This window comes from Limisalsivibrio acetivorans, from assembly GCF_000421105.1.
Taxonomy (GTDB): domain Bacteria; phylum Chrysiogenota; class Deferribacteres; order Deferribacterales; family Geovibrionaceae; genus Limisalsivibrio; species Limisalsivibrio acetivorans.
In genome coordinates this window covers 461,371-576,713 of record NZ_ATWF01000002.1, presented here as the reverse complement: position 1 = coordinate 576,713, position 115,343 = coordinate 461,371, and the positions used below count along the sequence as shown (strand labels likewise).

Sequence of the window (115,343 nt, the reverse complement as noted above, 5' to 3'; positions counted from 1 at the left end):
AATGTATCCTATATGATGGTCCAGAGCATTCATCATGGAGCCGATACGGGCGCTTTCGCCTGATACTCTTTCGATGGTTTCATCCATAAGGGTAAGGGCATCGTTTGCACCGGAGGTGCTTGTTACATCGATGGCGTATTCGCCGGAGACGTTTTTGAGGCCGAGAGCTTCGGGTGTCAGTTCGCTGATGTAGAGGGTGAAGTCGCTTCCTCCGCGGATGTTTGTGGGGCTAACCAGAGATTTGTCCGCAACGCTCAGGAACGCCTTTTCTGTATCGGCCTCGTCCTTAACCTCTATCTTAACGTTATCTATAACGTTGTTGAAGTAGCCCGTGGAGGATGTGTAGGTGTGTCCGTCGTGTGTTATGGATGCATCATTTCCGGTATCCTCTATCTCTGAGATATCGAGGGTACTTGCGAGGTCACCGCTGGTATCGTAAACACGGAGCCTTCCCTCATCCCCTTTTTCGGCGGAGGTTATCTTTATATATGTGCCGTCCACGTCGGATTCCACTAGCTCCGCCTCCGCTGTTCCATCGCCGAGCTCGTTAATTCTGGAGACGATATCCGAAAGCTGATCATCCCCGTCGTAGCCGATGCTGAAACCGGAGTCTGCAGTGGAAATGCTGAGTGTGCCGCCGGCGCTTTGCAGGGATGCGAAGGTTCCGAAGTCCACCTCCCATATATCCCCCTTGGTTGTTCCTGTGGTGTCGAAGTCGAAGGAGCTTCCGGAAAGCTTGGAGCCGGAGTAGGCTGTGAAGGTGGAGCCTGCGGAGACCCAGCTCCCCATCTGGTTGTCATCGGTGTCAAAGGCGGCGTAGCTGAGTGTGCTTCCGTCGTAGTCGTATTTAATGTAGAAGCGGGAGTTCATCATTGCATCAGCGTCCCAGTCCGTATTGTCCAGGGTTGCTGCTGCGGAGCTCCCCGAGTTGCCGTCGTATATCTCTGTGAATCCAGGCGCTCCGGAGGTCATGGTGAAGTTGACCTTATAGTCCGAAGCGTAGGTGCTCCCTGCGCTTACGGTAACATCCAGCCCGCTTACTGTGAAGGCTGTGCCCGTACTGCCGGAAGTTATATGGGTGCCGGAATCATCGTAGACATCGAAACTGCTGGCTCCGTCGAAAACGAGGGTGTAGGTCTCGGAGGATGTGGCGTTACCGGCGCTGACGGAAACATTGGCTGAGGATGTGACTACGGTTTCGGTATAGTTGAAGTCGCTGCCGAACTCGTGGGCTCCGGAGGAGGCGGTTTCGTTCTTAAGCTGGTGGTAGCTCGCCCCTTCGATGTTTGTTATCTCGTAGGTATTTGAGCTGACAGGACCAATGGCGTATCCGTCGATGGAGGATGAAGAGGGGGTAACCTTACCTCCCGAATCGCCGTTTATCAGCTTGCGAGTATTGAACTCGGTGGATGCGCTTATCCGGTCGATCTCATCAATAAGCTCTTCGATCTCCGTCTGGAGGTTAAGCTTATCCTGGGATGTGAGCGTAGAGTTCGTTGCCGCCAGGGATTTCTCCCTGATAGTTGAAAGTAGGGATGATATCCCGTTTGTGCCGGATACGGAGTAGTCCGCAGTCTGCAGGAGGCTGATGTTATCCTGAATATTTGTGACAAGCCTTCTTTGGGAATCGATGGCCGCAGAAAACCTGTTGATGAAGGAGATATCCCCCGGATCATCCGAAGCGGAGTTAACCTTAAGCCCGGTGGAAAGCCTTTGTATAGAAGTGTTTACCGCATCGCTCTGCCTCTGAATGTAATTAGAGACTTTTTGAGCGGCGGCGTTATAGCCGATGGTAAGCATGGACGCACCTTTACCAGCACTTCCATGTTGGAAATTATGCATCCTTGCAGATTACATATCGTCCTGATTCGGGAAAACTTTAGCGTTATTTACATTCTTCGAAAAGAAACATGGGAACCGGACCTGCGTGAAGTGTCCGGCAAGGGTTTGGGGCAAAAAAAAGGCCTCCGCTCGGGAGGCCTGTGTATTACTTCATGAGTATGTTCATTATCTCTTCGTAGCGTTCCGCCGTGGAGAGGGCTATCTCTCTGGGGAGAACGGGGCCGGGTGCTGTTTTGTCCCAGTCGAGGGTTTCGAGGTAGTTGCGCACAAACTGCTTGTCCATGCTTTCCTGGGGCTTGCCCAGCTCGTACTTCTCCTTGAACCAGAATCTGGATGAGTCGGGTGTGAGAACCTCGTCTATGAGGATAATCTCATCATTGTATACGCCGAACTCAAACTTGGTGTCCGCAATGATGATACCCTTGGAGAGGGCGATGTCTCTGGCCTTTTCGTAAACGGAGATCGTGAGGCTCTTGAGCTTCTCGGCCATATCGCTGCCGACTATGTTTGTCATTCTTTCAAAGGAGATATTCTCATCATGATCCCCTACATCCGCCTTGGTTGCGGGGGTGAATATGGGGGGTTCGATCTGCTGGGATTCTTGGAGATCGCCCGGAAGCTCGATTCCGCAAACTGCGCCGGTTTTCTTGTAGTCCTTCCATCCCGAACCGGTGATATATCCCCTTACAACGCATTCAACGGGGAATGGCTTCGCCTTCTTAACGAGCATTGTGCGCCCCTCAAGCTGATCCGCATACTTCTGAACCTTCTCGGGCATCTTGAGGATATCGGTGGTTATAAGGTGGTTACTCACGATATCCTCGGTGTGCCTGAACCAGTATTCGCTCAGCTTCGTGAGCACCTTTCCCTTTCCGGGTACTCCGTTGGGGAGGATAACATCAAAGGCAGATAGCCTGTCTGTGGTAACAATGAGAAGCTCATTGCCCAGGTCGTAGATGTCTCTTACCTTTCCGCTTCCCATAAATTCAAGGTCGGGCATGTCTGTCTTCAGCAGTTCTTTCATTAACAAAGCTCCTATAGTATTTTCTTGATACGGTTAAAAGCCTCTATCCCGCCCGTTATGTTATATGCCTCGTAGCCGAGGTTTCTGAGGGTTCTAAGGGCTATATACCCGCGGAATCCTACTGCACAATACAGGTATACGGGGCGGCTTTTATCTATCTTGTCCAGATTTTTTCTGAGTTCATTTACATAAATATTAACGGCATCGTCGATGCGTCCGTGCCTGTATTCCATTTTTGTGCGAACATCAACAAGCTGAGTATCCTTTTCTTTGCGCAGAATTTCAAGCATTTCCTCTGGGGTTATGATATAGCCAGTTCCCCGCAAACGGTTTGATGCGGCAAAACCCGCAAGGTTCAGGTTGTCCTTGGCGGCTGCGAACTGGGGAGCGTATGCCAGCTCGAGGTGCTCCAGATCGTATACGGTGAGCCCCCCTGTAATGGCGGTGGCTATGCAGTCTATCCGCTTGTCTACCCCGGTTTTACCCGATGCCGCCGCACCGAGGATCTTACCGGTCTTTTTCTCATAGACCGTTTTAAGGAATATAAAGTTGAACCCGGGATAGTATTCAGAGATGTCCGCATCTTCGGTGTATACGTATTCTGCATCGTAGCCGGCTTCTAGTGCTTTTTCATAGGTAAGCCCTGTGCATGCGGCGCAGTATTCGCCGAAGCCGACTATGGATGTTCCGATAACGCCGGGGAACTTCACATCTCCATCGGTTACGGAGTTGTATCCAGCTGTCCTCCCCTCTCTGTTTGCAGGGCCTGCAAGGGGGAGAAGGACCTTCTTTCTTGTGATCCTGTTCAGTTTCTCAACGGCGTCTCCGGCGGCATAGATCTCCGGATCGCTGGTGCGCATCGTATCATCGGTCCATATGCCACCCGTTTCCCCGATCCTGAGCCCAGCCTTTTCGGCCAGATCTGTATTGGGGAGTACCCCTGTGCAGAGGAAAAGCATATCCGTTTCGATGGTTTCACCGGAGCTGAGGCTGACCTTGATCCCTCCATCCTTCTCGACCTTGGAGGCGAATACGCCCCTTTTTACGGAGACTCCGGAGTTTTCGATATACTCACGCAGGTTCATTGCCACAACCTGGGGGAGGTTTGGCATTATCTCGGGCTTTGCCTCGACTATGGTGGTTTCAAGACCGCAGTGGAGCATTGCTTCGGCAGTTTCAACGCCGATAAACCCGCCGCCGATGATCACTGCGGACTTGGGTTTGCTCTTCTCAATAAATTCCTTAACGCTGTCCGCATCCTCCACGGTGCGCATGGTGAAGTAGGGTGTGTTGTCTATTCCTTCGATTGGGGGGATTATCATTTTACCGCCGACGGCGATTATAAGCCTGTCGTATTCTATCTCCCCTTCACCCTCCTTTGAGGAAAGGAGGACCTTCTTTGCCTTCCGGTCTATATCAACGGCCTCGGTGTTTACGTTTACGTCCACATTAAAACGTCCGCCGTAGCTCTTTGGTGTATGCAGAAGTATCTTGTTTCTGGATTCTATTGTTCCCCCTGTGTAGTAGGGGAGCCCGCAGTTTGCGAAGGAAATATATTTCCCCTTCTCAAGCAGGGATATATCGGCATCTTCGGATGTTCTTCTCGCCTTTGCCGCCGCAGTGGCTCCCGCCGCCACGCCGCCTATGACTACTATCTTTCTGTTGTCCATGGAAAAACTTCTCCTTTGAGGAACGATTGTTCGGAGACCTCCCGAACATCAATGCCGTAGAAGGTGTTCTTTTGGCAATCTGCGGGGAGCTCCGCTTCGAAATAGTTATCCGTTAGTCCGGAACCGTCATTCTGTGCAAGAACCCTCAGCACTCTTCCCCTCATGGATAAGGCGGTTTTGTTCTTCAGCTCTTCGCCGAGTTCCCTCAGGTTTGCCGCCCGGGCCTTCTTCACAGAGGAGTGTACCTTATCCGGCATGGCTGAAGCCGGGGTTCCTTCCCTGTCAGAATATTGGAATACGTGCAAAAAATCAACACCGGCAGAACGTATAAGCTCTTCGGTTTCCGCCGCCTCCGCCTCGGTTTCTCCCGGAAAACCTGTTATCACATCACCACCGAGGGTCAGGTCTTTAACCTGCTCTTTGAAGCGCCGGGTCTTTTCAAGGTATTCTTCTGGAGTGTAATGCCTGTTCATCCTTTTGAGGACGCTCCGGGAGCCGCTCTGGATCGGAACATGGAGATGCGGACACACCTTGCCTGAGTTCATCAGCGGGATTAGCCTTTCGTCAAGCTCGTTTACCTCTATGGATGTGAGACGGATTCGGGAATCACCCGCAATGCAGGCGAGTCTCTCCAGGAGATCCAGCAGGTTCTCACCACGATCCCTCCCGTATTTGCCCACATGGATACCGACGGGTACGATCTCCCTGTAGCCTTCAGATATGAGACCCTTTACCTCATCGATCACCTGTTCCATAGGTTTGCTCACAGGCTTCCCACGGAGTGAGGGTATGATGCAGTATGAGCAGAAGGAATCGCAGCCATCCTGTATCTTGACAAAGGCCCTGGTGCGACTTTTCATCGGTGTGTAGCCGATATCGAGCCCCGTTCTCGATTCTATGGGTGCGAGGAAGTCCCTGTTCTCTGTAAGGTACTGGATTACGTCTTTCTTCCCCGTGTTTGTGACAACGATATCCGCACCGCTCTCCTTCAGCTTCTCTGTAAGCATCTCAGCAGCGCATCCGGTTACAAGGAGCTTAATATCAGGGTTGTTCCGTTTTATTTTGCGTAATAGGGATAGGAGCTTGTTCACCGCCCTTTCGGTTACGGCGCAAGAGTTGAGAATTATGGAATCTGCATCTTCCGGTCTGTCAGATATTTGCAGGCCGGCAGTCTCCGCCCTGTTCAGAAAATGCTCACTTTCCACTTGATTTACTTTGCATCCGAATGTATATATGAATGTGGTCATTGGGTCAGTTGTCCCATTGCGCCCATATTTAGTGCGGGAAGCGGGAAATTATCCCAGGCGGGAGCTAAAGCTTTTTTAAAAGAGCTAAGCTTCTCCAAAACGGGTTTTTTCAGGAGCTGGTTTCTTTTCTCAGTTAATCCGTACATGATAATAGGGCAGGCCTTTTGTTTTTTTGAATATTCCCCTGTAGGTTTTGTACGATACATTTAAAACGGCACCCGCATATGCGGGTGCCTTTTTCTTTTTCTGCAATCATTTCAGCTTGTTTGAGAAGTTACCTAAAGATCGCACTTTACCTGCTGGAAAAAGATATATCTTTTATTTTGAAAATGGAAGGGTTTTTGTTTAATAAAATCTAATGATTTGGTATTAGTGTATGAGTATGAAGATCAAAATCGGAACTGTGGTCATCCTTATTGTAATTGCTCTGGCTATCTTCTTTGTTGTCAACTACAAAGACAATCTCGGTATGTCCATTTCCGCATTCACAGGCCCCAATGAAAACCCCTTTGATGAGTATAAGGCGGAGAAGGAGGAGGCTGGGGAGAGCTATCATGTCCGTTTTAAGGATATTGTCACCAGCGTTTCCGACCCCACAGGCAGGCGGTATATACGCATGGACCTGTCCATTGAAACGAAGAACGAGGACCTTGCTGATAAAATGACAGAGAATCAGGATCACACAGCCAAGGTTATAACAAACGCCCTCTCCACCGCCCAGAATATCAATGTGCGTGATGACGACGGGAAGATGCAGGTTAAGAACAGCATAAGGCAGAGCCTGGGCGAATACTACAATACAGATAAAATAGATAACGTATATTTCGAAAACTTTGTGTATGATTAAAGATGGTTGATATTCTAGATTTTAAGAAGAGCTTTTGGAACAGCTGGAACGATATAAAAATACAAAGCAGGGACAGAAGCTTAACTTCCTGGCAGATCCTTGACAGTATAACGAGCCTTGTGGATGAGGCTATCATAAAGCTGGTGGAGAAGCATGAGAGCTATGCGAAGGGTATCGCTGTTCTTGCCCTCGGCGGCTACGCCAGAAGGCAGATGTCCCCTCAGTCCGATATAGACCTCCTTATTCTTCACAAGGGAAGGCTGAAGTCAAAGCAGAAGGAGTTTATAAACCTCTTCACCACCGACCTTTGGGATATGGGCACTAATCCGGGTATCCAGATTAAGGATGTTAAGGATGTGGCCAGAGCCGCCCTTGAGGATGAGGTTGTGCGTACATCCTTCATAGACAACCGCTTCCTTGCCGGCACAGAGAAGATCTACGACGCATTCCTCACCGTCATGAACGACCGAATTGCGGAGAAAGGGGTAAACGAGTTCCTCCTTATGAAGATTGATGGGGTGCGAAACCGTTCCAAAAAGTTCCGTGATTCTATATACCGCCTTGAGCCTAATATAAAAGAGAGCAACGGCGGTGTGCGTGATATCAACACCATATACTGGATCTGCAAGATCCTCTACAAAACCGATAATTTAACCGAGCTGATAAAGCATAAGATGCTGACGGTGGATGAATACGATGAGCTTATGCTCCACTCGGAGTTCATATACCGTGTCCGCAACGAGCTCCACTACTGCCATGGGCGCAAGTACGATGTTCTCAACATGGAGGCACAACGGGAGGTCGCTGAGAATCTGGGATACTCCAACACAGCAAGCGCCCTCGGCGTGGAAAGCTTTATGCGCAACTACTACATCACCGCCAAGACCATCGCCGAGATAACGGAGAAGGTTATCAACAGAGCCCTTTCTGAGATGACCATGCGGAAGTTTAACACCGGCAGAACCTACAAGGTCGACATCGGTGAAGGGTTTCTGCAGTATGCCAACAAGCTCACCCTCAAGAACAAGAGTGTCTTTGAAGAGAAGCCGAAGAGGCTTATCTCTGTGTTTCTCTACGCTGCGGCAAAGGGGCTCAAGATATCCGATTCCACCTTTGATACCATAAGAGAAAACCTTTATCTTATTGATGGAACATACATAAAGGAGCACGGAAAACTCTTTCTTAAGGCGATATCAAGGTTTCCCCAAGCGGGGGAGATATGCACAAGGATGGCCAAAGCGGGCGTTCTGCAGGCCATGATACCGGAGTTCGAGGAGATCGTCTGTAAGCCCCAGTTCGACTACTACCACCACTACACCGTTGACGAGCATACATTCCTCGCACTCACATATATCGACAAGCTCAGCTCATCACTCCCCCCACATCTTTCGCCTTATCAGAAGGTTATAAGCGAGCTTGGGCGCAAGGATCTTCTGGCCCTCTCAATCCTCCTGCATGATATCGGCAAAGGGCAGGGTAAGAACCATTCGATTGTGGGAATGCGGATGAGCAGGATAATCTGCCGAAGACTGGGGATGAGCATGGACGATACTGACACCGTTGCCAACATGGTGCTCCATCACCTCCTTATGAGCATGATTTCCCAGCGGAGGGACCTCCACGATATCGAGGTTATCAACTACTTCACAAGCTTCATAAACAACGAGGATGAGCTGCGTATCCTCTTTCTTCTCACCTATGCGGATATGAACGCCGTAGGGGGAGAAACCTTCAATAAATGGAGAAACAGTCTGCTCACAGAGCTTTACGCCAAGGGGATGCACGGACTCGCCAACGAGGATATCGAGAAGGAATTTGAGAAGATCGTTCTCAGGAAGCGGGAGAAGATCGCAGACCGTCTTGAGAAGGAACCCCATCTACAGGAGGTCGCCGCCGGGCTGGACGATGAGTTCCTCTACTCCAATGCTGTGGGGCATATAGTCCGCTATATTCATCAGGCGGAAAGGGTCAGCGACGACAATCCCATCGAAGTTGAGCTCGAGCATAGAAACGATCTAAGGGGTATTGAGATAACACTCTGCACAAGGGATTTCGCAGGTGTTCTGCGCAGAATGGCGGGTGCGCTTTCCTCTCTGGGACTTAATATCCTTTGGGCACAGATATATACCCTTCCCAACGGGATCGCCATAGACACTCTTATGGTGGATAATCCATGGAACTCCACAGACAATGTGGAAGAGAAGGAGAAAAATATGATAAAAAGGGTTATGGATGCCGTTGCGGGTAACATCGATATCCATGAAACCCTGAAAAGCAAAAGTTCCTATGCTGTGCCGAAAACCTCACCCTCCTTTTCGAAGAAGGATAAGGTTGTTTTTGATAATGAAATGTCCCACCAGTATACGATACTGGATATCTTCACCCAGGATCGCCTCGGGCTGCTTTATATAATACTTGGGGTATTCAGAAGACTTGGACTTAATCTTATAAAAGCGAAGATCTCCACAGACGTCGACAGGGTGGTGGATTCATTCTACCTAACAGATATGAACGGAGAAAAGATCACCGATGAAAGAACCCTCGAAGCTATCCGGGATGAACTCATACAGGAACTTGAAAGTTCGCCTGTATAAGGATCTAGGGGATAACCCCGGATTAAACACTTTTCTTGAGGACAACTTTCCCTTCGAAGCCGCAACAGATACGGCTGATATTATTATAACCGACTCCGTTGATAAAACACATAGCGGCAAGCTTAACATACTACTGGTAAACGAAGATTCTGATAGATGCGTTACAATATCCCCCGATATCAGGCCGGAGTTCATCGTTGAGCGGATCCAGATGCTGGCAAAGAGCTACTCCGTTTCACCCAGGGCTGCCAAGATAAGCTCTCTCCAGGAGCAGAATGCACTCCTCTCCGAGGCAAACAAAGGTCTTGTGGAGCTTTATAACCTCATCGAGAACAAGAACAGCCAGATCCAGTTTCTTAAGAATAAGCTCGAGAATATAATCAACTCCGCCGGGGAGAGTATTGTCGAGATAAATACCGACGGTACAATCGTTTTCACGAACATCCGCTTCGAGGATACCACAGGATTCAACGGTGAGCAGAGCATCGGGATGAACTTTGTGGAGCTTATTACCAAGGAGGACAGGGAGCGTTTTATGGAGATTCTCTCCGAAATCCATGGAGCAAGGGCGGCGGAGATGACCACAAAGCTGATGAACCGGAATGGAGAGTATTTCGACATTCAGGGGTACATCACCGAGATTCAGGGGGATGAGCTTCATTACGAGATCATCTTCCAGGATATCAGCAAGCGTGTGGAGCTTGAGCGGCAGATGAAACAGCTTGAGGAAAAGGCTATCGTGGCTGGCTTTTCAAGGCACCTTTCCCATAATATCCTTAACGCCCTTACCGTTGCCGGCGGCTTTATCAACAAGATCCGCAGGGAGACCTCCGAGACGGACAGTCTCAAGCATCGGTGGCGTATTGTTGATGATAAATGCAAGCTTATCGAGGAGATAGTCACGGGCTATAATGATTACACCAATGTGATAAGCCTCAAACACAGCGATTACGTTAACCTCCCCGAGTTCTATGCCGACCTCATAAGATCCCTCAGGGAAAAGACGTTCGAGAAGGCCTTCTCCGCCTTCCTTTATAACTACACAGACAATTACGAGATAAACTTCACCAACGGCTATAGCGGCTCATTCCGGGCCCAGGCGAATAAGAACTTTCTGAAACTGGGTCTCTGCTACATCATAAAGGATACGATACGTTTCTTCGCCGATGAGCTCCCCCTTGTTTACAATATGAGTATGCGGGTCGAGGGGGGGAGATTTATCGTACAGGTATCATTGCCGAATGTTGATGTTCCTGAGCCTATTCTGGAGACGATGTGTCAGCCTTGGAACCACCACATGCTCAGCCAGAGTTTCGACTACTGGGGGATTGTGATTGCAAACGTTATACAGGAGAAGCACGGAGGGAGCTTCCATCTTGAGAAGGAGAATGGGGGGATAGTTATTACCCTCGAGTATTAGTTCAGCCTGCCGATGTAGTTTTCGCTTACCCACCCTTTTCCGCTGAGTGAGCCCGTGTCGAACCGGATACTTAGCCACCCCTCCCTCTCTTCGAGTATCTCAACCTCCGTTCCCATGGGAATGGATAAGAGCTTGTCTGAATTCAGGGCGGGTTGTTTTCGAACATTGAGATTCGAAGCCTCCACTAAACCCATCGTTGCGGGCTCTTCTTCTATTGCTACCGCTGCCTCCTCTGGAGGGGTGTCGATGGTTTCGGTTGTTTGAACCTGTTTTACAGCAGTCGCTTGAGCACTGGCAGGTACTCCTTTCTCCCCTGTGCTGTAGATAAAGAACAGGATTCCGGCTGCAATGCCCAGTATCCCGGCGGCTGAGGGCAGGAGAAAGCGGAGGGGGGATGTTTTGTGCAGCTCGGCACTTTCGGCCCCCTTGAGGGCATGGGATTTCTTGATGACACGCTCGTTATTTATAAAGGCGGCCATAACAGCACGTTCCATGATGATGTTGATAAGCCTCGGGTTTCCGCCGGATGCCACATGGACAGCCTTTACAGCACCATCCTCAATGGTGATTCCGCCCCCTCCAGCCTTTGCAAGACGGAAGCGAATGTAGCTCCCCGTCTCCTTCGGATCGAAGAAGCCGAGGCGGGTGGAAACGGTTATCCTCTGCTTAAGCTGACGCAGTTCTCTGGAGGCTAGCTTTGTGTCAAGTTCGGGCTGGCCTGTGAGGATAATCTGGATGAGCTTACTCTTCTCTGTTTCGAGGTTTGATATGATGCGGAGCTCTTCAAGGGTCTGTACAGGCAGGTTCTGCGCCTCGTCTATGATGAGAAGCACCTTCTTTCCAGCCTGCTTCTTCTCGATGAGAAAATCACGCAGGTCGCCGAAAAGCTTGTTTTTGGAGGCGTGCCCGCCGCAGTCTATGCCGAAGTCCTCCAGCACAGCCCTGAACATCTCCTCCGGTTTGAGGCTGGGGAAGAGGATATAGGCGTATTCGGTCTTCTCGTCAAGTTCGTTTATGAACTTACGGATGGTGATGGTTTTGCCCATCCCCGGCTCACCGGTTATCACCATAAAGCCTTCGTCGGACTCGATCATATACTCAAGGGAGAGGAGCGCATCCCTGTGGGAGGGGGAGGAGTAAAAGAAATCCACATCGGGTGTTATCTTAAAGGGTGCTTCGGTGAAACCGTAGAACTCTATGTATCCTGCCATGGGGTATAATTACTTTAATAATCCCCTGAAAGCAACGGTAGAATCAGCCTGAAAGCTCTTTGAGTATCTTTTTAAGGTTCTCCTCAAAGGGGAGGGCGGGGTCGTAGAAGGAACGGAGCATCTTATCCGCATCCTTTCGGCTGTAGCCGAGGTTAACAAGGGCGCTGGCGATATCCTCGCTCCCCGATGCCTCCGCTTCGGGTGAATCGGTGAAAACCTTGTGGAACTTATCCTTAAGCTCGAGGATAATCCGCTCGGCGGTCTTGGTTCCTATGCCTGGTATGGAGCTTATTCTGGCGGCATCACCGTTTACCACAGCCTGACGGAAACGCTCGGTATCGAGTCCGGAAAGAACGCTCATGGCGAGCTTCGGGCCAACCTTTGATATGGATGTGAGCTGCTGAAAGAGCTTCTTCTCTTCCATGTTCAGGAAGCCGAAGAGGGACATGTTGTCCTCGCGGACGTTGAGGATGGTGAACAGGGCTGTATCCTCACCTTTCTCCGGGAGAGCGGCGAAGGTCTGCATAGATACACCCACCTCATAGGCGACACCGCCGGTGTCTATAACAGCGCTTTCGGGGGTCTTTTCTATGAGCTTCCCCTTTACCATGTATATCAAAACCGCCTCCCTGTAATGTTCAGTGCAAGGCAGATTCCGCAGGCGAGTGCATCGGTGGCATCGAGAGGAACCTTGCCCATATTTATACCCAGAAGCACCTCCACCATCTTCTTAACCTGGCTCTTCTCCGCCTTTCCATACCCCACAACGGACTTTTTTACCTGCAGGGCTGTGTATTCGTATACGGGAAGCTCCCTTGAGAGGAGAGTGGCTATTATAGCTCCCCTGGTCTGGCCGAGGAGCATGGCGCTTTTAGGGTTTACCGAGTGGAAGAAATCCTCAACGGAGGATACCTCCGGCTTGTATTCATCTATCAAGTCCCCCAGATTGGAGCATATAACACCAAGGCGGTGGGGGAGGGTGTCCTTGCTGTTTGTGCGGATGACAGCATGATGGATGTATTCCACCTTGCCGGGCCATGCACGTACAAAGCCGACCCCGGTGCAGTTCAGCCCGGGATCGACGCCTAATACAACAACAGACAAAAGGCTTAGTCCTCGAGGGATGCCATGGCGGCATCGTCCGCTTCGAAGTTGGAGAAAACCTCCTGAACATCGTCAAGGTCCTCAAGGGCATCGGTGAGGGCTATAAGCTTCTTAAGATCCTCACCCTCTATCGGCACGGTGTTGGAGGGCTTCATGGTTATCTCTGCGTAGTCGAAGGTGTAGCCCTTGCTCTCAAGCTCCTCCTTCACACTGAGGAAGTCGCCGACGGCTGTCTCCACAACGAATACATCGCCGTCCTCTCGGAAGTCCTCTGCGCCGGCTTCGAGGGCAGTTTCCATAAGCTCTTCCTCGTTTACACCCTCTGCCTTTATCTCAATGAAACCTTTCTTGTCGAAAACCCAGGCAACGCTTCCCGCCTCGCCCATGCTTCCCCCTCTTTTTGTAAGGGTGCTGCGTACTTCGGAAACGGTTCTGTTACGGTTATCTGTAAGGGTCTGAACGAGGATTGCAACGCCAGCGGGACCGTAGCCCTCGTAGGTCACGTCCTCGAAGGAGGCCTCGCTGCCTTCACCTGTTCCCTTCTTTATCGCTCTCTCAACGTTGTCCTTGGGGAGGTTCACCTGCTTTGCCTTGTCGAGGGCGAGTCTGAGACGGGGGTTCATCTCGGGATCACCGCCCCCCTCCTTTGCCGCAACGGTAATCTCCCTTGCGACCTTGGTGAAAACCTTGCCCTTCTTGGCATCCTGAGCGGCTTTTCTGTGTTTGATATTCGCCCATTTACTGTGTCCGGCCATATCTATGCCTCCAAAATTATTATATTATGAGTTTATTCATTCATATGATTTAAGTGCCGGAAATTCGGCAGGGGGCATTATAGGCAAAAACGCCCCTTAGTGGAAGTTTAAAGTTCATATATATATGAGAGCGGGTTCTGGTATTAGAAATTGATGGAGCCGAGTATGGGGAATGTCTGCACAAGCCAAACGCTGATGACCTGCATCATATTTGTGAGCATGAGAAATCCGATGACAACAAGAAGCGCACCAGCTATCTTCTCTACCCACATCACAACCTTGCCAGCCTTTTTAAGGCCGGAGATAACAAAGCCCACCGCAAGGGCGGAGATGAGAAAGGGTATCCAGAGCCCGAAGCCGTATGCCACGAGAAGCATTATCCCCTGCGTAACCGTATCCTGCTGGGAGGCCATGCCTATGATTCCCGCTAGTACAGGGCCGAGACAGGGTGTCCATCCGAAAACAAGGGCAACGCCTAGGAGGAAGGCCTGTATAAAGAACGGGGAGCTGCCCTTCTTGGTGTAGTTCCATTTCTTCTGCATCAGCAATGTGTTGATGCGGAAGATGCCCATCATATGAAGACCGAGGATGATGATTACAGCACCGGCGATGCGTCCTAGTATATCCTTGTAGTCCCCGAGGAGCTGGCCTATCTTTGTCGCTCCAGCACCGAGGAGAACGAAGACAAGCAGGAAGCCCAGACCGAAGAATACAGCACCAAGGAACGCCTTCATCCTCGCCTTCTTCGATTCACCCGCCGAAAGGGTGTCGATGGTTTCCCCCGACAGAAAGGAGAGGTATCCCGGGAGAAGCGGAAGCACGCATGGTGATAGAAAAGAAAGTATTCCTGCCGCAAATGCGGTCATCATTCCGATTTCGTTCATAACAATATTTACAACATTTCCTCTTGATAAGCGGAGAGATTATGTACATTATAATTCAAAATTGTCAAATCATAATTTTAATATCGGAGCGGCGCAGTAATGAACAAAAACTCAAAAATATTTGCCGCAGCGGCGGTTATAATAGTTGCTGTAGGTTTTCTTCTCTTCTCTGGCTTCAGTTCGGACACCGTTTATTACCTCGAAGTTAAAGAGGTGCTTGAGAATCCGGCGGAGCTGAATAAGAAAGGCATGCGTGTGAGCGGTGCGGTTATTCCCGGAACAGTTAATAAGGATGTTAAAAACCAGCACCTCGTCTTTGATGTTGAAGATGTCGAAGGTGGAGCGAGCATGAAGGTTGATTATAAGGGTATCATACCCGATACATTCAAAGAGGACATCCATGTAATCCTCGAGGGTAACTACGATATAGAGAACGATGTCTTCGTTGCGAAGACCCTTCTCACGAAGTGCCCTTCAAAATATGAAGTTGATGCAGAGGATGCTTCCTAAATAATTTGAAATTTGCCAAAACTTTTTCTACTATACCTTTTCATACTAGTTAGGTAGTCTAAGAATCGAAAATTTTTATTAACGAGGTGATCTGTGGGCGGAGCTGGATTTCTGCTTATGATACTTGCTCTGATTTCTGGAGCGGGTGCAATCTATTTCTTTTTCAGTGGTATACGGGAGGAAAATCCTCTCTATGATAAAATAGGAAGTGTTATGCTCATGGCGCAGACTGCGTTTATGACACTTGCTTCCGTTGTTCTCATGTTTGCTCTTGTGACAAGCTATTTCAAAATAGAGTATGTTGCTCAATATACGGACCTCCGGCTCCCCATGATATACAAGCTCAGTGCTTTCTGGGCTGGTCAGGCCGGTTCGCTTCTGTTCTGGGGTCTTCTTGCGGCACTCTTCGGCTTTATAGAGCTTTTCCGCATCAAAGGCTACGGCGTACGCTACAGAAGCTCTGTTTTTCTCACAGTAGCTCTGACCACCACATTCTTTCTTATTCTTACAACATTCGTAACCAACCCCTTTGCAGAGCTGGATTTCATGCCAAGAGACGGTATGGGTATGAACCCCCTTCTGCAGAACCCTGGGATGATATACCACCCGCCGACACTTTACGTGGGATTTGTGGGCTTCACAATTATCCTTGGTCACTCCCTTGGAGCTCTTTTGACAAGGGACGCCTCCCCTAACTGGGTTAAGAGTACCCGGGGCTGGAGCATGATCACGTGGATCTTCCTCACCATCGGTATCGTCCTCGGCGGACAGTGGGCATATGTTGAGCTCGGCTGGGGCGGATACTGGGCATGGGACCCCGTTGAGAACGCCTCCCTCTTCCCATGGCTCACAGCAACGGCGTTCCTGCACTCTGCCTACATGTTCCAGAACAGGGGTAAACTTAAGACCTGGACTCATATGATGATAATGACATCATATGTTCTATGCATATTCGGAACGTTCCTTACCCGAAGCGGTATTATGGACTCTGTCCACTCCTTCGGTAAGTCAAACCTCGGTTCGTTCTTTATTGTTTATATGCTCTTTATCATTATAGGCTACCTTGCGGTGTACTTTACCCACAAGGAAGCTGTGGAAGAGAGCGGCGATGAAAAGGACTTTAACTTCACCTCAAGGGAGGGGCTTTTCTTCATAGCAAACTGGCTCTTTACAGGGCTCACCTTTGTTATCGTAATCGGTACGATTATGCCTATCATCTCAGAGATGGTTTACGACGTGCTCTCAATTATCCCTTCGGTGAAAGAGAACTTTGTGGCCAAAAAGCTCACGGTGGGAATACCGTACTACAACAAGGTATCCTCCCCTTTCTTTATGCTCATCCTTGTGCTGGCGGGTATAGCTCCCCTTGTCTCCTACGGCAAGAGTGCTGGGAAGGAGTTCTTTAAATGGCTCACACCTGCTGCGGTACTTGCGGTTATCGTGCCTGTGCTTATGGCGATGAACGGCTATACCGGCGTGCTCCCCCTTGTTCTTGCTTGCTTCACAACTCTCTCTCTCGGCTCCATCCTTACAAGGGTGTTCATGTCCATGAAGCAGAACGGTCCCGGGGTGGTTCTTAAGCAGAGAAGGCACTACGGCGGGCTTCTTGTTCATTTCGGAGTGGTTATAATGGCATACGGAATCATCGCATCATCCTTCTATAATGCGAAGACCGAGGCCGTTGTGGCACCGGGTGAATCCTTTGACTTCGGCAAATACGAGATGCAAGTCGGCGATCTCCGGTTCAGCGAGAGACGTAACTTTACAGCGGTGTTTGCACCGGTGAAGGTTGTTAATAAGGAAACCGGTAAAAAGGTCGTCACCCTTGCTCCCCAGAGAAGATACTACGTAAACAACGAAGAGGCCTGGGCGGAGGTTGCCATCCACTCCAAGCTTAAGGGTGATCTTTACCTCATCCTCGCCAGCTACTCCAAGCCGGACAACTATATCGGCATACAGGCGGTGTTCCAGCCGCTCATTGTGTGGATATGGATCGGTTGCGCTATAATGTGCCTGGGCGGAGCTTATGCAATCTCCGACAGGAGAAAAGATGGCTGAGGCTATCTTTGAACTTGATAAAGTAAAGAAAAGATACGGACATACAGAGGCCCTCCGAGGCGTGAGTTTTACTCTCGCCCGGGGGGAGTTCCTCTCGGTTTTTGGACCGAACGGAGCGGGGAAGTCCACCCTCCTCAAGCTCCTCTCCACTCTTACCAAACCCACCGAAGGGGATATACTCTTCGAAGGCACACCTCTCAAAAAGCTGAAGGATGATTTCAGAAGGCACTTCGGGATAATATCCCACCAGCCCTATCTATATGAAAACCTCACAGCCAGAGAGAATCTTGACTTCTACGGAAGGCTCTACGGGGTTAAGGAACTGAGTGACCGCATTGCAGAGATCCTTGAACGTGTTGAGCTTTCCCACCGCAAGCACGATCGTGTAAGAACCTTTTCTAGGGGTATGCTCCAGAGACTCTCCATTGCCAGAGCATTAATCCACGACCCCGATATAATACTGCTCGATGAACCTTACACAGGCCTTGATCAGCACGCCTCCATGGTGCTTACGGGGATCCTGAGGGAGCAGTTCACCAGAAATAAATCCATCGTAATGGTTACCCACAACCTCCCCAGGGGGTATGAGCTAGCCTCTCGCATCGCTGTTATGAAGAGCGGTCGCTTCACCCTTATGGAGGATAAGAACAATATACCCGAGCGTGAGTTTGAGGATGTTTATCTCAGGGCGGTGGGCTGATGGGATACTTCTCAACGGTATACAACATATTCCGCAAGGACGTCATCGAGGAGCTGAAATCGAGGGAGGTGGTGAACTCCATGCTCATCTTCTCCCTGCTCGTTGTTATCGTTTTCAGCTTCGTTTTCGAGCCGGGAAGCTCCGCAAAAGAGGAGACGGTGGGGGGCATTCTATGGATGTCCATCGTTTTCGCCGGTATTCTCGGGCTCAATAAATCGATGATGACCGAGGTGCAGGGTGGCAACCTGAACGCCCTCATGCTCGCTCCTGTGGATAAGAGTGCGGTCTTTTTCGGCAAGGTCATTAGTAACTTCACCTTCATCGCCATCGTGGAGATCATTACCATCCCGCTTTTTACGGTTCTTTACAACGTGAATCTCTTCGGCGGCGGCATATGGACCTTTGTAACCTTCTTACTGGGAACTTACGGGTTTGCGGTGCTGGGTACAATATTCTCACTGATTTCGGTGAACACACGTACTAGGGAGGTTATGCTCCCCCTTCTGCTTCTTCCGATTCTTGTGCCGGTGATTCTTGCTTCTGTGCAGTCACTTAACGTGTTTGTCATGGGAAGGGACACCTCCGAGGCATTCATGTGGTTGAAGCTTGTGGCTATTTTCGATATTATCTTTACGGCGGTTATCTTCGCCGTGTTTGACTTCATTGTAGAGGAATAGTGATATGAACAAAGACAGGATCCTTGATATTGCAGCAGTTATTGCCATACTCGGCGCACTCTATATGGCGTTTATCTTCGCTCCCGAAGAGCGTGTTATGGGGGCTGTGCAGAAGATATTCTACTTCCACGTGGCCAGTGCCTGGCTGTCATTCTTTGCTTTCTTTGTGACATTCATCTGTAGTATCGCATTCCTCGTAAAGGATTCCTTCACCTTCGACGATGTGGCGGCAAGCTCTGCGGAGATAGGGCTCCTCTTCTGTACCATCGTGCTGATAACCGGACCCATATGGGCAAGGCCCGCATGGGGTGTTTGGTGGACATGGGATCCGAGACTAACAACAACAACGATCCTCTGGTTTATCTATATGGGCTATCTTATGTTGCGCAAATTCATCGATGAGCCGGGCAAGCGTGCAAGGTTCGCCGCCGCAGTGGGAATAATCGGTTTTCTCGATGTTCCGGTGGTATACTTCTCTATCAGGATGTGGCGCACCATCCACCCCAATGTTATGCAGAAGGGTGGTGGCGGTCTTCATCCCGATATGCTTAAGGCGCTTATATTCTCTGTGATAGCATTTACGATACTCTATTTTGCTCTTCTCTCCAAGCGAACAGCTCTGGCGGTTATGGAGAGAAGGATCGATGCCCTTAAGATGAGCGGAGAATAGTTTATCTGAACATCTGGATATGATCCCTTAGCTCTGAATCTCGTTAGCAGGAGTTTCAGCAGATGATAGAATCTCTCGCCCTTTCCGTGGTTAAATCTTTGGCCGCACTCCTTTTTAAGGCGTATATCGTTGCAACCCCCAATGTGGCCATAGACGGCGCACCTTCTTGGTATTACGTGGAGGAGCGTTCCAAGGTCTGCGTATTCACCTCTGCAAAATCTGAGCATGAGGCTGTGGAGCAGGTCAGAACCGGAGCGGTTCGGAAGATGGAAAACCGCATAGCCGAACTGCTGGACATTGTTATACAGGGTGAGTACAGGGATATAACATCCGATGAGGAGAAGGACTTCCTTCTCGCACTCACAAAGGATCGGGATCTCCCCCTTTTCGTACGTGGTAATATCCGCCATGAACAAATTGAGTACGACGAGGAATCCGGGCGTACCTTCGGCAAATCGTGCATAGATAAGGCGCTCATACTTGATTATGAAACGAAGCGCATTGCCGAGGCAAAAACAGCCCTCACCCATAAGCGGGCTGAGGATGCCTTTGATGAGCTGGATGCCGAGTAGAACAGATTTCCCTTGCCTTAATACCACCGAAACGCTATAGATACTCCCCGAGGTGAATAGATGATTATACACGGCCGCAACACCGTTGCAGAGGCTCTTAAGCTTAATATTGTGAAGCACCTTTTCCTTAGAAAGGGCTCCACCTTTGAATATAGCTCCGATGTACCCGTTGAGGAATACGGCAGAAAGGAATTCGACCACCGCTTCGGCGGCGAGGCCCAGGGTATCGCCGCAGAGATTAACGATATTGAACCCAAGGAGTTCGTCAAGGAACGTAAAAAGATTCAGGGGCACACCCTGATACTTGACCGCATTCAGGACCCCCATAACTACGGAACTATCATTAGGGCGGCGAACTGCTTCGGTGTAAAGAACTTTGTGGTGGCAAGATACCACCAATCTCCCATAACAGCCGCTGTTTGCAAGGCCTCAAGCGGTACGATCTTCCATGCGAACATCTACGAGACTACGAACATAAGCAACGCCGCAGCGGATCTCAAGAAGCAGGGGTTCACCATCTATGCCGCTGATGTTAAGGGTGAAACGAGGCTTAAGGATGTTGAATTCTCTGAAAAATCCGCCGTTATACTCGGCTCCGAAGGTAAGGGGATACGCCCCGGCGTTCTTGAGAATGCGGATGTAACCTTCCGTATCCAGATCGAAGGTGATATCGATTCACTTAACGTCTCCCAGAGTGCCGCAGTTATTATGTATTCCCTCCAAAGCTGATATGATTTGACATTTCATCGTGTACACTTCAAATTATATAGAGGTGTGCATGTATGGAGCTAAAAGAGCAGATAAGGCGTATTATCACCGATGAGGTGCTGAATTCGCCGGAGAACAGCCTTGTAGATATTGCAGAGAAGGCCTGGGAGAAGCCGGTTGTGGCCTTCGCCGCCGGTGATGATCCCCTTTTCATGAAGTATCGTGAAATGATTGGTGACTTCTACTGGCTCCCCGAGGACGCTATGCGTGCGGGTTACCCCGGCGAATCCTTCGATTCCTCAAGGCTTAGCATTGTCTGCTGGATCCTTCCCCAAACCGATGAAACCCTCAAGGAACATAGATCATATAAAGATCTCCCCTCCCGAAGATGGACCCTTGCAAGGCTTTACGGCGAGGAATTCAATCATCACCTTCGTGCCGTGGTGCAGAACAGCCTGCGTGATATGGGCTACAGAGCCGTATCACCTATTATCGCAGAGGGTTGGGACTATCAGCAGTCCGACAAGGTCGGGGTATGCTCCAACTGGAGCGAGAGGCATACCGCCTTCGCCGCAGGGCTTGGAACGTTCGGGCTGTCAGACGGTTTCATAAGCGTTGCAGGAAAGGCTATACGTGTTGGTACAACCGTTGTGGAGGCTGATATCGAGCCGGACAGGCGGCTTTACACCGACCATACGGAGAACTGTCTGTACATATCCGAGGGAAAATGTGGAGTGTGTATTAAGCGGTGCCCCGTGGATGCGATAAGCTCTGACGGCCATGACAAGGATAAATGTAAAAAATATATAAGAGAGGTAACCTCCGCCCACGCCCTTAAGCAGACAGGCGAGGTGGTTACCAGCTGTGGATTGTGTCAGGCAGGGGTACCATGTGCAACGAGGATCCCTGTTAAATCAAACCGGGAAACAGCTGAGGCGATGTTCATGGGAGAACTTTGATATATCGACCCCTAGCATAGCCTATTCTTCCATCCTTTCGAATCTGCCACCAGAAACCTTTAGAATCCTTTATCTCCTTCAATAAAGCAAGGTCCTCGCCCCCCTTTAGTTTCATTATTACGGGGCTTTGGTGGTCGGGCTTTTCACGAATGTTAAGCACTGGTGGGCTTACCCTCCCCCGCTTATCAAGTTGCATGACGGGTTTTCTTGATAGAAGCGAGCTCTTTACATAGCCTTCGGTGTTCTGGTAACGCACCTTTCTCCATGTGCCGTTGATGGTGAACACCTCTTCTTCAATGGATACACGACTGTTGTGAACCAGCTGCGTTACTACATCGGAGCGAGGATCAGCATCTTTCCTTACATTCAGAAGCAGGGGGCGGACATAGGCGTATATCCTCAGACCGTCTCCGCCTTCCACCAGTTTGCTCTCCCTCTGTTCCACAAGTTCAAGCGCCTTTTCGGCAAGGGTGTTGGTTTTTTCCAGAACCTCTTCGGACTTTACAGCAAGCCTCTCAATGCTCTTTTCATTGGCGCTGAGTTTAGTTTCAATAGCCTGCTGACGCTCAGCCATTTCGGCAATAACCTTCTGGTGTCTTACCAACAGGATGGTCAGGTCATCGACCCGTTTCTCCATAGGCGGAGTGTTATCTACGCCGGCGCACCCGTAAAGGGTTGCAGTTAATAGTATAAGTATAAAAGTTCGAGACAACTGAAACCTCCATATGTCACTACATGGATTATATACACCAATGTTGTGATTTGTACAGCCTTGAGAATGGTTTCTACATTATTAGAACAATCGTTCGTTTTTTGACCAATTTTTAACAAAACCGTATCATGTATTTAAACTAGATATTTTATATGAATATAAAATCCAAAAAGGCTGCATGAGATGAAGGTGCGGCTTTCGATAAATAATCTTATTCACTATATGTAAGTATTTTTGAAATTAATTAAGGAGACCATTATGGCGAGACTGTTTGTTTTTCTTGTGACTCTTCTCATATTTTCAGGTTCTGCCTTCGCTGAATCCGGTAGAGACATTTATGCTACAAAATGCGGAGGATGCGGCAAGAAACCCGCTGATAAGGTATCTATCCAGTGGAACCGGTGGGTTGAGAAAAAGAAGTATGAAAAGTGCTGTGAAGGGGTTACCCCCGATGAGGTAGATGCGCTTAAGAATTATTTGGTGAGTCATGCGGCGGATTCCGATCAGCCCGAAGGCGACACATTCAACTAAAACGGAGATGAAGGACCTATGAAAAATATACAGATACTGCTGGTTGCAATTTTAATAATGACAGTTCCTGCTGCTTTTGCGGCTGATAACGATGAAAAGATCAAGATGCTCGAAAAGCGCATCGAACAGCTCGAGAAGCTCCTGATGGAACAGAAAGAGACCACCGATACAAAGATGGTGGAGCAGGAGAAAAAGATAAGCGGCGTTGAAGAGCTTATAGAGGAGAACGAGGAGCGTCTTTCGGATGTTGAGATCAGAGCATGGACAGACAGACTCAGCCTCGGCGCAGAGATGCTCACCAGGGTCACTAACACATCCTTCTCCTCCGGATGGGACAGCGAGCCCTATGCATACAACAGATACTTCGGAACACCCTACGACACACACGGCAAGCCCTACCTCACAGCCGAGGAGGCGGGTGTCAAAGAGGAGTCCAGCAATTTCTGGACAAGCAGAGCACGCATTACATTCAGTGGAGAGGCCCACGAAAGGCTCAGATTCAGAGGTTCTATGACAGCTTTCTATAACTGGGCAGACCAGGATGATGATAACAGTATCCGCCAGCCCCAGCAGGGACGCTACCCGAGCAGCTCCTCCGAAATGCTTCTGGATAAGGCTTATATAGAATGGGATATGGCTAAAGGTGCTGTTCCTGCAACACTGCTTCTGGGACGTCAGCCCTCCTTTGATGGACCTCCCTATGAGCTTAAGGCGGATTCCCCCCGTAAATCTGTATACCCCCAGCTCTTCTTCGATGTGGTTGTGGATGCGGCTATCGTTAACTTCAACCTTTCAAACGTTACCAAGATACCCGGAACAGGGCTGCGCTTTACCTATGCAAAAACTCTGCAGAATGATGTAAATGCATACTATGGCAGATATATGAAAGATGAAGAGGGAATGGACGGTGAGGTCTACGGGCTGTTCTTCGAAACAGGATTACCCTTTAAGATCGCCTCCAACCAGCTTTTTGTACTTGGCTATTACAGCATAAACGATTTCTACGGCCCTAACTCACAGGGGCTCACAACGGGTGATACTGTTCTTGGTGATATGGCTTTCACAGGCGCCCATCTCCAGTTTGATAACATAATGAGAAGCGGGGTCGATCTTTTTGCCTCCTACGGCCAGATGAAGTTTACACCCGAGGATGACAAAGCTTTCTTCGGTACAGAGACCGATGAGCAGACAGGCAGAGCCTTTTATGCCGGCGTACGCTATACACTCCCCAGCTTCAAGACAAAGATCGGTCTTGAATACAACCAGGGCTCCGAATACTGGTACAGGCCTGTTGCATCGGATAACCCTGTGGAGAAACTGGGAACCAGAGGACAGGCATGGGAGCTTTATTTCCTTCAGCCGATGCTCCAGAACAAGCTCTTCCTAAGAGGTGGAATTATTCAGGTTGCATACGACCACACAGGCTCAAACACATGGTACTACCCTGTAATGGATACAGACTACGGTATAAACAGCATGTATCTGGAGCTTGAGGCCAGGTTCTGATAAACGATGAAGAAAGATAAAGGGGGGCTTGCCCCCCGCCTTAAGAGCGTTCTCATGCGCAGAAGCCTGCGCACAAAGATATTCGGCATCCTTATAATCGCCGCCCTTGCACTTATAGTTATGCTTGGTGCCAACGCCAATGCACTAAAAGAGATCTCCACCAGGCAGAAAAGGCTCAGCACTGTACAGCTTCAGATAAGCATGCTCAGTAATGATGCTGTTTCAATGATACAGGCGATGAAGTCTGATTTCTTCTCCTCTGCTCTCTCCAAGACTTACGACAGGGACGAGTTCCGTGCCAAGGCGGAGGAGATCTCCGGGAAGCTCACAAAGATTAAGGATATTGCCAGCAGGAACGGCATGGAAGAGCTCGAGGACATAATCGAGAAATCCCGTGTGCGCTTCAATTCTTTCTATAATATCGGCGGAACCCTATCCTCCGCCTTTGAAGAGGACTTTGAGGAAGGTGTATTTGCCGCCGAGGGTCTTAATATAATCGCCCAGAAGATGGAGGAGGAGCTTAAGCTGCTCATTCAGTTTGCAAACAAGGATCTCACCGCTTCGTTTAACGAGCTTGAAACCTTTATGGATAAAACGCTTAGGCATATGATGACGGGCAGCGGCGTTATAATCGTTCTGATATTCATCATGGGCACAATCCTTGTCAGGCTTATAACAGGCTCCGTAAGAGAGCTTAAAACCCATATCAACGAGATTACCGAATCCAGAGACCTCACCATACGTTCCGATATATCCTCCGGTGATGAGATTGAAGAGATCTCCTCTGCGCTCAACGAGCTCACCGAAGCTATGCAGAGGATAATCCATGAGGTTATAACAACGAGCAATGAGAACACCTCCACTACGGCGGAACTCAACGTTAATACAACAGAGATAAGCAATATGGTTGAGGAGGAGCTTAGGATTGTCCACGATGTTACCGAGCAGGGGCGCAATGTGGAAACTATCCTGGAGAGCTCTGTGGAGGGGCTGAACAGGGTGAACGATGAGATGGAGGTTGCCCAGACAACACTGGGGAGCACAACGGATGAGGTCGTTAACCTTGTGGATGAGATAAACAGCTCCAAAGAGATGGAGGAGGAGCTTTACGATGATTTCAAGGAGCTCCTTGAGGCTGCGGATAATATAAAGAACGTCCTTAACATCATCAATGATGTGGCAGAGCAGACCGATCTCCTTGCCCTGAATGCAGCCATAGAAGCCGCAAGAGCTGGCGAGCATGGAAGGGGTTTTGCCGTTGTTGCCGATGAGGTGAGAAAGCTTGCGGATAAGACGAAGGCAAACCTCAGTGAGATTACAAAAACAATGAATATCATCCTGAATGGTATAAACGAGTCTAACTCTGTTGTTGAGAGAAACATCGAAAACATGAACCGTCTCTCAGGCATATCCGCCTCTGTAAAGGCTGAAATGGACAGGTTTGCAGGGATAATGGACAACACTGCCCGTGTTACCACCTCCTCCATAGAGGATTCCAGAGAGGTGGCAAGGCAAACCTCGGGAATGATAGAGAAGATTACCCAGATAAGCGAGATGTCCTCAACCTCCGCAAGGAATATTCAGGAGATAAGCACTGCCATCGATCATCTCAACTCGCTTATGGAGGATCTAAACGTGCGTATAGGCGCATTCAAGGTCTGAGCCTTTTCATAACCCCCATAAAATGGTATTCTTTCTTTGAGCGATTAGCGGGCTGCTTTATGCGGCCCGTCTTTTTTTAAGGAGGGTTCCATGGAAAACTTTACATTCAGTATCCCGACGAAGATATTCTTCGGCAGGAATCAGATAAAGGTGCTGGCAAGGCAGGTTCAGAAAGCGGGGGGAACCCGTGTTCTCATCACCTACGGCAGTGATCGTGTACGCAGTAGCGGTCTGCTTGACGCTGTGAAGGGGAAGCTGGACGAGAGGAATATATACCACACTACGATGGGCGGCATCGAGCCTAATCCACGCATTACCAGCGTCCGTGAGGGTGTAAGGATTTGCAGAGAGGATGATATCGACTTTATACTCGCCGTCGGCGGCGGAAGTGTTCTGGACTGCACAAAGGCCATCGCCGCTGGAGCTTGCTACGATGGGGATCCATGGGATTTCAATCTGCGCAAGGCGGCCATAAGCAAGGCGCTCCCCCTCGGCTCCGTTCTCACACTCGCTGCCACGGGCTCTGAGAGTAACGGAAATGCAGTTATATCAAATATCGAAACCAAGCAGAAACTTCCCATATATTCACCCATACTTCATCCGGCATTCTCCATACTTGATCCAGAGTATACCTACAGCGTTCCACCGTATCAGACTGCGGCGGGTGTTGTTGATATCATCGTCCATGTGCTGGAGCAGTATTTCACCCCCACAGAAGGGGTTTACCTGCAGGACCGGATATGCGATGCGCTTGTGAAAACCTGTATCGAATACGGACCGAAGGCCATCGAAAATCCCGACGACTACGAGGCAAGGGCAAATATACTCTGGGCAGGAACCCTTGCGCTCAACAGCCTGATAAGCTCCGGCAGGGTCGGCGACTGGGCAGTCCATGTCATAGAGCATGAGGTCAGCGCCATGTTTGATATTACCCACGGTGCAGGGCTCGCCGTACTGTACCCCCACTGGATGGAGCACGTTATGGATGAGGGGAATGTGGACAAGTTCTTCGATTTGGCCGTTAACGTCTTTGGTGTTCAGCCCAGCGGTGACAAAATGGCGGATGCAGGCAAAGGAATAACCCGCCTTCGGGAGTTTTTCAGCTCCATCGGCATGCCGGCGACCCTTGCCGAAGAAAAGGTTGAGGAGCAGAGCCTCCCCGAAATGGCGGAAAGGGCGGTTTTCTTCGGGGAGCCGGGGCATTTTAAAAAGCTGAGCGAAGCTGATATACTCCAGATCCTCAAATCATCGTATAAATAGTTACGCCAACGGGGATATCCTGCAATAGGGGTATCCCTGATTATTATTTTACTTGTTACAAGATCCCTTCTATGAGAAACTTTCTAGTATGAATAAAAGAATAATTAACATGAACACAACCTATAACTACTATTCCAGAGAGATACGTCCCTCCGTCATAGTAGAGGTTTTCCCGGCACGCCTCCCCGAGGCGGATTTGGAGCCCCTGAAACAACTGGATGACGATGCAGGTCTTGCCGCCCGTATGGAGGAGATGTACGACTCCGTTAAGGACGAGGTCGATTCAGCCCTTGAAGGACGGGGCTTCAGCGATTCCCAGCAGAAGATCCTCTTCTTCACAGATCTTCTTCACAGGGCCGTTCCTTTTACCCCCATGGGCAAAAGGGAGACGGCGGCTAATAAGTCTGTACCCCAAAGCCTCAGGGAATATCTGGATGCACCCTTTGCGGGATGCGATGTCAAGGCGGAGTCCCTTCTCAAGCTGTTGAAGACCCTCGATATAAAATGCCGCTACGTCCAGTTTGCCGATACACAGAACTGGAGCCACGCTTTTATGGAGGTGGATACCGGGGACGGGTACGAGATGTACTGCCCCACATTCAACCTCTGGATGAAAACAAATATCGATGAGATAATTGAGGATCCTTGGCGCACGAGAAAGTTTATGGAGCTTTACTCATCCGAATTCTGTCTGGATACACCCTTTGGCGATGACAACGGCTTTGAGGAGTTCATCGATGAACAGGCGGATGCGAACGACCATACGGTGTTCAAGTACAACCGGAGCTGGTTCACATGTATGGGCTACTACCCGATGGTTCCCCCATCTGTTCTCTTTCAGGTGGACTACAAGCCCTACTACGACATGCGCAAGGATGACCGCTACTTGTTTGTGAAGCAGTAAAGGATACTTCTTACTTTTCGTCTGTGGATCCGTAGTGAATTCTTTCCCTCCTGGTGATAATATTATTGTATGCAGTCAGAATTAATTGGAGGTAAAGATGTCTGAAAAATTCAGAGCTATGATAGTCGAAAAGGGCGAGAAAGGGTACGAAAGAAGGATAGGCGAGAAGAGCGTGGAGGAGCTCCCTGAGGGTGAGCTTGTTGTGCGTGTACGCTATTCATCCCTTAACTTCAAAGATGCGCTCTCCGCCATTGGAAATAAAGGTGTTACGAGAAACTTCCCCCATACTCCCGGCATAGATGCTGCCGGTGAGGTTGTGGAGTGCTCCGATAGCAGGTTCTCACCGGGCGATATCGTTCTGGTAACAGGTTATGACCTGGGCATGAACACCTCCGGAGGTTACGGCGAGTATATCCGGATCCCCTCCGGTTGGGCACTCCCCATACCCAGCGGGCTTAATGAGCGCTCTGCCATGGCCCTCGGTACAGCAGGCTTCACCGCCGGACTCTCTGTTTACAAGCTTATGGAAGCGGGCGTTACCCCTGATAAGGGTGGCGTTATCGTTACAGGCGCCACCGGCGGAGTGGGGAGTATAGCTGTTTCTATACTCGCTGCGGCGGGTTTCAGCGTTACAGCGGTTACCGGAAAGCCCGATCAGGCGGAATTCCTTAAAAAACTGGGTGCAGAAGAGATTCTCGGACGGGATGAACTTATGCAGGCGAACGAGAAGATGATGTCCAAAACAAGATGGGCCGGTGCTGTGGATGTTGTGGGAGGGGATATGCTCTCCGCAGTTCTCAAGTCGGTTCATTACCTTGGCGCAGTTACCTGCTGCGGCCTTGTGGGCTCACCGGAGCTTAACACAAACGTATTCCCATTTATCCTAAGGGGAGTAAGCCTTATCGGCATAGACAGTGTTGAATGCCCCATGGATCCCAGGAAGAAGGTCTGGGAGAAGCTCAGCGGTGAATGGCTCCCGGAAAATCTAGAAGATATTGTGGAAGAAACGGACCTTGACGGTCTTAGTGATAAAATCGATCTCATACTCAAGGGCGGCCTAAAGGGGCGTGTCGTTGTGGATATGGGATAGGAGGAAGAGATGGAAGAAACAGTCCTTGTTGAAATGAAGGATGACGTTGCAGTTGTTACGATAAACAGACCTAAGGCTATGAACTCCATAGACCCGGATACGATCTCCGCCCTTGGCGAGGCTGTGGCGGATCTGGCAGTTGATCCCGATGTCTCTGTTATAATACTCACAGGAGCAGGGGAGAAGGCCTTCGTGGCTGGTGGCGACATAAAGGGGATGACCGAGCTCGACGGAATGGGGGGAAGGGAGATGGCCCTTGATGCCCAGTCCGTCTTTAACCTTGTGGAGAAGTGCCCGAAGCCTGTGATTGCGGCCATCAACGGCTACGCCCTCGGCGGAGGATGCGAGCTTGCACTCTGCTGTGACATACGTCTTGCGGCGAAGTCCGCCAAGATTGGCCAGCCCGAGGTGAACCTCGGCATTATACCAGGTTTTGGCGGAACCCAGCGGCTTCCGAGGCTTGTGGGGAGAGGTCTCGCCAGTGAGATGATATTCACAGGCGAGATGGTTACAGCCGAGTATGCAGAGAGAATCGGTCTTGTGAATCATGTGTATGAAGACGGCGAGCTTATGGACAAGGCCCTTGAGATGGCCGTGAAGATTGCAGAGAAGAGCAGGACAGCTCTTAAGCTTTCCAAAGAGGCCATAGTGAACGGCACGGAGATGGATCTTGATAAGGGATGCCTTTATGAGGCGGATCTCTTCGGTCTCAGCTTCTCCTCTGCGGATAAGAAAGAGGGTGTTTCTGCCTTTATCGAGAAAAGAAAACCCGAATTTAAGGATGTATAGATAACCAAAACCCTCCCCAACCGGGGAGGGTAGCTTTTTTATATTTGACATTTGACTCCTATATTTCTGTAATTGCTGAACATAACTTTGGAGGCCGGTATGTTCCGTATTATTTGTGCTGTGATTATTGCTCTGTCGCTGTACGCACCCAAAGATGCTTTATCGGGGGATAAGCTCCGGATACTCTGGCTCTCCTCGCTCCCCTACGATATTAAGACGCAGGAGCCCTCCCCTTTCTGGATGAGAACCAAATACTATATCGAGGCCGCAGCGGAAGATCTGGGGGTCGAGATAGTCCACGCTCCTTACTTTGATGATTACAATCTCTTTGTAAACCTTGCCAAGGGGTATCTAGGATCTAATAATCCCCCCGATGCCGTATTGTTTCATAACCATAAAATGCGGGGAGAGGATGTTTTGGAGATAGCCGAGGAGTTTGGTGTTCCTGCCTTTGTGTTCAACGCAGGATTCACCACGGATGAGCAGGGGGAGCCGAGGGGCAAATACAAAAAATGGATTGGGGAGATACTCCCCGATGACGAGTTTGCCGGATTTGTACTCATGGAGGCTCTGGCAGAGGAATGCAGGCTTATCCATAAGGAGGGCACCATTCAGGCTGTAGCCTTTGCAGGTGGAAGGGATTCAAATCCCTCCATATTGAGAGTAAAGGGGATGAACCGTTACCTTAATGGCAACAAAGGGATAAATATGCGCCAGATCTTCAATACAGACTGGGACCCGGAAAAGGTTGCCCTTATGATTCCGCCCCTTGCTTCGAGGTATCCGGAGGTTGCCTTATACTGGGCTGCTAGCGATGCCATAGCGAAGACGACGGCGGAACAGCTCACAAGGCTCGGTTATATGCCGGGTGAAGACTTCGTAACCGGAGGGATGGACTGGCTGCCGGAGGTTATCCATATGATAGAGGATGGCACACTGGCCGCATCGGTGGGCGGGCACTACATCGAGGGAGCCTGGGCTGTTATTCTTATACACGATTACCTCAAAGGTGTAGATTTCGCTGAGACGGGAAGGCTTTCCTTCAAAACAGAGATGTTCCCGCTCACCGGTTCAAATATCTCTGAGTTTGCAGATCTGATAAAAATGCAGGATTCAGATACTGTTAAACGAATAGATTTCAAGGCCTATTCAAGATACTATAATCCCGACATGAACGACTACAGCTTTAGTATCCCCGAGACTCTGAAGAATCTCAAAGGAGCCTCTTCCAGGGAATGAGATACCTTGGGCCTTTATAGGTGTGCTTGCCAACGAATATGGTAAAGAATGGCTGCGGCGCAATGTCAGTGGGCGGATTAATCCAGTGAAAGGTTTCAATAGTCATGGATAAACTAACCAGTGGTATCTGGTAAGAGTTATGGCTTCTGCTATTATGTGCTATAATTAATAACATTTTTCAATTACAGGGTTTGCTATGAAAAAGAGCATCAGAGCCAGAAGCCTTTTCATGCTCTACTCCGCGGCTATACTTATCGTTGTCACAGTAACCATGGGCGTTTTCTTTATCCAGGGGCACAGGCAAAGCGCCGAGGATGAGATTGAAAGGCTCAAGCGGCAGTATACCGAACTGGAGAAAAAGAATGCCCGCCGCACCGTTACGGAAGCGGTTTCCTATCTTGAGTTCAGAGATTCCTACACGAATGAGCTTTTGCGTGAGGATAAATCCAAAAGGTCTGGCCGAGCCCTTGAAATGATAAGCTCCCTCTATAGAGAAAACTCCTCGATACTTGACCCCGAACAGCTTAAAAAGTCCGCACTCCTCTTCCTGAAGCACACCAAAGGGAGGCATGAGGGTGATTACTTCTTCACTGTGGATTGCAAAACTGAAACTGTGAGCATGCACCCCTCTGATCAGGAGGTTCTTGGAAGGCATGTTTCAGAGATTCGTGACGGAGAGGGAAGGGTGTTTCTGCCCTCGTCTCTCAGCGTCTGCTCCTCTGGCGGAGCCGGATATCTGAAGTATTACTGGCAACTCCCCGGCAAAAAGAAGGGGCGTTTCTACGAGAAGACAACCTTCTATCAGTATTCGCCCGAGATGGATACTATCATCTATACGGGAGACTATCCCGGCGCCGTTGAACAGAGGCTTAAGCGTGATGCCCTTGCCCACCTCTCATCCATCCGTTTTGGAAATAACTACTACCTTGTGGTTATGGATCTTTCGGGAACGATCCATGCCCATGCGGATAAATCTCTCATAGGCGTAAACCATTACAGCTCCGAAAATAAACAGCTTAATGCGATAATGGCTTCCATAGATGATGCAGTGTCCAAGACGGGGAAAGGTTTCTTTACATATAAATGGAGCAGGCCGGGAATCATCGGGACAGACGAATATATAAAGAAGTATGGCTATGCAATGGTTTATGAGAAATGGGGATGGATAGTCGTAGGTGGAATGTATCTTGAGGATCTGGAAAAGGAGGTCGCCAACATAAGGAGTAGTATTGACGAAAGGCTCAGACGCGATGTCAAGTACACGATATTTATCCTCGCCGCCTCATCGATAATGATCTTTATCTTCTCCATCCTTTTCTCCGCCAGATTATCTGCGGATTTTGACAGGCTCACCGCATTCTTCCGCCGCTCGGAAACTGAAAAGTCCGAAATGGATACAGACAGCCTTTTTATCAGCGACCTTAAAGAGGTTGGAGTACGTGCAGGTGAATTGGTTAACACCCTTCATATATACAAAGAGAACCTTGAGGTTATGGTTGCAGAGCGCACAGCTGAGCTGGAGAAGGCTCTGGAGGAGAATATCCAGGCAAACCTGTTCAGAAACGCCGCCCTGGATACCATGCCTAATCCGTTCTTTTATAAGGGGAGCGATGGTAAGTATATTATAGTGAATAAGGCCTTCGCTGATTTTAACGGTGTTTCGGCTCAGGATGTTCTGGGGAAGACATCACTGGAGCTCTCGCCATCCCGTCTGGCTGAAAAGGATTTTGAGATGGATAGACAGCTCCTTGAGCAGGGTGCAGGGGAAACTCAGATCTATGAAGCAAAGGTTAAGCGTTTTGATGATGTTTATGCGGATGTAATATTCTACAAAGCCGTTGTGCCCGATAAGGATGGAGAAGCAGCAGGGATCGTTGGGACGTTTATAGATATAACCGAAAGAAAGAATATTGAGCGAGAACTTGTTCAGGCAAGGAAAACCGCCGAGGATGCAAACGAAGCGAAATCAAGATTCCTTGCCGCCATGAGCCACGAGATAAGAACCCCGATGAATGCCATTATAGGTATGACTGATACGCTGAAGGAATCCGTTGATGATCCAGAGCAGAAGCAGTTTATCAATATAATCTCAAACGCAAGCGACAACCTTATGTCTATCATTAATGATATCCTCGACATCTCAAGGGTTGAGTCGGGGATGCTTAAGCTGGACAGAAGTATCTTTAACGTAAGAGAGCTTCTGGAGCAGTGTACGGATATCAGCGGAATACGGGCTACGGAAAAGGGTGTCGATATGGTCTGCTATATCGGCGATGGTGTGCCAAAAGCCGCAGTCGGGGACCCCCTGAGACTGCGTCAGATTTTATCAAATTTCCTCAGCAATGCAGTCAAGTTCACCGAAGAGGGTTATGTTATCATCAGGGTTTCAAATATCAGCACAGAGGAGAGTAAAACCCTTAAGCTGAGATTCGACATTGAGGATACGGGTATAGGTATAGCCGAAGATAAGAAGGAGCTCATCTTCGACCGTTTCACACAGGCGGACACTTCAGCAACAAGAAGGTTCGGCGGAACAGGGCTCGGGCTCTCCATCTGCAGGCACCTTGTGAATATGATGGAGGGGACAATAACCGTTCAAAGTGAGCCGGGCAGAGGTAGTGTGTTCAGTTTTTCTGCGGTGCTTGAGCATGCCCCTGGAGAATTTGATTCTACACCCCTTCCTGACCTCAGCTCAGATCGGTTCTATGTTGATCTTAAAAGCAGCGTGCTCAGCGGCTACATATCAGAGATTTTCACAGGATACGGCGGTGCAGAGGTGAATGAGTTCGCTCAGGCTGAGATCGTTGTTACGGATAAATCATCGGCAGAGATCATTGAGCTTTACAAAGGGGATGGCAGGTATATCATATCTGTAATCGACAGAAGGGCTGATTCAGAAGCGATCGGAAGATACGCAGCAGCAGGTGTGCAGGGATTTCTCAGAAAACCTCTCAAACTAAGCCAGATAGAGGCTACACTGCTGAGCATTGCCCAGCCGGGATACATAATTAACGAAGAATTTTTGCAGGAAACACCCCCTCCGGAGGAGGCTCCGGAGCTTGATATACTTGTTGCAGAGGATTCAGAGAATAACAGGCTCGTGGTGGAAACCCTGCTGAAGGATTACCCCTTTACCATCAGTTTTGCAGAGAACGGACGCCTAGCTGTCCAGATGGCTTGTGAGAAAGAGTATGACCTTATAATTATGGATATTGAAATGCCTGAGATGGACGGTTTTGATGCTATTTCAAATATTCGTGCAGATAGCCTTAATATGTACACACCGTGTATAGCAATGACAGCACACGCATTTCCGGAGCATGTTCAGAAATGCAAGGACGCAGGATTCGACTCGTACATATCCAAACCCCTTGACAAAAGAGGGTTTGTCATGTCAATAATTATGATTAGAAAATCATCGAAAGACAAGGGATAATAAATGATGAGATCTATTTTACTCATTGTGATTCTAACTTTATTAACAAGCACTTTGTGTATTGCTCAAGATGAATTGTCGCTTCTTTCCATTGAAGAACTTATGACAGTGGAGATAACCACTCTCAATAAACGCCCTGAAAAGCTTAAGGAAGCTCCCTCAGCTATCTATGTGATAACATCCGAGGAGATCAAGCGCAGCGGAGCAACAAGTATCCCTGAGATTCTTCGTCTCGCACCTGGTGTTACATCAACACGCTTCGATGCGAAGGACTGGGGCCTTGGCATAAGAGGGTTTCCAATGCTCCACTCGAACAAGCTTATGGTTCTTGTGGACGGCAGAAGCATATACACTCCCATGTTCTCCGGCGTTCTATGGAACTTTCAGGACATTGTTCTTGAGGATATAGCGCAGATCGAGGTTATAAGGGGCCCCGGTGCAACTATGTGGGGCACCAATGCAGTTAATGGCGTCATCAATATAATAACAAAGTCTGCTGCTGAAACTCAGGGCACGATGGTCACTGCACTGGGTGGCAATGAAGACACATACCAGGCAGTTACACGCTATGGTGGTAAGGCGGAGAACTTCTACTACAGAGTTTACTCCAAAGCATCCGAGACAGATGGATCTGAGAACGTTGAAAACTACGTAACACCTCTGGCAGATTACTATAGAAACGCACTCGCAGGCTTCAGGATGGACTCCAGGGGAAGCATTAAAACGAACTGGACTATTCAGGGCGAGGGCTTTCAGGGCTATATGTGGTACCATCCGCAAAAGGTTGATCTGGACCCCCTTGAGTGGGAGATCGTAGATTCAAGCAGGACAACCAAGCGTGCCCATCTCATGGGAAAGCTGGATCACGAGGCCGACAGCGGTAAATATTCTATACAGGCATATGTGGATCATCACAGCCAGGACAGCCTCAGCCGGGGCATGCAGATCAACACCTACGATGTCGATTTCCAGCATGAACTCCCCGTTTATAAAAGGAACAAGCTCTATTGGGGGCTGGGGTACAGGTACGTAACAGACAGTTTCCATAATACCTATAACTTCTTCATGAAGCCGGAAAAAGCTGTTCGGCATATATTTAGTGCGTTTATCCACGATGAAATAACAATAACCGATTCGCTCAAGCTTTCCGGTGGTATCAAGTATGAAAAATCCGATTACACCGATGGAGATATAATGCCGAATCTCAGGCTTGCCTACACAATGAATGAGGATATCTTCCTCTGGGCATCCGCTGCAAAAGCTGTCAGGAATCCATCAAGGTGGGATAAGGACAGTGAAACAAGAACGGTTTATCTCCCGGGGCAGGGCCCGCCACCGTACGATGAGGTGCCTATACCTGCTGTACACATTCTTGCCGGTACGGATGAGTTTACCTCGGAGAAGATGAAGGCATACGAGGCTGGATTTCGGTATACACCCACGGGTAAGCTTCTCATAGACACTGCATTCTTCTATAACGACTACTATGATCTAGCAAGCTATGTTTCCTCGGAATCGGATCTCGGGATCTCAAATGATCCGATAACGCATCTATATCTATATGAGTACAAGTCAAACGACGTTAAGGGGCTCTCAAGGGGTGTTGAGGTTCTTGCGGACTGGCGCCCTGTGTCAAACTGGAAGCTTCTCTTCAGTTATTCTTATATCGATCTGGATATGACCCTTACAGCTGATAATGCAAACAGGCTTGATGAAAATATTGCAGAAGGGGATACACCGCAAAACCAATGGTCCGTTCGCTCATACTATACATTTAAGGACGATTATGACATTGATATTATGATTTATCGATCGGATGCTGTTGACCTATATAGGATTGACCCTTACACTAAGCTTGATGTTAGGCTCGCATGGCGGCCTTCCGAAAACACTGAAATCAGTGTTGTTGGTCAGAATCTTATGGAAGAGACAACCCAGCAGAGTTATAGTGCTGCTGTGGAGCAGAGCTACTACATTAAAGCAGATATCAATTTTTAAGGAGAATCCTATGAGTTGCGATTGCGGCGGAAGCTGCGGCGGTGGTGACAACAACCACAGCCACGAAGAGGAAGAGCTTGTAAACCTGGCATTTGCCATGGATAAAGAGTTTATGAATGAGATCAACGAAGCTGCTCAGGCTAATAAGCTTAGCTTTGAAGAGTTCGTATACAGCTGTATCGAGATAGGTATAGAGCTTACAAATGGTAATATTGCCCTTATCGACCCAGAGACAGGGGAAAGAGTAGAGTAGGTATAGTTATAACGGGGTGCTTGGCACCCCTTTTTTTATGTATTAATCTGGGAAATTCATCATCCTGAGAATTTCCCTGCCGCTCTGCTCGGCAAAGCCTTCGCTCCGCTTACTTCCGGCTCTGTCAGACCAGCAAAGCTGTTCTTCCTTTCGCCTTCAGAGCCAACATCCATGTTGGCTTTATTGTATCAACTTCAAATGTGTGATTATCATAAGCTTTCATGGGTGAAAGCTTCTTTCTTCGAACGGCAGAACAATTTCCATGGATGAAAAATTATTCAGATAGATTAAGATGGGTTTTTGAGGGGTTGTTAAGGGGTGGTTTGTTCCTAAAAAGCACCCCTTAAGTCTTTTCCATACATCCTGAATTCAACTAGCAAGTGCAACGGGGTCTATAGAGAATAGTATCTGGTTAGGAGTTTTATATCCAGTTGCTTTTCTTGGTCTGTTGTTTAGTTTCTGCATAATATTCTGAATCTCTATATCATCAACACTTTCAAGCATCCTACTCTTTGGTACATACTGCCTAATGAGTCCGTTTGTATTTTCGTTTATTCCGCGTTCCCACGAAGCATATGGATGAGCAAAGTAGAATTCAGCCCCTAGTATCTCAGATATTTCGGCATGTCCTGCAAACTCTTTCCCGTTATCGGAAGTGATTGTATGGACTAGGTGTGATATCGGTTTCAACATTTCTATAACCGCTTTTGTCACCAGTACAGCAGTCTTTCTTTCTACCTTGCGTATAAGTGTCAGATAAGACTTCCGCTCAATAAGAGAAACAATCGCCTGCTTGTTCCCTTTTCCTATAACTGTATCCACTTCCCAGTCTCCGAATCTCGCTTTCTCTTCTACAATACTTGGACGCTGCTCAATGCTTAACTTGCCATGTATCTCTCCTCTGCGTTCATAAACACCATATCGCTTCCTGCGTTTTCTTCGGCAACGCAGGTGAGTATAAAGTGTTCCACCATGACTTTTATCTTCAAGAATGTGCTGGTAGATACGCTCATGACTTACGTTTATTCCATAATTTTGATTTAGCCAATTGCTCACCTGCTCAGGGCTCCAGTCTTCAAGCAGAAGACGTTCAACAAAATACCATTCAGTTTGTGCAATCCGTCTTGGGACCTTGTCCATTCTTCGTTCAATAGCTTTGCGATGAGCTTGCTTTGGGCGATAACCACGACCTCCTGTGTTTCTGCGTAACTCTCGGCTGATGGTAGATTTATGTACTTTAAGCAAATCAGCTATGTCCGTCTGAGAATGTCCGGTTTTCCTCAGCACATAAATCTGGTACCTTTGTTCACGGGTCAGGTGTGTATAGTTCTTCATTCGGTGCTCCTTTGACGTGGTGGTTAAAGAGCTACGATGCTAACGCACCTGACCTCTTTTGACCACTACTTAAAAGTTGCACTTAATTATTGAATCCAGGCATAAATAACATTCGAAATAAGTCACTAATTTATTTGTCTTGCGCTTTCGCGCCACATACTTTTTAGAAAAGTATGCAAAACTATTCCCTCAGGGTTTTTAATCCGTCATTGTTATCAGTATTTTACTAAAATACTGATAACTGATAACGGTTCCCTCACTTCGCACTCCCTTTTCCTGAATATTTCCTGATTCTGAGGAGGTTATTAACTTATCACAGTTAACCGAAGCCATTATTCATAGATTCAGCAATGGTTGTCGTGCGGGAAATATTCCGGGCGGAAAAGTAAGCACTTGCTCGGCTTAAAAACATTCGGGGAAGAAAAGAAAGAGACGTGGTCACAATATCTTAGTGATGTGAGTTATGATTGTAGGCAAAACAGGTTCACACGGGGCACGTTGTTTTGCTCGCATCGGGCACGTGACAGCATGCCTTATAACGAACTACTTCGTCATTAGTCTGGGAAATTCATCATCCTGAGAATTTCCCTGGCTTAATATTATTTATGGAATTTCCCGTCCATGGAAATTCCATTGTTGTTCGGGCAAGGAGACCTTGCCCTCTCGCACTTCCGGCTACGTGAAGTGAGCAGAGCTCAATTCAGCTACGCCTTCAGAGCCAACATCCATGTTGGCTGATTATGTATCAGCCTTAACTATTATCTTCTAAAGGAGTTTTTGAGGGGTGCGGGGAACTTTGTTCCCTAAAAAGTTCCCTGCGATCTTTCTTTGAGTGTTTTAATTCTGAATAAGTAAGATATCTATGTGTTTCGTGCAAAGGTATCCTTTAAGTAACTTATATACATGATTATATATGAAATAAGTTTTGATTTGATGGACGGTAAGTTCCGCAGTATTAATCAGCCATAAAAGAAAACGCCCCCTCTTTTTAGGGAGGGGGCGGGGTCAGTTTTCCGGAATTTAGTGGGAAGCTTACTGCTCTTCGTTTTCCTCGCCGTTGTCGAGGGCGTTGAGCTTATCCTTCAGCATGCTTCCGAGGCTGAAGGTGCTGTTGCCGTCATCCATCTTCTTGAGGAATTCCTTAACCTCGCGCTTCTCTGAATCCTGCATATATCTGCGGATGGAGAGGATAACGTTCTTCTCTTTCTGGTCGTTTCTGAGTACGATAGCTTTTATCTTATCGCCCACCTTGAATTTTTCAGTGGGGTCTACCTTATCTACATCTACCTCAGAGGCGGGTATAAAGCCTGTGAGATCCTTGGGAAGAGCAACCTGGATACCGTCTTTTGTGAGGCCGGTTATCTCAACTTCGGTTACCTTTCCGTTGGGAAGAAGCTTGCCTATCTCTCTCCAGGGGTTGGGCTCAAGCTGTTTGATACCGAGGCTGATACGCTCCCTTTCGGGGTCGATCTTGAGTATCTTAACATCGATCTCCTGACCTTCGGAGAAGTCTGAGAGATCCTCGGGCTCGTCTGTCCATGAGATATCCTTCTTACGGATGAGTCCATCGAGGAATTCGCCGAAATCGATGAAAAGTCCGAATTCGGTAACGCTCTTGATGGTACCTTTAACAACCGAACCTTCGGGATGCTTGTCCTTGAGGCTGTTCCAGGGGTTGTCTGTGAGGAGCTTGAGGGAAACGAGAACCTTTTTGTTATTGTTGTCGATTCCGATAACGCTTCCTTCCACAACATCCTTGGGCTCAAGCTTAACCTTGGAGTTTTTAAGCCAGCTGATTTCATCCTGGGGTATGAATCCGTCCACACCGGGCTCAAGCTCAAGCACGAAGCCTTTGCTCTTGCGTGTGATAACGGTTCCTTTAACCTGAGTTCCTTCGGGATACTTCTCTGCTGCTGAGAGCCAGGGATCCTCGCTCATCTGCTTAAGGCCTACTTCGAGTTTTTCGTTCTCTCTGTCAACGCCAAGTACGAGAACCTCGAGCTCATCACCTTCCTCAAGGAACTGTGAGGGGTGCTTAACAACGCCCCAGCCGATATTGTTCTTGTGCATGAAGCCGTCTACTGCTCCGAAGTTCATGAAAACGCCGTAGTTCTTGATGGTCTTAACGTAGCCCTTAAGAACCTGCTCCTCTTCAACCTTCTCGAAGAAATCCTTGCGGTCTTTATCGAGTGTTTCGCTCATGGCGATACGCCTTGAGCCGAGGAACGAACGCTGTTTCTTGTTTATTTTAAGAACCTTGCATTCAAACTCCTGTCCGACATACTCTTCGGGAGCCTGCATTCTGTTCTTGAAGTCGATGTGGTTTTCAGGGATGAAGCAGTCCACCTCGCCGAACTTGCCGAGGAAGCCTTTCTCTACGTTGTTAACGATTTTTACAGGCACGTATTCGCCTGATTCGAGGGCCTTCTCAACCGCTATCCAGTCCGCTTCTTTTTCGATGGCCTTTCTGGAAAGCTTGATGTAGCCTCCGCCGCCGGTCATGCCCTGATACATGATCTCTACCTCGTCACCGGACTCAATCTCGAGCTCGCCTTTCTTCTCGAACTCGCTCCTGGGAACGATTCCCTCGGTCTTGTAGCCGATGTTTACGAGGATTTCGTTGTCGTTGATTTGGGCAACGACTCCTTTGATGATGGAACCTTTCTCGGGAAGCTGAAACGATTCTTCAAGAAGCGTTTCAAAATCCTCCATTCTCATTTCGTCGTTACTGTTTGTGTTATTTTCACTCATATCCTGACCCCTTCCAAAGTATTCTATAACATCCTTTATGAGGTCCCCCGGCGTACTAGCGCCCGCGGTAACCCCGATGTTTTTACAGTCTTTATACATATCAGGAGTGATCTCTTCCTTTGTCTCTATATGATAGGACCTGGGACAGATGCTCCTGCAGATTTCATACAGCCTTTTAGTATTGCCGCTGTTTTTACCGCCGATTATGATCATGGCGTCCATCTCTTCCGCAAGGTTTATTGCGGAGGTCTGGCGTTGGTCAGTGGCACTGCAGATAGTGTTTTCAACTACCAGGCTGCTGCATTTATCTTCAAGAATCTTTCTGATTCTTTCGAACTCTTCTCTATTTTGGGTGGTCTGTGCAATTAAGGAGTAGGACTCCCGTCTTGGAAGCTCTTCGGCTTCGTCCGGACCGGAGATGATGAAATATTCGCCATTGATGAAGCTGACAATTCCTGCAACTTCAGGGTGTTCCTTTTCTCCATATACCGCCACAGTATGCCCTTTTTCACTGCTTTGGCGGGCCTTCTTCTGGGCCCTTTTTACGAATGGGCATGTGGCGTCGACCATTCCGACGTCTTTAGCGTCGATATCTTTATAAGTATCACTGCTGACACCGTGGGAACGGATAACAACAGTGGCATCCTTTTCCAGTTCGTTGAGGTCGTTGCAGACATGAACGCCGCTGGCGGCGAAGCGTCCCACGACCTGCGGGTTGTGGATAATGGGGCCGAGTGTGTAAACATTTGTCTTCTGCCTTGCGGTTTGCTCCACAAGACCCACGGCTCTTTCCACTCCAAAGCAGAATCCGGCATTCTCCGCAAGGTGTACATCTATGCGTGACTTTCCGGCGTGCTGCTCAATCGCAGCAACCATTATTGTTACAACTTCATCTATTGTCAAGTTTGTTGTGTCAATTTCTATGGCATCTTCCGCTTTTTTAAGGGGTGCGCTCGCTCTTTTCGAGTCCATCTCATCCCTTTTGCGTATATCTTCGATGATTTCTTCCAGCGGAACGTCCTCACCCTTGGAAAGCCATTCTTCCCTGCGGCGTTTTGCTCTCTCTTCCACACCGGCAACGAGGAAGAACTTAACCTCCGCATCGGGGATAACGACTGTGCCGATATCCCTTCCGTCCATTACGACAGAGCTCTTGGCGGCTATCTCCTTCTGCTTTGTGGTCATTATTTCCCGAACCTTCGGGTTGGAGGCTACCTGCCCAACCATGGAGGTTATCTCCGGTGTGCGGATATCGTTTGTGACGTCTATATCATCATTATCGACAGTAATATACATTCTCTGGATATCAGAATCGGGCTCGAAACGCATCTCCACCCGCCCGAGGAGTTCGGGTAGTTCTTCGTCGGAAATGTTCCAATTATTCTTAACGAAGGCACAGGCACGGTACATTGCGCCAGTGTCGAGATAGGTTATATTGAATTTTCCTGCAACAAGTTTGGAAACGGTGCTTTTGCCGCTCCCTGCCGGTCCGTCAACGGCGATTCTGATGTTCATCGAACCTCTATTGTACTGAGAATTTCCGGAAAGTTCGGAAACGATACATCAATAGAGGCGGTTTCGTCAACAGAAACATTTGATCCGAAGCGTTTGCAGAGCAGAATACTGAGCATCGCTATCCTGTGATCATCGAAGCTCTTCAGCTTTCCTTCCCCCGTAAGTTTCTCCAGCGGATAAACCTTAAGGCCGTCCTCATATTCCTCAACCTGTGCACCGAGCTGGCGGAGGTTGTGGACAACTGCTGAAATCCTGTCCGATTCCTTTACACGAAGCTCCGCCGCCTCCCTTATCTCCACGGGGTTTTCGGCAAAAAGACCGAGATGGGCGAGCATGGGGAGCTCGTCTATCATGTTTGCGATGATCTCCCCCTTCACGCATCCCCCCTTGAAATTCTGGGATTCAATATGGATGTCACCTATGGGCTCGCCTTCGGTGGGGTGGAGGTGTTTCTCTATCTTAACTCCGAAGCCTTCCAGTGCCTCGATTATTCCGGTTCTTGTGGGGTTGAGCCCTACGTTTTTGATGGTAACGGAGCTGTTTTCAAACATGAGAGCCGCACCGATGAAGAATGCGGCTGAGGAGATGTCGCCGGGGACCTGAACATCGCTGGGGGTGAGCTTCTCCGCTCCGTGTACGGCTATGGAGAGGCCGTCAGTCTGTACATCCGCACCAAACTGTCTGAGCATAATCTCCGAATGGTTACGGGTGGGAACCTTTTCATTATATATTGTGGTTCCTTCAAGCTGTACACCTGCGAGGAGGATGGAGCTTTTTACCTGGGCACTCTTGGTGACGGCATCGATAACTCCCGGCTTCATAACCGAGGGGAGGATCGTCAGGGGCATAAGGCTTCCGCCGGAGGCCGCCTCCATCCTTGCTCCGAGCTCGGAGAGTGGCTTGATAACCCTGTCCATGGGGCGTTTGCGTAGCGAGTCATCCCCCGTGAGAACTGCGTATACACCTGCTGGCGTGATAACACCTGTCAGGAGCCTGGCCGTTGTGCCGGAGTTCTCGCAGTTGATTATGTTCGAAGGCTCGATAAAGTTCCTGAAGCCTTTGGATTCTATTATGAATCCGTTTTCGATGGGGCTGAATTCTGCACCGAGTGCCTGCATGGCGGCCATGGTGGCCTTGGTGTCCCTTGACATAAGAGGATTCGTGACCCGTGTTGTACCTTCTGCCATACCGCCGAGCATGAAGGAGCGGTGGGTTATGGATTTATCGGTGGGAACCTCAATCTCCCCGCGAAGCCCTTTTATCATTTCGTATGTTGTCATTGCAGTCCCCTCCTGATGGCGGCGGCCTCTTCGATCCGTTTGAAGATGCTTTCTTCGTCACCCTGCCGGATCTCCTCACGCCACCTGATGAGCGATTCTATATAGCTGTCGATGAGTTCAATCATATTATCCTGATTATCGAGGAATATATCCGTCCACATCCTGGCATCGCTGGCGGCTATCCTTGTGAAATCCCGAAAGCCTCCGCCAGTGTATTCGAGTGCTGTTGATTCCGCCCCACGAACCGTTTCCACAAGAGAGAAGGCAGTTATATGGGGCAGATGGCTTATGGCACCGAAGATAAGATCGTGCTTATCCGCATCCATCCGCTTGGTCTTCATGCCGATATTCCTGTGGATCTCTTCAAGTGCGGCTATGTCAAAATCTTCTGATACGGGTGTTACTATATGGTATGCGCCGCTGAATAGTTCTGCATCGGAGTGTTTGAAGCCGGACTTCTCGCTCCCCGCAATGGGGTGCCCTCCACAGAAGTTCAGCCCCGCATCCCTTGCCGCATTTATAACGGTACCTTTGGTGCTGGAAGCATCGGTTACGGGCACACTGCAGCCTTTAAGCTCCTCGATCACCCTAACGGCTGTTTTGACGGGGACGCAGATATAGATAAGATCCAGAGGGAAGGAGAGGAAGGTCTCCATATCATCTGTGAGCCCTTCGAAAATCTGGGAACCTGCGGCCTCTGCAAGGGTGTCCGCCGAGCTGTCCAGTGCATATACACAAAGACCCGAGGCGGCGAAGGCTCTTGCGAGAGAGCCCCCGATAAGCCCCGGGCCTATGATTCCGATATTATTAAATGCCATTACTTACTTTTAGAGCTGTTTGCCGACCGTTTCCGCAATGATGCGTACACGCTTCATCAGGACGTCGAAATCATCGGGCACGATGCTCTGGTCCCCGTCGGACATAGCCTCTTCGGGGTTGTTGTGCACCTCTACCATGATTCCGTCCGCACCTGCTGCAACGGCGGCCTGTGCCATGGGGAGGATGCAGTCCCTTCTGCCTGTTCCGTGGCTGGGATCCACGATAACGGGGAGATGGGTGTTGCTCTGGATAACGGGAACAGCGGAGAGATCGAGGGTGTTTCTCGTCTCAGTCTCGTAAGTTCTTATACCCCTTTCGCAAAGGAGAACCTGATAGTTCCCGCCGGCGCATACGTATTCCGCCGCCATGAGGAACTCTTTGATCGTTGCGCACATACCCCTCTTGAGCATAACAGGCTTGTCGATGGTTCCAAGCTCACGAAGGAGGCGGAAGTTCTGCATGTTCCTTGCGCCGATCTGAATGATGTCGGTGTATTTGAGTATATCGTCCATATCACGGGGGTCCATCATCTCTGTGATAACGAGCATGCCGTATTCATCCGCCGCTTCACGGAGGTATTTGAGACCCTCAACACCGAGCCCCTGGAAGGCATAGGGGGAAGTTCTGGGCTTGAAGGCTCCGCCACGGAGTATCTTTGCTCCCGCCTTGCTTGTTCTTTCGGCTATCTTGAAGAGCATGTCTCTGTTTTCTACGGAGCAGGGGCCGGCCATAACACCGACGTTGTCGCCGCCGATCTTGATCCCGTTGATGTCGATAACGGTGGGCTCCTGTTTGAAGTCCTTGCTCACAAGCTTGAAGGGCTTAACGATAGGCACCACCGTCTCCACTCCGGGGAAGGAGGAGAGGGGGCGGTCACGCAGTGTTCTTTCGTCGCCTATGGCGCCGATGATGGTTTTCTCAGTACCCTTGGAGATGTGGGTTGCAAAACCGAACTCCTGAAGCTTTTCTACGATGTGATCAAGCTCCTGCTCGGTTGCACTGTTTTTCATTACGATGATCATATTCTTTTACCTCTTGAGGATTTTTTCGAGTTTTTCGATGAAGGTTCCGTTCTCGTCCGCCGTTCCGATGGATACCCTTATGTATTCACCGAGTCCGGGGCCGAGGTAGCGCACGATGACTCCTTCTTTGAGGAGTTCGTTGAAGACCTTCTCACCGTCCCCCACCTTAACGAGCATGAAGTTTGCCTGGGTGGGTACGTATTCGATGCCGAGCCTTTCCAGCTCTCTGTATATGTATGCCTTCCCCTGACGGTTTTCATGGATAACCCTGCGGAGAAAGTCGGAATCGTCCAGTGCAGCCTCTGCCGCAATCTGTCCCCCCATGTTGGTGTTGAAGGGCTGGCGGACACGGTTCAGCATGTCGATTGCATCGGGGTGTCCTACGGCGAATCCCACACGGAGTGCGGCGAGGCCGTATGCCTTGGAGAATGTGCGCATGACCATCATGTTGGGGTACTTGTCCAGCATCTTGATGGTGTCAGGGTAGTCATTAGCATCGACGTATTCGTAGTACGCCTCGTCCATAACGACTATGCAGTCTGCGGGGACCTTCTCCATGAAGTTTACGAGTTCCTCATCGGTGAAGTGAAGACCGGTGGGGTTGTTGGGGTTTGCAAGGAATATGATCCTTGTCTTATCGTCTATCTCTTCGGCGAGCTTTTCGAAATCGTAGCTGAAGTCCTCTTTGGTGGGGATCCATTTGCAGGAGGCTCTCATTGCCTGGGCTATGATACCGTATACGCTGAAGGAGGGTGCGGGGCTCATAACATGCTCGTCCGTACTGACGAAGGTACGCATGGCGAGCTCGATGATCTCGTTGGAGCCCGTTCCGAAGATGATCCTGTCTCCGTCCACATTCAGCCTTTTAGCAAGCTTCTTGCGCAGGTAGTACACATCCCCGTAGGGGTATCTTCCCATCTCGGGCATGAAATCCTTCAATGCCTCCATAGCCTTGGGCGATGGGCCGAGGGGATTCTCGTTTGATGCCATCTTAAGAGCCTTCTCAACGCCAAGCTCCCGCTCAAGTTCCTTAACGGGCTTTCCGGGTATATAGGGTTTGAGGCTCTCTATCTCTTTTCCTGCAAGTTTTTTGTAGTCTATCATTTTTCCCCCTTGGGATAGGAGCCTAGAACCTTCATGTACTGTACGTTCGTGTTGAAATTCGCAAGTACCCCTTTAACGGGCTCCTCATCCTTATGTCCGTCTATATCTACGTAGAAAACGTATTCCCACGCCTTCTTGCGTGAAGGGCGGGATTCTATCTTTGTCATGCTGATGTTGTGCTCTGCGAACTCATGCAGGGCTGTATAAAGCGCACCCGGCTGGTGGGCAACGGAGAAGACTATGGAGGTCTTGTCGTTACCGGTGGCCTGGGGGTCGAAGTCCCCTATTATGAGGAAACGGGTGAAGTTGTTTGAGCTGTCCTCTATGCTTCGTTCCACGATGCGCAGGTTGTATAGCATCTCCGCCATTTCGGAGGCAATCGCCGCACATTCGGGATCGTTAGCCGCCATCTCCGCTGCCTTGGCCGTGGAGTTCACCTCGTAAACGGGTATATCGTTCAGGTTCTCACCCAGCCATTTACGGCACTGGGCTATGGCATGGCTGTGGGAATAGATCTTCTTTATGTCCTTTATCTTTCCCGACTGGCTCATGAGATGATGGCTAACCTCAATGAAAACCTCGCCGCAAATACGCAGGCTGCTGTCCACAAACATATCGAGGGTATGGTTTACAACACCCTCAAGGGAGTTTTCTATGGGGATAATACCGTAATCGAGCCTCCCCCTCTCCACGCTGTCGAATACCTCGGGTATGCTTCGTACCGGCACAAGCTCTGCTGAGAGGCCGAAGTTCTTTATGGCGGCAAGGTTTGTGAAGGTTCCCTCGGGACCCAGGTAGCCCACCTTCTGCACCTCTTCAAGGGAGAGGGATGCGGAGATAACCTCACGATAAACCCTGCGGATAGCCTCATTGGGAAGGGGACCTGTGTTCATCTCCTTGAGGCGTTCGTAAACCTTACGCTCCCGGGAGGGTACATAGAGGGGCTTGCCTGCCTTTTTCTTGATCTCCCCGACCTCAATGGCCTGCTTTGCCCTTTCGTTAAGAAGTTTGAGGATCTCGCCGTCCAGACGGTCGATCTCCTGGCGGTATTTTTCAAGCTCTTTCATAATTGCAAAATGTACCAGAATAGGCCTGTTTAGGCAACATGAAAGGCGTTTAGTACCGCTTTATTCTTCTATTGGTTCTTGACATCCTCACCCCCTGCGGTTAATGATTCTTCCAAAGCATTTTCGGAGATACGAATTTGAAAATCCTCGTTTTCAACCCCTCCTTTCTCGGCGATTCTGTGCTGACAACCCCGCTGATAAAGGCTGTTAAGTCATACCTATCCGACAACCCTGAGGAAGAGGCCGTTGTGGACTTCTGCGTCCGGCCGGAGTTCGCCCCCCTGTTTGAAGGTCTTGAACTCATAAATAAGGTGATCCCCTTCGATAAGAGGGGGAACGAGAAGGGGCTGTCGGGGATATTCCGTTTTGCAGGATTCCTCAAGCTGGGTGAATATGACGTGATCATATCACCCCATAAATCCTTCCGTTCAACCTTACTGCTCGGCATGACAGGTGTCATCAGGCGTATAGGCTTCAGGCAGGCGGCGTTCTCTTTTGTATACCCTGAAAAGGTGGAGCGTAATATGGAACTCCACGAGGTTGAGCGCAATCTTATGCTCCTGGAGCCGTTCATTACGGATTTTGCCCTGGAAGATGCTAAGCGGAGGGGTGGAAGACCGGAGGTATTCATTGATGAGAGCTACTCCGAAAAGGTTTCAAGATATTTCAAGGCCGCCAGACCAGGTGGGCGTGTTATAGCCCTTGCGCCAGGTTCTGTCTGGGCGACGAAGAAATGGCCTGCACAACGTTTCGCAAAGGTGGCGGATATGATATACGAGGCGGGTGATATCCCTCTGATTATCGGGGGACCGATGGACAGGGATGCGGCGGATGAGCTCAAATCACATATGAGGCACACCCCGGCAGACTTCTGCGGATTCATTCCCCTTCGAAGGCTCCCTGCGCTCATAGATGCCTGTGATCTTCTTATAACAAACGATAGCGGGCCATTGCACATAGCAGTTGCCGTGGGCACACCTGCCACTGCGATATTCGGCCCCACAGTAAAAGGGCTCGGATTCTTCCCCTACACGGATAACAGCGCAGTTGTGGAGGAGGATCTGTACTGCCGTCCATGCGGACTGCATGGCGGAAACGAATGCCCCGAAGAGCATTTCCGCTGTATGCTTGATATAACCCCCGAAAGGGTCTATGAAACGGCGGAGGGACTTCTGTGAAGGTTCTCTTTGTTCGCTTCGGCTCACTCGGCGATGTTATACTAACCACGGGCGTAATCAGGCTCTTTAAACAGCATCATCCCACTGCTGAGGTACATGTATTTACATCCAAAGAGTTTGCGCCGGTATATAACGGTCTCGATTTCATAAATCATGTTGTAACCCTCGACAGAAGCAAGGGAATGGCAGAGTTTGGCAGAACCCTCCAGCAGAAGATAAACGGTTACGATCGTGTGATCGATCTGCATTCAAACCTCCGCTCCAAGGCGATGCGTTTCATGACCGAGGCGGAGTTTGTGTCCTATAAAAAAGATTCGGCGGAGCGGCGCAGGTTTGTAAAGACCGGCAGGCGTACCAAGCGCCTTGATCTGCATGTTACGCAGAAGTACGCCGAGGCTCTGAACAGACAGTTCGGCTTGGAATACGATGATATAGAGGAGCTCAGGCCGGTTGTTCATTCGAAGGAGTCTGCAGTTCCCGGCAGGGTTGTGATACACCCCTATGCGAGCAGAAACACGAAGGTATGGGACAAGTTCCCCGAGCTTGCCGGTGAGCTTGTTAAGCAGGGGCGCAGGGTGGCTGTTGTGGGGAGCGGAGATTTCCCAAGTATCGAAGGTGTTACGGATCTGTCCGGCACCACCGGGATAACCGAGCTTTTCGATATACTCGCCTCCGCCCAGCATGTGATAACAACCGATTCCGGCCCCATGCATGCCGCAGTAGCACTCAAGGTGCATACGGTGGCCATTTTCGGGAGCACGACCAGAGAGTTCGGCTTCTACCCATGCTTTGAGGGGGTGGATGTTATTGAGAATAACGATGCGGAGTGCCGGCCGTGCCATGTGCATGGGCTCGATAATTGTCCGAAAGAACATTTTAAGTGTATGAAAGAGATAGATATAGAGCGGGTTCTGCAGGCAATCAGGTAAGATTGACATTTCCAAGTACAAACTGCTATAACACCCCACACTCAACAAATTCAGGAGCGAAAAAATGTCCAACAGAGGATTCGAGAAGACACTCTCCGATCAGGAGAGGAAGGATCTGGCGGAGAAAGCCCGCCTTTGCAGAGGGGATATCCTCAAGATGACAACCCTTTCCGCAAGCGGTCACCCCGGCGGTTCCATGTCGTCCATAGATATGTACCTCACAGTTTATGAGTTCGCTAATATCACCCCAGAAAACTGGGATTCCACGAAGAGGGATCGAGTATTTGTTTCCCACGGCCATACCTCCCCCGGTGTATATTCCGCCCTTGCGAGGAACGGTTTCTTCGACATAGACGATGCCACAGCCTACTTCAGGCTTGCAGGTTCCATCTATGAAGGGCATATCGAGCGGATGGTTCCCGGCGTGGAGTGGTCCACAGGAAACCTCGGCCAGGGTCTATCCGCCGGATGCGGTGCGGCCATTGCCGGCAAGCTGAGGGGCGAGGATTTCAGCATCTTCGTATTCATGGGTGACGGCGAACAGCAGAAGGGGCAGATACCCGAGGCGAGACGATTCGCCGTTAAGTTCGGCCTCAACAACATCACAGCATTCATCGATTATAACAAGCTCCAGATCAGCGGTGATATCGCAGATGTTATGCCCCAGAACATCCGAGGCGAGTACGAGGCGGACGGCTGGCACGTGATCGAGATCGATGGTCACGATTTTTCCCAGATATACAATGCCGTTACAGCGGCCAAGAAGATAGATAAACCCGTTCTGGTCCTCGCAAACACTGTGATGGGCAAAGACGTGGGCTTTATGGAGAACATCGCCGGATACCACGGTAAACCCCTCACAGAGGAACAGCTGAAAGAGGCCCTTGAGGAGCTCGAGGTTGAGAACAACTTCGCAGATCTGAAGGAGAAGAGAGCCGGGTTCCAGTTCGATGAATCCCTCCACGTTCTTCGACCCTTTTCAAGTGCAGTGAAAACAGGCACACCCCGTACCTACTCCGCAGAGGAGAATACAGACAACCGCTCCGGCTTCGGCAACGCACTCCTTGATGTTGTGAAGGAAACGAAGGATGCAAGCGGAACACCCATAGCCGTCTTCGACTGTGACCTTGCCGGTTCCGTTAAAACAGGGGGAATCGAAAAGGAGTACGCAGAGAACTTTATACAGTCGGGTATTCAGGAGCATCATACGGCTACATGCGCCGGTGCAGCCAGCGTAAACGGTGTTATCTCCGTTTTTGCAGATTTCGGCGTATTCGGTGTGGACGAGGCCTACAACCAGCAGAGGCTTAACGATATAAACTCCTCTAATCTCAAGGTGTTCACAACACACGTAGGTATCGATGTGGGCGAGGACGGCAAGACGCACCAGTGCCTCGACTATATTGGTGCCATGCGCAATATATACGGTTTCAAGGTTGTTGTGCCTGCGGATCCGAACCAGACGGATAGAGCCACCAGAACCGCCATCGATACCGACGGCAACTGGCTCGTTGCCATGGGACGCTCTAAGGTTGCCACAATAACAGACGCCAACGGTAAGCCCTTCTTCGGCGAAGGCTACACCTTCGAATACGGCAGGGCGGACCTCCTTGCAGATGGCGATGTTGCACTCGTTTCCTGCGGCTCCATGGTGCACAGAGCACTCAAGGTGCGTGAGATACTTGCAGAGAAGGGGATAAGCGTTGCTGTTATCAATATGAGCTCACCCCTCGAGCCCGATATGGAGATGCTCAAGAGGTTTGCCGATAAGCCGGTATTCACCTACGAGGATCACAATGCGGATACAGGGCTCGGCTCGATTATAGCGATGAAGGCCTGCGATGAGGGGCTTAATATGAAGGTGCGCCGTTTCGGAGCAGAAAGCTATGCCTACTCCGGCAAGCCCGATGATGTACTCAAGCTCATCGGTCTCGACCCCGAAACCGTTGCTGGGAAGATAGAGAAGGAACTGTAAAAGAGGACAACGATCCGTGGTTTCTGTTGGGGGAATCACGGATTAATTCGATATTTTCAATAACGGAGCCACCAAGCCTATCCACCTTAAAGGTGAGATGCTCAAATCGGTGGCTATTTTTTTGCCCTATTCCTTCGGATCAAGGATATCTCTCAGCCCTTCGCCGAGGAGGTTGTAGCCGAGTACGGTAATAAATATGGCCATACCTGGGAAGAAGGAGAGCCACCAGGCGAACATGATGTTGTCTTTGCCCGATGTGAGAATATTGCCCCATGAGGGGGTGGGGGGCTGAACGCCAAGGCCGAGGAAGCTGAGGGCGGATTCTGTGAGTATCGCCCCTGCGATTCCCAGTGTGGCGGTTATGAATATCGGCGTGAACACGTTGGGGAATATATGCTTGAACAGGATCTTGCTTGAGCTTAAGCCCTGAGTCTTTGCTGCAGCTATGTAGTCTCTGGTTTTTACACTCATCGTCTCCGCCCGCACAAGCCTTGTAACACCCATCCAGCTGGTAAGCCCTATGATGAGCATGACGTTGAATATGGAGGGGTTCAGAAAGGCTATCACTGCAAGTATCAGAAAGAATGAGGGGAAGCAGAGCATTATATCAACGAAGCGCATTATTACTGTGTCCGCAAGACTGCCGAAGTAGCCCGAAATGAGTCCAAGGACGGTTCCTATTATAACCGATATCCCCACGGCCACAAAGCCCACAAAGAGCGAGATCCTTGTCCCGTAGACCACCCTCGAGAAAACGTCCCTGCCGAGCTCGTCCGTGCCGAAATAATGTTCGGCTGATGGGGGTAGGAAGATGGAGTCGAAGTCGATATTAGCCGGATCATAGGGTGCTATGACAGGGGCGAGGGCGGCAACGAATATGAAGAACAAAACGATGCTCCCGCCGAAGATGAACAGAAAGTTGCCCTTCGCCTTCTCAGCTGCTCTTCTTCTTGCCATACCTTATCCTCGGATCAACGCCTGCATAGGCGATATCCGCTATTAGATTCCCCAGAAGGGTAAGCACCGCACCGATAACCAGAACACCCATAACAACGGGGTAGTCACGGCTCAGAACCGATTGATAGAAGAGCTGACCCATTCCCGGGATGCTGAATATCGATTCGAATATTACACTACCCCCAATAAGGCCGGGGATCGAAAGGCCGAGTATCGTAACCACAGGGAGCAAGGCATTCTTGAGCGCATGGCGGAAGACAACCTTTCGTTCGCTCAATCCCCTTGCCCTCGCCGCCGTGATATATTCTTCCTTCAGCACATCGAGCATACTGTTCCTCGCGAAACGGCTGAGACCAGCAAGACCGCCGAAGACGGAGAGCACAACGGGGAGTGTAGCATGCCAGAGGATATCCTTTATCTGCCCGATGGTGGAGAGCTGATCGTAATTATATGAACGGAGTCCGGATATAGGTATCCAACCCTTCTGCACGCCGAAGTAGTACATGCAGAGCAGGGCGAGCCAAAAAGTAGGCACAGCAAAGCCCACAAAGACGAATACCGTCACACCCCGGTCAAAGAGGGTATCCTTGTAATAAGCTGATAATGCCCCCAGTGGCAGGGCGATGAAGAAGACCAGCACAAGCCCGGCAACATTCAGCCAGATAGTTACGGGGAGCCTCTCGGAGATCTTTTCAAGAACGGGCTTTGCATCGGGGGAGAATGAGTTGCCGAAGTCGAGTGTTGCAAACTTCTTTAGCCAGTTTGCATAGCGGATGTGTACAGGCTTGTCCAGATCATACATCCTCTCGAATTTCTCATAGGCTGTTTCGGAGAATTTGGGGTTCATGGACGATATGAACTGCACCGGATCGCCGGGAGCGAGATGGATAACGATGAAGCTTATGAAAGTTATACCTATCAGCAGGGGGATCATCCCTGCCAGTCTCCTGAGGATGTATGCGAACATGCTAGAATTTTAAGAGAACAGTATTACTTTGTGAAGTGATATTTTTGCTCGGCGGCAGGAATATACCATTCCTCCACGTTGTAGGCTATGCCTGCGGGTGCGGGTTCAACATTCTTGAACCGCTTGCTGAGAGCCACAAGGGCATCTGGAATATACAGGAATGTATAGGGCTGTTCCTCGGCCAAAATCTCCTGGAAACGGTGGTAGTATTCCTTGCGCTTCTCGGGATTCAGTTCGTGGCGACCCTGCTCTATGAGTTCATCCGCCTCTTCGTTCTGGAAGCAGACGAAGTTCAGCTTCTTGGGAGCACAGTTTTTGGAGTGCCAAACATCGTATATATCAGGATCGTGTATAATGTTCCATCCCATAACAACGGCGTCAAACTTCTGATTGTCGATGTATTCATTGATGAATGTTGCCCACTCGAGGACACGTATCTCAACATCGATACCCAGCTCCTTCCAGTGCTGCTGGATAGTTTCTGCTATCTTTATACGCACACTGTTCCCCTGATTGGTCATGAGCTGGAACTTGAAGGGCTTACCATCTTTATCGATTATTCCATCCCCGTCGCTGTCGCTCCAGCCCGCCTCTGCGAGGAGAGCTTTGGCCTGCTCCACGTCGTAGGGGTAGGTTTTAACATCAGGATTGTGCCAGATGGTACCCGGCTTATAGGGCCCTGTGGCGGGTCTGCCGAGGCCGAAGAGGATTCCGTCCACAATTTTCTGTTTAGGCGTGGCATGGGTCAGAGCTTGACGCACACGCTTATCCTTGAACATCGGGTTGTTCAGGTTATAGCCTATATATGTGTAGCTTGAGGCAAGGTAGGTATATTTGTTGTACTGCTCTTTGAACTTTGCGTTATCCGTCTGCTTAGTCCACTGCAGAGGTGTGAGCCCCATAATATCGATGGCGCCGTTGAGGAGCTCCATGAATGTCGTGGCGATGTCGGGGATAACACGGAAGATGAGCCTGTCAATATGAGGTCTGCCCTCGAAATATTCATCGTTGGCTACAAGGGTTATGGACTCACCCGTCTTCCACTCTTCGAATACGTATGGACCCGTTCCCACGGGCTCACGCATAAGGGGTGATTTTGCGGGATCCTCCCCCTTGAGAAGGTGCTCGGGCAGAACAGCCATCCCCCAACTTATGAGAGCGGGGGCGTAAGGCTTATCGTAGCTGACCCTTACGGTATAGTTGTCGAGCTTCTCGAATTGCTTAACAAGACGGTAGTCTGCGTCGTAGGAGGTTGGCGTGTTGTTGTCGATCATGAACTTGTAGGTAAATTCAACGTCATCAGCATTGAACGGCTCGCCGTCATGCCAGGTAACATCTTTACGCAGGTGAAAGGTTATGCTTTTCTGGTCCTCTGAAACATCCCACGATTCGGCCAGATCCGGCTTAACTTCAAGGTTTTTGTCGTACTCCACAAGGCCGTTGTAGATATAATTTGATACCTCATGGGAGGCTGAGTCGCTGGTTATGTTGTAGATAAGCCCCGAAGCATCCGCAAGGGTCGGGTTAATGAGGGCTCCGCCATCGACGGGCTTCTCAGCTGCCTTGCCGGAGGCCTCAATTTTATCAGAGACTTCTGCTCCCCCTTTTTTCTGTGCAGAGCCCGAGTCCTTCTTATCCCCGCTTTCAGGCTGGGATGAGCAGGATATAACAAGGGCTGTGCTTAGTAAAAGGAGAAGCCTTCGCACTTCTATTTACTCTCTGCGGGAACCTGAGGGTTCGCAGGCTGCTGCTCCTGCTGTTGCTGAGCAGGCTGATTCCTGAGCTTATCGGTAACGCTTCCCGATGACTTATCCCTGGAGAGAATAGCGAGTGTGAGCGAGGTGATCATAAAGGTAACAGCGATGATGGTGGTCACCTTGTTCATGATGTTTGCAGGGGAGCCGGGACCGAACATGTCGCCGGAACCGCCGCCGAGTGCTGCTCCGAGATCTGAGCCTTTGCCGGACTGGAGAAGTACGGCGATAACAAGCAGAACACAAACAAAAATGTGCAGTACAAGAAGATAGGTGTACATCTTTTCCTCTTTTAGTCGTTGTAGTTTATAATGCTGAGAAAGTCTTCGTATTTAAGACTAGCCCCGCCGACAAGAGCTCCGTCCACATCCGGCTGATTCATCAGCCCTTTGATGTTCTGGGGTTTAACGCTCCCGCCGTAAAGGATTCTTATCTTGCCCGCCATAACGGGTCCGTAGAGGCTTTTAAGCTTTTCCCTGATAGCCGCATGCATCTTCTGTGCATCCGCAGGTGTGGCTGTTTTACCGGTGCCGATGGCCCAAACGGGCTCATAAGCTACAGTAACACGCTCTATTTTGTCAATGGGAACATCGTTCAGTCCGAGTGCGATTTGCGAAAGAACCACATCGTATGCCGCATCCGCATCCCTCTGAAAGAGGGTCTCGCCGACACATAGGATAACCTCAAAGCCGTTACTGAGGGCGATTCTGAGCTTTTTGTTTATTGCTTCGTCATCCTCATTGTAGATTGCTCTTCTTTCGGAATGCCCTACAATAATTGTTGAAACGCCAGCGGATTTAAGCATAGAAACGGAGACTTCGCCTGTAAATGCTCCCTCTTCGTGTTCGGAAACATTCTGGGCGGCGAGGGCGACTGTGGAATTGTTGTCGTTGAGGTAATAGTTTATGGGTGCGAGGCTTACAAAGCTTGGTGCAATGGCCACGTCCACGGCGTCGCTGTTATATTCTGAAAAGGTGAGACCCGCTGCGAGTTCAACACCTTGCTGTATGTCCAGATTCATCTTCCAGTTGCCTACAATGTAGGGCTTTCTCATTCCTTCTCCTCCTTTGCGGGGGTTGAAACTGTTTTGATGTTGCCCCCCATCTCAAGGTTTCCGTTAAAGACAACACCCTCTTCCATTTTGATGGCGGGTGTTCTTATGGTTCCTGTGACAACGGCGGGTTTGTAAAGTTCAACCTTGTCCTTGGCGGTGATGCTACCGTCAAACTTGCCGGATACCTTGACAACGCCAGCCTCTACATCAGCCTTTATGTTGCCGGAATTCGCCACAACGAGAGTATCTTTTGTCTTTATATTTCCTTCGAAGTTGCCGTCCATGCGGACAAGGCCGTCGAAAATGAGAGTTCCGTTAAAGGTCGTGTTTTTACCGAGGAATGCATCGATTCCGCCGGTTTCTTTTCCTTTCATCATTCTTCGCCCCTGATAGTTTTTATGATTCTGTCCAGTTCCTCATCGGAGGTGTACTTTATCTCAATTGTGCCCCCATTCTTTTTGGGGCGCATTACAATCTTTGTTTTAAAAAACTCTTCCATCTCGTCCCTGAGCCCGAGGAGGAAAACATCCTCCTTCTCCTCACGCTTATTCTCGCTTTCGCTAGTTTCCTTTCCAGCCTTGGCGGCGAGGCGTTCGGTTTCACGCACAGACAGACCGTTCTCTATTATCTTCTTAAGGATCCCTATACATTCTTTTTCATCCTCAACGGAAAGCAGGGCTCTGGCGTGACCTTCACTTATAAGCTCTTCCCTGAGAGCTTCAAGGGCCTTGCCGGGGAGGTTTATGAGTCGAAGGGTGTTCGCAACGGCGCTTCTGCTCTTGCCGATGACCCTTGCCACGTCCTCTTGACGGTAGCCGTGTTTGTCCATGAGGTTCTTGTAGGCTGTGGCGAGATCGTAGGCGTTAAGATCCTGACGCTGGATGTTCTCAATGAGTGCCAGTTCAAGGCGTTCCACCTCGGTGGATATATCCTTGACAACGGCAGGTATTGTCTTCAGTCCGGCGAGTCCGGATGCACGCCAGCGGCGTTCTCCGGCGATTATCATATACCCTTCATCGGTCTTTGTCACGATGATGGGCTGGATAACACCCTTCTCTTTTATGGAGTGAACTAGCTCGTCCAGAGGCTCGTCATCAAAGCGTGTTCTGGGCTGCTGTTCGTTGGGAACGACCATGGCGAGCTCAAGCTCTGTGACGTTTCCTTTAGGTTCTTCAGGTTTTTCGTTCTTGGGTATGAGGGATTCAAGACCCCTGCCGAGCGGTTTCTTTTTCATGAGAGCTTTGGAAGTATCTCCTTCGCCAGTTCGATATAGCTCGCCGCCCCCCGGGACTTAACATCGTACTCGATGATAGACATCCCGTAGCTCGGGGCTTCGGAAAGCCGCACGTTTCTGGGTACTATGGTCTTAAAAATACTTTCGCTGAAATACTCCTCAACCTGATTGAGTACCTCTTTGGAAAGGTTGTTTCTTGGGTCGTACATGGTCAGCAGTATCCCCTCAAGGGAAAGGTTTTCATTAAGGCTCTCTCTGATAAGCCTTATGGTGTTGAGAAGCTGACCCAGCCCCTCCATGGCGTAGTATTCGCACTGAAGAGGGATAAGAACCGAATCCGCCGCTGTGAGCGCGTTAACGGTTAGAAGTCCGAGTGAGGGCGGACAGTCTATAATGATTACCTGATATTCTTCTCTAAGTTTCTCAAGAGATTTCTTAAGCCTCGTCTCACGGCTGAGCGTGGTAACAAGCTCAACCTCCGCCGCAGTAAGGTTTATGTTGCTGGGCAGGAGGGAGAGGTTTTCCACCTTCGTATCTATAACCGCATCCTCAGCTTCTGCATCGCCTATTAGCACCTCGTAAAGGCTTGTGTACCCCTTTTCGGAGGTGTCGAAGCCGATACCGCTGCTGGCGTTGCCCTGAGGATCCATGTCAACCAAGAGCACCTTCGCCTCTGCAAAGGCGAGGGAGGAGCTGAGGTTGATCGCTGTGGTTGTTTTTCCTACGCCCCCCTTCTGGTTGGCGATGGCGATGACTTTTCCCATAGGATTCATAGAGTAATTAAACCCGTCATAAAAATCAAGATCAATCACTCCCCGGAAACTCTCCCAGGAGCGTATCCCCACGTTATCCATGGTTTGACTTTTAAAATATTTAACTTCGCAAGGAGGGGGTGTTTATGTAAAACAGTTGAAAACGGAACATTATTCTTTATAATCTAGCATCAAGATTTAAGTTATTTCAAAAAATGGAGCGATATTAATGAAGATCTCCTGCAGAAAGAAGACCGCTTTTAATTCCAGAAAAGAAGCGATTATCATTCCCGTCTACAAGAATATCGAAACCCTCAAAACCCTTACGGGTAAGAGGATCGATGATGAGATAGCAAGCATAATCTCCTCGGACTACTTCAATTTTGAGGACAAGGAGATCAAAAGTTTTTATATAGAGGTTAAGAAGAAGCTTAAGCGCATCTTCCTCGTCAGTATCCCCAAGGATCCCGAGGATAGCCGCTTCTATCTTGAGCTCGGAGCTCGTTTCTCCAAAATTGTACGTCAGGACAGGCTAACCTCCTTTTCCATAATCTCCTTCGAGGATCTATATATGGAGAAAAAGGAGCTGAGCTACACAAAATCCTTCATAGAGGGGCTGTTCTTCGGCCTTTACAAGTATGAGAGATATAAAGGGAAGAAGGAGAATTTCAACTTCGAAGAGGTTGAGGTTATAACCGCCTTCACAAGGCTCAAGAAGTATGTGGATACCGAGGCGGAGAACTGGAACACAGCCTTTGAGAATATCTATATGGCAAGGGATCTTATAAACACCCCCGCCATGGACCTCACTCCGGAGATCTTCGCCGGGTTTATAAAGGAGCACGAGAGCGAGAACTTCTCCGTTGAGGTGCTCGATGATAAGCAGATCGTAGAGCGGGGGCTTAACCTTGTTAAAACCGTTGGCATGGGGAGCGCGAACCCGCCCCGTTTTGTAACCATCGACTATAAGGGTGATCCCACGACCGAAAAGCACGTTGCCCTTGTGGGCAAGGGTGTTACCTTCGACTCCGGGGGAACAAACCTCAAGCCCACCGGAAGCATTGAAACGATGAAGACGGATATGTCCGGTGCGGCAACCGTTTTCGCCGTTGCCAAACTTATCCGTGATGTGGGAATGAAGATAAACGTAAAAACCTACATACCTCTGGTGGAGAACACCATCGGTGGATGCGCCTATCGCCCCGGCGATGTGCTGACTTCTGCAGAAGGGAAAACCATTGAGGTGCTCAACACCGATGCTGAGGGACGCCTTATACTGGCGGACGCCCTTTACACTGCAAGGCTCACAGACCCCGAGGTCATCGTTGATGTGGCAACCCTCACAGGTGCATGCGTTGTGGCACTCGGAAGCCATTGTGCAGGCCTTTTCAGCAACCGCAAGTTCCTTGCAAAGAATATTACGGATATCTCCGACGATCTCGGCGAGGACATATGGGAGCTTCCCATGCTCAAGGCCTACGAAAAGCGCATTAAGAGCGATATTGCCGACCTGCGCAACATCTCCAAACAGAAGGGTGAGGCCGGCTCGACCATAGCAGCCCTTTTCCTTAAGGAGTTTGTAGATAACTGGCCCTGGATACACCTTGATATTGCAGGCCCTGCATACCTTGAGGAGGAGCACCCCATATTCGGCAAACACGCCTCCGGTTTCGGCGTAAGGCTGATATATACTTTCCTCGAAAAGTACTACAAAGAACAGCACTAATGGACTTCAGGGAGCTTCTCACCGCAAAGCGACAGACCGCACTCTGGCTTGTACTGATATTCATAGCGCTATGCTTTGCAATATCAGCAGGGGCGAGGTATAACCACCTCCTCCGGTGGAAGCAGAACCCTGACAGATACTTTGTGGGGGACACCCCGCAGACCACAACGCTGGACAGCTATAAATGGATCCGCTACGCCCAGGAGTACAGGGAGGGGGCCTACTACCCTGCGGACAATGACACCCTGATGTTCTATCCCGACCTCAAAACGAAGCATGATCCCTTCCCCATGCCGAGCTGGATCATGGCGGTAACTGCGGACTTTTTCGGTGGCAGCGTACAGAAGGCTGGTATATATATCTTTCCGATACTCGCCTCCCTGTTCGTGATCCCCCTTGGGCTCTATTTCTATTTTATGGGCTTTCCGGCCATGGGGATTGCGGGCTCCATAGCGGGGAGCATGGCCGTTGTTTATATGAATCGAAGCTCCTTCGGACGGATAGACACCGATGCGCTGAACCTGTTCTTCCCCTTTCTCGCCTCGATGTTTATGCTTCTCGCCTTTGATAAACGGGGTAACTATAAGCAGTATCTCATATATTCCGCCCTTTCGGGCTTAAGTATGCTCCTGTTCTGGTGGTGGTATGCCCACCCCGGAATCACCATCGTATACATGGCGGTATTCGTATTCCTTATGCTAATCGGCAGGGTGCGTCTGCTCCATGTTCTCTACGGTACGCTCCTGTTTATAATATGCTCCAACCCCTTGATATTCTATAACGGTGTACGGCATATATTTGAATTCGCAATGACATATATCGCACCCGCCGGTCATATCGATGCAGGATTCCCCGACGTTTACGAAACCATATCCGAGGCGAAGAAGGCCTCCTTCCAGAGAGCGCTGAGTATTATGAATCCCAATATGTTTATGGGTGTTCTCGGTCTTGGAGCTTTTATCATCGCCGGGCTTGCCAATTTCCGCCGTATGCTCCCCCTTGCCCCCGTATTTATGCTTGGAATACTCGTATTCAAGAGCTCGAATCGTTTCGGCATGTTCCTTGCGCCCTTTATCGGGATGGGGATAGGCTATATAATTGCAGTGGCGGGTAAATATGCAGCAGAAAGGATGAATCTGCGCCCTCTGGTAAGGGGATTTCTTACCATGGGTCTCGCCTTCGGGATCCTTGTTGTTAACTATCTCCCCTCGTTCAGCTTTACCCCGATCCCATCCATCGAACCGAAGGTGTATGCGCGGTTCGACAAGGTTAAGGAGTTTGTCCCCGAGGACGGGGTAATCCTTTCATGGTGGGATTACGGTCTCGGTATTGAGGAAAGCACAGGGAGAGCGACCTTCCATGACGGTATGAGCCAGAGGACGCCGAAGACTTACTTCATTGCAAAGGCTCTCTCATCGGGTGATCAGGAAGTCCTTGCCGATACGGTGGCCTTTCTCGGTTCCAGAGGCCTCAAGGGTGTGAATGAGCTGATAGCCGAGGGTGAGAGCGTTAGCGATGTTGTTCAGAGGGTTACGAACAACGATATACCTATACCGGACAAAAAATACTACGTTCTCATAACATCGGATATGTTCCCGAAACTTGCCGCCATAGGTGGCATAGGGAGCTGGAACTTCGATACGAAGGAGTCTCTACCTTTTCGCATGACAAGGCTGCGCTGCACAGACAGACGGGGTGATACGCTTATATGCGGCAATAACCGTGTGGACCTTGCAAAGGGTATCGTAAACGGAGGTATGCCTCTGAAGAGCCTGAATATTATCGTGAACGGCAAGCTGAATCAGAAGAAGGAGTACCCCTACAGTACAGGCTACCATTTTGTTCAGAATGTCAATAACGGGAGGGTTACGGGGGTTGTGCTCGTTGACGACAGAACCTACAATTCCAACCTGTTTAAGATGTATGTTATCGGTGATGCTGATAATGAGCTCTTCGAAGAGGTTTACAGCTCATACCCCTACCTGCGCCTTTTTGAGGTGAAGCCCCGTGGTTGATTATTTGTATAAAAATATCGTTTAATAAAAACCTGAAATCAGGTATTGATTTTTTCTATATTTTTGCTTAACTTCCTTATCATAGCAATTATGACATTTATTAAACAAATCAAGAGGTATCCATGGATTTTAAGCAGATAGAAGCTTTTGTATATGTAGCAAAGTATAAGTCATTCTCAAGGGCGGCGGAGAAGCTTCTCCTCAGCCAGCCCACCATCTCCACCCATATAAGCACTCTGGAGGAACAGCTCGGCGTTAAGCTTTTTGACCGTCTCTCCAAAGAGGTTATCCTCACCGAGGCGGGGCAGGTCTTCTTCCCCTACGCCGTTGACATCCTTGATCTGCGTGAGCGTTCCCAGGAAGCCGTTAAGGAGTTCCTCAACGAGATCAGCGGCCATCTGCATATCGGATACAGCACCGTACCTGCGGAGTTCATCCTCCCCGAGGTTATCCGCAAGTTCAAGAACGAGTATTCAAAAACATTCTTCACCCTCGATATACAGGGAACACAGAACATCATCCAGCGTCTTTCGGACGGTATCCTCGACCTTGCCATCGTTGCAAGGAAGATCCCTAAGAAAGATCTGGAGTACAAGGTGCTCCTGCGTGACAAGATCGTTCTCATCGTTCATAAAAACCACCGCTTCTACGAGCGTGACAGCGTTTTCCTTGAGGAGATACTGGACGAGCCCTTTATCATACGTGAGATGGGTTCGGGCACAAGGGCGGCTGTGGAGCATGCCTTCAAACAGAAGGGGTATGATTTCGAATCCCTCGATGCCGTTGCCATGCTCAGCTCCACATACTCCATCAAGCACGCCGTCAAGCGTGAGCTTGGTATTGCCTTCATGAGCCATATGGCGCTCTCTGAGGATGAGTGCGGCAGGGCGATTAAAGCGGTTCCGATTACGGATCTTGTCGTGGAGAAAGATATATACGTGGTTTACAGCAAGAAGAGGACGAACAAAAAGCTCCTCAAGCACTTCACCGACACGCTTCTTAAGCATATCAAGGAATGAATCAGGAACTCCTCGAGCTTGAAGAACTTCTAAACAAAGGGCTGGAGCGGATTAATATTGTAGATGCCCGCTCCCCCTCCGAGTTTGCTGAGGATCATATCCCCGGTGCGGTGAACATCCCTCTCCTTGATGATGATGAACGCAGAGAGGTGGGCACCTGCTACAAACAGCAGGGGCCGCAGGATGCCCGTATGCTCGGCGTTAAGCTGGTTTCCCCCAAGCTCCCAGATTTTATAGACCGCTATTTTGAGGTAAAGCGCAACAACAGGCTTACCGTTGTGTACTGCTGGCGTGGTGGTCTGCGCAGTGCCGCCTCTGTCGGCCTTGTGCGCCTTGCGGGCTTTAATGTCTTTCGCCTCAACGGAGGCTATAAATCCTTCCGTGGTCACATAAACTCCTTCTTTGACAACTTTGATCCCGCCTACCGCTTCATAACGGTATACGGCCCCACGGGTTGTGCTAAAACGGAGATCCTCAGAAGCATGAAAGGGAAGGAGTATCCTGTGGCGGATCTGGAAGCGGCGGCTTGCCATAAGGGCTCCACCTTCGGTAACGTGGATGAACCCGGTTACCCTGCCGTTACCCAGAAGAGCTTTGAGACCTCCCTCTGGCATGAATTCTATGAATCAGGTGCCAAGACATTCCTCACCGAAGGGGAAAGCCGCAAGATCGGCAAGGTCTCCATACCCGGCTCCGTCTTCGAGCGAATGGGGGAGGGAGTGTCCGTACTCCTTGATGCACCCATGGAGTTCCGCATACGTTTTACCATTGAGAACTACAAGCCCGAGCTTTATCTGGACGAGATAACCGAATCCCTCATGAACATAAAACGCTACCTGGGGAAAAACAGGGTTGCCGAGCTCAAGGGTATGCTCGATGCCGGAGACTATGAAACCTTTACAAAGGTGCTCCTTGATGAGTATTATGACCCTATGTACCGTCGTTCATTCCCGGAAGCGGCGGATCACGTTATCCGAATAAACAGCCTCGAAGAGGGGGAGAGACTGCTTAGTGAGATATATAAGAGTACTGCCTAGTATTACATTTCTGCTTTTATTCACCTTCGCCTGCTCCACAAAAGCACCGACACCGGAGCCGGTTCCGGAACCTGTTGAGGAGCCTAAACCGTTTGTAAGCATTGAACCCGAAGAGCTTGTTGTTCCGGAGCCTGAACCGGTGCCGAGGGATAAGATAGAGATCGAGAAGGTGCCTGAGAAGAAGCCGGACAAGGATAAACAACGCCCGTACCCGAAGTCGTGGATACCTGAAGGTGCGAAGATGGAGGGTGCTGTCTTTGATACACCCTACAGCGTACGGGGGATAACTTACCACAGGCTCAAGGCGGTGGAAAAGTTTGTTCAGACAGGCCTTGCAAGCTGGTATGGAAGCCCCGAGCACGGCAAGCCCACAGCCTCCGGCGAAGCGTTTAACATGTATGCGATGACAGCGGCTCATAAGGAACTCCCGCTGGGGAGCAGGGTCAGGGTGCATAACCTTGAGAACGGCCGGAAGCTGGATGTCACCATAAACGATCGGGGCCCCCACGTTCCGGGGAGGGTCATAGACCTCTCCAAGAAAGGGGCGAAGCTACTCGGTTTCCTGGATCAGGGAACCGTAAAGGTTCGTGTCACCCTCCTTGATGATAAAGTGGACGGCGAACGTGCCCGGGAGATTGCAGAGGGAGGATATGCGGTTCAGCTTGCCTCTTTCACCCTGCGCAAGAATGCGGAGGAGCTCGCCGGAGAATATGAACAAGGCGAGATCGTGGAGGCGGATGTTAAGGGTAAGCGTTATTTCCGTGTCCGTGTGGAAGGTTTTTCCGATAGAGCAGAAGCTGAGAGGTTTAAGGAAAGAATGCTGGGAGAGTATCCCGGAGCATATGTAACAAGATAGATAAGGAGTTTTAATGCGTTCTGAATCAAGAGCAAACGATATGATGCGCACTGTCCGTGCCCAGAAGGACTACATAATCCATCCCGAAGGCTCCGTACTTATGGAGTTCGGCAACACAAAGGTTATCTGCAACGCCTCCTTCACAGAAGGGGTTCCCCCTTTCCTGCGTGATACAGGGCAGGGGTGGGTAACTGCGGAGTACTCGATGCTTCCCCGCTCCACCCATACCAGAAGCCAGCGAGAGGCGCAGAAGGGTAAGCTTGGCGGAAGAACCCAGGAGATATCCCGACTCATAGGCAGAAGCCTGCGGGCGGCTGTGGATATGGAAAAGCTTGGTGAGAACACCATAGTGATCGACTGCGATGTGATTCAGGCGGACGGCGGCACAAGAACCGCTTCGGTCACCGGAGGCTGGATAGCCATGGCACTTGCGGTTGAGAAGATGATGAAAGAGGGCGTGCTGGCCGAGAATCCCCTTAAGGGGCAGGCGGCGGCTGTGAGTGTCGGTATAGTGAACGGCGAGGTTATGCTGGATCTCGACTACACCGAGGACTCCACTGCAGATGTTGATCTTAACCTTGTGGCTATGGATGACGGAAGTATTATAGAGATACAGGGTTCCTCGGAGAAGGTTACCTTCGGACGTGACAGGCTGAACGATCTCCTCGACTACGGTTATAAGGGGCTCGAAGTGCTCTTTGAGGCACAGCGGAAGATTGCGGAGCTTTAGATTATGCGTATATATGTGGCGACCAAAAACATGCACAAGCTGGAAGAGATACAGAAGATCCTCGAAGGCAACGAGGTTTACTCCGCCTACGATTATATAGACGGCGACCTTGATGTGGAGGAGACTGGTTCCACCTATGAGGAGAACGCCTCCATCAAGGCAGCAGCCCTTTCAAAGCTTATAAACGATGCCCATGTTATAGCGGATGATTCCGGTCTTTCAGTGGAGGCTATGGAGGGTGCTCCCGGCGTGTATTCCGCAAGGTTTGCCGGAGAGAATGCCACCGATGCCCAGAATAACGATAAACTCTTACGTGTTATGAAGGATGTTCCCGATGAGATGCGGGATGCCGCCTTCGTATGCGCCATAGCCCTTGCGAAGAACGGGGAGGTGCTCAAAACCTTCCGTGGCGAATGTCCGGGCAGGCTCGCCCATGAGCCTAAAGGTGGAAACGGTTTCGGCTACGATCCTCTTGTGATAACCCCCGATGGGAGAAGTATGGCGGAGCTGAGCCCTGCTGAGAAGAACAGCATAAGCCACAGAGGAAAGGCGCTGCGTAAGCTTCGGGATCATCTGGCAGGTCAGGTATAGAATAAAGGAGGGGTAATTGAGAAAAGCTTTTCTTGTCCACACCCTCCTTGCCGTAATACTTATATCATCCCTCTATCTGGCGGCTGTGGATGAATACCGCTATCTGTTGAGCCTTGTTCCCGAAGAGCTCGAAAGTATTGTTATCGAGCCGGAGAGCCAGGAATACTCCGTCCATACAGCGGACGGCACCGTACTTTACAGTGAGACCTTTACGAGAAGTGAGCCGTTGTCCGTCGGGGAGTGTAGTTCGGGTATATGCCGCTGGATAGAAGTCCTTGATACAGGAGCAGATGCCCTTAGCTACCCCGATTCCCTTATCCATAGAAAACTCTACGAACTATTCCACATAGATGAAGTATCCCTCAAAAGCTATACGGCTGGACGGTTTGCAGATGAGCTCCTCGAGGGTAAGGAACCTGAGGGTATAGAGGGGCTTATTGTCAAGAAACTTACCTCCAAGAGGCTTATAGACCATTACGGTGTCCACGGTCTTTATACGATCCTCGCAAACAGGGTGTATGTGGGTTCCCAGGCCTTCGGTGTTCGGGCGGGTGCGGTCTCCCTGTTTAATAAGGAATTCTCCGAAATATCCATGAAAGAGAGGGCTCTTCTGGCTGGCATGCTTAAAGATAACGAACGCTTCGAGCCCGCAGGAAACTATCCTTCGGCGGAGAGGAGGGCGAACGTTGTTCTCCATGAGCTGTATACTGCGGGAGTAATCGAGCATTCCGCCTATGCTTCCGCCAGAAACGAACGTCTCATGCTCACACCCCCTGAAAAGATTAAGCCCGTCGAGCCTCACTATCTGAGGGCTGTGGAGCTGGAGCTGAAAAGGAGAGGTTTCGAGCCCGGAAGGCCGATGCGGGTTTATACATCCATAGACCTCGATAAAACGAGGCTTGCCCGCAAGGTTCTAAAGGGTTCCCTTCAAGGCGAGGAGGGCAAACTGCAGGGGGCCTTCGTGCTTATAAACATGGAGACCGCCGGCATAGAGGCCGCCGTGGGCTCAAGGTATTCGGATACCCTTAAAAGAGCCTTCTACAGGAGGCGGCAGACGGGTTCTACCTTTAAGCCTATGGTATACTGCACAGCCTTCGCCAACGGCTTCCGCCCCACCAATCTCATAGTGGATAAACAGTATTCATACAATCTCGGGAATACGGTCTATTCCCCCAGAAACTTCGAGGATCTTTACCTCGGCAAGATCCCCCTCCGCAAAGGTCTTGTGTATTCACTGAATAACGCCACCATACAGCTCGCCAAGCGCACAGGGCTGTCCAAGGTGTGTGAAACCGCCAGAAACTTCGGTTTTCAGGGTGATCTCAAGCCCTTCCTCGCAACGCCTCTGGGCATATTCCCCACCACGCCGGTGAATCTGGCCGAGATGTATTCAACCCTCGGCAGGCTCGGCGAGCAGAGGGATACGGGGCTCGTGCGCCGTGTGGAGCTTGCTGACGGAGAGGTCCTGGAGTTCGGCAGAACGGGGAGGCAGGTTGTCAATGCCAGAGCGGCCTATCAGACACTCTTCATTATGAAAGACGTTGCCCGCATAGGCACAGCGAGAGGTGCCGGACTGCTGAGGGGGACGGCGGCAAAGACCGGCACCAGCGATGACTATAAGGATGCGTGGACAGCGGCAGTATTTCCCCCATATGTGGCCGTTGCGTGGGTGGGGTATGATGACTTTCGCTCCATGGGGGAGAAGGGGACCGGAGGCTCCAAGGCGGCTCCGATAATCGCTAGGTTTCAGAAGGAGCTGCTCGGCAGTAGATACAGAGCCGATTTCAGTGTGCCCGAAGGGATCGTTTTCAAGAAGGTTGAATCCCGCTACGGGGGGCTTATGACAGCGGACTGCCGGGGGAGGCGGAGCTACACCGAGGCTCTGGACGTAAGCAATATGCCCGACCCCTGCCGCTGATCTCTTTTCGAGCTAATCCTTTTCAATATAAGAAATTCGATATAAACTAAGGGGACAATCGAAACAGGGAGTATCTATGCGCAAAAATATATATCTCATCGGATTTATGGGTACAGGAAAAAGCACGGTGGGGAGGATTCTGGCCGAGAAGCTGGATATGGAGTTCTGCGACACCGATTCCATGATAGAGATGAAGACGGGCAAAACCGTTGAGGAGATCTTTGAGGACGAAAGCGAAGAGGTCTTCCGTAATATAGAGAGTGAGGTTTTAACCGAGATAACCTCACGCAAAAACCTTGTGGTTTCCACCGGCGGCGGAATCGTTGTAACGAGAGGGAATATGGATATGATGAGAAAGGAGGGTCTTCTTGTAAGCCTCCTCGCCTCGGCGGATGTCATATTCGAGAGAACGAAGAACGATAAGTGCCGCCCTCTGCTTAATGTGGAGGATCCGCTGGATCAGATAAAGAAGATGCTCTTTGACAGGGCGCATTTCTATATCGATACGGATTTTCTCGTGGACACCACCGATACTCCCCCCGAAGAGGCGGCGGAGCAGATTGTGGAGTTTTATAATAATGCGGACTCTCAGGGTTGAACTAAAGGGGATTACCGATAATTCCTACGACATACAGATAGGCCGAGGCTACATAAAGAATATCATCGCCAAATGTGCCCTTCCCGTGGTGGACATGAACGTTCACCAACTGTATCCCAGGCTTTTCGGCGATAAGGAATGCTTTGTATTCTCCCCGAGCGAGGATGCGAAGAGCTTCGATTCTCTGATGGATATACTCGAATGGCTTAGGAGGAGCGGGTGCCGCAGGGATGATGTGATAACCGCCATAGGGGGCGGCATAACCGGAGATCTTGCCGGCTTTGCCGCATCGTGCTACATGCGGGGGATCGGCTTCATCCAGATACCCACAACCCTCCTTTCCATGGTGGACTCAAGTGTCGGCGGTAAGACGGGGATAAACTTCTCCGGTTCCAAGAATAATATCGGCGCCTTCTGGCAGCCGGAGGCTGTCTATATAGATATGGATTTCCTTTCCACCCTCTCCGATGAGGAATATTTGAACGGCCTTGCGGAGGTAATCAAGTACGGCGCAATGTTCGATAAGGACTTCTTCCGCCTTCTCATGGAGGAGCGGGAGGAGATTCTGGACAGGGAGCCCGAGCTTCTGGCCGAGATTGTGGAGACCTGCTGCCGTATGAAGGCGGATGTGGTGAATAAGGATGAACGGGAGGGGGGATACCGGAAAACCCTTAACTACGGTCACACCTTCGGTCACGCCATAGAGAGCGACTCCGGCTTCGGGATAAAGCACGGCTTTGCCGTTGCCGCCGGAATGTACCTCGAAACCCTCTGGGGTGAGAAGGAGGGCTACACCGATAAAGGCACTGCGGAGCAGATAGCAGAGATCCTTGATGCCTTCGGTTTTGAAAAAGAATATACCATCAAAAGCGAGGAGATCTTCTTTAAGGCACTCGCTTCGGATAAAAAGGCCGGAAAGAGCGGCTTCTCCCTCGCCTTGACAGAGCGTATCGGGGCGGGTACTGTTATAGACGGGGTGGAACCCGGATCTGTACACAGTTTTTTCCAGTCATAAATAACTTACGGAACCTTAGATGGATGAACAGACACGGGCGAGATACCTTAACGACATAGACTACTTTTCCCGGAAACTGGAGGAAGATCCGGATTCCAAGCTGTTCATGCCCCTCTCCGTTGCCCTTCTCAAACTGGGCAAATACGATGATGTAATCTACTACTGCTCCCACGGTCTTGATGTTTTCCCCGAGTATAGCGGTGCTAAAACCGTCATGGCCCAGGCCTATATGGGTCAGGGAAAGGTTGAGGACGCCAAGGGGCTTCTTAAGCAGGTTATCCTTATTAATCCCGCAAACTACAGGGCGTATAAGCTCCTCGGCGATATATACAGAGCGGAGGAGGAGCTGGAGGACGCCCTTGTTATGTATCGCAAGGCTCTTTCAGCCAATTCCGGTGACAAGCCCCTTGAGGAGGCCATTGCCGAGATCGAGCAGATCCTTGCCGGGAATGAGAAGCCCCCCACCGAAGAGGAACTTCTGGATCGTGAGAACCAGATGATCGATGAGCTTGCCCAGGAGCTTGCCGATGAGGTGCAGAAGGATCTCAGCGATGAGGAGAAAGAAAAGAAGAAACAGGAGAAGGAGAAGGAGAAGAAGGAAGATGAGCTCGCCGATGAAGAGGTTGAGGATACCATAAAGGGTATCGCCGATAAATCGGATGATGATGACTTTGATGTGGGGGATTTCGACGAGGATGATTTTGAGGAGGAGCTCAAAGAGGACATAATAGCGGATGCCACCGAAGAGATAAAGGCCAAGGAGAGAGGGGACACCGTCCGCCTCGATCAGCAGGCGGAAGATCTCACCGAGGAAGAGGCTGCGGAGCTTCTTAATAAGATGGATAATGTGGGTGATGACCTCGATATGCCCATGGCAGAGATAGACGAAGAAGAGGGGGGAAGGGAAAAGCCCGTGGATCGTGAGGAAGCTATGCGGATAGCGGGGAAGATAGGTTCCATATCATGGGGTAGTGATGATTCCGAAGGGGATGAAGCCTCTGAACCCGATGAGCCCGAAACTGACGAAGAGCCTGAACCCGAAGCGGAGCCTGAATCCGAAAAAAGCGGGGACTCCGGTATGAGCTCCCAGGACGATATTGATGCACTCTTCGACTCCATCGGGGATGATGAATCTAACGAATCCGATGAGCCGGAGCCTGCCGTTGAGCAGGATGAAGAGCCGAAAGAGCTTGCGTCTGATGAAGAGCCAGAGCCAGAAACAGAGCCAGAGACAGAGGGACCCGAACCGGAGGAGCCATCCAGTGTCTCCTCACAGGACGATATCGATGCTCTGTTCGATTCTATAGATGAAGATGAACCTGCCGATGAGCCGGAGGATGAAGAATCCCCCGAAGAGGTTGATGCTGACTATGGCTCCGAGAGCGAACAGGAAGCCGAAACCCCCGCAGAGCAGGAGCCGGAAGAACAGGTTGAGAACCTTGACGGGTTTGAAGAGCCAGAAGCTGTAGAAACAGTAGAATCAGAGCCTGCGCAGGATGGGTTCGCTGAGACGGAATCCGGCGAAGATGCTGACGAAACGGATATATTTGAAGGTCTGGAAGAGGCCTCCTCCGATGACGATGAGCAGGAAGAAGGTATCCCCGCAGAGGAATACTTCGAGGATCCCGAGCTGGATTCCACCCTTGATGACCTTTTCGAAGGTCTGGAGGAGACCGAAGAGGACGATGTTTTCGAAGGTGAGGACGAGACGGCTGTCCCCGACATCATCGAGGAATCGGCTGTGGACGAAGCCGCCGCTTTGGAAGAGGAAGAGCCGGACCCCGAAAGTGCGGAGCAGGCGGCAGGTGATATGGAAGAGGAGCCGGAGGAAGCCGAAGAGCATGAACCGGAGGATGATGATACATCCGAAGAATCCTCAGATGAAGAGCCCCCAGATGAAGAGCCCGTAGGGGAAGAACCGGACGAGGGGGAGAAAGACCCCGAAGAAAAGGAACGCAAAGAGCAGGTGCAGAGGCTGGAAGACACCCTCGCATGTGTTATAAAGAAGAGTAAAGGCAGGAGGGGAGAGTGAAGCTGCTGGTAATTAACGGACCGAACCTTAACATGCTGGGACGCAGGGAGAGCGAACATTACGGAAAGCTCACCCTGGGAGATATAGAGAAACGCCTCCAGGAGGAATGTTCTGGAGATCTCGATTTCTTCCAATCCAACTCCGAAGGTAATATCGTCTCAAGGATACAGCAGGCGGGGGAGTTTGACGGCATAATAATCAACGCCGGGGCGTACACCCATACGAGCATAGCGATACGTGATGCCCTGCTATCGGTGAAGATCCCCTTTGTTGAGGTGCATCTGTCTAATGTATATGCAAGGGAAGACTTCCGGCATAAATCGTACCTTTCCGATATTGCAGAAGGGGTTATAGCAGGCTTTGGTGCAGATTCCTACAGCCTCGCCCTGAGGTGGTTTGAATCAAGATGAAGCGGATAAAGAGACTTCTGGAGCTTATGGATTCCCGTGGTGCATGCTGTATCCTCGTTACGGATATGAGCGATATCTTTTACCTCACAGGATTCACAGGGACCACGGCGTACCTTTTCGTGTCCCCCGAGGAGATAATATTCCTCACAGACGGACGTTACGAGGAGCAGGTAAAGCAGGAGATACCCTCTGAGATAACTGTGAGGATCGTTTCCAACTATTCCGAATCGCTCAAGGCCCTCGCCGTTGGCCGTTCTGCACTGTGCGTATCCCAGAAATGCCCCCTCAACGTCTACTCTCTTATGCACTGCGAAGCCTCAAGCGTACAGATAGATACGGATGATATGATAGGCTCCCTGCGAACTGTCAAGGACGCAGAGGAGATAGAGGAGATACAAAAAGCCTTTAAGGTGGCGGCGGATGCCTTTTTGGAGTCCCTTCCGGGCTTCCGTTCCGGCGTTAAGGAAACGGAATGGGCGGCGCTCCTTGAGTATAATATGCGAAAGCGGGGTGCCAGGGACAGGAGCTTTGAAACCATAGTCGGCTCCGGACCCAGAGGTGCGCTCCCGCACGGTATGGCTTCGGATAAGATTGTCGAAGCGGAGGAACCGGTTGTGGTGGACTTCGGAGCAAAACTCCGCTACTGCAGTGATATAACGAGGATGGTCTACGATGGTGATGACGATAAGGTGCATCGGGTGATAGAGATAGTCCGTGGAGCGGTTAAGGCTGCCTTCGATGTTATTAAGCCGGGGGTTAAATGCTCCGATGTGGACTATGCCGCCCGTGAATATATAGCCCAGGCGGGTTATGGTCACCGGTTTATCCACGGCCTGGGTCATGGTGTGGGTATTGATGTCCATGAGCTTCCGGTTTTCAACAGCCGTGATGAAACCGTGCTCAAAGAGGGGATGGTAATAACCGTCGAACCGGGGATTTATCTCCCTGAAAGCTTCGGTGTGCGCCTTGAGGACACGGTTGCCGTAACTGAAAATGGTTGTTTTAATCTGACCTCTGTGTTAGATAAATACGTTTATAATACAGAACCGAGGTGATCAATGGTGGTAACACCCAACCAGTTCAAGAAGGGCCTTAAAATCGAAATCGACGGTGAACCTTATTCCGTTGTCGAATATCTTCATATTAAGATGGGAAGGGGCGGTGCTAACGTCAGCACAAAGATGAAGAGCCTTATCTCAGGAAAAGTAATCGAGCGTACCTTTAAATCGGACGAGAAGATCAAGCAGCCCGATTTCGAGGATAAGGATATGCAGTACCTCTACAGGGACGGCGATTCCTATGTCTTTATGGATAACGAAACATACGACCAGATATACATCCCTGCTGAGGATGTCGGCGGTATGGCGGACTTCATGCAGGAGAACATAAACGTAAACGTTCAGCTGTTCAACCAGAAGCCCATCGGCGTTGAACTCCCCAACTTTGTTGAGCTGGAGATCACACAGACCGACCCCGGCTTTAAGGGTGATACGGTAAGCGGCGGATCAAAACCCGCAACCGTTTCCACAGGCGGCACAGTGAACGTTCCGCTCTTCCTTAACGAAGGGGATGTTATAAAGATAGATACAAGGGACGGAAGCTACATGGAAAGGGTTAGGTCCGCCAAATAAGGAGGATATCTTGGAACTTAAAGAGATAAAAGAACTTATCAAGTTTATTGACAAATCAGACGTAACAGAATTCGAGCTCGAGAACGAAGGCGAGCGGATATATATCTCCAAGCATCAGGAGACTGTTTATGCAGCTCCCCCTGCCGCTCCCGCAGCACCCGTTGCCCCTGCGGCGCCGGCTGCTGCACCTGCACCCGAAGCACCAGCTGAGGCTGCATCTCCTGCGGCAACGGGTAATCAGTCCGAGATTGCATCACCAATCGTCGGAACCTTCTACGAGGCTTCCTCTCCCGGATCCGAGCCCTTCGTTAAGGAGGGGGACACGGTTAAGAAGGGGCAGACCCTCTGTATCATCGAAGCGATGAAGATCATGAACGAGATCGAGGCTGAATTCGACTGCCGCATCGTAAGAAAGGTTGGCGAAAACGCTAAGCCTGTGGAGTATGGTGAGACGATCTTTATCGTTGAGCCGGCGTAAGGGGCTGTTATGTTTGAAAAGGTTCTCGTTGCCAACAGGGGTGAGATAGCCCTTCGCGTTATCCGTGCCTGCAAAGAGCAGGGGATTAAAACCGTTGCCGTCTATTCAGATGTGGATAAGGAGGCGCTTCATGTTGCCTTCGCCGATGAATCGGTCTGCATAGGCCCATACCCCTCCAGCAGAAGTTATCTGGACACAAAAAGCATTATTGCTGCCGCAGAGATAGCCAATGTGGATGCAATCCACCCCGGCTACGGCTTCATGGCGGAGAATGCATCCTTTGCTAATATATGCAGTGAATGCGGTTTCAAATTCATAGGACCCTCTGCAGAGCATATCAATCTTATGGGTAATAAATCCCGTGCAAAGGATGAAATGAAGCGCATGGGCGTTCCTGTCGTTCCCGGAAGTGACGGCGCCGTAACAACCGCTGATGAGGCCCTTAAGCTTGCCAAAGAGATCGGCTTCCCCGTTATGATCAAGGCGAGTGCAGGTGGTGGTGGTAAGGGTATGCGTGTTGCCCACAACGAGATGGCCTTCCTGAACAGCTTCGAACTTGCAAGAAATGAAAGCATGAACGCCTTCGGCTCCGATGAGGTCTATCTGGAAAAATATATCGAAAACCCCCGTCATGTGGAGATTCAGGTCTTTGGTGACGGAAAAGGGAAGGGGCTTCACTTCTTCGAAAGGGAATGCTCCATACAGCGCCGACACCAGAAACTTCTGGAGGAAGCGCCCAGCACAGCGATCAGTGAGGAAACCAGAAGGAAGATGGGCGAGGTCTCCGTGAAAGCGGTTCAGGAACTCAAGTATGAAAACGCCGCTACCATCGAATACCTCGTTGACGATGATGAAAACTTCTACTTCATGGAGATGAACACACGCATACAGGTTGAGCATCCCGTCACAGAGATGATAACTGGTGTGGATCTCCTCGCACTCCAGCTTAAGGTTGCAGCAGGTGAAGAACTGGACCTTGAGCAGGAGGACATAAAGATCCTCGGCCACGCCATCGAATGCAGGATTAATGCCGAGGACCCCGAAACGTTTATGCCAAGCCCCGGTCATATCGAAGGCTATGTTGTACCGGGAGGGTTCGGCATCCGTGTCGATTCCGCATGCTATCAGGGCTACAACGTTCTCCCCTATTACGATTCCATGGTGGCGAAGCTTATCGCCTTCGGCGAAAACAGAAACGTTGCCATAACCAGGATGAGAAGGGCACTTGATGAGTTTATGATCGAAGGCATCAAGACAACTATCCCTCTGCATGAGAGGATCCTTGAGCACCACGCCTTCATAACAGGAAACATCAGTACTTCATTTATAGACAGGTATTTCGGATGAGATATATCCTCCCGCTAGTCCTTCTGATGCTCCTCGCCTATACAATACAGGAGAGTGCCGTGGCATCGGAACAGCGAGGGGGGCTCGATGCAAAATTTCTCGAGGCATCCCTTCTCAAGCAGGAGGGGAGACTTGAAGAGGCCGCTGTTATTCTGGAGCAGATAAAGGCCTCGGCCGAGGACGGATACCTGCACCTTAAACTCGCCGAAATCTACCGTGAGATGGACAGGCCAGAATCCGCAAGGGCTGTGCTCAAGGAAGCGCTGAAGAAATTCCGCAACCCCGATATAACCTTCGCCCTTGCCCAGCTTGAGCTCTACACCTTTGAGGATTACGGCATGGCGGAGATGCTCCTTAAAGACGCCCTTGAGAAAGAGCGTAAAACGGAATATCTATACGCCCTGGCTGATACCTATAAGCTCCTTAATGATACATCCTCAATGATCACCGTTCTTGATGAAATAATAGAGGTTGAGCCCTCTGGAAGGCTCTATTACGAAAGGGCCACAGCATATTTCAAGCTTGGTTTTGATAAAAAAGGTGTTGAGGATCTCGAAAGATCCTTCGATCAGGATCAGAATATCTCCGCAGTTGCCGCCCTTGCAGATTACTACCTGAAGGAAGAGAACGTAGAAAAAGCGATTAAGTATCTCTCCATCCTGGCCGAGGAGAAACCAAACCTCCTCCTGCCGGAGATACGGCTTGCTGAGATGTACCGCAAGAGCGAGGACAGGGAGAAGGCGCTTGAGATTTTCAACAAGGTGCTTCCCAAGGTGGATGGAAAGGAAAGACTTTACGTTCTCAATCAGATAGCCACTCTGCACTACTCCATGGACAACTATGAAAAGGCGCATGAAACCTTTATGGAGCTCATTGAGGCGGATCCGGACAAGATCAAGACTTACTACTCCGCCGGAATAACAGCGGAGATGATGGAGGATTTCGAGAGTGCGGAGGATGTTTACCAAAGGGCTCTCGATATCAGAAGCGACTACCCCGAAGTACGCAAGCGTCTAGCCTTCGTCCTTATGCGTCAGGAGAAGTACAAAGAAGGGCTCAAGGTTATCGTTGAGATAGATGAAACGTACAGGGATGTGGACTTCTACCGCATCTCCGGCTCGCTCCACAGGAAGATGGAGAACCTTGACGAGGCATATCTTATACTTAGAGAGGGTTACGAGAACAACCCGGCGAGTGTTGAAATAGCCCTGGATCTGGCCACAGTGCTTGAGAAACAGGAGCGTTACGATGAGTGCTTCGAGGTGCTGAAGAATTCCCTCGAGCTCAACCCTGATAGTCCATCCCTTATGAATTTTCTCGGCTATATGTATGCCGATCTCAACATAAACCTCGATGAATCCTATACTCTTATCGAAAAGGCTCTCAGCATGGAACCGGACAACCCCGCTTACCTTGACAGCATGGCGTGGGTTCTCTACCGTATGGAGAAGTATGAAGAGGCCTACGGATACCAGCTCCGTGCTCTGAAAGGGGCCCCCGATGAGGAAGAGATTCGTGAGCACATGGAGGCCATCCTCGAAAGAGTGGATGCAGATAAAACCCTTGATGAGATTCTCGACGAGCTCTAAATCCCTCCTGCTTATTGCAGTTCTTCTTATCTTTTCAGCATGTTCCAAGCGGGTCTCAGTTATCCCGGTGGATTCCGCAACCCTTGCGGAGCAGGTGCGTTCTGTTAATGAGCAGAGATGCGCCTACAAAGGGGGGATCATAGTGAAATACGAGGACGAGGATGAGACCGTCCGTTTCAGGGGGCTGTTGAGCAAACCCTGCGAGGACAGCTTTGCATTGAAGGTTCTAGGCATGTTCGGTGCCGTTGTGTATGACATTGTGTACGATTCAGGCGAGGTGAATGCCACCAAGCAGGGTGTCGATGTGAGTAGCGGCGTGGAGAGCTTTATATCAAACAGAGGACTGGACGGCTTTGTGGCCGGAATGCGCTATCCCTACATCCTCCCCGACGAAAGCTACGATGCTTATCTTGACGGCGATGCCTATATTATGGAGAAGGGGGACACAACCTTTACCATGGATGATGACTACAGGATCAAAAGGATACGCATTCGTGACGCAGTATTTACATATGAGTGGGATGAGCACCTTATATCATCTATCGGGTACTCATACGATGGACGCAGTATCTATATAGAGCTGAAAAGATGATAAGCGCCAGAAGTTATGCGAAGGTGAACATATTCCTTCGTGTTACAGAGAAGCGCACAGACGGCTACCATAATATTCAGACACTCTTCGCAAAAACCGGCCTCTTCGATCTTATTACCGTAGAAGAGGACGATAACTTCTCCATAACAAGCGACAAAACATGGGTCCCTTCGGACAGTTCCAACATAGTCTGGAAGGTCTATGATATCCTGAAAAAAGATTACTCTCTGGCTAGTGGAATTAATGTATCTATTGTTAAAAACATCCCTGCGGGGGGTGGTCTTGGGGGCGGGAGCGGTAATGCGGCTGTGTTCCTTAATCTTGCCGATGAGCTTTTCGGAATGGGGCTCTCCTATGATGACAAGCACAGGATAATGTCCCGTGTGGGTTCGGATACGGCTTATTTCCTCCACGATTCCCCGATGTTTGCCGAGGGGCGTGGTGAGATTCTGAGTGATGGACCAAAGCTCCCTTCCTGTTATATGCTTCTTGTTAATCCGGGTATGCATGTGTCAACCCCCGAAATATACCGTGACAAAAATTTGAAGTTGACGCACCCCGAGGATCTGTCTAGAATGCCCCTCGTTGTGGGCTACAGGGGGCTTATAAACATGCTGGAAAACACCATGGAGCCCGTTGTATTCGGGAAATACCCCGCAGTTGGAAGGCTTAAGAGGCTTCTCCTTGATAACGGAGCGGACGGTGCGCTCATGAGCGGAAGCGGTTCCACTCTGTTCGGGCTTTTCTCCAACTCTGCAAAGCTTGACAAAGCCCACGACACCTTCAGGAGCATATTTCCGAAATACATGATATATAAAACTTATCTCAGAGGAGAGGCTTGATGGATATTCTGCTTTTTACGGGCAACGCAAACAGATCCCTGGCTCAGGGGATCGCAACGGAGCTTGGGGTACGGCTCGGCGATGCCGTAGTCAGCACATTCAGTGACGGTGAGATACGCGTTAAGATAAATGAGAGTGTGCGTGGACGTGACGTGTTCGTTATCCAGTCCACCAACTACCCTCAGGATAAGAACCTGATGGAGCTGATGATAATGGCGGATGCACTCAAGAGAGCCTCTGCAAGCACCATCACAGCTGTTATCCCCTACTTCGGCTATGCAAGGCAGGATAGAACATCCGAGCCCCGTGTTCCTATTACAGCGAAGCTTGTGGCAAACCTTATCGAGACCTCCGGTTTCGACAGGGTTATGACCATGAACCTCCATGCGGGTCAGATTCAGGGATTCTTCGATATCCCGGTGGACAACCTCTACTCCTCCCCCGTTATCGTGAAATATTTCATAGAGAACAAGATGATGGGCGATGACTACGTGGTTGTTTCCCCCGATGCTGGAGGAGCGGTTCGTGCTAGGGTTTACGCAAAGCTTCTTGAGACAAGCCTTGCCATCGTGGACAAGAGAAGAAGCGCACCCAACGCAGCAGAGGCGATGCACGTTGTGGGTGATGTTAAGGATAAGCACGTTATTATAGTTGATGATATGATCGATACCGCCGGTACGCTTACCCAGGCGGCGCAGGCCTGCCTGTCAAACGGTGCGAAGTCGGTATGCGCAACGGCTACCCACGGCGTACTCTCCGGCCCCGCCCTCGAGCGCATTACAAACAGCGTGCTCGATAAGGTTATCGTAACAGATACCGTTGAGCTCGGTCAGGAGAAGACGAATTCCAAGGTGGAGAAGCTGAGCGTTGCCGGAATATTCGCCAAGGCGATAAGCAGAATACAGAACAAGGAGAGCATCAGCTCCCTTTTCGAGATGGGGCGCGGATAATTTGCTTATAGTCGGACTCGGAAACCCGGGAACAAAGTATGCCGGAACAAGGCATAACCTCGGTTTCATGGTTGCGGATGAACTTGCAGACAGATTCGGGGTTTCCTACGGGGACGGATTCAAGGGCCTTTACGGTGATTTCGTCCTCGGGGGTGAGAAGCATTGGCTCCTTAAACCCCTCACATATATGAATCTCAGCGGTCAGAGTGTCGGACAGCTCTTCCGCTTTTATAAGATGGAGCCCGCAGATGTACTGGTTGTTCAGGATGATCTGGACATACCTTTCGGTAAGATAAAGCTGAAGCGGGGTGGAACCTCCGGTGGGCACAACGGCATCGAATCGATTATACAGTCCATCGGCTCCAAGGACTTTCCCAGGCTTAAGATGGGGATAGGCAAAACGGAGCGAAGGGGGACTGTGGGGCATGTTCTGGGCAAGTTCACCAGCGAAGAGCCGTTGGATGATTTTGTAAAGCTGGGTGCAGATGCCTGCGAAGAGTTCTTGAAAAGCGGCATACAGGCCGCAATGAACAGCTTCAACAACAAAAGCGTTGTTGAGGAAGAAATAGACGATTCTGAAAATAAAACGTCCTGATCCTTATATCGGGGCGTTTTTTTTAAGAGAATATACAGTAACAACTAAGGAGGCTTTGTGATGTCAAACTTGACGTTCCTTGCTCCCCTGCTCGGCGTAGTAGGACTCGTTGTCGCATTCGTTATCTACGGTTCTGTTAAGAAGCAGCCCGTGGGCAACGATAAGATGAGAGAAATCAGCGACATGATCCACGACGGCGCCATGGCGTTTCTCGGTAGGGAGTACAGGGTTCTCGCAGTATTTGTGGCAATTGTTTTCGTACTTATGGTATTTGCCGGTGACCTCGGTATAAAAACCGCAGGTGCATTCCTGTTTGGAGCTATCTGCTCCGTTATGGCCGGATTCTTCGGAATGAAGTCCGCCACCAGAGCGAATGTTCGTACCAGTGAGGCCGCCAGAACGGGCGGTGTTGCCAAGGCTCTCTCCGTTTCATACAACGGCGGTGCTGTTATGGGTCTTGCAGTGGCAAGCCTTGGGCTTCTCGGTGTGGGCATCCTTTTCATGATCTTTGGTGATCCTGAAAACGCTCAGTATATCAACGGATTCGCAATGGGAGCATCCTCCATCGCCCTCTTCGCCCGTGTGGGCGGCGGTATCTATACCAAGGCGGCGGATGTAGGTGCAGACCTCGTGGGTAAGGTTGAGGCCGGAATCCCCGAGGACGACCCCAGAAACCCCGGTGTTATCGCAGATAACGTTGGTGACAACGTTGGTGACATCGCCGGTATGGGTGCGGATATCTTCGAATCCTATGCAGGCTCCATCATCGCAACTGTTGCCATTGCGGCCACAGCAAGCCCTGCACTTCTTCAGAAGCTCGGCGGTCTTGACCTCACGGCAAACCTTATGTTCCTCCCCGTTTTCCTCGCCGTAGTTGGTCTTGTTGCATCCCTCGTCGGTGTTTTCTCCATGAAGATGCTCAAGAACACCGAGCCCGCAGCGGCGCTTCGTTACTCCACCTTCATCGGTGCAGGTCTCTTCCTTATAGCGGCCTTCTTTGTAATAACTAGCTTCTCCATCAGCTCCGGCGTTTTCTGGGCACTTCTTTCTGGAACGCTTGCAGGTATAGCCATCGGTCTCGTTACCGAGTACTACACCGCTGCTGGTCCTGTTAAGAAGATCGTAAAAGCCTCCGAGACCGGAGCGGCAACCAACATTATTTATGGCTTCGCCGTTGGTCTTGAGAGTGTTGTTATCCCCCTTGCACTAATCTGCGGCGCTATCTTCGTGGCGAACGCGGCTGCCGGACTTTACGGTATCGGTATTGCGGCTGTTGGCATGCTTGCGACCGTTGGTGTTACCATGACCGTTGACGCATACGGCCCCATCGCAGACAACGCAGGCGGTATCTCCGAAATGGCAGAGCTCGGCCCTGATGTTAGAAAGATAACCGACAACCTCGATGCCATCGGAAACACCACAGCGGCTGTTGGTAAAGGTTTCGCTATCGGTTCTGCGGCTCTTACAGCCCTCGCACTCTTTGCGGCATACAGCAGCAGTGCGGAGATAGATGTTATCAACATCACCGATCCCCAGGTTGTTATAGGACTCTTCATCGGCGGATTCCTCCCCTTCCTCGTTGCGGCTATGACCATGACCTCCGTTGGTAAGGCGGCTGGTAAAATGGTTGACGAGATCAGAAGGCAGTTCAGGGAGATCCCCGGCCTTCTCGAAGGTAAAGAGGGTGCTAAGCCCGATCCCAAGACCTGCGTAGACATCTCCACAGGCGCAGCTCTCAAGGAGATGGTGCTCCCCGGTCTTGTGGCAATACTTTCACCCGTTATCGTAGGATTCGTCCTCGGCAAGCACGCCCTCGGCGGTACTCTTGCCGGTGCTACCCTTTCCGGTGTACTCCTCGCACTCCTCATGGCTAACGCCGGCGGTGCATGGGATAACGCCAAGAAGGCTGTTGAAAAGGGTGACTGGGGCAGTGCAGGCAAAGGAAGCGAGCAGCACAAGGCCACAGTAGTCGGCGACACTGTGGGTGACCCCTTCAAGGATACAAGCGGTCCCGCTATGAACATCCTTGTTAAGCTTATGAGCATCGTATCCCTTATTATCGCCCCCCTTCTTGCGGGCTGATAGAGGCATACGCAAAGTATAGAATCAAGGGCGGGTCTCCCAGCGGGGCCCGCTTTTTTTATACCTGTGCCGGGCACCGTTCCGGCATTGAACTTTTGAAGAACTTAAGGCATTATGTATCTTTCTAAAATAACAACTGAGGTTATCAGATAAATGGGTTTTAACTGCGGAATAGTAGGGCTTCCCAACGTCGGCAAGTCCACCATTTTCAATGCATTGACAAAGGCGGGAGCGGAGAGTGCAAACTATCCCTTCTGCACCATCGATCCAAACAGAGGCATGGTTCCTGTTCCCGATGAGCGTATGGACTTTATCGTGGAGAAGGTTAAGCCTCAATCCGTTGTACCCACAGCCATGGAGTTCATCGACATCGCAGGCCTTGTTAAAGGAGCCAGCGGAGGGGAAGGGCTTGGAAATCAGTTCCTCTCCCATATCCGTGAGGTGGACGCTGTTGCCCATGTGGTACGCTGTTTCGATGACCCCAACGTGGTGCATGTGGAGGGGAGTGTTGATCCCCTGCGTGATATAGAGATTATCAACACCGAACTGCTCATGAGCGATATGGAGATGCTTGAGAGGGCTATCCAGAGAACATCGAGGGCGGCGAAAAGCGGTGATAAGGAGCTTAAAAAGAAGCTCGATATAATGGAAAAACTCTTGGCCGAGGTTTCCGAAGGTAAGCTTATCAGGAGTATCGAAGGCTATGAGGCCCTCGTGGCGGAGCTCAAGGAATACCCCTTCATAACGGCAAAGCCCGTTATGTACGTTGCGAACGTGGATGAGGAAACACTCCACGAGGACAACGAGGCGGTAAAAAAGGTTCGTGAGCTTGCTTCGGGGGAGAACGCCGAGGTTGTGAAGATCTCCGGCTCCATAGAATCGGAGATAGCAGAGCTTGACCCCGAAGAGGCCAGAGAGTTCCTTGACAGCATGGGGCTTGAACGTTCCGGCCTTGAGGCTATGATAGAAACAGGCTACACACTGTTGAACCTTCTCACCTTCTTCACAGCAGGGGAGAAGGAGGTTAAGGCGTGGACCATTACAAAGGGGCTTTCCGCACAGAAGGCCGCTGGTAAGATCCATTCCGATATAGAGCGCGGTTTTATTCGTGCCGAGGTTACCTCATACTCCGACTTCGAGGAGCTTGGCTCCATGCAGATTGCCAAGGAGAAGGGTAAGATGAGACTCGAAGGAAAGGAATACGTGGTGCAGGATGGGGATATCATCTACTTCCGCTTCAATGTCTAGGATACTCCTTTTTGTGATGCTCCTGACTCTGCCGGCTTTTGCGGCAGTGGACGAGCCTGTTCAGATAGGCGAGACCGAGGGGATCATAGAGGTTCTGGGGCATATTACCACCAACGGCGTCCTCGCCCGTGAGAAGCCGGATACGGAGAGCCGTGTCCTCGCCAGACTCCGCAGGGGGAGCAAGATCGTTGTCCTCTCCCGTAGAGGGGAGTGGTATAAGGTACGCCTGTATAACCGGAAAGACGCCTTTGTCAGTAAGAAGTATGTTGAATTCCGATATGAGCTTAAGGATGAGCACATCACCAAGAGTGATATTGAGAAGAAGTTTATGGTGGATATAAACAACCTCGCTTCCCAGTTTAACCTCATGGTGAAGGATTCTGTCTACGCCAAGCGGAGGAATATAGTACCCTTCCTTAAGATAATTGACGGCAAAAAGAATAACGGAACTGCAAGGGTCTCCGTTCTTTATACAGCGGTGGACGCCGCCGGAAAGGCGGTTCCTTCAATGAAGGAAAACCCGCTTTCCGATATAATGAAGAAGTTTGTGGAGCTTATACTCCTGAAGATGGTTCTTTACGAGGCGGATAACTATTCCCTCGTCTTCCGTGTTCCTGTTTTTAACGAGGGGGATATCGAAGGGTATGATGATTATGCTGTCTTCACCATAGACCGCAAGGAAGCGGACCTCAACCGCCTGCGGCAGAATGAAGAGACACTCTGGGAGTATGTGAAGAGTTCAAACCCTTTGGAACAGCTTTTCGTAAGCTATCCGCATTAGAAAATATACGGGGGATACGATGTCCTTTACCCACTTTGACGAAGAGGGAAGAAGCAGAATGGTTGATGTAACGGCCAAAAACGTTACCAAAAGAGAGGCCACAGCGGCAGGCTGGGTCTCCATGAAGCCCGAAACCCTGAAGCTTGTTCTTGAGAGCAGGATGGAGAAGGGTGATGTCTTTGAGGTCTCTCGTGTTGCGGGGATTATGGCGGTTAAGAAAACGCCGGACCTTATCCCGATGTGCCACCCCCTTAGCATCTCTGGAGTGGATGTGCACTTCTCTACGGATGAAGAGAATTCCAGAATCAATATAGAATGCACCGCAAAGCTTGCCGGCCAGACGGGTGTGGAGATGGAAGCGCTTACAGGTGTTTCCGTAGCCGCTCTCACCATCTATGACATGTGTAAGGCTGTTGATAAGGAGATGGTCATCGGCGATGTCCGGCTCCTCAAGAAGTCCGGAGGCAAGAGCGGAACCTTTATCCGGGAGGAGGATTGAAAAGATGCGTGTTTACCTCGCCCAGATCCGCCCCTTTCTCGGGGATGTGGAGAAGAATCTTATAAAGCATGAGGCGGAGATTGAAAAGGCTCTTACTGCCGGATGCGATATGATCGTCTTCCCAGAGCTATCCCTTACGGGCTACTACCTGCAGGACCTCGTCTCCGATGTTGCGCTCAGGGAGGATGACCCCGAGATACAGAGGCTTATCAAGCTTTCTGAGACAATATCCATAGTTTTCGGCTTTGTCTATGAGAGTGAGGAGAGCCTTTTCTATAACGCCGCAGCCTATCTTGAGGATGGCGAGATTAAGCACATACACCGTAAGGTGTACCTCCCCGATTATACGATGTTCGAAGAGGCGAGATACTTCGCGGCGGGTGACCGCTTTCTAAGCTTCGATACGAAGTTCGGTAAGTGCGGAATGCTCCTCTGCGAGGATTCCCTTCACATAAGCTCGTCCTACATAATGAGCCAGTCCGGCGTACAGAACCTTTTCATACTCTCCAACAGCCCCGCAAGGGGCGTTTCCGGCGATGCACTCCATGCGGCTGATCTATGGCAGATGTCGAACCGGTACACCTCCACGGTGCTCACGGTGAATCTTATCTTCGTGAACCGTGTGGGCGTAGAGGACGGCGTGGCATTCTGGGGGGGCTCCGAGGTATATTCAGCCCTTGGCGAAAAACGGGCCGCTCTGCCTATGTTTGAAGAAACGGGCTCATGCGTGGAACTCGATCAGAGGGATATAAGAAGGGCAAGGATAGCAAACCCCTTCTTCCGGGATGAAAAGCCTGCCATACTTATGAATTTTCTAAGAAGGAGGTTCAGCGATGAAGCTTAACCTGCCACTCACAAAACAGATACTCACCCAGTTTGTAAGGGAGGAGACGGAGAAGATCGGCCTTAAAACCGTCGTCCTCGGTCTCTCAGGAGGTATAGACTCCGCCCTTTCCGCCGCCATAGCCGCAGAGGCTCTGGGTCCGGAGAACGTCTTTGCCGTTGCGCTCCCCTATAAGCTGAGCAGTGGTGAGTCCCTCGCCGATGCACGCCTTGTTGCCGATGCCTTCGGGCTCAACTTCGAGGTGGCGGATATTACCCCCTATGCAGAGCCGTATATGGATGCAAACCCCGATATGGACAAGATGCGTATCGGAAACGTCCTTGCAAGGATGCGTATGGTGACCCTCTTCGACCGTTCGGCGAAGCACAGGGGCATCGTCCTCGGAACAAGCAATAAGACCGAGCTACTCCTCGGGTACGGTACGTGGTACGGGGATCTCGCCAGCGCCATAAACCCCATCGGCGACCTCTACAAGACACAGGTCTGGGAGCTTTCCGAATACCTTAATATTCCCGAGAGGGTTATCACCAAGAAGCCCACAGCGGATCTCTGGCCGGATCAGACCGATGAATCGGAGCTCGGTTTCAGCTACCGTGATGTGGATAAGCTTCTTTACGAGATGGTGGACAAGAGAAATAGAAAGCGTGACCTCCTCGAGGAAGGCTTTGAAGAGAGCTTTATAGATAAAGTTACCGAAAGGATAAGAAGGAACCAGTTCAAGCGGAAGATCCCCGTTATCGCCAAGGTGAGCCAACGAACCATCGGCAGGGATTTCCGCTACAGCAGGGACTGGGGATACTAGAATAAATCAGGAACGCTTATCCAGCGCTCCGCAGTACACATTCAATTCAACACGAGGTGACTGATGTACGGCGACAAAGTCGCAATGGAAGCCCTTACATTTGACGACGTTCTTGTGCTACCCGCCAAGAGCGATGTTCTCCCCAAGGATATTGACACCAAAGCACAGCTTACCAGCAGGATAGCCCTTAACATACCCCTTGTCAGCTCGGCGATGGATACCGTCACCGAGGCACGCCTCGCCATTGCCATGGCACAGGAAGGGGGGTTAGGCTTTATTCACAAGAATCTGACTATCGAACAGCAGGCGGACGAGGTGGATAAGGTTAAGCGTTCTGAAAGCGGGATGATCGTGGATCCCATAACCATAGCACCCGACAGAACAGTGGAAGAGGCGCTGGGGCTTATGGCGAAGTACAAGATCAGCGGTGTTCCCGTTACCGAAGGGCACAATAAGCTGGTGGGCATTCTCACAAACAGAGACCTCCGGTTCATCAAGGATACCTCAGTACCCGTTAAGGAGTATATGACGGGGAAGAACCTTGTGACTGTGAGCGAGAAAGAGGCATGCCTCGATTCCGCCAAGGAAAAACTGCAGGAGCACAGGATCGAAAAGCTTCTGGTAGTGGATGACGATTTCCGCCTCAAGGGGCTCATAACCATAAAAGACATCAACAAGAAGCTGAAATACCCCAATGCGGCCAAAGACGATATGGGTCGCCTCCTTGTTGGGGCTGCTGTCGGAGTGACCGGGGACAGCCGTGACAGGGTGGATGCCCTCGTTGAGGCGAAGGTGGATGTTATCGTTGTGGACACAGCCCATGGTCATTCCGCCCTGGTTCCCGAGATGGTACGCTGGATTAAGAACAAGTATCCAGACATGCAGGTTGTCGCAGGAAACGTTGCCACACCAGAGGCCGTTGAGGAGCTTGTTCAGGCTGGTGCGGACTGCGTTAAGGTTGGTATCGGACCCGGTTCCATCTGCACCACAAGGGTGGTTGCGGGTGTAGGTGTTCCCCAGGTTACTGCTGTTATGAGATGTTCCGAGAAGGCAAAGGAGCTTGGCATTCCGATAATTGCGGATGGCGGTATAAAGTATTCCGGCGATTGTGTTAAGGCACTTGTGGCCGGGGGCAATGTTGTCATGGTCGGCTCCCTATTTGCAGGGACCAAGGAATCCCCCGGCGAGATAGAGTTGTATCAGGGGAGGAGCTACAAGGTTTATCGCGGAATGGGCTCCGTCGGAGCGATGAAGGCGGGGAGCAAGGACCGCTATTTTCAGGAAAACGAAACGGAAAAGAAGTTTGTTCCCGAAGGTATCGAAGGTAGGGTTCACTATAAGGGTGAACTGAGCCAGACGGTATACCAGCTCGTGGGCGGTATACGCTCCGGTATGGGCTATGCGGGATGCAAGGATATTGAGGAGCTTCACAGTAAGGCGCAGTTTGTTAAGATAACAGCGGCGGGGCTTAAAGAGAGCCACGTCCATGATGTTATCATCACCAAGGAAGCGCCTAATTATTGGATAAATACCTGAACAGGAGTTTAGATTTGGATATTCATTCAGAAAAGGTACTAATACTCGATTTCGGTTCACAGTATACACAGCTTATCGCCAGACGTGTTCGTGAGGCGAGGGTGTACTGCGAGATCTTCCCCTGCAATGTTGAGTTCGAGAAGATAGAGGAGTTCGCCCCCAAGGGTATAATCCTCTCCGGCGGACCCTCCAGCGTATACGATAAGGATGCACCCCTCGTTGATACACGTGTCTTCGATATGGGGCTTCCCATCCTCGGCATATGCTACGGTATGCAGCTTGTGGGGCAGAACTTCGGCGGAGTTGTTGCCGCCTCGGCTCACAGGGAATACGGACGTTCCGAGCTTAACTACGACAGCGAATCACTCCTTTTCAAGGGGCTTAAGGGTGATGGAAAGCTCACCGTATGGATGAGCCACGGCGACAGGCTGGAGAAGATGCCCGGGGACTTCAAGGTTATCGGCTATACGGACAATGCACCCGTTGCCGCCATGGGTAACGATGACAAGCAGGTCTATGCGATACAGTTCCACCCCGAGGTGGTACATACGGAGCAGGGTAAGGTTATCCTTGAGAACTTTGTTACGGAGATAGCCGGATGTCTGCAGGTTTGGACACCCGGAAACTTTATACAGGCAGAGGTTGAGCGTCTGCGTGAAAGGATAGGGGATCGAAAGGTTCTCTGTGGTCTTTCCGGTGGTGTTGACTCCTCCGTAGCGGCGGCACTCATCCAGAAGGCCATCGGCGACAACCTCCACTGCGTTTTTGTGGACAACGGTCTTCTTCGTCTGGGTGAGGGTGAGCAGGTTGTTGAGACCTTCGGTAATCACTTCAAGATGAATCTTGTGCATGTGGATGCTGAGGATCGTTTCCTCGATCTCCTTGCTGGTGTTACCGATCCGGAGAAGAAACGTAAGATCATCGGCAACCAGTTCATCCGAGAATTCGAGGCGGAGGCGAGAAAGCTGGGCGATTTCGATTTCCTTGCACAGGGCACTCTTTATCCGGATGTAATAGAATCCGTATCATTCAAGGGTCCCTCTGCCACCATCAAGTCCCATCACAACGTGGGCGGACTCCCCGATGATATGCAGTTTGAACTTGTTGAGCCACTCCGTGAGCTCTTCAAGGATGAGGTACGAGAGGTAGGGCTTCAGCTTGGGCTCCCCGAGGAGATTATCCAGCGTCACCCCTTCCCCGGGCCTGGGCTTGGCGTGCGTGTGCTGGGAGAGATTACCAAGGAAAGGTGCGACATACTCCGCAAGGCGGACGCCATTTTCATAGAGGAACTGCACAGGGCGGATCTGTACAACTCCATATGGCAGGCGTTTACGGTACTGCTCCCCGTTAACACTGTGGGTGTTATGGGGGATGAGCGTACCTACGAGAACGCCGCCGCTGTACGTGCTGTTTACAGTACCGACGGCATGACGGCGGATTGGGCAAGGATTCCCGAGGATGTGCTGGCGAGGGTTTCCAACAGGATAATCAACGAAGTTAAAGGGATAAACAGGGTGGTTTACGATATAAGCTCCAAACCACCCGCAACTATTGAATGGGAGTAGTATGAGGATAGAGAACCTCATCGCACTCAGGTATCTGCGTTCGAGGAAGAAAAACAGGATATTCTCCTTCATCTCCACCATATCCGTTATCGGGATCATGGTGGGTGTCGCCACGCTTATCGTGGTGATAAACGTGATGATCGGTTTCGGAGACAACCTGCGCAATAAGATACTGGGCGCAAATGCACATATAATCGTAAACCGTCTTGATGCCAACCCCGTGGACGACTGGCAGCTGATACAGGGTAAGCTCAAGGTAACGGACGGGGTCGAGGCGGTGTCGCCGTTTCTGCTTAATCAGGTTCTGCTCACAAGCCGTAATAACGTAAGCGGTGTTGTGGTGCGTGGTGTTAATGCAGAGAAGGAGATGCGGGTCTCGGCCATCAGCAAGTTTATGAAGGAGGGGGAACTCCTCGACATAAACTATAAGAACGACGAGGGGCGTCCGAATATCGTCCTCGGAAGGGAACTAGCCAATTCCCTTGGTGTTATACCAGGGGATGAGGTGGTGATGGTCTCCCCCTTCGGGAAGAAGGGGCCCTTTGGCATGACACCCAAGATGAAGCATTTTGCAGTCGCCGGAACCTTCGATATGGGGATGTACGAGTACAACTCGTCCCTCGCCTATATCGATCTCCCCATTGCGCAGGAGTTCTTCGGCGTCGGGGATATCGTAACTGGGTTCAGTGTTAAGGCGGAGGAGTTCGGCAATGCGAAGGAGCTTGCCTCCAAGATTCAGGATAATCTCGAATTTCCCTATTGGGCGAGGGACTGGCTGAGCCTTAACAAGAACCTCTTCTCTGCATTGAAGCTTGAGAAGATAGCGATGTTCATAATTTTGACGCTCATCATCATCGTTGCCTCGTTTAATATTGTGAGCATGATAACCGTCTCCGTTAAGGATAAAAAGCGGGATATAGCCATTCTGCGTGCCATGGGCATCCCCGAGCGGGGGATATACAGGATATTCATACGTCAGGGGCTTGTGGTGGGCATTGTCGGTACGGTGCTCGGGAACATCATAGGCTTTATCATATGCTACGTGCTCAAGAACTATAAGATAATAAGCCTTCCTGAGGATGTATATTTCATGGACCGCATACCCGTTGTTCTGGATCCGGGTGTGTTCGCCCTTGTGACAGTCTGCGCACTGGTTATCACATACCTCGCCGGACTCTTCCCCGCAAGACAGTCGGCACGCCTTGATCCCATAGAAGCGCTGAGGGGTGAATAGAATGCTCGAGATAATAAACCTCAACAAAAGCTTCAGAAAAGGGGAGTATACCCTCCATGTACTGCAGGACTTCTGCATGACTGTTCAGGAGGGTGAACAGGTTGCCATCGTCGGACCCTCCGGTGCGGGTAAGTCTACCCTTCTGCATATCGTAGGAGGCCTTGAGAAGTGCGATTCCGGCTCTGTCATGTTCGGCGGAGAGGATATCCTCACCAAGAAAGGGAAAGCTCTCGATACATACCGTAACAGCGAGGTGGGCTTTGTGTTCCAGTTCCACTATCTCCTCGATGAGTTCACTGCCCTTGAGAACGTTCTGATGCCCGCCATGATACAGGGGATGTCACGTGAAGAGGCTATGCCGAGGGCTGAGGAGCTTTTGGCGAAGGTTGGTCTCAGCGACCGTATGACCCACTTTCCTGTGGAACTCTCCGGGGGCGAACAGCAGAGAACAGCCATAGCAAGGGCTATGATGAATTCGCCAAGACTCATCCTTGCAGACGAGCCCACTGGCTCCCTCGACAGGAAGAACAGCGAAGAGGTTTTGGCGATGTTCGATTTCGTTAAGAGCGAAGGTACATCGGTTCTTATGGTGACCCACGACAACAGGATAGCCGAAAGCTGCGACAGGATCGTGGCCATAGATAAAAGCTAGGGGGAAAGAGGATGAAGATAGGAATCATGGGCGGAAGCGGCCTCTATGAGATCGAAGGGTTCAACTTTATAGGCGAAGAGAAGGTTTTGACTGATTGGGGTGAACCCTCGGATACCTACAGGCACTTCACCTTCGGAGGCGTAGATTTCTATTTCCTCAACCGTCACGGCCGTAAGCATGATATGCCCCCGCACTCAGTAAACTACAGAGCAAATATAGCCGGATTTAAGAAGCTGGGTATAGAAAGGATGCTCGCCTTCACCGCAGTGGGGGGAATAAAGGGGGTTAAGCCGGGTGATGTCGTCATCCCCGACAACGCCATAGACCACACCTCCGGCAGGGCACACACATTCTATGACAGGGGGCTTATCCATCACATAGACTTCACAGCGCCCTTCTGCCCAGAGCTCAGAGCTATGCTTAATTCATGTGCCGGTGCTGCATCCGTTCCTGTAAAGGATGGCGGAACGTACATCTGCACGAACGGGCCACGCCTTGAGACTGCGGCGGAGATCAGGTATTTCGACATCATCGGTGCGGATATCGTCGGTATGACGCTCTTTCCCGAGGCACCGCTGGCAAGGGAGATGGAGATCTGTTACGCAAACACTAGCGTAATAACCAATTACGCCGCCGGAACAACAGAGAACAAGCTCACCACCGATGAGGTTGTGGAGACGATGAAGGGGAGCATGGATAAGATACGCTCCATCGTCACAAAACTCCCTGAATACTACTCGGTAGATAGAGAATGCGCATGTCAGGATGCCCTTGCAGGCACAAAAATCAGCAAATAGATTGATTATATGAACATTCAAGAGGGTGTTAGTCTAAAAAAGTACTGTTCCTATGGTGTTGGGGGTGAGTCGAGGTACTTCTGTGCACCGTCAACTACTGATCAACTTAAGAGCTGTCTACACTTCGTAAACGATCATTCTATACCATTGGCAATAATAGGATACGGGAGCAACGTCCTTATTTCTGATCAAGGTTTTTCCGGCCTTGTTCTCACACTACGGAACTTGAATCGGCTTATTTTCAAAAAACATGAGAAAATTTTCGTTGGAGCGGGAGTTTTGCTTGACTCAATGATCTTATATACTATAAGATCTTACATGAGCGGTGCAGAGTCGCTCAGCGGGATCCCTGGAAGTGTCGGCGGGGCGATCGGGATGAATGCGGGAGCATTCGGAACGGAGATCAAAGACATTGTAACGAGAATCGATCTCGTTAATCTGGAGGGTGAGAGCTATTCGATCAACTCATCCGAAGCAGGGTTCGCATACCGCAAAGCAGCGAATATCTCCGGTAGCATTGTAACGAGTGCTGAATTTAACTTGGCAGAAGGTGACGGGACAGCACTGATGGCCAAGAGAAAAGATATTCTTAACAGACGCGCAGAAAAACAGCCCCTTGAGTTTCGCTCATGCGGGTCGGTCTTCAAAAGGCCGGAAGGCAGCTACGCCGGTGCTTTAATCGAGAAATGCGGGCTGAAGGGAAAAACCCACGGCGGTGCAATGGTTTCCCCTAAGCATGCAAACTTCATTGTGAATACCGGAGATGCTTCGGCGGACGATATACGTTCGCTGATACTTTTTGTTAAGGAAACTGTAAAAAAAGAAACGGGCTATGAACTCGAAGAGGAGGTGAAATACCTCGGCTTCGAATAATGTCCGGGGGAAGAACGGTGAATCAAATCGACGCAGAATTGACTATGGACGAGCGCAATGCTCTGTGCACAGAGGTGTTTCCATCTCTATGCAGGCCAAGCTGGTTTCTACGAATCTTTAAACTGGTCATTCCGGTTTTTATTCTTGTTATCTCCTGTACCACTGCAAACGTTCAGACAAGTTCCTTCGGAACCACTCCCCTCGAATCTGCCGATTTAAGATCAAAATTATCCGAAAAAATCTCTGCATCGGCCGATCCCGCAGAGTTCGTGTCACAGTTCCCCGAGAACGATATCATCCTTAACTCCGTGGTTATGTACGAGAAGAAACCCGCAGAGGCTCTTATTGCGAACGAAGCAGAGGACTTCGGCTACAGTAACGGCCTTTTCGCTTTCCTCAAAGGTGACAGGCTCTTCCTCTCATCGGACAACTGCCCCTCCATGCTTACTGAGGATGGATATTCCAGCCTCACAGTAGCAGGAAACCTCCTCCAGACAAAGGGGAAAGAGGGTTTTGCCGTATATGATGCCGAGGCGTGCGCAGAGATATACCAGAAAAAAAAACTCCTCCCTATAGTGTAGCACCTCCATATATACTTACATTCAATAAAGAAAACTTCGCAGTACACCACCTGGGCACCGAAGAAGAGGTTATCAAAGGCGCTCTGCGCTATCCTGTTAATTTCGCCCATCTCCATGGAACCAACGCTGTTCTTATAGCTTCCGGACACTTGGTCGTCTTCAGCATAATAGAAAAAAGATTTATATACGTTCATAATATGAAAAGGAACCTGAGCCGTATTAATGCGCATAACGGCAGGATTACTGGATTCGATGGAAACACCTTTGTGTCGGTTAACTATATCCCATCACTAGCCGGCAAGGAGCCTGTAATTAAGACGTCCGAAGTTGGAAAGCCCGATGAATGCGCTGTCGAAAACAGCGGTACTGATGCCTGCTGTTCAGGCGAATGGATTATATCTGACGGTGAATGTCCCCTAGAGATAGAGGGTGTAGTCAGGACAGATGGGTTCGATGTCTTCATGGACAACGGAACAATTACAGCTGTAGGGCGAGAGCCTGTATTTATCAAAGGTATCCGCATGGGTGGTTTTGATAAGCGTTTCTGTGAAACAGAGAAGGGGCTCCACATGAGCGAGCCGGATGGCCGCACGTCTCTTTTTCATAATGAAAAACTCACCGAGGTTGACAGTTTTCCGGACAACTGCACACCCTTAGAGTATAAAGATCGATATGTACTCAACGAGGATGGTGATAAGCTTTACAAGTATGCCGAAAAGGTGAATGTGGGGAGCAGGCATATCATGATGAGGCGTGAGAACAGGTGGGGAGTGTTCTACTTCTTTGAGGAAATAATGGGTGGGGAGTAACTGGCCATGTTATATATTAACCACTATTATAATCTTTCAAATGGGTTTTTAAGGGGATCCTAAGGGGAAAGTTTTCCCAAAAAATTTCCTCTTAGTCTTATTCTTTAGATAATCACATTTGAAACTTGTCACCAATAATTAGGTTTCGTGCTAAAGCACGACTTACTTTTGGTTCGCGCAGATTGCTATTACAATCTGCGAGGAACAAACCACCCCTTAACAACCCCTCAAAATCTCATTTTGAGGGATAATATTTTACCTGACAAACATATAGGTATATTTCTGGAATAGAGTTTATAGGTATTTCCAATTTGAAAGTAATACGAGGAATTTGCCTGCAAGGACTATGGTTAAAGACTTATCTGGCTGTAATCCTTGGATTACGAACCAGGCCTCTGGCTGTGATGTTCTGCTTTGCTCCCATTACGTCTACTGTCCCGCTCATATTCATCATAGAGCGACCGATGTCTCTGGTGTTTATTGTTATTTTGCCAGTTATGTCGAGCTTTGCATTCCCTTCGGAGGTTAGGCTTGTGACGTCGATAGTATTCTTATTGATCGTTCCCTCTCCACGAAGGTTTTTGAGCGGCATGGGGCCGAAGTCTGTGGGAACGGTGAAGGAGTCGGATGTGAGGACGATATCCCCTGTCTGCTCATTGAGGTTCATGTTCAGCTGAACTGCCATATCACCATCAAGACTCTGGTTCAAAAGTGAGCCGATGTTTTTCATGTCCAGCAGTCCTCTGGCCTCAACACTACCTGAGTCGATGGATGTCTCGATTGTGCCGAGGGGGGAATTTACGGATACATCCGCACTCTTGGTTATTACGGAAAGGAGAGAGTAGTCCGCCCTTATCTGTGTTATTTCGATATCTTCAATGCTGATGCCGCTTATTACTGCTCCGCCCGGGCCTGCCTTGATACTATCTATCCTTGCAGGTATGCGGTTATCACTCACAGCCTTGCGGATATAATACTCCGCCACGGTGTTCCATGGGAAGAACATGGGGGTAAATACAAGTACACTCAGCAGAAATATGGCGATAGCGATGGCAGATTTCTTGATCATCTTGATTTGGTGATCTCCAGATTTATATCTACAAGCTGGGGGTTGTCGAAACGTTTGTTCATGGAGAAGGATCGTATACCCGTATTGTCGTACCCGTCAAGCCTCTCCAGAAATGAGACCAGCTCGGAGTAGTTAAGAGCCTGCATCTTGATGCTTACAGTCTCTCTTCCTTGGGGTGAGCTTATCGGTTTGAGGTCGAATATCTTTGAGTTTATGCCCACACGGGAGCTCACGGCCTGAACGAAGGAGAGCAGACCGCTTTGGACGTTTCTGCTGCCGTTTCCTGTTTCGACTAATGCAGCAAGCTCTGCGGCCTTCTCGGTTCTCTCTGCAACGGCTGCTGTGCTGGCGATGTAGCCTTCCTTTTGTGACTGGAAGAAGAGGTGCGTCCAGTAAAACAGGAGGAAGACAGCTGTGACGATCACGACCCAGATGAGTACGGTTTCCTTTACATTCGAGCTCATTGGTCAAACCTCACAACGAATTTAATGCCGTCCTCTATCTTGTCCGTATCGTCCACAGAGGCGGTAACACCGCCGTTGGTTTCGAGGTTCGTTTTAAAACCCTCAACGGACTGGAAGTCCACAGCCTTACCTGTGCATGTAACGGAATTCTCTTTTATGACAAGGGACTCAAGTCCCACCTTCCCTTTTGTTGCGGAATCGCTTATAAGCTCAAGGGTGTCAAGAACATCGATACCCCCACTTGTGTCACCACCACCCTTTGCATGAAAGAGCAGGGAGCCATAGGGGTCAGCTTTCGTTGCAACGCCGGTATCGATATATATCTTGTTTAGTCTTTTTTCATAAGCCTCAAGATCGTTCTGTGCGGCCTTTGCATAGAAGTATTCGCCGGTGGCGAAGAGTACATAGGCAATGAGAAGAACAGCGGCCGGAACTTTATATTTTTCGATGGCCAGCTTTTCACGCCCCACGCCGGGAAGCTTCATGTTGAATGCCGTAACTTCTATGCGGATTCCATCCTCGAAGGTGAGGGGTGTATCCATTTCGTCGGGATTTTCCGGCTGCTGGGTTATGAGACTGTCGGAGATGCTGTATACCCTGTTGCCGTCATGGTAACGGAAATCGCTGTTTTTTGCGATGAGCTCAAGCATCGGCGTGGTAACGCTCCCCGCCTTCCTGAATATCTGTGGGTTTGTTTCGATGAGATCAACCAGTGCGGGGGCGAGTACGTAAATATACGCCTTTCCGTCACGCTGGACATAGCCGTAGGATGTGAGCATATTCTCAGGAAAGAATGTTGAGAGATAGTTCCTCACAAAGGCATCGGTCTTCTTCTTTCCCGCCTGGGGCAACTCCATGGAGAGCCAGAAGAAGTATGAATCATCCACGAACAGAGTATATCCGCTGGAGAGTTCATCCGTATCAGCAGGGAAGTCCGCAGAACCTCCTTCGATACGGAGCAGTTTGTTGTCTTTAAGAAGCGTTCTGTTTTCAGAAGAAGGGGGCATCTGTACCTTCAATATACTTTAAAAGTTTAGTTTTTTTGCCGTTCCTTTGTAATAAAACGTGGTAGAAGCGGCTGTTTTCACCCAAGGTTACTTCAGTCTTTACGTAAAATAAAGAACTTTTTACTGATAGATATTTCAGGTTGTCGTTGTAGATATCATCGGGGATTTCAGCCGCTTCACGTATGTTCGAAACATCCTTGTAAACGTGCTGTTCCCTGTACTTGATAATATCACCCGCATAGGGCTCCAGTGCGGGGACGGCGCCTGCGAGGACCTCCTCGCTCACAAAGTTCAGGTTCACTTTGCTGTCGCCGCCGATTGTGAAATACTGTGCAAGCTCGCCGTAATGCTCGCCCGCTCTATTGATATACCTTAATTCGTGGAGCGTTTCAAGTGCTCCGTTCTTGGTTAAATATTCTTTACCTTCAGCATCATAGCGAAAACTTTCCTCGCCGCCTGCTGTCATCTCGCTGTCGGTGTCGAGCCAGTCTTTTATCATGGCGCAGGTATCAGCATTGATATCCAGTTCCTCTAGTATATGGACACATCCAGCCAGAATTCGTTCACCCTCTTCATCCTGTTCTTCATCAAGCATGTTCAGGTTGAGCCTTCCGTTAAGGGGTTTTATGGAGATGGAGACGTACCCGCCGGGTATGGGTATCATGGGGAGCAGTCCCCAGTCCTCGCCGGCATCGTCGTAGTTGTTGCCGTCATCTTCAAGTAGCTCTCGAATAGCCTCTACGGCCGTCATGGCGAAGATGGAGGTCTGGTATTCCTCCTGTAGAGATGCCGTTTCGGCGAGTGATTCACCACTTCGCTCATGCATGAAGAGAACAACACTCACGGCGAAGGATATGAATATAAGCACGAATACGAGTACGCTTCCACGCCTGTTCACTGCCCTATCCCCTCTGCATTGATGTATGTGTTGTCGTGGTAGCTCCCCGCCACGGACTCGATAAGCCTTCCGCCGGCTCTTAGGCTCATGCGCACTAAGCGCACCTCTGCGGGGGCGTTCTCCGAGTACTCATCCCCGTCGTGGAAGAGGACCTCGTAGTCCTCCACAGAGGGGATGATAACCATCTTGTCCACAAAATCCATGAGGGGCATCCGCTCCTCCCTGAAAAGATCGTCATCCTCTACGTAGTAGGATACCTCAACGGGTATTGCGCCGTTGAAGAAGAGGGAGTTGTGGGTCTCCATAACAAGCTTGAAATCGTCCAGAAAGCTGACCGCCTCAACGCTCCCCCGAACCGCCTGACGGAAATCGGCGGACAGGACCTTTGTCAGCTTAACATTAAGAACCGCCGCTTCGGAGGATGATACGGAGAAGTCTCTGGTATCGATGATTGAACGGAAAATCCCGTAAGCCGCCACGAGTACATGGGCAGCCACAGCAACTGCGATAACCAGTTCCGCAAGGGTGAATCCCCGTCTATCTCTCATAGTACACCAGTGTGGCGGAGGATGTACCGTCCTCAACGGTCAGAACACATTCCTCAATATTCTGGAGCATTGTGGGGCTTTTATCTATGTCGAAGGTGTAGGTTATATTGTCGAAGGTAACCTTTTCCTCCAGTCCCGATGTGTCATTAAGGAGGAGGATAACCCTTTCGTATCCCCTTCCGAGAAGGCGGATCTTCTCCTGTGAATAGCTGTTGAACTCCAGCGACTGACGGATAAGGGTGTATATCCCCATCATGCCGAGGGAGAGCAGGGCGAGTGCGATAAGAATCTCGAGCAGTGTAAATCCTTTTTTCATTTAACTATCCTTGTTTTAAGAAGGAGCGGAAGTGATTCGAGGGATCGTTCTTCGCCGAATTCTATAATGAAATGATCGCATATATGTTTGGGATAAATATGTATTATGTATTCGTTAGATGCCGGCTCCACATCGTTGATAGTAATGTTTGAAACTGTATCCACGCCGGGGATGCTTCTGCGTTCACCGTCGGGCATAACAACATTTGCAGAACCCTGAAAACCCCTGAGCTGAACGGGTCTGCCCAGCTCAACGGCTTCCTTCTCGAGTTCTGCAAGTATCTCATTAAAGAACTTAACCTCCTCGGGAACGCCCACGGCCTTCTCCACCATAATCGGCGTTACGGTCATGGCACCTATCCCGAGGATGAGCATAACAATAATAAGCTCAACGAGGGTGAATCCCCGTCTGTTCATTACTATTTGATCTCGTAGCTCTTAATGTCGGATGCGTATTCCTCGCCACCCTCTTTGCCGTCGGAACCGAGTGAGATGATGTCGTAATCACGATCGTCATCGCCGGGGCTCCTGTAAACATAGGGATTCTCCCATGGATCGGTGGGAGCGTTTGAGGAATCGAGATACCCACCTTTGCGGTAGTTCTTAGGGATAGGCTCTATCTCGGGCTTCTCCACGAGGGCCTCAAGACCCTGCTCTGTGGTGGGGTATACACCGTTGTCGAGCTTATACATCTTAAGTGCGGAATCAATGGCAAGGATATCGTTCTTTGCCTTGGCTACTCTGGCTTCATCCGGTTTGTCCATGATTTTAGGAACAAGGAAGGTGGCGAGCAGTCCGAGGATAACGATAACCACAAGCACCTCAATAATTGTGAAGCCTTTTCTGCTTTTCATACAGTACCTCTGGGAATTTTTTTGGGATTATAGGCTTATAGCCTGTCTAATTCAATACCTTAATGACAGGTGCAGATATAAATAGTTTTGAAGTTTGTTCATACGTGCTAAATTTTATAAATGAAACGGGAGAGACTCACCGCCGCCGCATTCATAGCGGGACTTTCATATTTTGCTTTCAGGATCATCTTCACCGGGGCGGAGTTCCGGTTCGATGGCCAGAAGGTCTTCCATTTCCTCATCCTCGCCCCCGTTGCCGAGGAGCTTTTCTTCCGTGGTGTGGTTCAGGATTATGCCGAAAGGCGGATTAATGGGGGTTTATGGGGGCTTACATATGGAAATCTAGGCACATCTGTGCTCTTTTCCGCCATGCATCTTATAACATCCTCCCCCCTGCATTCCGCCCTTGTGTACATACCTTCGCTTATCTTCGGGAGGCTCTATACAGAGTACCGCAGTGTGTATATCCCCATCCTTATACATTCTTTTTATAATCTGAATGTAATGATCACTTGAACTTTTTGATAACTCGGTTTTCGAGTAAGCATCGGTTCAATATGGGTGGTTAAATTATTTTAACCTAGGGCATTTTACATACAATTTAATTGATTTTTTAAGGAAACATGGTATTTCTGAGATCATGGAAAATATTAAGATACCTTGGTATATATATCCCGTCTTCATCGGCTTTGCCGTGTCTGTGCTGGTTTCCGGCTATATGAGCTATCGCCACAGCGGTCTTATCCCTGCGCCTGTGCAGGTTCAGGCAGCTGAAAACAACAGTTCCCAGGTTGCGGATACTGAGCTTATCCTTGAGAGGAACGTTTTCGATATCCTCACAGGGCAGAGACAGGAGCCTGTAGAAGTGGCAGAAACCGAGGAAAAAGTCTCCGAAGCACAGGAGGCATCCGCTCCCCCGCCGGCGAATGTTGAGCTCCTCGGAATCATGCTCGGGGGCGAGGGTGAGCAGTCCGTTGCTGTAATGAGCGTAGAGCGGGAAACCTTCGTGTTTATTGAAGGTGAAACGATAAACGGTGTTGAACTCTCTAAGCTGGGACGTGATTACGCCATGATCAATGTGAACGGACGTAAGAGTCGTCTCAACCTTTATGACAGGGCAGAGATGGAGCGTGTGCGGGAATCAGCAATAACTATAAGCAGAAACGATGATGACGAAGGTGATGATGCACGCTATGAAGAGGATCAGCCCTCTGCTTCCACCGATAAGATAACCATCCCCAGAGAGGACTTCGTGGAGCAGATGGGGGATATAAACAGCATCATCAAGTCGGTTCTTATGCGCCCCTATGAAAGGGGTGGGGAGCTCATCGGATACAGACTCACAAGGATGCGCAAGGATTCGGTCCTGCGCCGTGTGGGTCTCCAGAACGGTGATGTTCTCATGCGCATAAACGGTCAGGAGCTTAAAACGCCGGAGGTTCTCTTCGGCATGATGGGTTCTGTGGAGGATATTTCCGCAGTAACTCTGGATATAGAACGCAAGGGCGAGAAGAAAACAATTTTCGTTGAAATAAACTAAGGTGCACTGATGAGATTAATTGCAGCGGCTTTACTTTTTATTATGCTTACGGTACCCGCCTTCGGGCAGTATGATGTTAATTTCAACAACATGACGCTGAAGGATTTCGTCCAGTTCGTGGCGGAATTTACGGGTAAAAACTTTGTTTATCAGGAGAGGGACCTCAAAGGGGAACTCACCATCCAGTCTGGTATGAAGATGGAAACTGATGACATAATGGAGATCTTCTATACTACTCTCTCCCTAAACGGTCTCGCCATTGCGGATAAGGGGAACTTTATCCAGATAATGCGTAACAACGAGGCCAAGGAGTATGACGACGGCTTCAGTGAAAAGGTCAGCAGCAGTCAGATAGGGGTTACCACAACGGTTGTTCCTGTTAAAAACTTCAATGTGCGCATGCTTGCCACAATGCTCAAAAGCCTGAAATCAAGGGAGGGTGATGCTCAGATCCTCAACGGTCTTAACGCCTTCATCCTCCATGACACAGCCACAAGGGTTCGGAAGATCCTGAAGGTTGTGGATAATCTTGAGAGGAACGCCGCAGGATATGAGATACACACTGTAGAGATTAAGAACGCAATTGCGAGCAACATAGATAAGAGGCTCAGCCAGCTTTATTCCGAGCTCAATAAGAACCATATGACATCCGGTGATCCCGTTATCGTCTCCGATGATTCATCAAACCTGATGATTATCGCCGCAGGCCCCGAGGATTTCCGCAAGATAAGCTACATCATTGAGCAGATGGACAGCCCCACCGCCGGTACACAGAATGAACCCAGGGTTTATTACCTGAACAACTCTTCCGCCGTGGATATTGAGAAGGTGCTTAACAAGCTTCTGGACTCCGTTGTGGATCCGAAGAAGAAAGAAGTTATCAAGTCTCAGGTAGCTTCGGATAAGGCAACAAACTCCATAATCGCCTTCGGGGATCAGGAGCTCTACCAGAAGATAGAATCACTTATAAAGAAGCTTGATGTACCCAGAAAGCAGGTTTATGTAGAAGCACTTATCCTTGAAACAACCTTGGACAGCGGAAACAAGTTCGGCGTTGAGTGGCTTGCCGGTGCTGGAAGCGATTCAACGGCAGGAAACATCGGCTACCTCGATTCCGATGGTGCGCTAACTGGCTATATGGGGCCCGTACTTGAGGGTAAGTCCCCCAGCCTCGGCGCACTCGCCGGCGGTTTCAGCCTCGGAATCCTGGGTGATGTTATTACCTATGAAGGTGTCCAGTTCCCGACCCTCGGTCTGCTCGTTAACGCAGTAAAGAGTGCTTCGGGTATAAACATCCTTTCAAATCCCCAGATCCTGACACTCGACAACGAGGAGGCTGAGATATTCGTGGGTGAGAACAGACCCTTCCTCACAAGCACGAAATACGATTCAAACAACAACCCCGTCCAGTCCTACGACTATCGTGACGTGGGTGTTAAGCTCAAGATACTCCCCCACATCTCCGCCGATGACAAGGTTACTCTGAATATCGAGCAGGAGGTTAAGAAGGTGAGCGCAAGTACCTTTGACAACACCGCACCCGTAACCCTGACCAGAAGCACGAAGACAAGGGTCAAGCTCAAGGACGGCGCCACGATGGTTATAAGCGGCCTTATCAAGGACGACTCCACAGCCACACGCTCCGCCGTTCCCGGGCTTTCCAAGATCCCGCTTCTCGGATGGCTCTTCAAGAATAAGGGTACGGATTTCGAAAAAACAAACCTTATGGTATTTATATCATCATATATCATAGACACTGATGGTGAGGCACAGAAGCTCACCGAACAGAAAAAAGCTCAACAGCAGGAATTTAAGGACCAGACTACAGAGCAGTTAAAGAAAGATTACTGATGACAGATTACGAAAAGGCCATAGACAGCTACCTTCGTTTTCCCGACAGGAGCGATTTTGTTCCTGTGGATGAAGACGGATTAAAATTTCTTTTCGCCGATGACAACGGGCTTGTAAAAGCCCGTTTCCTCGCTTTCAGCCTCGGGCTTAACCCCTCCTTTGAGCAGGTCAGCCGTGAGCGTGTGTTTGAGATCCTCGAGCACCTCGGAGGCGAGGTCTCCGATGAATTCGAGTCCGATGAGGAGACCCTTGAGGATGACGAAACGGCGAATATCCTTTCCGCTTCCTACGATGATGCACCGATCATTAAGCTCGTTAACCAGCTTATGATTCAGGCGGTTAAGAAGGGTGCTAGTGATATCCACTTTGAAGGGATGGACAACAGCTTTGCAGTACGCCTCCGTGTGGACGGCAAGCTGAAGACTGTTAAAAAATTCCCCAAAAAGATTCAGGACCCGATCATCGCCCGTATCAAGGTTGTCTCAAACCTCGATGTGGCGGAGAGCAGGAAGCCGCAGGACGGACGTATAAACCTCAAGATAGGTAACCGAACCATCGATGTGAGGGTTTCCACCGTCCCCTCTGTTACAGGGGAGAAGGCGGTTCTTCGTATATTGGAGCGTTCGAAGAGCCTTGTAACCCTTGAAAATGTCGGCCTTGCGGATCATCTTCTGGATCTGTACAGGCGCAACCTGAATAAGCCGAACGGCATTATCCTTGTGACGGGGCCCACGGGTTCGGGTAAGACCACAACCCTTTACGCATCTCTGCTGGAGATAGCCAGCGATGATTCGAATATTATGACCATCGAGGATCCGGTGGAGTACCATATGGAGAACATTACGCAGGTTCAGGTGAATCAGGCTGTAAACGTAACCTTCGCCAGTGCGATCCGATCATTCCTGAGACAGGACCCCGATGTTATCCTCGTGGGTGAGATTCGAGACGAAGAGACCGCCGAGGCAGCTGTTCAGGCTTCGCTTACAGGTCACCTTGTCCTCTCCACCCTGCATACAAACGACGCCCCCACAGCCGTTGCCAGACTGATTGATATGGATGTGGAGCCCTTTCTCATATCCTCGTCCCTCCTCTGTACCATGGGTCAGAGGCTCGTGAGGAGGATATGCCCCGAATGCCGCAGGAAGGTTAAGTCCGATGACTATGTGCGTGACTACTTCCAGGGTGAGGGGTATGAGCTTGATGAGCATTACATCGGTGAAGGCTGTGATGCATGCTTCGGTACGGGCTATAAGGGGCGGACAGGTATATTCGAGATAATGAGCGTTAACGATGAGATAAGAAGCCTCATAAACCGCAGAGCCTCCTCCGGCGAGCTGGCCGCAACGGCTAAGAATAACGGCTACAAGAGGATGTTCGACTACGGTGCGGAGCTTGTACGCCATGGCGTTACCACCCCCATGGAGCTTATCACGGTAACCAGGATCGACTGATGCCCACCTACAGCTTCAACGGTATAGATAAAAAAGGCAAAAAGGCCAAAGGGGTTCGTGAGGGTGACACCAAGAGTGCCGTCCTTGCTAAGCTTATGGGTGAAGGGATCATCGTTTCCGATATCCAGCAGGTGAAGAGCCGCAAAGGGAGAAGCTTTTCTATCCCCTTCCTCCCCGGAGGCAGTAAAAAGAGCCTCCCAGATATATTCTTCCAGCTCTCCCTTCTTCTGGGAAGCGGAATACCCCTTGTGAGCGCTCTGCGCATACTCTCCGGTTCCATCGGGGGGCAGAAGGTTCGTAACATGCTGCTCGATGTTGCTGGGTCCGTATCTGAGGGTAACCGTTTCAGCGAGGCACTGGCCAAATTTCCCAACTTCTTTGAGGATATGTACGTCAACATGATCCGTGCATCGGAGGATGTGGGGAAGCTCTCCTCGGTGCTCATGGATATTGCGACATTCGAAGAGGAGAAGAGGCAGGTTAAGGATAAGCTCACCTCTGCTCTGATGTATCCTGTGGCCGTACTTGTACTCGGTATGGGTGTTGTGGGCTTCCTGTTGAGCTACGTAGTCCCCAAGCTTGAGAATATATTCGCCTCTGCGGGAACAGACATCCCCGCCACCACAAAGATGCTTGTGGGGATCGCAGAGATACTGCGGGAGTACGGTGTTTTCATATTTGTATTCTTACTCGCCGCCGTTGTAGCCCTGAGGTGGCTTTATGTCAATAACCCTAAGTTTCGCATGGAGACTGATAAAAGGATCCTGCGCATCGGCTTCGTACGTCAGGTTCTCATAGCCAGGTTTGCCCATATACTCTCCTTCCAGCTGAAGGAAGGGCTCCCCCTTACCCAGGCTCTTTCGAACTCTGCCGGTGTTATGTGGAACAGGGCCTTCACAGAGAAGATAGTCCGCATCGAAGATGACGTTAAGTCGGGTGAGAAGTTCTCCTCTGCCGTGTCGAAGGCTGGCGGTTTTCCCGAGCTCTTCGAGGCAGCAGCGGCCACTGGTGAGCAGTCGGGTAATATGGCGGGGCTACTTGAGCGTGTGAGCACCTTCTACGGCAAAAAGACCGAACAGTACACATCCCGCTTTGTCTCCGTTGTTGAGCCCGTATTCATAATGTTCATTGGTGTAATCATCGGTTTTATCGTGGTTTCTATTATGGAGCCACTCTTCCAGCTCAACACGCTGGTTGGTTAACTTTGCTCTTGAATAACCCCCGCACAGTGTAGTATTAATATCAACCTATGTATAAAATCTCTGCAGGGATCACCTGCAGGGGCTTAAATCGAAAAACAGGATTATATGGATAAGAAATACATAAGAAACTTCAGTATCATTGCACATATCGACCACGGTAAGTCCACCCTTGCGGACAGGCTTATCCAGAACACGGGCGGCCTTGAGGACAGGGACATGAAAGCCCAGGTGCTGGACAGCATGGACATTGAGCGGGAACGTGGGATAACCATCAAGGCCCAGACCGTCCGCCTCTACTATGAGGCCCAGGACGGGAACCGCTATCAGCTCAACCTCATCGATACCCCCGGACACGTCGATTTCACCTATGAGGTCTCCCGAAGCCTCGCCGCCTGTGAAGGTGCGCTTATAGTTGTGGACGCTGCCCAGGGCGTGGAAGCGCAGACCATCGCAAACGCATATATGGCTGTGGATCAGGAGCTGGAGCTTATCCCCGTTATTAACAAGATAGACCTCCCCTCCGCAGACCCGGACAAGGTTAAGGCGGAGATCGAGGATATTGTGGGCATCGATGCCACCGATGCGGTTCTTGCAAGCGCAAAGGATAATATCGGCACCGTTGAGATACTCGAAAGGATCGTGGCACAGGTTCCGGAACCGAGGGGAACCTATGATGCACCCTTTAAGGCGATGGTATTCGATTCCTGGTACGACACTTATCAGGGGGTTGTGGTTCTTATCCGTGTTATAGACGGGCGCATTAAGCCAAAAGAGAAGATCAAGATGATGTCCACAGGGAAGGAGTACACCATCGATAAGGTGGGTGTGTTCACCCCTAAACCATTTATGGTGGAGGAGATATCCGTTGGAGAGGTCGGTTTCATCACCGCAGCCATCAAGGATATCAACGATGTGGATGTTGGTGACACCATCACCCACTCCACAGTGCCCGCCAAGGAGGCCTTCCCCGGTTTTAAGAGGGTTAAGCCCGTTGTATTCTGCGGTATGTATCCTGTGGATTCCAAAGACTATGAGGATCTTAGAGACGCCCTCGATAAGTTGATGCTTAACGACAGCTCCATCAGCTACGAGGCGGAAAGCTCCGCCGCACTCGGTTTCGGCTTCCGCTGCGGCTTCCTCGGTCTGCTCCACATGGAGATCATACAAGAGAGGCTCGAAAGAGAGTTCGGTCTTAATCTGGTTACAACCGCACCCACGGTTATATATAAGGTTACAAAGAAGGATGGGGAGCAGATAGAGGTGGACAATCCATCGGACCTCCCCGATGTTTCTGAGATAGATTTTATTGAGGAGCCCGTAATCAATTCCACAATAATCCTTCCCGAGGAGTTTGTGGGGGGTGTTATGCAGCTCCTCGTCGCTAAGCGGGGTATCCAGAACAACATGCGCTATCTGAACATGGGGCGTGTGATTCTGGAGTATGAGATACCCCTCTCCGAAGTTGTTATGGACTTCTACGACAAGCTTAAGTCGATCTCAAGGGGATACGCCTCCTTCGATTACGACTTTTCAGGCTACAGAACATCCGACCTTGTGAAGCTTGACATACTTCTTAACGGCGAATCCGTGGATGCTCTCAGCATCATCGTCCATAAGGACCACGCCTTCTACAAGGGGCGTGACCTCACTGAGAAGCTCAAGGAGTTTATCCACAGGCAGATGTTTGATATCGCCATTCAGGCCGCAGTGGGGAACAAGATCCTCGCCCGTTCCACTGTAAAGGCATACAGGAAGAACGTTACCGCCAAATGCTACGGCGGTGATATATCAAGAAAGCGAAAGCTCCTTGAGAAGCAGAAGGCGGGTAAGAAGCGGATGAAGCAGGTGGGCAACGTGGAGATTCCGCAGGAGGCCTTCCTCGCTGTCCTTAAGATCGGTGAAGATTAAATACGGAGATGAAGATGCCGTCTGACGAAGCAAAGAAGAATAATCCCGAAGGGGATTCCCAGGAGAAAAAGCCCGGGAAGGAAAAGAAGAAAGAGGGCTTTTTCGACTCCCTCGTTGTGGCGGTTGTCATTGCCCTTATTATAAAAGCTTTCATAGTACAAACCTATACGATACCATCCGGCTCCATGCTGGATACCCTCCTCATAGGCGATTATATCCTTGTTAACCGCCTCGCATATAAGTTCAGCGAGCCGGATAACGGCGATGTGATCGTTTTCGAGTACCCCCTTGAGCCCGAAAAAAGCTTTATCAAGAGGATAATAGCCAAACCCGGCGACAGGATTAAGATTGTCGATAAGCAGGTTTTCCTTAACGGTGAAGCGCTTCAGGAGGATTACAAGCAGATCAAGGATAAGAACGTTTATCCGGATGTTATGTCCAACAGGGATAATATCGACCCCTTCACGGTGCCGGATAATAAGTATTTTGTTATGGGTGATAACCGTGATGCCAGCTATGATGGCCGTTTCTGGGGCTTTATCGATAAGGACAGCATCAAAGGGAAGGCGTTTTTAATCTACTGGTCGCTGAAAACACCGGAGTACGGTTCAGCCTGGTCAAAGATGCCTCTGCGTTTCTTCCGGTTCCTCAATCCTGAGTACGACAGGTTTGACAGGATCCTGAAACTGATTCATTGAATTTGACCCGCTTTCGTGTAATAATTATGATCAGATCCTTGTATGTTACTGAAGTATGCGGATAATCGGAGGACAAAATGCGCCTGTTCATTAAGCTTGCTGTATTTGCTATAGTTGCTTATCTGATCTTTATCACGGCAAGGCCATGGGTTAAATACTACATATTTAAGAATGCTTTTGTTAAGGCTATCGGTGGTTCTGTGATGACGACTATACCCAGGAACATCGACAGCGCCGCTAAGGATATGAATATCGGCATCACTTACGAGGACGATGTTGAAGTGACAGAGTATGTTAACAAACTCAACTACAGGCTCGAATACAGCGAGAGTGTTATGTACCCCTTCGGTCAGGAGGTTGAGTTTGACTATACCATTTCCGTTGACAGGAACATAAAGGATGAAAAGGAAGACTAAATGGATTTGAAGTACAAAAGGATTCTTCTTAAACTCAGCGGGGAAGCCCTTATGGGGGACCATGAGTTCGGCGTTGATTTCGATACGCTCAACTTCATTGCGTCAGAGGTCAAAGAGGTCCATGACCTCGGCGTAAATATCGGCATTGTGGTTGGTGGCGGAAACATCTTCCGTGGTGTTTCCTCAGCTGCTGGCAATATAGACCGTGTAACAGCGGACTATATGGGTATGCTCGCAACCGTTATGAACGCCCTTGCCCTGCAGGATGCTCTGGAGAAGATCGGGTGCGAAACGAGGGTGCAGTCCTCCATAGAGATGCGCCAGATAGCAGAGCCCTTCATACGCCGCAGAGCGATGCGCCATTTCGAGAAAGGGAGGGTGGTTATATTCGCCGCCGGAACGGGGAACCCCTATTTCACGACGGATTCCGCCGCAACGCTGCGTTCATCGGAGATGAATATGGACGTTGTCCTTAAAGGAACCAAGGTGGACGGCGTTTACGACAGCGATCCCGTTAACAACCCCGATGCAGTAAAATATGAAACAATCGATTACCTCAGCGTTCTAAACGAGAGGCTGAAGGTTATGGATTCCACAGCCATAAGCATGTGCATGGACAACAAAATGCCCATTATTGTCTTTGACCTTTACGGCAAAGGCAACATGAAGAAGATAGTCACCGGTGACAAATTAGGAACAATTGTGGAGGGTTGAAAATGCCGGATTCAATAATTAAAGATGCAAAAGAGAAGATGGAGAAAACCGTTGATCACCTGAGGGAGGAGTATAAGGCTGTTAGAACTGGCCGTGCTTCCATCTCCATGTTTGATAATATTAAAGTGGACTACTACGGAGCGCCCACGCCCCTCGCTGGTGTGGCAACGCTTAGTGCGCCTGAGCCCCGTCTCATCGTTATACAGCCCTGGGATCCCACAATGATCCCCGTTATCGAAAAGGCTATTAACCAGAGTAATCTCGGGCTCAACCCCCAGAACGATGGAAAGCTCATCCGTCTCCCCATCCCCCAGCTCACAGAGGAGCGGAGGAAGGAAATCGTGAAGGTTGTCAAAAAACTTGCGGAGGAGGCTAAGGTCGCCGTCAGGAATATCCGCAGGGATGCAAACGATCAGCTCAAGAAGCTCGAGAAGGACAAGGAGATCTCTGAGGACGACTTCAAAGCCTATCAGGCAGATGTTCAGGAGCTCACAGATGAGAACATTAAACGACTGGATGAGGTTCTCGATGCAAAAGAAAAGGATGTAATGGAGATATAATGCCTGAGAGTCTCCCCCGTCACCTTGCCGTCATAATGGACGGCAACGGGAGATGGGCCAAGAAAAGGGGAATGCCCAGGGTTATGGGACACCGCAAAGGGGTAGAGGTTGTGAAAGATATAGCCCTCTACTCCGCCGAGGTGGGTATTTCCTATCTGTCCCTCTTCGCATTCAGCATGGAAAACTGGAAACGCCCCGGTGATGAGGTGGGCTTCCTTATGCGTCTGCTCGATGATTACATCGAGAGGGAACTTGAAACAATACTCAGCAATAACATACGTTTGACCGCTTCCGGCCGTATGGCTCTTCTCCCCGAAGGAACAAGGAAGAAGCTGGAGGCCGCCATTGAACGTTCATCTTCCAATGGTGGCATGGTGCTTAACCTTGCCCTCAGCTATGGTGGACGCTCGGAGATAATCGACGTGGCCAGACGCATGGCAGAGGAAGCAAAGAACGGAACGCTACAGCCGGAAGATATAGATGAAGAGTTCTTTAAGAGCTATCTTTACAACCCAGAGATTCCCGATGTGGATCTCCTTATCCGGACCAGCGGCGAGATGCGCATAAGTAACTTTCAGCTGTGGCGCATTGCATACAGCGAACTGTACTTCACCGACAAATACTGGCCCGACTTTTCCAGAGCCGATCTGGATGAGGCGGTGCAGAGCTTTGCCGGAAGGGAGCGCAGGTTCGGCAAAACGACGGATCAGATCGATTCGCCGAAGTCTGATTAAACCGCCGGAGGCTGTGTGAGCGATAAGAGCAAAAGGATTGTAACCGCCGTACTCGTTATTCCTCCGGTGATCTATGCTATCATCCACTTCGGCGAGCTTTTCTTCCTTGCCGTTATGACCGTATTCATAGCCGCCGGTGCATGGGAGTTTTACAGGATGGCCTCCGCAGCACAGCATGAACCGCTCGCCATACCTGTTCTGGCTTCAGCTGTTATTATACCGGCGGGCTTCTACATCGGCACAGGGGACAGCATAGGCTTTGCCATCTTCCTTTCCGTGATGCTTGTATTCCTTTCGAAACTTTTTGGGAAAAAACCGCTGGAGGACACCTACCGTACGGTGGGGGTAACCCTCCTCATTATCATATACTACCCTTTCCTTGCCTCCTTTCTGGTTCTGCTCAGGATGGAGAACTACCACTGGCTATTCTATCTCTTTGCCGTAACGTGGATGAACGATACCTTCGCATTCTATGTGGGAAGCCGTTTCGGCAAGCGCAGGCTCTATGAAAAGATAAGCCCCAAGAAGAGCGTGGAGGGTCTTATCGGAGGTTTTGCAGGCGGGATTACCGGTGCTGCTCTTTATTCATACTTCTTTATGGGTATAGGTGTATTCAATATTGTCGTGACAGGTATAATCCTCGTTGCCGCCGGTGTTATTGGCGATCTGGCCGAATCGATGTTCAAGCGTCGTTCGGGCATTAAGGACAGCGGTACCCTGTTTCCGGGGCATGGTGGTATCCTTGACAGAACCGATTCCCTTATCTTTGCTGCCCCCGTCCTCTACTATTACATCAGGCTGGCGGTATGACGAAGAAGCGTATCGGTATTGTCGGCTCCACAGGTTCCATAGGCCGGCAGGCCCTTGATGTCATCCGTTTAAACAGGGAACTCTTCGATATATCATTCCTTTGTGCAAACTCAAGTGAGGAGCTTCTCAAAGAACAGGCGGCGGAGTTCGGTGTGGATGCCGTATGCCTGGCCGCCGGTGGCGCCCAGTCACTTGTTAAGCTAATTCGTGAGCAGGAGCTGGATCTTGTCCTCGTTGCAGCCGTTGGTGCGGCGGGAATCGTCCCCGCATGGGAGACGGTGAACCGGGGAATTGACCTTGCCCTTGCAAATAAGGAATCGATCGTTGCCGCCGGACGAATTATTCTGGATAGAGCGAAAGAAACCGGAGCATCGGTTATCCCCGTGGACAGCGAACATTCCGCCATACACCAATGTCTCATGGGTCAGAGGATCGAGGATGTGCAGAAGGTTATCCTCACAGCCAGCGGCGGAGCCTTCCGCAATACTCCCAACGATGCGCTGGGGCATGTGGGTGTTTCCGAGGCGCTGAACCATCCGAACTGGAGCATGGGGAGCAAGATAACCGTTGATTCGGCGACTATGATGAACAAGGGGCTTGAGCTCATCGAGGCGAGGTTCCTTTTCGATATAGACCCTTCGATTCTTGATGTGGTTATTCACCCCCAGAGCATAATACATTCCGCAGTGCAGTTCATAGACGGGAGTACGCTGGCCCAGCTCGGCTGGCCCGATATGAGAACACCCATCTCCTTTGCCATGGGGCTCCCCTCAAGGCTTGAGTGCGGCGTTAAGCCTCTGGATCTGTTTGAGGTGGGCAGGCTTGATTTCAGGAAGCCTGACTATGATAAATACAGGTGCCTCGCCCTTGCGCTGGAAGTGCTGAAAAAGGACAACAACGGTCCTATGATAGTCATGAACGCGGCGAACGAGATTGCCGTTGAACAATTTCTCCTCGGAAATGTCTCATACCTTGGGATAGCCGAAGTAATTGAGGAGACGCTTTCCATATTCGATACGGGCGATTTCAGCACCCTTGAAGAGGTTTTCGAAACCGATAAAAAGGCGAGGGAAACCGCCAGATATTCAGTTAAAAGGATGAACGGATGATTTCCGCAATTATACTATTAGGTCTGCTAATTTTCTTTCACGAACTCGGTCACTTCCTTGTGGCTAAGTATTTCGGTGTTTATGTGGAGCGATTCTCCATAGGTTTCGGTCCCAGGCTGCTTAAATGGCAGTGGGGTGAGACGGAGTATGCCCTATCGGCGATACCCCTTGGCGGGTATGTCAAGATGTACGGCGAAAGCCCCGATTTCGAAGAGGAGGAGGAAGCTTCTCCGGAGATGAAAGAGAGGGCGTTTAACAATAAGCCCCTCCATGCACGCTCCCTGATCATCTTTGCAGGGCCCTTGGCAAACTTTCTTCTGGCCGCCCTTGTGTACTCTGTTATCTTCATGGTTGGTGTGCCGAGGCATATAGCCAGCTTGGGTGAGATTGTTTCGGACATGCCTGCGGCTCAGTCTGGACTGCAGGAGGGTGACAGGGTTGTTGCCATAGACGGAAGGGATATTAAGTTCTGGGATGAGATGGCCGCCTATGTAAGCGAACGCCCGGGGGATGAGATAGATTTTACTGTACTCCGTGACGGCGAAGAGCTCACCTTCTCCATTGCACCCAAGCAGGTTGAGGAGAAGAACGTCTTCGGCGAGACAATAAACATCGGCGTTATTGGCGTAAGAGCCTCCGGAGAAACAGAATCGATCACCTTCGGTCCCTTGGAATCACTGCAGAAGGGCTTCGTTAAAACCTATGAAGTAACGGGTCTCATCATAAAGAGTGTCGTTAAGATATTCCAGCGTGCGGTTCCGGCGGATTCGGTGGGTGGACCCATATTCATCCTGCAGACGGCAAACGATGCGGCGGATACGAGTATTACAGCATTTCTCGCCTTCATGGCGGCGATAAGCATAAACCTCGGCATACTGAACCTGCTACCCATACCAATACTGGACGGCGGTCACCTTCTCTTTAACCTTATTGAGGGGATTATGAGAAAACCGGTAAGTATGAGGATAAGGGAGATGGCGAACACGGTAGGGCTTCTGCTCATCCTTTCACTTATGTTTTTCGCATTCTATAATGATATTGCGAGGATTATCAGGGGCTGACAGTATTCCTGATTTCGCTGATGAGCCCCTGCAGGTCGAGGGGCTTAGGGCAGACCTTTATCCTGTCCTGCAGATGCTCGCATTCGCTCCTGTAGGCTGTGGTGATTATGATGGGGAAGTCCTCATTATGGGCACGCACAGCTTCGATTAATCGGAAGCCGTCCATAACAGGCATCGAAAGGTCGGTGACGAGCAGGTCGAATTGTTCGGTGTTATATCTTTCAAGGGCCGCTTTTCCATTCTCCACATCTGTAACAGTGAACTGAGCTCCAAGTTTTCTGCTGATCAGCTTCCTTGTGAGCTCTTCATCCTCCGCATAGAGGATTCGGATATTCTTGTCAGACTCAGACATATAACCTCCCAAATTGGCTGCAACTCAAGCTTAACGTTTATTGATAAGGTTTGCTACATCAATATGCCCCGGTCAGCCGGAACGATATAAAATACTCCTAATGATCTATTTTTCTGCACAAAACCTTTCTGGCGCTAAAAAGCTTAAGATCTTGATTCTGAATGGATCTTTTTTACTTAAACCACTCCTGGGATCATGTTTTTCAAAAAAATATGGATCTTTTCTATTTAGAAAAAATGAAAGTGTACGATTGTTAATGTGCGCAAGGAAGCGCGTGCCTCTATTGAAAGAATCAAGGAGGATGACATGGCACTTAGGATTTATCAGAACACGATGTCGCTGAACACCCAGCGGTATCTGGGCAATACTCAGAATCAGCTGAGTAAATCCCTGGAAAAACTTTCATCAGGTCTCCGTATCAATCATGCCGCAGATGATGCCTCAGGCCTTGCGATTTCCGAAAAACTGAGAGGACAGATCACCGGTCTCAAGCGTGCATCTATGAACGCACAGGACGGTATCTCCATGCTCCAGACGGCGGAAGGCGCTCTCGGCGAGGTTAGCTCCATGCTCCAGAGAATGAGGGAGCTTGCAGTGCAGGCCTCAAACGGAACCTACACCTCAAACGACAGGATCGAGATTCAGAAAGAGGTTGATCAGCTCAAGAATGAGATCAACAGAATCTCCTCCGCAACCGAGTTCAACACAAAGAAACTTCTTAATGGTGACGGAACAGCACTCTGGTCCGCCAGCAACAACAAGATCAAAGCGATCGTTCGTGATGATGTTGCTGAGGGGAACTACAAGATATCGCTGAACACCACCCCCGGTACCAACCAGAAGTTCAAAACCGACATCATGACACTCAGTGAAGATGTCATCGGATCGGAGATCGTGACAGGCGGCGGATCCAGCGGAAACAACACAAACGTTGCTTTCGTGAACAACCCCGAGTCACTCCCCTCCACAGGAACTGCCTACTT

Annotated in this window: 110 protein-coding genes (2 of these 110 only partly in view); 75 read left to right on the top strand and 35 right to left on the bottom strand. The window is 50.1% G+C overall.

Annotation, left to right across the window (positions count from 1 at the left end; genetic code table 11):
• The 5 genes from K300_RS0113895 to K300_RS0113875 form a co-directional block, all read right to left on the bottom strand.
• Positions 1-1,842: the 5' portion of a flagellin N-terminal helical domain-containing protein gene (locus K300_RS0113895; RefSeq protein ID WP_081647017.1), read on the bottom strand. 186 nt of this gene lie to the left of the window's left edge; the window shows 1,842 of its 2,028 coding nt (coding positions 1-1,842); it begins with the start codon at positions 1,840-1,842; the stop codon falls past the left edge of the window.
• A gap of 145 nt (positions 1,843-1,987) precedes the next feature.
• Entirely contained in the window at positions 1,988-2,866 is an 879-nt protein-coding gene (locus K300_RS0113890) for a phosphoribosylaminoimidazolesuccinocarboxamide synthase (RefSeq protein ID WP_022852287.1), read from the bottom strand.
• Between the two features lie 11 nt (positions 2,867-2,877).
• Entirely contained in the window at positions 2,878-4,536 is a 1,659-nt protein-coding gene (locus K300_RS0113885) for an FAD-dependent oxidoreductase (RefSeq protein WP_022852286.1), read from the bottom strand.
• The gene (gene mtaB, locus K300_RS15795; RefSeq protein ID WP_022852285.1) at positions 4,518-5,783 is read right to left on the bottom strand and encodes a tRNA (N(6)-L-threonylcarbamoyladenosine(37)-C(2))-methylthiotransferase MtaB; all 1,266 of its coding nucleotides are present in this window, start codon (positions 5,781-5,783) and stop codon (positions 4,518-4,520) included. Before mtaB ends, K300_RS0113885 begins: the two co-directional genes overlap by 19 nt.
• On the bottom strand, positions 5,780-5,989 hold the full coding sequence (locus K300_RS0113875; RefSeq protein WP_022852284.1) for a hypothetical protein: 210 nt from the start codon (positions 5,987-5,989) through the stop codon (positions 5,780-5,782). The genes mtaB and K300_RS0113875 overlap by 4 nt, the downstream gene beginning before the upstream one ends.
• A gap of 176 nt (positions 5,990-6,165) precedes the next feature.
• Here K300_RS0113875 and K300_RS0113870 point away from each other — a divergent pair, with 176 nt between their 5' ends.
• Genes K300_RS0113870 through K300_RS0113860 form a run of 3 tightly spaced genes read left to right on the top strand, consistent with a single transcriptional unit; the run spans position 6,166 to position 10,644 of the window.
• Positions 6,166-6,630 carry a flagellar basal body-associated FliL family protein gene (locus K300_RS0113870; RefSeq protein ID WP_022852283.1) on the top strand — a complete coding sequence of 155 codons (465 nt, stop codon included), beginning with the start codon at positions 6,166-6,168 and terminating at the stop codon, positions 6,628-6,630.
• Between the two features lie 2 nt (positions 6,631-6,632).
• Entirely contained in the window at positions 6,633-9,224 is a 2,592-nt protein-coding gene (gene glnD / locus K300_RS0113865; RefSeq protein WP_022852282.1) for a [protein-PII] uridylyltransferase, read from the top strand.
• The gene (locus tag K300_RS0113860) at positions 9,160-10,644 is read left to right on the top strand and encodes a PAS domain S-box protein (protein ID WP_022852281.1); all 1,485 of its coding nucleotides are present in this window, start codon (positions 9,160-9,162) and stop codon (positions 10,642-10,644) included. Before glnD ends, K300_RS0113860 begins: the two co-directional genes overlap by 65 nt.
• On the opposite strand, the gene K300_RS0113855 is transcribed toward K300_RS0113860, so the two are convergent.
• The 5 genes from K300_RS0113855 to K300_RS0113835 all read right to left on the bottom strand — a co-directional run bounded on the left by K300_RS0113855 (position 10,641) and on the right by K300_RS0113835 (position 14,598).
• Complete coding sequence (locus K300_RS0113855; RefSeq protein WP_022852280.1) at positions 10,641-11,855, bottom strand: AAA family ATPase; 1,215 nt, start codon at positions 11,853-11,855, stop codon at positions 10,641-10,643. The genes K300_RS0113860 and K300_RS0113855 overlap by 4 nt on opposite strands.
• Positions 11,856-11,898: 43 nt before the next feature.
• Positions 11,899-12,465: a Holliday junction branch migration protein RuvA gene (ruvA, locus tag K300_RS0113850; RefSeq protein WP_238320683.1), complete on the bottom strand. Its 567-nt coding sequence runs from the start codon at positions 12,463-12,465 to the stop codon at positions 11,899-11,901.
• 5 nt (positions 12,466-12,470) lie between these two features.
• Positions 12,471-12,959, bottom strand: coding sequence for a crossover junction endodeoxyribonuclease RuvC (gene ruvC / locus K300_RS15790; protein WP_022852278.1), 489 nt, complete (start codon positions 12,957-12,959; stop codon positions 12,471-12,473).
• 5 nt (positions 12,960-12,964) lie between these two features.
• Complete coding sequence (locus tag K300_RS0113840) at positions 12,965-13,714, bottom strand: YebC/PmpR family DNA-binding transcriptional regulator (RefSeq protein WP_022852277.1); 750 nt, start codon at positions 13,712-13,714, stop codon at positions 12,965-12,967.
• A 143-nt stretch (positions 13,715-13,857) separates the two neighbouring features.
• A complete protein-coding gene (locus K300_RS0113835) occupies positions 13,858-14,598 on the bottom strand; it encodes a cytochrome c biogenesis CcdA family protein (protein ID WP_022852276.1) in 741 nt (246 codons plus the stop codon).
• Positions 14,599-14,697: 99 nt separating this feature from the next.
• On the opposite strand from K300_RS0113835, the gene K300_RS0113830 reads away from it, so the two are divergent.
• The 8 genes from K300_RS0113830 to K300_RS0113795 all read left to right on the top strand — a co-directional run bounded on the left by K300_RS0113830 (position 14,698) and on the right by K300_RS0113795 (position 21,452).
• A complete protein-coding gene (locus K300_RS0113830) occupies positions 14,698-15,108 on the top strand; it encodes a cytochrome c maturation protein CcmE (RefSeq protein ID WP_022852275.1) in 411 nt (136 codons plus the stop codon).
• Positions 15,109-15,225: 117 nt separating this feature from the next.
• A complete protein-coding gene (locus K300_RS0113825; protein WP_155827630.1) occupies positions 15,226-17,166 on the top strand; it encodes a heme lyase CcmF/NrfE family subunit in 1,941 nt (646 codons plus the stop codon).
• Positions 17,159-17,866: a heme ABC exporter ATP-binding protein CcmA gene (gene ccmA, locus K300_RS0113820; RefSeq protein WP_022852273.1), complete on the top strand. Its 708-nt coding sequence runs from the start codon at positions 17,159-17,161 to the stop codon at positions 17,864-17,866. The genes K300_RS0113825 and ccmA overlap by 8 nt, the downstream gene beginning before the upstream one ends.
• On the top strand, positions 17,866-18,543 hold the full coding sequence (locus K300_RS0113815) for a heme exporter protein CcmB (protein ID WP_022852272.1): 678 nt from the start codon (positions 17,866-17,868) through the stop codon (positions 18,541-18,543). The genes ccmA and K300_RS0113815 overlap by 1 nt, the downstream gene beginning before the upstream one ends.
• 4 nt (positions 18,544-18,547) lie before the next feature.
• A complete protein-coding gene (locus K300_RS0113810) occupies positions 18,548-19,213 on the top strand; it encodes a cytochrome c biogenesis protein (protein WP_022852271.1) in 666 nt (221 codons plus the stop codon).
• Between the two features lie 62 nt (positions 19,214-19,275).
• A complete protein-coding gene (locus K300_RS0113805; RefSeq protein ID WP_022852270.1) occupies positions 19,276-19,785 on the top strand; it encodes a hypothetical protein in 510 nt (169 codons plus the stop codon).
• A 60-nt stretch (positions 19,786-19,845) separates the two neighbouring features.
• On the top strand, positions 19,846-20,514 hold the full coding sequence (locus K300_RS0113800; protein ID WP_022852269.1) for a TrmH family RNA methyltransferase: 669 nt from the start codon (positions 19,846-19,848) through the stop codon (positions 20,512-20,514).
• 53 nt (positions 20,515-20,567) lie between these two features.
• Positions 20,568-21,452, top strand: coding sequence for a 4Fe-4S ferredoxin (locus K300_RS0113795; RefSeq protein WP_022852268.1), 885 nt, complete (start codon positions 20,568-20,570; stop codon positions 21,450-21,452).
• On the opposite strand, the gene K300_RS0113790 is transcribed toward K300_RS0113795, so the two are convergent.
• A complete protein-coding gene (locus tag K300_RS0113790; RefSeq protein WP_022852267.1) occupies positions 21,436-22,164 on the bottom strand; it encodes an SH3 domain-containing protein in 729 nt (242 codons plus the stop codon). The genes K300_RS0113795 and K300_RS0113790 overlap by 17 nt on opposite strands.
• Before the next feature lie 258 nt (positions 22,165-22,422).
• On the opposite strand from K300_RS0113790, the gene K300_RS0113785 reads away from it, so the two are divergent.
• The 11 genes from K300_RS0113785 to K300_RS0113735 all read left to right on the top strand — a co-directional run bounded on the left by K300_RS0113785 (position 22,423) and on the right by K300_RS0113735 (position 36,832).
• Positions 22,423-22,695, top strand: coding sequence for a hypothetical protein (locus K300_RS0113785; RefSeq protein ID WP_022852266.1), 273 nt, complete (start codon positions 22,423-22,425; stop codon positions 22,693-22,695).
• A gap of 18 nt (positions 22,696-22,713) precedes the next feature.
• Positions 22,714-24,201, top strand: a complete 1,488-nt coding sequence (locus tag K300_RS0113780) for a DUF3373 family protein (RefSeq protein ID WP_022852265.1) — start codon at positions 22,714-22,716, stop codon at positions 24,199-24,201.
• A gap of 6 nt (positions 24,202-24,207) precedes the next feature.
• On the top strand, positions 24,208-25,863 hold the full coding sequence (locus K300_RS17110) for a methyl-accepting chemotaxis protein (protein ID WP_022852264.1): 1,656 nt from the start codon (positions 24,208-24,210) through the stop codon (positions 25,861-25,863).
• Positions 25,864-25,953: 90 nt separating this feature from the next.
• Positions 25,954-27,123 (top strand): iron-containing alcohol dehydrogenase, encoded by a 1,170-nt coding sequence (locus tag K300_RS0113770; protein WP_022852263.1) that lies wholly within the window; start codon positions 25,954-25,956, stop codon positions 27,121-27,123.
• 88 nt (positions 27,124-27,211) lie between these two features.
• Complete coding sequence (locus tag K300_RS0113765) at positions 27,212-28,027, top strand: hypothetical protein (protein WP_022852262.1); 816 nt, start codon at positions 27,212-27,214, stop codon at positions 28,025-28,027.
• Positions 28,028-28,124: 97 nt separating this feature from the next.
• Entirely contained in the window at positions 28,125-29,117 is a 993-nt protein-coding gene (locus K300_RS0113760) for a YhdH/YhfP family quinone oxidoreductase (protein WP_022852261.1), read from the top strand.
• Between the two features lie 9 nt (positions 29,118-29,126).
• The gene (locus K300_RS0113755; RefSeq protein ID WP_022852260.1) at positions 29,127-29,906 is read left to right on the top strand and encodes an enoyl-CoA hydratase/isomerase family protein; all 780 of its coding nucleotides are present in this window, start codon (positions 29,127-29,129) and stop codon (positions 29,904-29,906) included.
• 99 nt (positions 29,907-30,005) lie between these two features.
• Positions 30,006-31,145 carry an ABC transporter substrate-binding protein gene (locus K300_RS0113750; protein WP_022852259.1) on the top strand — a complete coding sequence of 380 codons (1,140 nt, stop codon included), beginning with the start codon at positions 30,006-30,008 and terminating at the stop codon, positions 31,143-31,145.
• 196 nt (positions 31,146-31,341) lie between these two features.
• The gene (locus K300_RS0113745) at positions 31,342-34,581 is read left to right on the top strand and encodes a cache domain-containing protein (RefSeq protein WP_022852258.1); all 3,240 of its coding nucleotides are present in this window, start codon (positions 31,342-31,344) and stop codon (positions 34,579-34,581) included.
• Positions 34,582-34,656: 75 nt separating this feature from the next.
• Positions 34,657-36,579 (top strand): TonB-dependent receptor plug domain-containing protein, encoded by a 1,923-nt coding sequence (locus tag K300_RS0113740; protein ID WP_162139906.1) that lies wholly within the window; start codon positions 34,657-34,659, stop codon positions 36,577-36,579.
• Positions 36,580-36,589: 10 nt separating this feature from the next.
• Entirely contained in the window at positions 36,590-36,832 is a 243-nt protein-coding gene (locus K300_RS0113735) for a hypothetical protein (protein WP_022852256.1), read from the top strand.
• 369 nt (positions 36,833-37,201) lie between these two features.
• On the opposite strand, the gene K300_RS0113730 is transcribed toward K300_RS0113735, so the two are convergent.
• From K300_RS0113730 to pheA, 7 genes are all read right to left on the bottom strand, one after another.
• Positions 37,202-38,167, bottom strand: a complete 966-nt coding sequence (locus K300_RS0113730; protein ID WP_022849682.1) for an IS30 family transposase — start codon at positions 38,165-38,167, stop codon at positions 37,202-37,204.
• A gap of 1,032 nt (positions 38,168-39,199) precedes the next feature.
• The gene (locus K300_RS16645; protein WP_022852255.1) at positions 39,200-42,433 is read right to left on the bottom strand and encodes a bifunctional 4-hydroxy-3-methylbut-2-enyl diphosphate reductase/30S ribosomal protein S1; all 3,234 of its coding nucleotides are present in this window, start codon (positions 42,431-42,433) and stop codon (positions 39,200-39,202) included.
• The gene (gene aroA / locus K300_RS0113720) at positions 42,430-43,713 is read right to left on the bottom strand and encodes a 3-phosphoshikimate 1-carboxyvinyltransferase (RefSeq protein WP_022852254.1); all 1,284 of its coding nucleotides are present in this window, start codon (positions 43,711-43,713) and stop codon (positions 42,430-42,432) included. Before aroA ends, K300_RS16645 begins: the two co-directional genes overlap by 4 nt.
• Entirely contained in the window at positions 43,710-44,531 is an 822-nt protein-coding gene (locus K300_RS0113715) for a prephenate dehydrogenase (protein ID WP_022852253.1), read from the bottom strand. Before K300_RS0113715 ends, aroA begins: the two co-directional genes overlap by 4 nt.
• A 9-nt stretch (positions 44,532-44,540) precedes the next feature.
• Positions 44,541-45,554: a 3-deoxy-7-phosphoheptulonate synthase gene (gene aroF, locus K300_RS0113710; protein WP_022852252.1), complete on the bottom strand. Its 1,014-nt coding sequence runs from the start codon at positions 45,552-45,554 to the stop codon at positions 44,541-44,543.
• Between the two features lie 6 nt (positions 45,555-45,560).
• The gene (hisC, locus tag K300_RS0113705) at positions 45,561-46,658 is read right to left on the bottom strand and encodes a histidinol-phosphate transaminase (RefSeq protein WP_022852251.1); all 1,098 of its coding nucleotides are present in this window, start codon (positions 46,656-46,658) and stop codon (positions 45,561-45,563) included.
• Positions 46,655-47,725 (bottom strand): prephenate dehydratase, encoded by a 1,071-nt coding sequence (gene pheA / locus K300_RS0113700; RefSeq protein WP_022852250.1) that lies wholly within the window; start codon positions 47,723-47,725, stop codon positions 46,655-46,657. The genes hisC and pheA overlap by 4 nt, the downstream gene beginning before the upstream one ends.
• Before the next feature lie 137 nt (positions 47,726-47,862).
• On the opposite strand from pheA, the gene K300_RS0113695 reads away from it, so the two are divergent.
• The 3 genes from K300_RS0113695 to K300_RS0113685 all read left to right on the top strand — a co-directional run bounded on the left by K300_RS0113695 (position 47,863) and on the right by K300_RS0113685 (position 51,807).
• Positions 47,863-48,903 carry a glycosyltransferase family 9 protein gene (locus K300_RS0113695; protein WP_022852249.1) on the top strand — a complete coding sequence of 347 codons (1,041 nt, stop codon included), beginning with the start codon at positions 47,863-47,865 and terminating at the stop codon, positions 48,901-48,903.
• A complete protein-coding gene (locus K300_RS0113690; protein WP_022852248.1) occupies positions 48,900-49,832 on the top strand; it encodes a glycosyltransferase family 9 protein in 933 nt (310 codons plus the stop codon). Before K300_RS0113695 ends, K300_RS0113690 begins: the two co-directional genes overlap by 4 nt.
• Before the next feature lie 64 nt (positions 49,833-49,896).
• A complete protein-coding gene (locus K300_RS0113685) occupies positions 49,897-51,807 on the top strand; it encodes a transketolase (RefSeq protein ID WP_022852247.1) in 1,911 nt (636 codons plus the stop codon).
• Positions 51,808-51,933: 126 nt separating this feature from the next.
• Here K300_RS0113685 and K300_RS0113680 read toward each other — a convergent pair whose 3' ends face one another.
• The 8 genes from K300_RS0113680 to K300_RS0113645 are packed head-to-tail and all read right to left on the bottom strand — an operon-like array spanning position 51,934 to position 58,537.
• Entirely contained in the window at positions 51,934-52,764 is an 831-nt protein-coding gene (locus tag K300_RS0113680; RefSeq protein ID WP_022852246.1) for an ABC transporter permease, read from the bottom strand.
• Complete coding sequence (locus K300_RS0113675; RefSeq protein WP_022852245.1) at positions 52,742-53,731, bottom strand: ABC transporter permease; 990 nt, start codon at positions 53,729-53,731, stop codon at positions 52,742-52,744. The genes K300_RS0113680 and K300_RS0113675 overlap by 23 nt, the downstream gene beginning before the upstream one ends.
• 23 nt (positions 53,732-53,754) lie before the next feature.
• Positions 53,755-55,437, bottom strand: coding sequence for a peptide-binding protein (locus K300_RS0113670; RefSeq protein ID WP_022852244.1), 1,683 nt, complete (start codon positions 55,435-55,437; stop codon positions 53,755-53,757).
• 2 nt (positions 55,438-55,439) lie between these two features.
• Positions 55,440-55,766, bottom strand: coding sequence for a preprotein translocase subunit SecG (gene secG / locus K300_RS0113665; RefSeq protein WP_022852243.1), 327 nt, complete (start codon positions 55,764-55,766; stop codon positions 55,440-55,442).
• 11 nt (positions 55,767-55,777) lie between these two features.
• Positions 55,778-56,539, bottom strand: coding sequence for a triose-phosphate isomerase (gene tpiA, locus K300_RS0113660; RefSeq protein WP_022852242.1), 762 nt, complete (start codon positions 56,537-56,539; stop codon positions 55,778-55,780).
• A complete protein-coding gene (locus K300_RS0113655; RefSeq protein ID WP_022852241.1) occupies positions 56,536-56,916 on the bottom strand; it encodes a bactofilin family protein in 381 nt (126 codons plus the stop codon). Before K300_RS0113655 ends, tpiA begins: the two co-directional genes overlap by 4 nt.
• Entirely contained in the window at positions 56,913-57,773 is an 861-nt protein-coding gene (locus tag K300_RS0113650; protein ID WP_022852240.1) for a ParB/RepB/Spo0J family partition protein, read from the bottom strand. The genes K300_RS0113655 and K300_RS0113650 overlap by 4 nt, the downstream gene beginning before the upstream one ends.
• Entirely contained in the window at positions 57,770-58,537 is a 768-nt protein-coding gene (locus K300_RS0113645; RefSeq protein ID WP_026836475.1) for a ParA family protein, read from the bottom strand. The genes K300_RS0113650 and K300_RS0113645 overlap by 4 nt, the downstream gene beginning before the upstream one ends.
• Positions 58,538-58,754: 217 nt before the next feature.
• On the opposite strand from K300_RS0113645, the gene K300_RS0113640 reads away from it, so the two are divergent.
• The 35 genes from K300_RS0113640 (at position 58,755) to K300_RS0113470 (ending at position 94,799) form a co-directional block, all read left to right on the top strand.
• Positions 58,755-60,251: a leucyl aminopeptidase family protein gene (locus K300_RS0113640; RefSeq protein WP_022852238.1), complete on the top strand. Its 1,497-nt coding sequence runs from the start codon at positions 58,755-58,757 to the stop codon at positions 60,249-60,251.
• Positions 60,251-62,266 (top strand): STT3 domain-containing protein, encoded by a 2,016-nt coding sequence (locus K300_RS0113635; RefSeq protein WP_022852237.1) that lies wholly within the window; start codon positions 60,251-60,253, stop codon positions 62,264-62,266. The genes K300_RS0113640 and K300_RS0113635 overlap by 1 nt, the downstream gene beginning before the upstream one ends.
• Positions 62,267-62,388: 122 nt before the next feature.
• Positions 62,389-63,285, top strand: a complete 897-nt coding sequence (locus K300_RS0113630; protein WP_022852236.1) for a selenium metabolism-associated LysR family transcriptional regulator — start codon at positions 62,389-62,391, stop codon at positions 63,283-63,285.
• On the top strand, positions 63,282-64,322 hold the full coding sequence (gene mnmH / locus K300_RS0113625; protein ID WP_022852235.1) for a tRNA 2-selenouridine(34) synthase MnmH: 1,041 nt from the start codon (positions 63,282-63,284) through the stop codon (positions 64,320-64,322). The genes K300_RS0113630 and mnmH overlap by 4 nt, the downstream gene beginning before the upstream one ends.
• A complete protein-coding gene (locus tag K300_RS15785; RefSeq protein ID WP_022852234.1) occupies positions 64,297-65,178 on the top strand; it encodes a septal ring lytic transglycosylase RlpA family protein in 882 nt (293 codons plus the stop codon). The genes mnmH and K300_RS15785 overlap by 26 nt, the downstream gene beginning before the upstream one ends.
• Positions 65,179-65,191: 13 nt before the next feature.
• Positions 65,192-65,908, top strand: a complete 717-nt coding sequence (gene rph / locus K300_RS0113615; RefSeq protein WP_022852233.1) for a ribonuclease PH — start codon at positions 65,192-65,194, stop codon at positions 65,906-65,908.
• 3 nt (positions 65,909-65,911) lie between these two features.
• A complete protein-coding gene (rdgB, locus tag K300_RS0113610; protein ID WP_022852232.1) occupies positions 65,912-66,499 on the top strand; it encodes an RdgB/HAM1 family non-canonical purine NTP pyrophosphatase in 588 nt (195 codons plus the stop codon).
• Positions 66,500-66,515: 16 nt separating this feature from the next.
• Complete coding sequence (locus tag K300_RS0113605; RefSeq protein WP_022852231.1) at positions 66,516-68,417, top strand: transglycosylase domain-containing protein; 1,902 nt, start codon at positions 66,516-66,518, stop codon at positions 68,415-68,417.
• A 76-nt stretch (positions 68,418-68,493) separates the two neighbouring features.
• Complete coding sequence (locus K300_RS0113600; RefSeq protein ID WP_022852230.1) at positions 68,494-69,015, top strand: shikimate kinase; 522 nt, start codon at positions 68,494-68,496, stop codon at positions 69,013-69,015.
• On the top strand, positions 68,996-70,030 hold the full coding sequence (aroB, locus tag K300_RS15780) for a 3-dehydroquinate synthase (protein ID WP_022852229.1): 1,035 nt from the start codon (positions 68,996-68,998) through the stop codon (positions 70,028-70,030). The genes K300_RS0113600 and aroB overlap by 20 nt, the downstream gene beginning before the upstream one ends.
• A gap of 19 nt (positions 70,031-70,049) precedes the next feature.
• Positions 70,050-72,062, top strand: a complete 2,013-nt coding sequence (locus K300_RS17105) for a tetratricopeptide repeat protein (protein WP_022852228.1) — start codon at positions 70,050-70,052, stop codon at positions 72,060-72,062.
• Positions 72,059-72,472 carry a type II 3-dehydroquinate dehydratase gene (gene aroQ / locus K300_RS0113585; protein ID WP_022852227.1) on the top strand — a complete coding sequence of 138 codons (414 nt, stop codon included), beginning with the start codon at positions 72,059-72,061 and terminating at the stop codon, positions 72,470-72,472. Before K300_RS17105 ends, aroQ begins: the two co-directional genes overlap by 4 nt.
• Entirely contained in the window at positions 72,469-73,527 is a 1,059-nt protein-coding gene (locus K300_RS0113580; protein WP_022852226.1) for a M24 family metallopeptidase, read from the top strand. The genes aroQ and K300_RS0113580 overlap by 4 nt, the downstream gene beginning before the upstream one ends.
• A gap of 3 nt (positions 73,528-73,530) precedes the next feature.
• Positions 73,531-74,103, top strand: coding sequence for an elongation factor P (efp, locus tag K300_RS0113575; RefSeq protein WP_022852225.1), 573 nt, complete (start codon positions 73,531-73,533; stop codon positions 74,101-74,103).
• A gap of 10 nt (positions 74,104-74,113) precedes the next feature.
• The gene (gene accB / locus K300_RS0113570) at positions 74,114-74,581 is read left to right on the top strand and encodes an acetyl-CoA carboxylase biotin carboxyl carrier protein (RefSeq protein WP_022852224.1); all 468 of its coding nucleotides are present in this window, start codon (positions 74,114-74,116) and stop codon (positions 74,579-74,581) included.
• Positions 74,582-74,590: 9 nt separating this feature from the next.
• The gene (gene accC, locus K300_RS0113565) at positions 74,591-75,928 is read left to right on the top strand and encodes an acetyl-CoA carboxylase biotin carboxylase subunit (RefSeq protein ID WP_022852223.1); all 1,338 of its coding nucleotides are present in this window, start codon (positions 74,591-74,593) and stop codon (positions 75,926-75,928) included.
• Positions 75,925-77,517: a tetratricopeptide repeat protein gene (locus K300_RS0113560; RefSeq protein ID WP_022852222.1), complete on the top strand. Its 1,593-nt coding sequence runs from the start codon at positions 75,925-75,927 to the stop codon at positions 77,515-77,517. The genes accC and K300_RS0113560 overlap by 4 nt, the downstream gene beginning before the upstream one ends.
• Positions 77,495-78,109 (top strand): hypothetical protein, encoded by a 615-nt coding sequence (locus K300_RS0113555; RefSeq protein WP_155827629.1) that lies wholly within the window; start codon positions 77,495-77,497, stop codon positions 78,107-78,109. Before K300_RS0113560 ends, K300_RS0113555 begins: the two co-directional genes overlap by 23 nt.
• The gene (ispE, locus tag K300_RS0113550) at positions 78,106-78,951 is read left to right on the top strand and encodes a 4-(cytidine 5'-diphospho)-2-C-methyl-D-erythritol kinase (RefSeq protein WP_022852220.1); all 846 of its coding nucleotides are present in this window, start codon (positions 78,106-78,108) and stop codon (positions 78,949-78,951) included. Before K300_RS0113555 ends, ispE begins: the two co-directional genes overlap by 4 nt.
• The gene (locus K300_RS0113545; protein WP_022852219.1) at positions 78,951-79,901 is read left to right on the top strand and encodes a ribose-phosphate diphosphokinase; all 951 of its coding nucleotides are present in this window, start codon (positions 78,951-78,953) and stop codon (positions 79,899-79,901) included. The genes ispE and K300_RS0113545 overlap by 1 nt, the downstream gene beginning before the upstream one ends.
• Position 79,902: 1 nt before the next feature.
• On the top strand, positions 79,903-80,496 hold the full coding sequence (gene pth, locus K300_RS0113540) for an aminoacyl-tRNA hydrolase (protein WP_022852218.1): 594 nt from the start codon (positions 79,903-79,905) through the stop codon (positions 80,494-80,496).
• Positions 80,497-80,556: 60 nt separating this feature from the next.
• Positions 80,557-82,578: a sodium-translocating pyrophosphatase gene (locus K300_RS0113535; RefSeq protein WP_022852217.1), complete on the top strand. Its 2,022-nt coding sequence runs from the start codon at positions 80,557-80,559 to the stop codon at positions 82,576-82,578.
• 153 nt (positions 82,579-82,731) lie between these two features.
• Complete coding sequence (gene ychF, locus K300_RS0113530) at positions 82,732-83,826, top strand: redox-regulated ATPase YchF (RefSeq protein ID WP_022852216.1); 1,095 nt, start codon at positions 82,732-82,734, stop codon at positions 83,824-83,826.
• A complete protein-coding gene (locus K300_RS0113525) occupies positions 83,819-84,607 on the top strand; it encodes an SH3 domain-containing protein (RefSeq protein WP_022852215.1) in 789 nt (262 codons plus the stop codon). Before ychF ends, K300_RS0113525 begins: the two co-directional genes overlap by 8 nt.
• A 19-nt stretch (positions 84,608-84,626) precedes the next feature.
• Positions 84,627-85,106 carry a cyclic pyranopterin monophosphate synthase MoaC gene (gene moaC / locus K300_RS0113520; protein ID WP_022852214.1) on the top strand — a complete coding sequence of 160 codons (480 nt, stop codon included), beginning with the start codon at positions 84,627-84,629 and terminating at the stop codon, positions 85,104-85,106.
• A 4-nt stretch (positions 85,107-85,110) separates the two neighbouring features.
• Entirely contained in the window at positions 85,111-85,950 is an 840-nt protein-coding gene (locus tag K300_RS0113515; RefSeq protein ID WP_022852213.1) for a nitrilase-related carbon-nitrogen hydrolase, read from the top strand.
• Entirely contained in the window at positions 85,940-86,752 is an 813-nt protein-coding gene (locus K300_RS0113510) for an NAD+ synthase (RefSeq protein ID WP_022852212.1), read from the top strand. Before K300_RS0113515 ends, K300_RS0113510 begins: the two co-directional genes overlap by 11 nt.
• A gap of 63 nt (positions 86,753-86,815) precedes the next feature.
• Positions 86,816-88,288: an IMP dehydrogenase gene (guaB, locus tag K300_RS0113505; protein WP_022852211.1), complete on the top strand. Its 1,473-nt coding sequence runs from the start codon at positions 86,816-86,818 to the stop codon at positions 88,286-88,288.
• Positions 88,289-88,302: 14 nt separating this feature from the next.
• A complete protein-coding gene (gene guaA, locus K300_RS0113500; protein WP_022852210.1) occupies positions 88,303-89,853 on the top strand; it encodes a glutamine-hydrolyzing GMP synthase in 1,551 nt (516 codons plus the stop codon).
• Position 89,854: 1 nt separating this feature from the next.
• Positions 89,855-91,087: a lipoprotein-releasing ABC transporter permease subunit gene (locus tag K300_RS0113495; protein WP_022852209.1), complete on the top strand. Its 1,233-nt coding sequence runs from the start codon at positions 89,855-89,857 to the stop codon at positions 91,085-91,087.
• Entirely contained in the window at positions 91,080-91,739 is a 660-nt protein-coding gene (locus K300_RS0113490) for an ATP-binding cassette domain-containing protein (protein ID WP_026836472.1), read from the top strand. The genes K300_RS0113495 and K300_RS0113490 overlap by 8 nt, the downstream gene beginning before the upstream one ends.
• 11 nt (positions 91,740-91,750) lie before the next feature.
• Entirely contained in the window at positions 91,751-92,536 is a 786-nt protein-coding gene (locus K300_RS0113485) for an S-methyl-5'-thioinosine phosphorylase (RefSeq protein WP_022852207.1), read from the top strand.
• Positions 92,537-92,545: 9 nt separating this feature from the next.
• Positions 92,546-93,409 (top strand): UDP-N-acetylmuramate dehydrogenase, encoded by an 864-nt coding sequence (murB, locus tag K300_RS0113480; protein ID WP_022852206.1) that lies wholly within the window; start codon positions 92,546-92,548, stop codon positions 93,407-93,409.
• Between the two features lie 17 nt (positions 93,410-93,426).
• Positions 93,427-93,990 carry a hypothetical protein gene (locus tag K300_RS0113475; RefSeq protein WP_155827628.1) on the top strand — a complete coding sequence of 188 codons (564 nt, stop codon included), beginning with the start codon at positions 93,427-93,429 and terminating at the stop codon, positions 93,988-93,990.
• A complete protein-coding gene (locus K300_RS0113470) occupies positions 93,945-94,799 on the top strand; it encodes a hypothetical protein (RefSeq protein WP_022852204.1) in 855 nt (284 codons plus the stop codon). The genes K300_RS0113475 and K300_RS0113470 overlap by 46 nt, the downstream gene beginning before the upstream one ends.
• A 358-nt stretch (positions 94,800-95,157) precedes the next feature.
• Here the strand turns inward: K300_RS0113470 and gspN are convergent, their stop codons facing one another.
• From gspN to gspG, 8 genes are read right to left on the bottom strand one after another with little or no spacing between them, the layout of a single operon-like run.
• Positions 95,158-95,868, bottom strand: a complete 711-nt coding sequence (gspN, locus tag K300_RS0113465) for a type II secretion system protein GspN (RefSeq protein ID WP_022852203.1) — start codon at positions 95,866-95,868, stop codon at positions 95,158-95,160.
• Positions 95,865-96,332, bottom strand: a complete 468-nt coding sequence (locus tag K300_RS0113460; RefSeq protein WP_022852202.1) for a hypothetical protein — start codon at positions 96,330-96,332, stop codon at positions 95,865-95,867. The genes gspN and K300_RS0113460 overlap by 4 nt, the downstream gene beginning before the upstream one ends.
• Positions 96,329-97,339 (bottom strand): hypothetical protein, encoded by a 1,011-nt coding sequence (locus tag K300_RS0113455; RefSeq protein WP_022852201.1) that lies wholly within the window; start codon positions 97,337-97,339, stop codon positions 96,329-96,331. The genes K300_RS0113460 and K300_RS0113455 overlap by 4 nt, the downstream gene beginning before the upstream one ends.
• Positions 97,323-98,237 (bottom strand): type II secretion system minor pseudopilin, encoded by a 915-nt coding sequence (locus K300_RS0113450; RefSeq protein ID WP_022852200.1) that lies wholly within the window; start codon positions 98,235-98,237, stop codon positions 97,323-97,325. Before K300_RS0113450 ends, K300_RS0113455 begins: the two co-directional genes overlap by 17 nt.
• A complete protein-coding gene (locus K300_RS0113445) occupies positions 98,234-98,785 on the bottom strand; it encodes a prepilin-type N-terminal cleavage/methylation domain-containing protein (RefSeq protein ID WP_022852199.1) in 552 nt (183 codons plus the stop codon). The genes K300_RS0113450 and K300_RS0113445 overlap by 4 nt, the downstream gene beginning before the upstream one ends.
• Positions 98,775-99,101 (bottom strand): prepilin-type N-terminal cleavage/methylation domain-containing protein, encoded by a 327-nt coding sequence (locus K300_RS0113440; RefSeq protein WP_022852198.1) that lies wholly within the window; start codon positions 99,099-99,101, stop codon positions 98,775-98,777. The genes K300_RS0113445 and K300_RS0113440 overlap by 11 nt, the downstream gene beginning before the upstream one ends.
• Complete coding sequence (locus K300_RS0113435) at positions 99,098-99,517, bottom strand: type II secretion system protein (protein ID WP_022852197.1); 420 nt, start codon at positions 99,515-99,517, stop codon at positions 99,098-99,100. The genes K300_RS0113440 and K300_RS0113435 overlap by 4 nt, the downstream gene beginning before the upstream one ends.
• Positions 99,518-99,519: 2 nt before the next feature.
• Positions 99,520-99,954, bottom strand: coding sequence for a type II secretion system major pseudopilin GspG (gspG, locus tag K300_RS0113430; protein WP_022852196.1), 435 nt, complete (start codon positions 99,952-99,954; stop codon positions 99,520-99,522).
• Positions 99,955-100,074: 120 nt separating this feature from the next.
• On the opposite strand from gspG, the gene mrtJ reads away from it, so the two are divergent.
• The 14 genes from mrtJ to rseP all read left to right on the top strand — a co-directional run bounded on the left by mrtJ (position 100,075) and on the right by rseP (position 114,008).
• Positions 100,075-100,470: a JDVT-CTERM system glutamic-type intramembrane protease MrtJ gene (gene mrtJ, locus K300_RS15775; RefSeq protein WP_022852195.1), complete on the top strand. Its 396-nt coding sequence runs from the start codon at positions 100,075-100,077 to the stop codon at positions 100,468-100,470.
• A gap of 124 nt (positions 100,471-100,594) precedes the next feature.
• Positions 100,595-101,494 (top strand): type II secretion system protein N, encoded by a 900-nt coding sequence (locus K300_RS0113420; protein ID WP_022852194.1) that lies wholly within the window; start codon positions 100,595-100,597, stop codon positions 101,492-101,494.
• Positions 101,495-101,536: 42 nt separating this feature from the next.
• On the top strand, positions 101,537-103,345 hold the full coding sequence (gene gspD, locus K300_RS0113415) for a type II secretion system secretin GspD (RefSeq protein WP_022852193.1): 1,809 nt from the start codon (positions 101,537-101,539) through the stop codon (positions 103,343-103,345).
• The gene (locus K300_RS0113410) at positions 103,345-104,796 is read left to right on the top strand and encodes a GspE/PulE family protein (protein WP_022852192.1); all 1,452 of its coding nucleotides are present in this window, start codon (positions 103,345-103,347) and stop codon (positions 104,794-104,796) included. The genes gspD and K300_RS0113410 overlap by 1 nt, the downstream gene beginning before the upstream one ends.
• On the top strand, positions 104,796-105,998 hold the full coding sequence (locus K300_RS0113405) for a type II secretion system F family protein (protein ID WP_022852191.1): 1,203 nt from the start codon (positions 104,796-104,798) through the stop codon (positions 105,996-105,998). Before K300_RS0113410 ends, K300_RS0113405 begins: the two co-directional genes overlap by 1 nt.
• Positions 105,999-106,103: 105 nt before the next feature.
• On the top strand, positions 106,104-107,906 hold the full coding sequence (gene lepA, locus K300_RS0113400) for a translation elongation factor 4 (protein WP_022852190.1): 1,803 nt from the start codon (positions 106,104-106,106) through the stop codon (positions 107,904-107,906).
• Between the two features lie 14 nt (positions 107,907-107,920).
• Positions 107,921-108,604: a signal peptidase I gene (lepB, locus tag K300_RS15770; protein ID WP_022852189.1), complete on the top strand. Its 684-nt coding sequence runs from the start codon at positions 107,921-107,923 to the stop codon at positions 108,602-108,604.
• Positions 108,605-108,681: 77 nt separating this feature from the next.
• Positions 108,682-109,020, top strand: a complete 339-nt coding sequence (locus tag K300_RS0113390; RefSeq protein ID WP_022852188.1) for a hypothetical protein — start codon at positions 108,682-108,684, stop codon at positions 109,018-109,020.
• Complete coding sequence (gene pyrH, locus K300_RS0113385; RefSeq protein ID WP_022852187.1) at positions 109,021-109,734, top strand: UMP kinase; 714 nt, start codon at positions 109,021-109,023, stop codon at positions 109,732-109,734.
• A gap of 2 nt (positions 109,735-109,736) precedes the next feature.
• Positions 109,737-110,294 (top strand): ribosome recycling factor, encoded by a 558-nt coding sequence (gene frr, locus K300_RS0113380; RefSeq protein ID WP_022852186.1) that lies wholly within the window; start codon positions 109,737-109,739, stop codon positions 110,292-110,294.
• Positions 110,294-111,028 carry an undecaprenyl pyrophosphate synthase gene (uppS, locus tag K300_RS0113375; protein ID WP_022852185.1) on the top strand — a complete coding sequence of 245 codons (735 nt, stop codon included), beginning with the start codon at positions 110,294-110,296 and terminating at the stop codon, positions 111,026-111,028. The genes frr and uppS overlap by 1 nt, the downstream gene beginning before the upstream one ends.
• Before the next feature lie 15 nt (positions 111,029-111,043).
• A complete protein-coding gene (locus K300_RS0113370) occupies positions 111,044-111,838 on the top strand; it encodes a phosphatidate cytidylyltransferase (protein ID WP_022852184.1) in 795 nt (264 codons plus the stop codon).
• Positions 111,835-112,947, top strand: coding sequence for a 1-deoxy-D-xylulose-5-phosphate reductoisomerase (gene dxr, locus K300_RS0113365; RefSeq protein WP_022852183.1), 1,113 nt, complete (start codon positions 111,835-111,837; stop codon positions 112,945-112,947). Before K300_RS0113370 ends, dxr begins: the two co-directional genes overlap by 4 nt.
• The gene (gene rseP / locus K300_RS0113360; RefSeq protein ID WP_022852182.1) at positions 112,944-114,008 is read left to right on the top strand and encodes an RIP metalloprotease RseP; all 1,065 of its coding nucleotides are present in this window, start codon (positions 112,944-112,946) and stop codon (positions 114,006-114,008) included. Before dxr ends, rseP begins: the two co-directional genes overlap by 4 nt.
• On the opposite strand, the gene K300_RS15765 is transcribed toward rseP, so the two are convergent.
• Positions 113,998-114,360: a response regulator gene (locus tag K300_RS15765; protein WP_022852181.1), complete on the bottom strand. Its 363-nt coding sequence runs from the start codon at positions 114,358-114,360 to the stop codon at positions 113,998-114,000. The two genes, rseP and K300_RS15765, sit on opposite strands and share 11 nt — an antisense overlap.
• A gap of 306 nt (positions 114,361-114,666) precedes the next feature.
• On the opposite strand from K300_RS15765, the gene K300_RS17100 reads away from it, so the two are divergent.
• Positions 114,667-115,343, top strand: partial view of a flagellin N-terminal helical domain-containing protein gene (locus K300_RS17100; protein WP_022852180.1) — the 5' end (the start) only. The gene runs 1,720 nt beyond the window's last position; the window shows 677 of its 2,397 coding nt (coding positions 1-677); its start codon is at positions 114,667-114,669; the stop codon falls past the right edge of the window.

Bases quoted from the DNA above. Each gene is read 5' to 3' on its own strand.
- K300_RS0113890 (WP_022852287.1), bottom strand. From the start codon at position 2,866: ATGAAAGAACTGCTGAAGACAGACATGCCCGACCTTGAATTTATGGGA.
- K300_RS0113885 (WP_022852286.1), bottom strand. From the start codon at position 4,536: ATGGACAACAGAAAGATAGTAGTCATAGGCGGCGTGGCGGCGGGAGCC.
- mtaB (WP_022852285.1), bottom strand. From the start codon at position 5,783: ATGACCACATTCATATATACATTCGGATGCAAAGTAAATCAAGTGGAA.
- K300_RS0113875 (WP_022852284.1), bottom strand. From the start codon at position 5,989: ATGTATCGTACAAAACCTACAGGGGAATATTCAAAAAAACAAAAGGCC.
- K300_RS0113870 (WP_022852283.1), top strand. From the start codon at position 6,166: ATGAAGATCAAAATCGGAACTGTGGTCATCCTTATTGTAATTGCTCTG.
- glnD (WP_022852282.1), top strand. From the start codon at position 6,633: ATGGTTGATATTCTAGATTTTAAGAAGAGCTTTTGGAACAGCTGGAAC.
- K300_RS0113860 (WP_022852281.1), top strand. From the start codon at position 9,160: ATGAAAGAACCCTCGAAGCTATCCGGGATGAACTCATACAGGAACTTG.
- K300_RS0113855 (WP_022852280.1), bottom strand. From the start codon at position 11,855: ATGGCAGGATACATAGAGTTCTACGGTTTCACCGAAGCACCCTTTAAG.
- ruvA (WP_238320683.1), bottom strand. From the start codon at position 12,465: ATGGTAAAGGGGAAGCTCATAGAAAAGACCCCCGAAAGCGCTGTTATA.
- K300_RS0113840 (WP_022852277.1), bottom strand. From the start codon at position 13,714: ATGGCCGGACACAGTAAATGGGCGAATATCAAACACAGAAAAGCCGCT.
- K300_RS0113835 (WP_022852276.1), bottom strand. From the start codon at position 14,598: ATGAACGAAATCGGAATGATGACCGCATTTGCGGCAGGAATACTTTCT.
- K300_RS0113830 (WP_022852275.1), top strand. From the start codon at position 14,698: ATGAACAAAAACTCAAAAATATTTGCCGCAGCGGCGGTTATAATAGTT.
- K300_RS0113825 (WP_155827630.1), top strand. From the start codon at position 15,226: ATGATACTTGCTCTGATTTCTGGAGCGGGTGCAATCTATTTCTTTTTC.
- ccmA (WP_022852273.1), top strand. From the start codon at position 17,159: ATGGCTGAGGCTATCTTTGAACTTGATAAAGTAAAGAAAAGATACGGA.
- K300_RS0113815 (WP_022852272.1), top strand. From the start codon at position 17,866: ATGGGATACTTCTCAACGGTATACAACATATTCCGCAAGGACGTCATC.
- K300_RS0113810 (WP_022852271.1), top strand. From the start codon at position 18,548: ATGAACAAAGACAGGATCCTTGATATTGCAGCAGTTATTGCCATACTC.
- K300_RS0113805 (WP_022852270.1), top strand. From the start codon at position 19,276: ATGATAGAATCTCTCGCCCTTTCCGTGGTTAAATCTTTGGCCGCACTC.
- K300_RS0113800 (WP_022852269.1), top strand. From the start codon at position 19,846: ATGATTATACACGGCCGCAACACCGTTGCAGAGGCTCTTAAGCTTAAT.
- K300_RS0113795 (WP_022852268.1), top strand. From the start codon at position 20,568: ATGGAGCTAAAAGAGCAGATAAGGCGTATTATCACCGATGAGGTGCTG.
- K300_RS0113785 (WP_022852266.1), top strand. From the start codon at position 22,423: ATGGCGAGACTGTTTGTTTTTCTTGTGACTCTTCTCATATTTTCAGGT.
- K300_RS0113780 (WP_022852265.1), top strand. From the start codon at position 22,714: ATGAAAAATATACAGATACTGCTGGTTGCAATTTTAATAATGACAGTT.
- K300_RS17110 (WP_022852264.1), top strand. From the start codon at position 24,208: ATGAAGAAAGATAAAGGGGGGCTTGCCCCCCGCCTTAAGAGCGTTCTC.
- K300_RS0113770 (WP_022852263.1), top strand. From the start codon at position 25,954: ATGGAAAACTTTACATTCAGTATCCCGACGAAGATATTCTTCGGCAGG.
- K300_RS0113765 (WP_022852262.1), top strand. From the start codon at position 27,212: ATGAATAAAAGAATAATTAACATGAACACAACCTATAACTACTATTCC.
- K300_RS0113760 (WP_022852261.1), top strand. From the start codon at position 28,125: ATGTCTGAAAAATTCAGAGCTATGATAGTCGAAAAGGGCGAGAAAGGG.
- K300_RS0113755 (WP_022852260.1), top strand. From the start codon at position 29,127: ATGGAAGAAACAGTCCTTGTTGAAATGAAGGATGACGTTGCAGTTGTT.
- K300_RS0113750 (WP_022852259.1), top strand. From the start codon at position 30,006: ATGTTCCGTATTATTTGTGCTGTGATTATTGCTCTGTCGCTGTACGCA.
- K300_RS0113745 (WP_022852258.1), top strand. From the start codon at position 31,342: ATGAAAAAGAGCATCAGAGCCAGAAGCCTTTTCATGCTCTACTCCGCG.
- K300_RS0113735 (WP_022852256.1), top strand. From the start codon at position 36,590: ATGAGTTGCGATTGCGGCGGAAGCTGCGGCGGTGGTGACAACAACCAC.
- K300_RS0113730 (WP_022849682.1), bottom strand. From the start codon at position 38,167: ATGAAGAACTATACACACCTGACCCGTGAACAAAGGTACCAGATTTAT.
- K300_RS16645 (WP_022852255.1), bottom strand. From the start codon at position 42,433: ATGAACATCAGAATCGCCGTTGACGGACCGGCAGGGAGCGGCAAAAGC.
- aroA (WP_022852254.1), bottom strand. From the start codon at position 43,713: ATGACAACATACGAAATGATAAAAGGGCTTCGCGGGGAGATTGAGGTT.
- K300_RS0113715 (WP_022852253.1), bottom strand. From the start codon at position 44,531: ATGGCATTTAATAATATCGGAATCATAGGCCCGGGGCTTATCGGGGGC.
- aroF (WP_022852252.1), bottom strand. From the start codon at position 45,554: ATGATCATCGTAATGAAAAACAGTGCAACCGAGCAGGAGCTTGATCAC.
- hisC (WP_022852251.1), bottom strand. From the start codon at position 46,658: ATGATAGACTACAAAAAACTTGCAGGAAAAGAGATAGAGAGCCTCAAA.
- pheA (WP_022852250.1), bottom strand. From the start codon at position 47,725: ATGAAAGAGCTTGAAAAATACCGCCAGGAGATCGACCGTCTGGACGGC.
- K300_RS0113685 (WP_022852247.1), top strand. From the start codon at position 49,897: ATGTCCAACAGAGGATTCGAGAAGACACTCTCCGATCAGGAGAGGAAG.
- K300_RS0113680 (WP_022852246.1), bottom strand. From the start codon at position 52,764: ATGGCAAGAAGAAGAGCAGCTGAGAAGGCGAAGGGCAACTTTCTGTTC.
- K300_RS0113675 (WP_022852245.1), bottom strand. From the start codon at position 53,731: ATGTTCGCATACATCCTCAGGAGACTGGCAGGGATGATCCCCCTGCTG.
- secG (WP_022852243.1), bottom strand. From the start codon at position 55,766: ATGTACACCTATCTTCTTGTACTGCACATTTTTGTTTGTGTTCTGCTT.
- tpiA (WP_022852242.1), bottom strand. From the start codon at position 56,539: ATGAGAAAGCCCTACATTGTAGGCAACTGGAAGATGAATCTGGACATA.
- K300_RS0113655 (WP_022852241.1), bottom strand. From the start codon at position 56,916: ATGATGAAAGGAAAAGAAACCGGCGGAATCGATGCATTCCTCGGTAAA.
- K300_RS0113650 (WP_022852240.1), bottom strand. From the start codon at position 57,773: ATGAAAAAGAAACCGCTCGGCAGGGGTCTTGAATCCCTCATACCCAAG.
- K300_RS0113645 (WP_026836475.1), bottom strand. From the start codon at position 58,537: ATGGGAAAAGTCATCGCCATCGCCAACCAGAAGGGGGGCGTAGGAAAA.
- K300_RS0113640 (WP_022852238.1), top strand. From the start codon at position 58,755: ATGAAGATCTCCTGCAGAAAGAAGACCGCTTTTAATTCCAGAAAAGAA.
- K300_RS0113635 (WP_022852237.1), top strand. From the start codon at position 60,251: ATGGACTTCAGGGAGCTTCTCACCGCAAAGCGACAGACCGCACTCTGG.
- K300_RS0113630 (WP_022852236.1), top strand. From the start codon at position 62,389: ATGGATTTTAAGCAGATAGAAGCTTTTGTATATGTAGCAAAGTATAAG.
- mnmH (WP_022852235.1), top strand. From the start codon at position 63,282: ATGAATCAGGAACTCCTCGAGCTTGAAGAACTTCTAAACAAAGGGCTG.
- rph (WP_022852233.1), top strand. From the start codon at position 65,192: ATGCGTTCTGAATCAAGAGCAAACGATATGATGCGCACTGTCCGTGCC.
- rdgB (WP_022852232.1), top strand. From the start codon at position 65,912: ATGCGTATATATGTGGCGACCAAAAACATGCACAAGCTGGAAGAGATA.
- K300_RS0113600 (WP_022852230.1), top strand. From the start codon at position 68,494: ATGCGCAAAAATATATATCTCATCGGATTTATGGGTACAGGAAAAAGC.
- aroB (WP_022852229.1), top strand. From the start codon at position 68,996: ATGCGGACTCTCAGGGTTGAACTAAAGGGGATTACCGATAATTCCTAC.
- K300_RS17105 (WP_022852228.1), top strand. From the start codon at position 70,050: ATGGATGAACAGACACGGGCGAGATACCTTAACGACATAGACTACTTT.
- K300_RS0113580 (WP_022852226.1), top strand. From the start codon at position 72,469: ATGAAGCGGATAAAGAGACTTCTGGAGCTTATGGATTCCCGTGGTGCA.
- efp (WP_022852225.1), top strand. From the start codon at position 73,531: ATGGTGGTAACACCCAACCAGTTCAAGAAGGGCCTTAAAATCGAAATC.
- accC (WP_022852223.1), top strand. From the start codon at position 74,591: ATGTTTGAAAAGGTTCTCGTTGCCAACAGGGGTGAGATAGCCCTTCGC.
- K300_RS0113560 (WP_022852222.1), top strand. From the start codon at position 75,925: ATGAGATATATCCTCCCGCTAGTCCTTCTGATGCTCCTCGCCTATACA.
- K300_RS0113555 (WP_155827629.1), top strand. From the start codon at position 77,495: ATGAGATTCTCGACGAGCTCTAAATCCCTCCTGCTTATTGCAGTTCTT.
- ispE (WP_022852220.1), top strand. From the start codon at position 78,106: ATGATAAGCGCCAGAAGTTATGCGAAGGTGAACATATTCCTTCGTGTT.
- K300_RS0113545 (WP_022852219.1), top strand. From the start codon at position 78,951: ATGGATATTCTGCTTTTTACGGGCAACGCAAACAGATCCCTGGCTCAG.
- K300_RS0113535 (WP_022852217.1), top strand. From the start codon at position 80,557: ATGTCAAACTTGACGTTCCTTGCTCCCCTGCTCGGCGTAGTAGGACTC.
- ychF (WP_022852216.1), top strand. From the start codon at position 82,732: ATGGGTTTTAACTGCGGAATAGTAGGGCTTCCCAACGTCGGCAAGTCC.
- K300_RS0113525 (WP_022852215.1), top strand. From the start codon at position 83,819: ATGTCTAGGATACTCCTTTTTGTGATGCTCCTGACTCTGCCGGCTTTT.
- moaC (WP_022852214.1), top strand. From the start codon at position 84,627: ATGTCCTTTACCCACTTTGACGAAGAGGGAAGAAGCAGAATGGTTGAT.
- K300_RS0113515 (WP_022852213.1), top strand. From the start codon at position 85,111: ATGCGTGTTTACCTCGCCCAGATCCGCCCCTTTCTCGGGGATGTGGAG.
- K300_RS0113510 (WP_022852212.1), top strand. From the start codon at position 85,940: ATGAAGCTTAACCTGCCACTCACAAAACAGATACTCACCCAGTTTGTA.
- guaB (WP_022852211.1), top strand. From the start codon at position 86,816: ATGTACGGCGACAAAGTCGCAATGGAAGCCCTTACATTTGACGACGTT.
- K300_RS0113495 (WP_022852209.1), top strand. From the start codon at position 89,855: ATGAGGATAGAGAACCTCATCGCACTCAGGTATCTGCGTTCGAGGAAG.
- K300_RS0113485 (WP_022852207.1), top strand. From the start codon at position 91,751: ATGAAGATAGGAATCATGGGCGGAAGCGGCCTCTATGAGATCGAAGGG.
- murB (WP_022852206.1), top strand. From the start codon at position 92,546: ATGAACATTCAAGAGGGTGTTAGTCTAAAAAAGTACTGTTCCTATGGT.
- gspN (WP_022852203.1), bottom strand. From the start codon at position 95,868: ATGATCAAGAAATCTGCCATCGCTATCGCCATATTTCTGCTGAGTGTA.
- K300_RS0113460 (WP_022852202.1), bottom strand. From the start codon at position 96,332: ATGAGCTCGAATGTAAAGGAAACCGTACTCATCTGGGTCGTGATCGTC.
- K300_RS0113455 (WP_022852201.1), bottom strand. From the start codon at position 97,339: ATGCCCCCTTCTTCTGAAAACAGAACGCTTCTTAAAGACAACAAACTG.
- K300_RS0113445 (WP_022852199.1), bottom strand. From the start codon at position 98,785: ATGAGAGATAGACGGGGATTCACCCTTGCGGAACTGGTTATCGCAGTT.
- K300_RS0113440 (WP_022852198.1), bottom strand. From the start codon at position 99,101: ATGAAAAAAGGATTTACACTGCTCGAGATTCTTATCGCACTCGCCCTG.
- K300_RS0113435 (WP_022852197.1), bottom strand. From the start codon at position 99,517: ATGAACAGACGGGGATTCACCCTCGTTGAGCTTATTATTGTTATGCTC.
- gspG (WP_022852196.1), bottom strand. From the start codon at position 99,954: ATGAAAAGCAGAAAAGGCTTCACAATTATTGAGGTGCTTGTGGTTATC.
- mrtJ (WP_022852195.1), top strand. From the start codon at position 100,075: ATGAAACGGGAGAGACTCACCGCCGCCGCATTCATAGCGGGACTTTCA.
- K300_RS0113420 (WP_022852194.1), top strand. From the start codon at position 100,595: ATGGAAAATATTAAGATACCTTGGTATATATATCCCGTCTTCATCGGC.
- gspD (WP_022852193.1), top strand. From the start codon at position 101,537: ATGCTTACGGTACCCGCCTTCGGGCAGTATGATGTTAATTTCAACAAC.
- K300_RS0113410 (WP_022852192.1), top strand. From the start codon at position 103,345: ATGACAGATTACGAAAAGGCCATAGACAGCTACCTTCGTTTTCCCGAC.
- K300_RS0113405 (WP_022852191.1), top strand. From the start codon at position 104,796: ATGCCCACCTACAGCTTCAACGGTATAGATAAAAAAGGCAAAAAGGCC.
- lepA (WP_022852190.1), top strand. From the start codon at position 106,104: ATGGATAAGAAATACATAAGAAACTTCAGTATCATTGCACATATCGAC.
- lepB (WP_022852189.1), top strand. From the start codon at position 107,921: ATGCCGTCTGACGAAGCAAAGAAGAATAATCCCGAAGGGGATTCCCAG.
- K300_RS0113390 (WP_022852188.1), top strand. From the start codon at position 108,682: ATGCGCCTGTTCATTAAGCTTGCTGTATTTGCTATAGTTGCTTATCTG.
- pyrH (WP_022852187.1), top strand. From the start codon at position 109,021: ATGGATTTGAAGTACAAAAGGATTCTTCTTAAACTCAGCGGGGAAGCC.
- frr (WP_022852186.1), top strand. From the start codon at position 109,737: ATGCCGGATTCAATAATTAAAGATGCAAAAGAGAAGATGGAGAAAACC.
- uppS (WP_022852185.1), top strand. From the start codon at position 110,294: ATGCCTGAGAGTCTCCCCCGTCACCTTGCCGTCATAATGGACGGCAAC.
- dxr (WP_022852183.1), top strand. From the start codon at position 111,835: ATGACGAAGAAGCGTATCGGTATTGTCGGCTCCACAGGTTCCATAGGC.
- rseP (WP_022852182.1), top strand. From the start codon at position 112,944: ATGATTTCCGCAATTATACTATTAGGTCTGCTAATTTTCTTTCACGAA.
- K300_RS15765 (WP_022852181.1), bottom strand. From the start codon at position 114,360: ATGTCTGAGTCTGACAAGAATATCCGAATCCTCTATGCGGAGGATGAA.